The organism is Lysinibacillus sp. COL-1 (assembly GCF_059814265.1).
On the sequence record NZ_JCAWSJ010000004.1, the window covers coordinates 805273 to 920615 of the forward strand.

At 38.3% G+C, this 115343-nt stretch carries 113 protein-coding genes (2 of these 113 only partly in view); 111 read left to right on the plus strand and 2 right to left on the minus strand.

Annotated features, from left to right (window positions below; genetic code table 11):
* From AC6BKE_RS12110 to AC6BKE_RS12620, 103 genes are all read left to right on the plus strand, one after another.
* On the plus strand, window positions 1–422 hold the final stretch of the coding sequence (locus tag AC6BKE_RS12110; protein ID WP_036124822.1) for an amino acid permease. 1000 nt of this gene lie to the left of the window's left edge; 422 of the gene's 1422 nt are visible here — the last part of the coding sequence; its start codon lies off the left edge, out of view; the stop codon is at window positions 420–422.
* A 38-nt stretch (window positions 423–460) separates the two neighbouring features.
* Entirely contained in the window at window positions 461–2065 is a 1605-nt protein-coding gene (locus AC6BKE_RS12115; RefSeq protein WP_036124820.1) for a M20/M25/M40 family metallo-hydrolase, read from the plus strand.
* A gap of 673 nt (window positions 2066–2738) precedes the next feature.
* Window positions 2739–3944, plus strand: a complete 1206-nt coding sequence (locus AC6BKE_RS12120) for a GGDEF domain-containing protein (RefSeq protein ID WP_499856871.1) — start codon at window positions 2739–2741, stop codon at window positions 3942–3944.
* Window positions 3945–4052: 108 nt separating this feature from the next.
* Window positions 4053–4412 (plus strand): Asp23/Gls24 family envelope stress response protein, encoded by a 360-nt coding sequence (locus tag AC6BKE_RS12125; protein ID WP_004269431.1) that lies wholly within the window; start codon window positions 4053–4055, stop codon window positions 4410–4412.
* Between the two features lie 18 nt (window positions 4413–4430).
* Window positions 4431–6080, plus strand: a complete 1650-nt coding sequence (locus AC6BKE_RS12130; protein ID WP_036124816.1) for a DAK2 domain-containing protein — start codon at window positions 4431–4433, stop codon at window positions 6078–6080.
* Between the two features lie 351 nt (window positions 6081–6431).
* A complete protein-coding gene (sdaAB, locus tag AC6BKE_RS12135; RefSeq protein ID WP_036124814.1) occupies window positions 6432–7094 on the plus strand; it encodes an L-serine ammonia-lyase, iron-sulfur-dependent subunit beta in 663 nt (220 codons plus the stop codon).
* 15 nt (window positions 7095–7109) lie between these two features.
* Window positions 7110–8018, plus strand: a complete 909-nt coding sequence (gene sdaAA / locus AC6BKE_RS12140) for an L-serine ammonia-lyase, iron-sulfur-dependent, subunit alpha (protein WP_058843493.1) — start codon at window positions 7110–7112, stop codon at window positions 8016–8018.
* A 957-nt stretch (window positions 8019–8975) separates the two neighbouring features.
* Entirely contained in the window at window positions 8976–9713 is a 738-nt protein-coding gene (locus AC6BKE_RS12145; RefSeq protein WP_499856872.1) for a hypothetical protein, read from the plus strand.
* Window positions 9714–10011: 298 nt separating this feature from the next.
* Window positions 10012–10146, plus strand: coding sequence for a hypothetical protein (locus AC6BKE_RS12150; RefSeq protein WP_499856873.1), 135 nt, complete (start codon window positions 10012–10014; stop codon window positions 10144–10146).
* Between the two features lie 926 nt (window positions 10147–11072).
* Window positions 11073–12224 (plus strand): M20 metallopeptidase family protein, encoded by a 1152-nt coding sequence (locus AC6BKE_RS12155; RefSeq protein ID WP_499856874.1) that lies wholly within the window; start codon window positions 11073–11075, stop codon window positions 12222–12224.
* 143 nt (window positions 12225–12367) lie between these two features.
* Window positions 12368–14413: an ATP-dependent DNA helicase RecG gene (recG, locus tag AC6BKE_RS12160; protein WP_036124807.1), complete on the plus strand. Its 2046-nt coding sequence runs from the start codon at window positions 12368–12370 to the stop codon at window positions 14411–14413.
* 131 nt (window positions 14414–14544) lie between these two features.
* A complete protein-coding gene (gene fapR / locus AC6BKE_RS12165) occupies window positions 14545–15117 on the plus strand; it encodes a transcription factor FapR (protein WP_036124838.1) in 573 nt (190 codons plus the stop codon).
* 2 nt (window positions 15118–15119) lie between these two features.
* Window positions 15120–16112, plus strand: a complete 993-nt coding sequence (plsX, locus tag AC6BKE_RS12170; protein ID WP_058843495.1) for a phosphate acyltransferase PlsX — start codon at window positions 15120–15122, stop codon at window positions 16110–16112.
* 18 nt (window positions 16113–16130) lie between these two features.
* Window positions 16131–17084 (plus strand): ACP S-malonyltransferase, encoded by a 954-nt coding sequence (fabD, locus tag AC6BKE_RS12175; protein WP_058843496.1) that lies wholly within the window; start codon window positions 16131–16133, stop codon window positions 17082–17084.
* Entirely contained in the window at window positions 17077–17823 is a 747-nt protein-coding gene (gene fabG / locus AC6BKE_RS12180) for a 3-oxoacyl-[acyl-carrier-protein] reductase (protein ID WP_058843497.1), read from the plus strand. Before fabD ends, fabG begins: the two co-directional genes overlap by 8 nt.
* Before the next feature lie 58 nt (window positions 17824–17881).
* Window positions 17882–18118, plus strand: a complete 237-nt coding sequence (gene acpP / locus AC6BKE_RS12185; protein ID WP_036124798.1) for an acyl carrier protein — start codon at window positions 17882–17884, stop codon at window positions 18116–18118.
* 441 nt (window positions 18119–18559) lie between these two features.
* Window positions 18560–19324 (plus strand): ribonuclease III, encoded by a 765-nt coding sequence (gene rnc / locus AC6BKE_RS12190; RefSeq protein WP_036124796.1) that lies wholly within the window; start codon window positions 18560–18562, stop codon window positions 19322–19324.
* A 3-nt stretch (window positions 19325–19327) separates the two neighbouring features.
* Window positions 19328–22909 (plus strand): chromosome segregation protein SMC, encoded by a 3582-nt coding sequence (gene smc / locus AC6BKE_RS12195; protein ID WP_499856875.1) that lies wholly within the window; start codon window positions 19328–19330, stop codon window positions 22907–22909.
* Window positions 22906–24198: a signal recognition particle-docking protein FtsY gene (gene ftsY / locus AC6BKE_RS12200; RefSeq protein ID WP_036124791.1), complete on the plus strand. Its 1293-nt coding sequence runs from the start codon at window positions 22906–22908 to the stop codon at window positions 24196–24198. Before smc ends, ftsY begins: the two co-directional genes overlap by 4 nt.
* A 201-nt stretch (window positions 24199–24399) precedes the next feature.
* Window positions 24400–24735, plus strand: coding sequence for a putative DNA-binding protein (locus tag AC6BKE_RS12205; protein WP_036124788.1), 336 nt, complete (start codon window positions 24400–24402; stop codon window positions 24733–24735).
* Between the two features lie 12 nt (window positions 24736–24747).
* The gene (gene ffh / locus AC6BKE_RS12210) at window positions 24748–26106 is read left to right on the plus strand and encodes a signal recognition particle protein (RefSeq protein ID WP_036124787.1); all 1359 of its coding nucleotides are present in this window, start codon (window positions 24748–24750) and stop codon (window positions 26104–26106) included.
* A gap of 94 nt (window positions 26107–26200) precedes the next feature.
* The gene (gene rpsP, locus AC6BKE_RS12215; protein ID WP_004269411.1) at window positions 26201–26473 is read left to right on the plus strand and encodes a 30S ribosomal protein S16; all 273 of its coding nucleotides are present in this window, start codon (window positions 26201–26203) and stop codon (window positions 26471–26473) included.
* Between the two features lie 15 nt (window positions 26474–26488).
* Entirely contained in the window at window positions 26489–26722 is a 234-nt protein-coding gene (locus AC6BKE_RS12220) for a KH domain-containing protein (RefSeq protein ID WP_004269410.1), read from the plus strand.
* A 386-nt stretch (window positions 26723–27108) separates the two neighbouring features.
* Window positions 27109–27624, plus strand: a complete 516-nt coding sequence (gene rimM, locus AC6BKE_RS12225) for a ribosome maturation factor RimM (RefSeq protein WP_036124784.1) — start codon at window positions 27109–27111, stop codon at window positions 27622–27624.
* The gene (gene trmD / locus AC6BKE_RS12230) at window positions 27624–28361 is read left to right on the plus strand and encodes a tRNA (guanosine(37)-N1)-methyltransferase TrmD (protein WP_036124836.1); all 738 of its coding nucleotides are present in this window, start codon (window positions 27624–27626) and stop codon (window positions 28359–28361) included. The genes rimM and trmD overlap by 1 nt, the downstream gene beginning before the upstream one ends.
* 116 nt (window positions 28362–28477) lie before the next feature.
* Window positions 28478–28822 (plus strand): 50S ribosomal protein L19, encoded by a 345-nt coding sequence (rplS, locus tag AC6BKE_RS12235; RefSeq protein ID WP_036124783.1) that lies wholly within the window; start codon window positions 28478–28480, stop codon window positions 28820–28822.
* 105 nt (window positions 28823–28927) lie between these two features.
* Window positions 28928–29491 (plus strand): signal peptidase I, encoded by a 564-nt coding sequence (gene lepB / locus AC6BKE_RS12240; protein WP_036124779.1) that lies wholly within the window; start codon window positions 28928–28930, stop codon window positions 29489–29491.
* 57 nt (window positions 29492–29548) lie between these two features.
* Complete coding sequence (gene ylqF, locus AC6BKE_RS12245; RefSeq protein WP_036124777.1) at window positions 29549–30424, plus strand: ribosome biogenesis GTPase YlqF; 876 nt, start codon at window positions 29549–29551, stop codon at window positions 30422–30424.
* A 165-nt stretch (window positions 30425–30589) separates the two neighbouring features.
* Entirely contained in the window at window positions 30590–31351 is a 762-nt protein-coding gene (gene rnhB, locus AC6BKE_RS12250; protein ID WP_499856876.1) for a ribonuclease HII, read from the plus strand.
* Between the two features lie 54 nt (window positions 31352–31405).
* On the plus strand, window positions 31406–33295 hold the full coding sequence (locus AC6BKE_RS12255) for a TP0910 N-terminal domain-containing protein (RefSeq protein ID WP_499856877.1): 1890 nt from the start codon (window positions 31406–31408) through the stop codon (window positions 33293–33295).
* Complete coding sequence (locus AC6BKE_RS12260) at window positions 33292–33594, plus strand: EscU/YscU/HrcU family type III secretion system export apparatus switch protein (RefSeq protein ID WP_036124770.1); 303 nt, start codon at window positions 33292–33294, stop codon at window positions 33592–33594. Before AC6BKE_RS12255 ends, AC6BKE_RS12260 begins: the two co-directional genes overlap by 4 nt.
* Before the next feature lie 161 nt (window positions 33595–33755).
* On the plus strand, window positions 33756–34916 hold the full coding sequence (sucC, locus tag AC6BKE_RS12265) for an ADP-forming succinate--CoA ligase subunit beta (RefSeq protein WP_036124767.1): 1161 nt from the start codon (window positions 33756–33758) through the stop codon (window positions 34914–34916).
* A gap of 19 nt (window positions 34917–34935) precedes the next feature.
* Window positions 34936–35838, plus strand: a complete 903-nt coding sequence (gene sucD, locus AC6BKE_RS12270) for a succinate--CoA ligase subunit alpha (RefSeq protein ID WP_036124765.1) — start codon at window positions 34936–34938, stop codon at window positions 35836–35838.
* A 193-nt stretch (window positions 35839–36031) separates the two neighbouring features.
* The gene (gene dprA / locus AC6BKE_RS12275) at window positions 36032–36928 is read left to right on the plus strand and encodes a DNA-processing protein DprA (RefSeq protein WP_089931996.1); all 897 of its coding nucleotides are present in this window, start codon (window positions 36032–36034) and stop codon (window positions 36926–36928) included.
* 92 nt (window positions 36929–37020) lie between these two features.
* Window positions 37021–39099: a type I DNA topoisomerase gene (topA, locus tag AC6BKE_RS12280; protein ID WP_036124760.1), complete on the plus strand. Its 2079-nt coding sequence runs from the start codon at window positions 37021–37023 to the stop codon at window positions 39097–39099.
* Window positions 39100–39118: 19 nt separating this feature from the next.
* On the plus strand, window positions 39119–40432 hold the full coding sequence (gene trmFO / locus AC6BKE_RS12285; protein WP_499856878.1) for an FADH(2)-oxidizing methylenetetrahydrofolate--tRNA-(uracil(54)-C(5))-methyltransferase TrmFO: 1314 nt from the start codon (window positions 39119–39121) through the stop codon (window positions 40430–40432).
* Window positions 40433–40719: 287 nt separating this feature from the next.
* Window positions 40720–41619 carry a tyrosine recombinase XerC gene (gene xerC, locus AC6BKE_RS12290; protein WP_141903457.1) on the plus strand — a complete coding sequence of 300 codons (900 nt, stop codon included), beginning with the start codon at window positions 40720–40722 and terminating at the stop codon, window positions 41617–41619.
* A gap of 21 nt (window positions 41620–41640) precedes the next feature.
* A complete protein-coding gene (gene hslV / locus AC6BKE_RS12295) occupies window positions 41641–42186 on the plus strand; it encodes an ATP-dependent protease subunit HslV (RefSeq protein WP_036124754.1) in 546 nt (181 codons plus the stop codon).
* Window positions 42186–43586: an ATP-dependent protease ATPase subunit HslU gene (gene hslU / locus AC6BKE_RS12300; protein ID WP_036124752.1), complete on the plus strand. Its 1401-nt coding sequence runs from the start codon at window positions 42186–42188 to the stop codon at window positions 43584–43586. Before hslV ends, hslU begins: the two co-directional genes overlap by 1 nt.
* A gap of 87 nt (window positions 43587–43673) precedes the next feature.
* On the plus strand, window positions 43674–44453 hold the full coding sequence (gene codY / locus AC6BKE_RS12305) for a GTP-sensing pleiotropic transcriptional regulator CodY (protein ID WP_004229266.1): 780 nt from the start codon (window positions 43674–43676) through the stop codon (window positions 44451–44453).
* Window positions 44454–45045: 592 nt separating this feature from the next.
* A complete protein-coding gene (gene flgB, locus AC6BKE_RS12310) occupies window positions 45046–45438 on the plus strand; it encodes a flagellar basal body rod protein FlgB (protein WP_036124750.1) in 393 nt (130 codons plus the stop codon).
* Window positions 45439–45441: 3 nt separating this feature from the next.
* A complete protein-coding gene (flgC, locus tag AC6BKE_RS12315) occupies window positions 45442–45903 on the plus strand; it encodes a flagellar basal body rod protein FlgC (protein WP_036124747.1) in 462 nt (153 codons plus the stop codon).
* 23 nt (window positions 45904–45926) lie between these two features.
* Complete coding sequence (gene fliE / locus AC6BKE_RS12320) at window positions 45927–46232, plus strand: flagellar hook-basal body complex protein FliE (RefSeq protein ID WP_036124744.1); 306 nt, start codon at window positions 45927–45929, stop codon at window positions 46230–46232.
* A gap of 120 nt (window positions 46233–46352) precedes the next feature.
* On the plus strand, window positions 46353–47945 hold the full coding sequence (gene fliF, locus AC6BKE_RS12325) for a flagellar basal-body MS-ring/collar protein FliF (protein ID WP_036124742.1): 1593 nt from the start codon (window positions 46353–46355) through the stop codon (window positions 47943–47945).
* A 15-nt stretch (window positions 47946–47960) separates the two neighbouring features.
* The gene (gene fliG / locus AC6BKE_RS12330; protein WP_036124740.1) at window positions 47961–48974 is read left to right on the plus strand and encodes a flagellar motor switch protein FliG; all 1014 of its coding nucleotides are present in this window, start codon (window positions 47961–47963) and stop codon (window positions 48972–48974) included.
* Entirely contained in the window at window positions 48967–49755 is a 789-nt protein-coding gene (gene fliH / locus AC6BKE_RS12335) for a flagellar assembly protein FliH (protein WP_036124738.1), read from the plus strand. The genes fliG and fliH overlap by 8 nt, the downstream gene beginning before the upstream one ends.
* Window positions 49756–49760: 5 nt before the next feature.
* The gene (gene fliI / locus AC6BKE_RS12340; RefSeq protein ID WP_036124834.1) at window positions 49761–51086 is read left to right on the plus strand and encodes a flagellar protein export ATPase FliI; all 1326 of its coding nucleotides are present in this window, start codon (window positions 49761–49763) and stop codon (window positions 51084–51086) included.
* Window positions 51087–51536, plus strand: coding sequence for a flagellar export protein FliJ (fliJ, locus tag AC6BKE_RS12345; protein ID WP_036124736.1), 450 nt, complete (start codon window positions 51087–51089; stop codon window positions 51534–51536).
* A gap of 4 nt (window positions 51537–51540) precedes the next feature.
* Window positions 51541–52149 (plus strand): MotE family protein, encoded by a 609-nt coding sequence (locus AC6BKE_RS12350; RefSeq protein ID WP_036124734.1) that lies wholly within the window; start codon window positions 51541–51543, stop codon window positions 52147–52149.
* Between the two features lie 26 nt (window positions 52150–52175).
* Complete coding sequence (locus tag AC6BKE_RS12355; RefSeq protein WP_058843504.1) at window positions 52176–53441, plus strand: flagellar hook-length control protein FliK; 1266 nt, start codon at window positions 52176–52178, stop codon at window positions 53439–53441.
* A gap of 2 nt (window positions 53442–53443) precedes the next feature.
* Window positions 53444–54133 (plus strand): flagellar hook assembly protein FlgD, encoded by a 690-nt coding sequence (gene flgD, locus AC6BKE_RS12360; protein WP_036124730.1) that lies wholly within the window; start codon window positions 53444–53446, stop codon window positions 54131–54133.
* Window positions 54134–54148: 15 nt separating this feature from the next.
* Window positions 54149–54517: a TIGR02530 family flagellar biosynthesis protein gene (locus AC6BKE_RS12365; RefSeq protein WP_058843517.1), complete on the plus strand. Its 369-nt coding sequence runs from the start codon at window positions 54149–54151 to the stop codon at window positions 54515–54517.
* 86 nt (window positions 54518–54603) lie between these two features.
* A complete protein-coding gene (gene flgG / locus AC6BKE_RS12370) occupies window positions 54604–55572 on the plus strand; it encodes a flagellar basal body rod protein FlgG (protein ID WP_036124729.1) in 969 nt (322 codons plus the stop codon).
* 101 nt (window positions 55573–55673) lie between these two features.
* Window positions 55674–55895, plus strand: coding sequence for a flagellar FlbD family protein (locus tag AC6BKE_RS12375; protein WP_036124831.1), 222 nt, complete (start codon window positions 55674–55676; stop codon window positions 55893–55895).
* Complete coding sequence (gene fliL, locus AC6BKE_RS12380; protein WP_036124726.1) at window positions 55885–56313, plus strand: flagellar basal body-associated protein FliL; 429 nt, start codon at window positions 55885–55887, stop codon at window positions 56311–56313. Before AC6BKE_RS12375 ends, fliL begins: the two co-directional genes overlap by 11 nt.
* A 31-nt stretch (window positions 56314–56344) precedes the next feature.
* Window positions 56345–57340 (plus strand): flagellar motor switch protein FliM, encoded by a 996-nt coding sequence (gene fliM, locus AC6BKE_RS12385; RefSeq protein WP_036124724.1) that lies wholly within the window; start codon window positions 56345–56347, stop codon window positions 57338–57340.
* Entirely contained in the window at window positions 57333–58556 is a 1224-nt protein-coding gene (gene fliY, locus AC6BKE_RS12390) for a flagellar motor switch phosphatase FliY (RefSeq protein WP_058843505.1), read from the plus strand. Before fliM ends, fliY begins: the two co-directional genes overlap by 8 nt.
* 21 nt (window positions 58557–58577) lie before the next feature.
* Entirely contained in the window at window positions 58578–58940 is a 363-nt protein-coding gene (locus AC6BKE_RS12395; RefSeq protein ID WP_004269288.1) for a response regulator, read from the plus strand.
* Between the two features lie 10 nt (window positions 58941–58950).
* A complete protein-coding gene (locus tag AC6BKE_RS12400; RefSeq protein WP_230593865.1) occupies window positions 58951–59625 on the plus strand; it encodes a flagellar biosynthetic protein FliO in 675 nt (224 codons plus the stop codon).
* Entirely contained in the window at window positions 59622–60287 is a 666-nt protein-coding gene (gene fliP, locus AC6BKE_RS12405; protein WP_036124231.1) for a flagellar type III secretion system pore protein FliP, read from the plus strand. Before AC6BKE_RS12400 ends, fliP begins: the two co-directional genes overlap by 4 nt.
* Window positions 60288–60300: 13 nt before the next feature.
* Window positions 60301–60570, plus strand: a complete 270-nt coding sequence (gene fliQ, locus AC6BKE_RS12410) for a flagellar biosynthesis protein FliQ (RefSeq protein WP_036124229.1) — start codon at window positions 60301–60303, stop codon at window positions 60568–60570.
* Window positions 60571–60574: 4 nt separating this feature from the next.
* Complete coding sequence (gene fliR / locus AC6BKE_RS12415) at window positions 60575–61348, plus strand: flagellar biosynthetic protein FliR (RefSeq protein ID WP_141903467.1); 774 nt, start codon at window positions 60575–60577, stop codon at window positions 61346–61348.
* Between the two features lies 1 nt (window position 61349).
* On the plus strand, window positions 61350–62438 hold the full coding sequence (gene flhB / locus AC6BKE_RS12420; RefSeq protein ID WP_036124225.1) for a flagellar biosynthesis protein FlhB: 1089 nt from the start codon (window positions 61350–61352) through the stop codon (window positions 62436–62438).
* 24 nt (window positions 62439–62462) lie between these two features.
* A complete protein-coding gene (flhA, locus tag AC6BKE_RS12425; RefSeq protein WP_036124222.1) occupies window positions 62463–64496 on the plus strand; it encodes a flagellar biosynthesis protein FlhA in 2034 nt (677 codons plus the stop codon).
* Entirely contained in the window at window positions 64493–65683 is a 1191-nt protein-coding gene (flhF, locus tag AC6BKE_RS12430) for a flagellar biosynthesis GTPase FlhF (protein WP_058843506.1), read from the plus strand. Before flhA ends, flhF begins: the two co-directional genes overlap by 4 nt.
* Entirely contained in the window at window positions 65680–66555 is an 876-nt protein-coding gene (locus tag AC6BKE_RS12435; RefSeq protein ID WP_058843507.1) for a MinD/ParA family protein, read from the plus strand. Before flhF ends, AC6BKE_RS12435 begins: the two co-directional genes overlap by 4 nt.
* On the plus strand, window positions 66556–67710 hold the full coding sequence (locus AC6BKE_RS12440) for a protein-glutamate methylesterase/protein-glutamine glutaminase (protein ID WP_082673691.1): 1155 nt from the start codon (window positions 66556–66558) through the stop codon (window positions 67708–67710).
* Window positions 67711–67725: 15 nt separating this feature from the next.
* Window positions 67726–69789, plus strand: a complete 2064-nt coding sequence (locus AC6BKE_RS12445) for a chemotaxis protein CheA (protein WP_036124212.1) — start codon at window positions 67726–67728, stop codon at window positions 69787–69789.
* Window positions 69790–69816: 27 nt separating this feature from the next.
* A complete protein-coding gene (locus tag AC6BKE_RS12450; protein ID WP_036124209.1) occupies window positions 69817–70263 on the plus strand; it encodes a chemotaxis protein CheW in 447 nt (148 codons plus the stop codon).
* Between the two features lie 9 nt (window positions 70264–70272).
* Window positions 70273–70905, plus strand: coding sequence for a chemotaxis protein CheC (locus tag AC6BKE_RS12455; RefSeq protein ID WP_036124206.1), 633 nt, complete (start codon window positions 70273–70275; stop codon window positions 70903–70905).
* A complete protein-coding gene (locus AC6BKE_RS12460) occupies window positions 70905–71411 on the plus strand; it encodes a chemotaxis protein CheD (protein WP_369802726.1) in 507 nt (168 codons plus the stop codon). The genes AC6BKE_RS12455 and AC6BKE_RS12460 overlap by 1 nt, the downstream gene beginning before the upstream one ends.
* Complete coding sequence (locus AC6BKE_RS12465; protein WP_036124203.1) at window positions 71411–71782, plus strand: hypothetical protein; 372 nt, start codon at window positions 71411–71413, stop codon at window positions 71780–71782. The genes AC6BKE_RS12460 and AC6BKE_RS12465 overlap by 1 nt, the downstream gene beginning before the upstream one ends.
* Before the next feature lie 685 nt (window positions 71783–72467).
* Window positions 72468–73238 carry a FliA/WhiG family RNA polymerase sigma factor gene (locus AC6BKE_RS12470; protein WP_036124200.1) on the plus strand — a complete coding sequence of 257 codons (771 nt, stop codon included), beginning with the start codon at window positions 72468–72470 and terminating at the stop codon, window positions 73236–73238.
* A 23-nt stretch (window positions 73239–73261) separates the two neighbouring features.
* The gene (locus AC6BKE_RS12475) at window positions 73262–73570 is read left to right on the plus strand and encodes a hypothetical protein (protein WP_036124197.1); all 309 of its coding nucleotides are present in this window, start codon (window positions 73262–73264) and stop codon (window positions 73568–73570) included.
* A gap of 9 nt (window positions 73571–73579) precedes the next feature.
* Window positions 73580–74164 (plus strand): hypothetical protein, encoded by a 585-nt coding sequence (locus AC6BKE_RS12480; RefSeq protein WP_342504059.1) that lies wholly within the window; start codon window positions 73580–73582, stop codon window positions 74162–74164.
* A 156-nt stretch (window positions 74165–74320) separates the two neighbouring features.
* Entirely contained in the window at window positions 74321–75040 is a 720-nt protein-coding gene (gene rpsB / locus AC6BKE_RS12485; protein ID WP_004269262.1) for a 30S ribosomal protein S2, read from the plus strand.
* 99 nt (window positions 75041–75139) lie between these two features.
* Window positions 75140–76027: a translation elongation factor Ts gene (gene tsf / locus AC6BKE_RS12490; RefSeq protein WP_036124190.1), complete on the plus strand. Its 888-nt coding sequence runs from the start codon at window positions 75140–75142 to the stop codon at window positions 76025–76027.
* Window positions 76028–76240: 213 nt separating this feature from the next.
* The gene (gene pyrH / locus AC6BKE_RS12495; protein ID WP_036124188.1) at window positions 76241–76966 is read left to right on the plus strand and encodes a UMP kinase; all 726 of its coding nucleotides are present in this window, start codon (window positions 76241–76243) and stop codon (window positions 76964–76966) included.
* On the plus strand, window positions 76966–77523 hold the full coding sequence (gene frr, locus AC6BKE_RS12500; RefSeq protein ID WP_036124184.1) for a ribosome recycling factor: 558 nt from the start codon (window positions 76966–76968) through the stop codon (window positions 77521–77523). The genes pyrH and frr overlap by 1 nt, the downstream gene beginning before the upstream one ends.
* 311 nt (window positions 77524–77834) lie before the next feature.
* Window positions 77835–78629 carry an undecaprenyl pyrophosphate synthase gene (gene uppS / locus AC6BKE_RS12505; RefSeq protein WP_036124181.1) on the plus strand — a complete coding sequence of 265 codons (795 nt, stop codon included), beginning with the start codon at window positions 77835–77837 and terminating at the stop codon, window positions 78627–78629.
* Window positions 78626–79426 carry a phosphatidate cytidylyltransferase gene (locus AC6BKE_RS12510; RefSeq protein ID WP_036124178.1) on the plus strand — a complete coding sequence of 267 codons (801 nt, stop codon included), beginning with the start codon at window positions 78626–78628 and terminating at the stop codon, window positions 79424–79426. Before uppS ends, AC6BKE_RS12510 begins: the two co-directional genes overlap by 4 nt.
* A 63-nt stretch (window positions 79427–79489) precedes the next feature.
* Window positions 79490–80635, plus strand: a complete 1146-nt coding sequence (gene dxr / locus AC6BKE_RS12515) for a 1-deoxy-D-xylulose-5-phosphate reductoisomerase (protein ID WP_058843508.1) — start codon at window positions 79490–79492, stop codon at window positions 80633–80635.
* Window positions 80636–80681: 46 nt separating this feature from the next.
* On the plus strand, window positions 80682–81944 hold the full coding sequence (gene rseP / locus AC6BKE_RS12520) for an RIP metalloprotease RseP (RefSeq protein ID WP_141903475.1): 1263 nt from the start codon (window positions 80682–80684) through the stop codon (window positions 81942–81944).
* Between the two features lie 131 nt (window positions 81945–82075).
* Window positions 82076–83782, plus strand: coding sequence for a proline--tRNA ligase (locus tag AC6BKE_RS12525; RefSeq protein ID WP_499856879.1), 1707 nt, complete (start codon window positions 82076–82078; stop codon window positions 83780–83782).
* 269 nt (window positions 83783–84051) lie between these two features.
* Window positions 84052–88383, plus strand: coding sequence for a PolC-type DNA polymerase III (locus AC6BKE_RS12530; protein WP_089932000.1), 4332 nt, complete (start codon window positions 84052–84054; stop codon window positions 88381–88383).
* 334 nt (window positions 88384–88717) lie between these two features.
* Entirely contained in the window at window positions 88718–89194 is a 477-nt protein-coding gene (gene rimP / locus AC6BKE_RS12535) for a ribosome maturation factor RimP (protein ID WP_036121405.1), read from the plus strand.
* 24 nt (window positions 89195–89218) lie between these two features.
* A complete protein-coding gene (nusA, locus tag AC6BKE_RS12540) occupies window positions 89219–90358 on the plus strand; it encodes a transcription termination factor NusA (protein WP_058843511.1) in 1140 nt (379 codons plus the stop codon).
* Window positions 90359–90494: 136 nt separating this feature from the next.
* The gene (rnpM, locus tag AC6BKE_RS12545) at window positions 90495–90773 is read left to right on the plus strand and encodes an RNase P modulator RnpM (protein WP_036121399.1); all 279 of its coding nucleotides are present in this window, start codon (window positions 90495–90497) and stop codon (window positions 90771–90773) included.
* Window positions 90770–91078 (plus strand): YlxQ family RNA-binding protein, encoded by a 309-nt coding sequence (locus AC6BKE_RS12550; RefSeq protein ID WP_036121397.1) that lies wholly within the window; start codon window positions 90770–90772, stop codon window positions 91076–91078. The genes rnpM and AC6BKE_RS12550 overlap by 4 nt, the downstream gene beginning before the upstream one ends.
* Window positions 91079–91092: 14 nt before the next feature.
* Window positions 91093–93384, plus strand: coding sequence for a translation initiation factor IF-2 (infB, locus tag AC6BKE_RS12555; RefSeq protein WP_036121394.1), 2292 nt, complete (start codon window positions 91093–91095; stop codon window positions 93382–93384).
* A complete protein-coding gene (locus tag AC6BKE_RS12560; protein WP_036121391.1) occupies window positions 93384–93662 on the plus strand; it encodes a DUF503 domain-containing protein in 279 nt (92 codons plus the stop codon). The genes infB and AC6BKE_RS12560 overlap by 1 nt, the downstream gene beginning before the upstream one ends.
* Window positions 93663–93740: 78 nt before the next feature.
* Window positions 93741–94082 (plus strand): 30S ribosome-binding factor RbfA, encoded by a 342-nt coding sequence (gene rbfA, locus AC6BKE_RS12565; protein WP_036121387.1) that lies wholly within the window; start codon window positions 93741–93743, stop codon window positions 94080–94082.
* Between the two features lie 111 nt (window positions 94083–94193).
* Window positions 94194–95105, plus strand: coding sequence for a tRNA pseudouridine(55) synthase TruB (gene truB, locus AC6BKE_RS12570; protein WP_036121383.1), 912 nt, complete (start codon window positions 94194–94196; stop codon window positions 95103–95105).
* Window positions 95106–95117: 12 nt separating this feature from the next.
* Window positions 95118–96065 carry a riboflavin biosynthesis protein RibF gene (ribF, locus tag AC6BKE_RS12575; RefSeq protein WP_036121380.1) on the plus strand — a complete coding sequence of 316 codons (948 nt, stop codon included), beginning with the start codon at window positions 95118–95120 and terminating at the stop codon, window positions 96063–96065.
* Window positions 96066–96238: 173 nt separating this feature from the next.
* Complete coding sequence (gene rpsO, locus AC6BKE_RS12580; RefSeq protein ID WP_036121378.1) at window positions 96239–96508, plus strand: 30S ribosomal protein S15; 270 nt, start codon at window positions 96239–96241, stop codon at window positions 96506–96508.
* Window positions 96509–96966: 458 nt separating this feature from the next.
* Window positions 96967–97482 (plus strand): DoxX family protein, encoded by a 516-nt coding sequence (locus AC6BKE_RS12585; RefSeq protein ID WP_036121376.1) that lies wholly within the window; start codon window positions 96967–96969, stop codon window positions 97480–97482.
* Window positions 97483–97866: 384 nt separating this feature from the next.
* Window positions 97867–99981: a polyribonucleotide nucleotidyltransferase gene (pnp, locus tag AC6BKE_RS12590; RefSeq protein ID WP_036121371.1), complete on the plus strand. Its 2115-nt coding sequence runs from the start codon at window positions 97867–97869 to the stop codon at window positions 99979–99981.
* A gap of 91 nt (window positions 99982–100072) precedes the next feature.
* Window positions 100073–101296 (plus strand): M16 family metallopeptidase, encoded by a 1224-nt coding sequence (locus AC6BKE_RS12595; RefSeq protein ID WP_141903482.1) that lies wholly within the window; start codon window positions 100073–100075, stop codon window positions 101294–101296.
* 517 nt (window positions 101297–101813) lie between these two features.
* The gene (locus AC6BKE_RS12600; protein ID WP_197412998.1) at window positions 101814–101999 is read left to right on the plus strand and encodes a hypothetical protein; all 186 of its coding nucleotides are present in this window, start codon (window positions 101814–101816) and stop codon (window positions 101997–101999) included.
* A gap of 73 nt (window positions 102000–102072) precedes the next feature.
* Window positions 102073–103068 (plus strand): ABC transporter substrate-binding protein, encoded by a 996-nt coding sequence (locus AC6BKE_RS12605; protein ID WP_499856880.1) that lies wholly within the window; start codon window positions 102073–102075, stop codon window positions 103066–103068.
* 17 nt (window positions 103069–103085) lie between these two features.
* Window positions 103086–104078, plus strand: coding sequence for a FecCD family ABC transporter permease (locus AC6BKE_RS12610; RefSeq protein ID WP_036121351.1), 993 nt, complete (start codon window positions 103086–103088; stop codon window positions 104076–104078).
* Complete coding sequence (locus AC6BKE_RS12615) at window positions 104078–104860, plus strand: ABC transporter ATP-binding protein (RefSeq protein WP_036121348.1); 783 nt, start codon at window positions 104078–104080, stop codon at window positions 104858–104860. Before AC6BKE_RS12610 ends, AC6BKE_RS12615 begins: the two co-directional genes overlap by 1 nt.
* An 11-nt stretch (window positions 104861–104871) precedes the next feature.
* Window positions 104872–105366 (plus strand): pyridoxamine 5'-phosphate oxidase family protein, encoded by a 495-nt coding sequence (locus AC6BKE_RS12620; RefSeq protein ID WP_036121345.1) that lies wholly within the window; start codon window positions 104872–104874, stop codon window positions 105364–105366.
* Between the two features lie 215 nt (window positions 105367–105581).
* Here AC6BKE_RS12620 and AC6BKE_RS12625 read toward each other — a convergent pair whose 3' ends face one another.
* On the minus strand, window positions 105582–106094 hold the full coding sequence (locus AC6BKE_RS12625) for an ATP-binding cassette domain-containing protein (RefSeq protein ID WP_230593795.1): 513 nt from the start codon (window positions 106092–106094) through the stop codon (window positions 105582–105584).
* Window positions 106095–106235: 141 nt separating this feature from the next.
* Window positions 106236–106574, minus strand: coding sequence for a GntR family transcriptional regulator (locus AC6BKE_RS12630; RefSeq protein WP_499856881.1), 339 nt, complete (start codon window positions 106572–106574; stop codon window positions 106236–106238).
* Between the two features lie 166 nt (window positions 106575–106740).
* On the opposite strand from AC6BKE_RS12630, the gene AC6BKE_RS12635 reads away from it, so the two are divergent.
* The 8 genes from AC6BKE_RS12635 to AC6BKE_RS12670 all read left to right on the plus strand — a co-directional run.
* Window positions 106741–107004 (plus strand): YlmC/YmxH family sporulation protein, encoded by a 264-nt coding sequence (locus tag AC6BKE_RS12635; protein WP_036121342.1) that lies wholly within the window; start codon window positions 106741–106743, stop codon window positions 107002–107004.
* A gap of 9 nt (window positions 107005–107013) precedes the next feature.
* Complete coding sequence (locus AC6BKE_RS12640; protein WP_036121339.1) at window positions 107014–107793, plus strand: NAD(P)-dependent oxidoreductase; 780 nt, start codon at window positions 107014–107016, stop codon at window positions 107791–107793.
* The gene (locus tag AC6BKE_RS12645; RefSeq protein WP_089932009.1) at window positions 107787–108377 is read left to right on the plus strand and encodes a dipicolinate synthase subunit B; all 591 of its coding nucleotides are present in this window, start codon (window positions 107787–107789) and stop codon (window positions 108375–108377) included. The genes AC6BKE_RS12640 and AC6BKE_RS12645 overlap by 7 nt, the downstream gene beginning before the upstream one ends.
* Window positions 108378–108459: 82 nt before the next feature.
* On the plus strand, window positions 108460–109497 hold the full coding sequence (locus AC6BKE_RS12650; protein WP_330493458.1) for an aspartate-semialdehyde dehydrogenase: 1038 nt from the start codon (window positions 108460–108462) through the stop codon (window positions 109495–109497).
* Between the two features lie 13 nt (window positions 109498–109510).
* The gene (gene dapA, locus AC6BKE_RS12655; RefSeq protein ID WP_058843932.1) at window positions 109511–110410 is read left to right on the plus strand and encodes a 4-hydroxy-tetrahydrodipicolinate synthase; all 900 of its coding nucleotides are present in this window, start codon (window positions 109511–109513) and stop codon (window positions 110408–110410) included.
* Window positions 110411–110676: 266 nt separating this feature from the next.
* Window positions 110677–112344, plus strand: coding sequence for a ribonuclease J (locus AC6BKE_RS12660; RefSeq protein WP_058843931.1), 1668 nt, complete (start codon window positions 110677–110679; stop codon window positions 112342–112344).
* 153 nt (window positions 112345–112497) lie between these two features.
* On the plus strand, window positions 112498–114786 hold the full coding sequence (locus tag AC6BKE_RS12665; RefSeq protein WP_036121326.1) for an FtsK/SpoIIIE family DNA translocase: 2289 nt from the start codon (window positions 112498–112500) through the stop codon (window positions 114784–114786).
* A gap of 200 nt (window positions 114787–114986) precedes the next feature.
* Window positions 114987–115343, plus strand: the start of a protein-coding gene (locus AC6BKE_RS12670) for a GntR family transcriptional regulator (protein WP_036121324.1). It continues 372 nt past the right edge of the window; the window shows 357 of its 729 coding nt (coding positions 1–357); its start codon is at window positions 114987–114989; its stop codon lies beyond the right edge, outside the window.

Sequence of the window (115343 nt, forward strand, 5' to 3'; positions counted from 1 at the left end):
AAAATAAAGTGCCGTTAAATGCGCTCATTTTTACAATGGCTTTCTCACTATTATCCTTATTAACAAGTGTAATGGAAGCAGATGCAGTATTTGTGTTACTCATGTCGGTGGCCGGAATCTCTGTCACAATCTCATGGATGGGGATTTGTGCTTCTCAACTAATGTTCCGCTATCGTTATGTAAAGTCGGGAGGAAATTTGGCTGATTTAAAATTTAAAACACCTCTATTTCCTTTAATACCTGTATTTTGTATTATCTTTTGTGTATTTATTTTAGTATTTTTAGCGTTTGATCCAACGCAAAGAATCGGTTTACTGTACGGGATTGGCTTCTTTATTGCCTGTATGATTTTTTATCAATTGAAATTAAAAAATGCAACAACGACAGATAGTAAAAGTGAAGAGTCACTAGAAATTCGTTAACCAAAAATTTAACGAATTGAGGCTAAAGGAGAGTTTGTATGAATAATTATATGTGGAATACACCTGAAAAACTGCGAGCATTGCTATGTGAAATTGTCAGTTGGGAAAGCAGGACATTGACAAAGGGTGAAAATGACTTTGCCTATAAATTAAAAGATAAATTGTTAACGCTTCCATATTTTGAAAAACATCCAGAGCTTATTGAATTACATGATGCAGGGCTTGGAAGAAATGCTGTTACGGCATTTTATAAGCACCCAACAGCAACAGAAACAGTGGTGTTAATCAGTCACTTCGATACAGTGCATACGGAGGAATATGGAGAACTAGAGCCATTAGCTTTTTATCCAGAGGAATTAACAAAAAAACTGATGGAGTCTAAATACAAAGAAGATTTACCAGAAGCGGCTAGAATTGATTTGGAGTCAGGTAATTATTTATTTGGTCGTGGCACAATGGATATGAAAATGGGACTTGCTTTACATATGCAGCTCATTGAAAAGGCAAGCTTTGAACAATGGCCAATTAATTTGATTTTAACTACTGTACCTGATGAGGAAGTAAACTCTGCTGGAATGCGAGCTGCTGTTGTGGAGCTTGTGAGACTTCGTGAACAACATGGGCTAACCTATAAATTATTTTTAAATAGTGAACCTTCCTTTTCGCAAGGGCCATCTGATACAAATGAATATATCTATTCAGGTACTATAGGGAAAATAATGCCAGCTGCTTTATTTTATGGCAAAGAGACGCATGTTGGCGAACCTTTAAAGGGCATGACCGCTAACTTTATTGCTTCTTATATGACACAGTACATGGAGTGGAATCCTCTTTTCCGTGAAACAGATTTGGGAGAAAGTACGCCACTGCCAGTTTCTTTACAATTAAAAGATTTAAAAATGGAGTATTCTACACAAACACCATATCGTGCGGCTGCACTTTACAATGTATTTTTATTAAAACGTACAGCTGCAGAAGTAATGGCTATCTTTGAACAAGTGGCATTACAAGCCATGGCTGCTTGTAATGAGCAATACCAAAAAGTTTGCACTCGAGAAAAAGTACAAGGGGTAGGGAATGTACAGGTCTTGCGATATGAGGCATTGTTGGAGCATGCTATCCATAAATTGGGTGAGGAGGAAGTGCGAACGATCAAACAGCAAGTTCTTCAGCATCACGCATGGGACGATCGTGAAAAATCTATACGTATTGTTGATCAGCTCATGATTCGTTGTCAGGAATTAGCACCAGCAACAGTTTTGCTATATGCACCACCTTATTATCCAGCAATTAATTCATCCAATCATCCACTTGTTATTCAATCGATTGAATTGATGAAGAAAACGGCTCAAACATTTGCTATTGAGGTGGAGCAGATTCATTATTTTAACGGGATTTGTGATTTAAGTTATGTTAACTACACAGATGATTCAAACGAGTGGTTAGCATTCGAACGTAACACACCTGTATGGGGAGATACGTATAGTATTCCGTTTAAAGAGATGTCTGCATTACAGGGGCCTGTATTAAATGTCGGTCCCTTTGGCAAAGATGCACACCAAAAAACAGAAAGACTGCATGTGGATAGTGCCTTTAAAGAAATGCCTGTTATGATCGACAAGCTTATTAAAAGTCTTTTTTAGTCAAATAAATTTTAAAATATTGAACTGAATATAATATAAACAAAGTTGATGCTATAAAAGTATCAACTTTTCATCTTGTTGAAAAAAGTGATGTCAATAGCAGAAAAAGAACCTTTCGCAAGGCGAGGGGTTGATTTCCGTTCCGCCAGCGTCCTTTCCAGGGGGCGTCCGATGAGCCGCTTCACTCACTGCGTTTCGCTCCAGGGTCTCACCTGTGGACGCTAATTTCCCTAGGAGTGACGTTGGCTCCACTCCAATCAAAAGTATCTTTTATACTAGCCGAAGCGATCAAAATAGCTCATTATTTGTATAATTAAATGAAAGAGGCTCTTCAATGTGGAGAAGTGATGAGTGACAACACCTCTACATAAAATGAGTAGTGAACATCTACATTTTATTTGAAAACCTTTGCTAAAAAGGAACATTGGCGTGGAAGGCTATTTCCATTGGGATAGCGAGACAGGCAAGCGATAGCCTGCAACGGAAATCCATTTTCACCTTTCACAAAAATTCTATGGATGGTTTTGTTTTTCAACACTATGCAAAGTTGATGCTATAAAAGTATCAACTTTTTTATTTATCAAAAAAATTTCGACCTACTTGTATTTTTCATTCTTTAGACGATACATATAGAACATTATATAACTGAAAGCGCACAATAGGAGCGAGTATTATGAAAAATCAAGAAAAAATAGCTTTTTCTATTCGCAAAGAAATGGTTCAGTCGAATTTAAAAGGGATGAGAACAGTTGCTTGGTCACTCATGTATGTATCGGCTATTATTTCCCTTATTCATTATGGAGAGGTTTTCTTTGTCAAAGCAGAAAGAGCCATGGTCCCCGTCTATATTGCCATTCATATCGCCATGTTTTATATAGATATAGCCGTATTGTTATTTGTTAGGGAAAAACGAATTCACATTACCTCTGTTAATATACAAAAGTATGAACACCTAGTTGTCATTTATATTTACACGATTATGCTATTGATTACGGCAATTTCGGTAATGGATGTTTATTTCTTTCATCATGCAGCATTATATGAGGTGATTTTAATCATCATTTGTACGGTATTTGCATTACCTTTACGAAAAATTAGTTGGATTATTTTACTTTCTGCACCAGCAATTATTGCGAGTACATATTTGAGTGTTGGCATGTCTAGTGAGAATATTAAAGTCATATTACCGATGTCTCTTTTAATTCCGATTGGTATCATAATTCAATATCAGACCTACAAGGTTCGGAAACAAATAACTACACAGCATATTTTATTGGATGAAGAAATGACCAAAACGAAACAATTATCAGAGCTGTTAGCTGTTAAAAATAAAGAGTTAGCAGAGCAAGCACTAAAAGATCCTTTAACGAATCTGCCAAATCGTCGAGCATTTAATCAGCAATTGACTAAAATAGGACATCAGCTTCATCAACCACAAACATTAACGGTAATGATGATTGATATTGATTATTTTAAAAAGTTTAATGATTACTATGGACATATACAGGGTGACGCGGTCATTGTTAAAGTAGCCTCCTTATTGGCGGAAATTGCAGAGAAGTATCAGGCGTTTGTTGCTCGTTGGGGTGGAGAAGAATTTATTATGATTAGTCAGCATACTGAGAAGTTTGCTGAGCCTATATGTGAAGAAATTTTAAAGGAAGTGCGTGACTTAAAGATTCCACATAGGCAATCAGATATTGTTCGATACGTAACGGTTAGTATTGGAATGTGTCATGCTAACCTGACAATGCATGAGCATTTACAAACATGCTGTGATATTGCTGACCAAGCGTTATATTTAGCTAAGCAGAACGGACGAAATAACTATTTTCGTAAAATGGCAATTTTTTACGGAAAGGAAAATGCGTCTATTTGAAGTCAGAAAACGTTGCTATAAAGCCTTTCTATACTGCCTTAGGTTGCTTAAATTATAACGAAAGTGTTACAATATACTTTAGTCAAAAAGAGCCAAGGAGGCATTCCTATGTCAATTGAATTAAACAATGAATTCGGCCAAATTGATATTTCAACAGATGTACTTGCACAAATTGCTGGTGGTGCTGCTGTAGAATGCTACGGTATTGTTGGCATGGCATCTAAACATCAAATTCGTGATGGTCTAACTGATATTTTACGTAAAGAAAACTTCGCAAAAGGTGTTGTTATTCGACAACAGGACGACGATTTACATATAGATATGTACATTATTGTTAGTTACGGGACAAAAATTTCGGAAGTTGCTTACCAAGTGCAATCGAAAGTGAAATATACAGTAGATAAAACATTAGGTATGAGCGTAAAATCTGTCAATATCTTTGTACAGGGCGTTCGTGTAGCGAATTAAGAGGAGGAACTAAATCGAATGCAGTCTTTAGACGGTATAAAGTTTGCTGAAATGGTACAAATGGGTGCGCATCATCTATACCAAAATGCAAATTATGTAGATTCATTAAATGTATTCCCAGTACCGGACGGTGATACAGGGACTAATATGAACTTATCGATGACATCTGGCGCAAAGGAAACAGAACTTGCCGCTTCAGAACATATTGGTAAAACAGCACAGGCATTATCAAAAGGTCTTTTAATGGGTGCGCGCGGAAATTCAGGCGTTATTCTATCGCAATTATTCCGAGGCTTTGGGAAGTTTATTGAAAAAGAAGCAACCATTGATGCAAAAGGCTTTGCAGCGGCTTTCCAAGCGGGTGTTGATACAGCTTATAAAGCTGTTATGAAACCTGTGGAAGGAACTATTTTAACAGTAGCACGTGAGGCGGCAAAAAAAGGTGTAGAAGTGGCAGAAACTGAAACCGATATCATTGCCGTGATGGAAGCTTTTATAGCAGAAGCAAAGGCTTCATTAGATCGCACACCTGAATTGCTACCTGTTTTAAAAGAGGTCGGTGTTGTGGATAGTGGTGGTCAGGGCTTACTATTTGTGTATGAAGGGTTTCTAGCCTCTTTAAAAGGTGAGCCTCTTCCAGAGAAAAATGATGCGACCTTAGATGATTTAATCAATGCAGAGCATCATAGAGTACAGGATTTCATGAATACTGAAGATATTGAATTTGGCTATTGTACTGAAATAATGGTGCGTTTAGAAGAAGGGAAAGAACCTTTCGATGAGGAGCATTTCCGTAATGAATTAAATCCTTTGGGGGATTCTTTGCTTGTGATCTCCGATGAAGAAATTGCGAAGGTTCATATCCATTCTGAGCAACCAGGTTCTGTTTTATCAATCGGACAAAAATACGGTAGTCTTATTAAAATAAAAGTTGATAATATGCGTGAGCAGCATTCAGCGATTGTTGGTGAGGAGCATAAAGCACCAACGACTGCCAAAAAAGTAGAAAAACATCCGTATGCTATCGTAACGATTGCGATGGGTGAGGGTGTGGCAGAATTATTGCGCTCTATCGGTGCTTCATATGTCATTGAAGGTGGTCAAACAATGAACCCTTCAACTGAAGATATCGTTAAAGCCGTACAAGAAATCGGTGCAGAAAAAGTATTAATCTTACCGAATAATAAAAATATCGTTATGGCAGCAGAGCAAGCGGTTGAACTATTAGAGATTGACGCAGCGGTTGTTCCTACGAAGACGATTCCACAAGGGATGGCAGCGATTTTAGCGTTTAACCCTGAAGCAGCTGTTGATCTAAATAAAAAGACAATGTCCGATGCATTTGCTAATGTGAAGACAGGTCAAGTAACCTATGCAGTGCGTGATACATCTATTGATGGTGTGGAAATCCGTAAAGATGATTTTATGGCATTAGCAGAAGGTAAAATTGTCCTTTCTACACCAGCATTAAAGGATGCAGCAGAAAAGGTAATCACAGATTTAGTCGATGAAGATGCTGAGATAGTTACAGTGATCTATGGCGAAGATACAACTGAACAGGCTGCTTCAGCATTAGCAGCTTTCATTGAAGAGAACTATCCAGATGTAGAAGTTGAATTATTTGATGGTAAACAAGGGTTATATCCATATATTATTTCAGTAGAATAATTACATGCTACTTTGCTATTCCGTAAAGAAAGCAGTGCACAAAACGTGTACTGCTTTTGTTTATGCTACAAAGAAGAGGATGTATAATATTTAGTAAAAACGTGCTAAATATGAACAGCTAGATGTACGTGTCCAGAGGATAAAAAATTTGGAATTATTGGAATATCAACTGTTTTATTGATGTGTATATATGGTGTGGACAAAAAATAAGCCTATATAGTTACTATAAATTATAGTAGTGGTAATTTTCTGAAAGTTGATAAATTAAATGCTTTACTTTTATAGTAGCTATCAAGCATGATATAAGTAAAAATAAATATTATTATATGAATAGAATAGAGGGGTGTTTGTATGAAGTTTACTTCAGTATTTGATATTATTGGACCAGTCATGATTGGGCCTTCCTCCTCTCATACGGCAGGTGCAGCTCGCATTGGGCGTGTTGCAAGGGATTTATTTGGTAGACAACCTAAATGGGCAAAAATTCATTTATATGGATCATTTGCTGAAACGTATAGAGGACATGGTACAGATGTTGCGATAGTGGGGGGCCTATTAGATTACGATACATTTGATGACCGTATTAAAATAGCATTTGAAGAGGCCGAAAAAGTGGGATTAGAATATGAATTTATTCCCGAAACGGCTAATACGGAGCATCCCAATACAGCTCGGCTTGTCATTGGAGACGATGAAGGGGAAATGTCTGTAGTTGGTATTTCGATTGGTGGCGGAAAAATTGAAATCAGTGAAGTCAATGGTTTTAAGCTACGTTTAACAGGTGGTATGCCAGCAATTCTTGTTGTGCATGATGATCGTGCTGGCTGTATTGCCAATGTAGCCAATTGTTTAGCAATGCATGAAGTCAATATTGGGCATATGGAAGTTTCACGTATAGAACGTGGTTTAACAGCTCTAATGGTGATTGAAATTGATCAAAACATTGAAGATAAGGTGCTACAGCAAATATCTTTAATTCCACATATTACAAAGGTTTCTAAAATTAATAACTAAGGGGGGTGTCCCAAAATGGACGTTTTATTTCATAATGTTCGTGAGCTTGTAGAACGAGCAGAGCAAGAAGAAAAATTAATATCAGAAATCATGATCGAACAGGAAATATTGATTACTGGCAGAACGCGAGAAGAAATCATCCAACAAATGGATCGAAATCTAACCGTGATGGAAGAAGCCATTGAACGAGGATTACAAGGTGTGCAATCAGTAACAGGTTTAACTGGTGGGGACGCCGTATTGCTTCAAAATTATATTGCGCAAGGAAAATCACTATCAGGTGATTTATTATTAGATGCTGTAAGCAAAGCCGTTGCAACAAATGAAGTAAATGCAGCGATGGGAACAATATGTGCAACGCCGACAGCGGGTTCTGCAGGTGTTGTACCAGGAACGCTTTTTGCAGTGAAAAATAAATTAAATCCAACTCGTGAGCAAATGATCCGTTATTTATTTACGTCAGGAGCTTTTGGGTTTGTGGTTGCGAATAACGCTTCCATTTCAGGTGCTGCTGGTGGTTGTCAGGCAGAAGTTGGTTCTGCTGCAGGAATGGCTGCTGCTGCCATTGTTGAAATGGCTGGAGGTACGCCACAGCAATGTTCGGAAGCATTTGCCATTACCTTAAAAAATATGCTTGGTCTTGTCTGTGATCCAGTAGCAGGTCTTGTTGAAGTACCATGTGTCAAACGTAATGCCATGGGTGCATCTAACTCGCTAGTAGCGGCAGATATGGCACTTGCAGGTGTAACAAGTCGTATTCCCTGTGATGAAGTAATTGGCGCTATGTATCGCATTGGGCAATCTATGAGTCCAAACCTTAAAGAGACTGCACGAGGTGGTCTTGCGGCAACACCAACTGGTAAGGCTATTAGTAAGGCCATTCTTGAAAATGGTGGCTTACAAAGTATTAAAGCACTTCAATAAAATTTGAGAAACATGCTATCTACTCCGTAATATGAAAGACAAGTAATGGTAATATATGATAATTTTTCCTGCACTTGTTTATATTTTACACAAGATAAAAAATGTACATTACTAAAATGAACTTTTAGTGGTGTGCATTTTTTATTTTAGTTATATTAATTCAACAAATGAGGATTGCATGTACCTTTCCTACTATGCGAAAAAATGTGTTCAAAGTAGATGTCGATTATAGGTATAAAAGGTATACGAATCATTCTTGTTATGACGGATTAATTGTTTAGGGAGAATCAGTAAAAGTGCGGCTATGCCTATTTTCATTATTGAACTAAAGGTGCAATATGCAGAAATGTATCTTTGTAAATAAATAGTGGTAAATAGAGAACTAGGATTTAAGTGTGAAATAATTTAGATTGAGGTGAAATAATGTATGGAGATAGTTTACCAAGGGTTTTGAATAATAAACTACTTTTTTTAATAGCAACATTGGAAACTGCAATATTTAATGTTACTTGAATGAAAATGATAAGTTTGTACATTATTCCTATGGTTATCATAGTAAGTATTGTGGTAATTTGGTATATATAGTAGTACTATGTAATTTATTTTATTTTAAAAATCTTAAATATGTATTGAAAATAATACCTAAAATGGATTATGATGGTAATAGGATTAAGTGTTGATTAAATTTTTCAGGAATATTTCTATACATGAAATTATCAATATTTTTGTGGATTGTTGTCTTCAAATTTATTTTATTATAATATTTTCTATTCAATTATTTCTCATTAGCATTGGACATATTTACTATAAGTTAATAAGTTATTGAAAAGTGCGGACATATAAACTGATAAATGATAGCTTTAGTTAAAAAATAATGAAATACAGATAATTATGCGTATCACTTTTCAATTCTTAAATAAAAAACATTTTATTTATTATTAAAAAGGAGGAAGTAGTATGAAGCGATTTGGTTTATTAAAGTTATTAGTCATTGCGATTCTAGTTTTTTGTGTAACAATGCCTAGTTTTCAGGGGAATGCTTACGCAGCAAGTGCAAATAGCCCAGAAAAGACTGTTACTGTAAATGGTTATTCTTATACATATTATTCTGGAGTTCATAATAATTCAAACGGTACTTGGGGTCGAGGGGTAGTTAAATTAAATCAAAGTTATCTGCCAGTAGGCTATGTTGGAATTAACGCAAAATTATATGATAGTTCAGGAAGACTTTGGTCAGCTAGCGGGTGGTCATATAATAATAATTCTGGTAACTTTGAAAGTATTGTCGCAGATACAATAACAATTGTTTCAAAAGGAACTTACTATGCCAAATCTGAAATGCAATTTTATAATGGAAATGGATACACTACCTATACTAGTAATGCAACACCGAATCTTCAACGTTCTACAGTTAATAGTATTCCAAACAATGCATATGAAGTTAATGAAAATAATTTAACTTATGGTTCAGATTATTATGCACAGTCAATAGAAGATAGTCCAGATTTAATACAAGCAATTGGAAAAAATGGAGTTGAAGGATATGTTTACTCTAAGGATATTAATTTAGAGTTAAACACACTGAGTGAGGTTTTAGCTTACATTAATTCGGAGCAATCGAATTTTACTTTACCCGTTTATGCTAAAGATGGGATTACTATTATAGATACTTTTGAATTAATTGCTGAATTATAATTATTTCATAAAAATAACGTAATATGAATTTCATTTCGTTATAGGTTTAACAATAGTAACTCATAGTCCCTAACATCCGAAATAGGTGTTAGGGCTATTTGTTTTCAAAAGAATAGGAAGTTGATAAAGGTAATTGCAGTTAAACGATTAATTACTGGAGAAGAAATTAGGAAAGGTATTTGAAGCGAATTCATGATGGTGAATTTCCTCCATTGAGAGGGATTATGCGATGTCCACAATGCGGGGCAAGAATGTTCTTGGTTGCACAACAAACCGTACAAAGTAGGATGAAAAAAGAATGCTAAAATACTATGTATGTGAAGCTTGGAAAAACAACGTGACAAATATTTGTCGTTCGAATGCTATACGAACAGACTATGCTGATCCATATGTTCTCAATAAAATTGTGGAGTTACTCCATACTGAGCATTAGAATTAGTGAATGGCATTAACGATAAACAATCATCCATGTAGGTGCATATTAAATCGTTGTGAAAAATTTAGTATTATTGAAACGGAAGCTGGAGAAGATATGGGAAGCCTATTTAGATGAGTTGATTACAATTGTTCAATATATTGAGAAATCGCGATATTGAACAGCATATTTTCAAGAGGATAAATTGACTAAGAATAAGAGTAAACGAAAAATTGCTTCATTGAATCCAGAGATTTTTTTGCTTGAACGTGGAGAAGTGCAATTAATTAAACGCACTAGATTTAGAGGATCTTAGAGATATATTTTCAGAATTCGGTTTGAATCTATCTAAACGAGTGATTAAATGGAAGATGAAAGATAATGTTGTAGATTACATTGTAGAGGTTTTGCAAAATCGTTCGACCAAATTAAATGCATTTCGTAGTTAAGCTAACTTGGTGTATAAGGGTTGACCGAACAACTATTTTTCCTTAATAATAATTTAGAAATTATAGGGGATATTCAACTCTAGGAATAGCCCTTTTAAATTTTGTCATTTAGATCAATCAAGTTGAACCTTAGAATAATAAAGCCGGTGTTTACAGAGATAGTAGTAAATTTGATATTTAGCTAGATATTAAGATTTCAAAAGAATAATTTAATTCAGAAAGTATTTAGGTTTAGCACAATCAAAAAATACCTCAACCATAAAAGTTGCATACTTCAAAACTGCATCCTATATAGCATGATTCATTATAAGTTGCACGAATCAGTAAAATTTGATTTACCTTACCAACTAATATACTTTTGAATTTCATCTGTTATAGAATCAATAAGTTTTGCAAATTCTTTTACTTTTGTTAAGTACCCATTTTGTATGTGGATTTACAAGACACGCTATCCTCTGCTGGAACGCCCAAGATAAATTAAAAGGAGTTTTTTTAGTGGGAATTACTAATTTGCAATTTTTAACGAAACAAGCAATAGAAGACCGCCGCTATCTTCATCAACACCCAGAGCTTTCAGGTCAGGAATTTGAAACAAGTCAATTCATCCGCAAAAGATTAGAGCATCTTAAAATAGAAGTAATAGACTACGGTTCTCCTAGTGTAGTGGCTATGATTCAAGGGACAAAAGGTAAAAAGACAATAGCTTTACGAGCTGATATAGATGCATTACCAATTGTTGAAGAAGGTGATAAACCCTATATCTCTCAAAAGCCAGGTGTGGCACATATGTGTGGTCATGATGGGCATACAGCGATTTTATTGGCAGTAGCACAATGGATAGCGATGAATAAGGAAAAAATCGAGCCAAATATTATGCTTATTTTCCAATCAGCTGAGGAAATCACACCAAGTGGAGCAGACTTTTTAATTCAAAATGGTGTTTTAGAAGGTGTCGATGCTATTTTCGGTATTCATTTATGGCAAGGTTTAGAAAAAGGGAAAATTGGATTAACGCATGGACCAATGATGGCTTCAGTTGATGATTTTGAAATTGAAATTCAAGGTCATGGTGGACATGGTTCAATGCCACATGAAACGATTGATCCCATTTATATTGCGAGCCATTTAATGCAAGCCTTTCAGAGTATCATTAGCCGAACAATCAATCCTATTGAGGCTGGCGTTATTACAGTAGGAAATATTCAAGCAGGAACAACGTATAACATTATTCCAGAGACAGCAAAATTAATAGGAACGATTAGGGCATTAACTCCTGAAACAGTAGCTACCATTCAAACGAAGATGGTAAGTTTAACAGAAGGGGTTTGCCATGCTTTTGGGGCGAAAGGGACAATCGATTTTATTATAGGGACGCCTCCCCTTATCAATGATCCTCAGCAATCACGCTTCGTAGAATCTATCGTTTGTGAAAATTTTGGGCAGGATGTATTCGAGCTTGTTGATCCAGTAATGGGGGGCGAGGATTTTTCATATTATCTAAAGCATAAGCCAGGTGCATTTATTTTTGTTGGGATGGGTGGCGAAAAAAGCCAATATCCACATCATCATCCAAAATTTGATTTAGATGAAGATGTCTTTCCTGATGCCATTAAGCTTTTTATTGACATGATTTTGCAATATAAATGACAGACGTTTATAACCCTATCATGCATTGATGGGGTTTTTGCTTATGTGTAGAGGCTGCGAATTAATATATGATACATTAGATAGAGGAAGCTAGGATGGTTACATAAAGAGTACCACTTGAATGAAGGGAGTTGTGGGATAGGATGACTGAATTATTTAGCCATGTCAATGAAGTGAAAGGCATCGGGAAAGAAACAGCAGCACATCTTGAATCACTAGGCATCAATACAGTAGCTGATTTATTATGGACGTTCCCACATCGACATGAAGATTTTCGTTTAAAAGATTTAGCGCAAACACCACATAACGAACGCGTTACAGTTGAGTGCAAGGTAGAACGTGAGCCTACGATATTATTTTTAGGTCGTAATAAATCAAGACTTCAGGTAACAGTTTTGGCAGGACGTCACTTAGTAAAAGTTGTATTTTTCAATCAAGGTTATTTAAAGCAAAAGCTTGTACCGGGTTCCATTATTACCGTGACGGGGAAATGGGATCGTGGTAGACAAGTAATCAATGGTACAACTGTCACATTTGGGCCAAAAACAGATCAAGTAGACTTTGAGCCAGTGTATAGTCTGAAAGGTTTGATTCCACAAAAAAGATTTCGTAAATATATGCGACAAGTGTTAGATGATTTTGGTGCAGAGCTACCAGAGGCGATTCCATATTATTTACAGGAGTCCTATAAGCTTGTTCCGATACGAGAGGGCTTGGAGGGTATCCATTTTCCGCTGGATGCTGGGCATGCTAAACAAGCAAGAAGACGCTTTGCTTATGAGGAGCTATTAAACTTCCAATTGCGTATACAGGCATTACGTAAAACGCGGAAAGAGAGTGAGCGTGGCACAATCATTCAGTTTGATGTGCATAAACTACGAGCATTTATTGCTTCATTGCCCTATGAATTAACAAATGCTCAAAAACGAGTGGTTAATGAAATTTGTAAAGATTTGAAGGAACCACATCGAATGAATCGTTTGCTGCAAGGCGACGTAGGTTCTGGGAAAACAGTAGTAGCGGCAATCGGTTTATATGCAGCTGTGACAGCGGGCTTTCAAGGAGCCTTAATGGCACCAACTGAAATTTTAGCGGAACAGCACTTGGAGAACTTAAAAGAATGGTTTCAACCCTTTGATGTTCGTGTTGCTTTGTTATCTGGGTCAACTAAAACAAAGGAGCGACGTGGGATTTTAGCAGATTTGGCAAATGGTGATCTTGACATTGTCATTGGCACACATGCGTTAATTCAGCCAGATGTTATATTTCAAAAGCTAGGTTTTGTCATCACAGATGAGCAGCATCGCTTTGGTGTGGAACAACGTCGAATTTTGCGTGATAAAGGGGAGAATCCAGATGTCCTCTTTATGACAGCTACTCCTATACCGCGTACACTTGCTATTACTGCATTTGGGGAAATGGATGTATCGATAATTGATGAAATGCCAGCGGGCCGTAAACAGATTGAAACGCATTGGATGAAAAAAGAGCAACTCGGCTCTGTGATGTCCAAGCTAGAATTGGAGCTAGCGGCTGGAAGACAAGCTTATGCTATTTGTCCACTTATTGAGGAATCTGATAAGCTTGATGTTCAAAATGCTGTAGAAATTTATGAGCAACTAGCCACTTATTTTAAAGATCGTTATCAGGTCGGTTTAATGCATGGACGTTTATCAGCCGATGAAAAAGATGCGGTGATGCGCGATTTTAGTGAAGGAACAATTCAGCTTTTAGTTTCTACAACAGTTGTGGAGGTAGGTGTTAATGTACCGAATGCTACCTTTATGATTGTCTATGATGCTGAGCGTTTTGGCCTAGCGCAATTGCACCAGCTCAGAGGGCGTGTCGGGCGTGGTGAGCACCAGTCATACTGTATTTTACTTGCTGATCCTAAGTCTGATGAAGGGAAAGAGCGTATGCAGTCGATGACGGAAACGAATGATGGTTTCCGTTTAGCTGAAAAAGATTTAGAATTAAGGGGACCAGGGGACTTTTTTGGTAGAAAGCAAAGTGGTTTGCCAGATTTTAAAGTAGCTGATTTAGTACATGATTATCGTATACTCGAGACCGCAAGAAAAGATGCAACAGAGATGCTTGAAACAAAAGCGTTTTGGCAGGATGATGACTATCAATACTTGCGTAAAATGCTAGAAGAGTCGGGTGTATTACAGGGAGAGCGCTTCGATTAGTATTGAGGGCTTATGAGCATAGGAGAATGTGAGTACTTGATTTCAAAACAAGTCTTGCATTCTTTTTTTATACTCTATATACTGATATTAGTACCAAGTGCTAATAACAACTCAAAAGGTGGCGAATGATGTTGAGACGAACGAAAAAAGAGCGACAGCGACTACTATCTGAAACGATAGCTGAAAATCCATTCGTCACAGATGAACAGCTAGCAACACAGTTTCAGGTAAGTGTCCAAACAATTCGTTTAGATCGTATGGAGTTATCTATACCAGAATTACGAGAGCGAATTAAAGATGTTGCTTCTAAAAACTATGAAAATGAAGTAAAATCTCTACCGATTGATGAAGTCATCGGAGAAATTGTAGATATTGAATTAGATAATCGAGCACTATCGATTTTTGATGTACAAGAAGAGCATGTTTTTCAGCGCAATGGCATCGCACGTGGACATCATTTGTTTGCACAAGCAAACTCATTAGCGGTCGCAGTAATTGATGACGAACTAGCATTAACCGTACATTCCAATATTACATTTGTGAAACCTGTGCGTGCTGGAAATCGTGTTATTACAAAAGCGATTGTTATCGGACGAGATGATCTTAATCATCGTACAAAAGTCGAGGTAACATCTACCGTAAATGGTGAAACCGTTTTTGTTGGTGAATTTGATATGTACCGCACGAAAGGTAAAGGTGAGTAACAATGAAATTAGCGCTTGATGGAATGGGTGGAGACAATGCACCAAAATCAGTTGTTGAAGGTGCACTCTTAGCATTAGAGCAAATCCCAAATTTAGAAATCCAATTATATGGTCAGCAAGATAAGCTTGAGCCATTTTTAAAACAACATGATCGATTAACAATCATACATTGTGAGGAAATAGTAGAAGGAACGGATGACCCTGCACGTGCTGTTCGTCGAAAAAAGGATTCTTCAATGGCTCGCATGATGGAATCGGTGGAAGAAGGTAGAGCAGATGCTTGCCTATCTGCTGGGAATACCGGAGCGTTAATGGCAGGGGGCTTATTTAAAGTTGGCCGAATTGAGGGGATAGCCCGTCCAGCTTTGGCTACAACATTACCGACATTGGATGGTAAAGGCTTCTTAATGCTTGATTTAGGAGCAAATGCAGATGCACGACCAGAGCACTTAGTGCAATATGCGATTATGGGTGATATTTATGCTAAAAAGGTTGGAGGCTTACAAAAACCACGAATTGGCCTATTAAATATCGGTACTGAGGAAAAAAAGGGTAATGAATTAACGAAAGCTGCCTTCGAATTATTGAAGGAAGCTGATTTGAATTTTATTGGTAATGTAGAAGCGCGTGATTTGCTTGAAGGAGTAGCGGATGTTGTTGTAACAGATGGCTTTACAGGCAATATGGTGTTGAAGTCTATTGAAGGGACGGCTGGCGCTTTATTTTCAATGTTAAAAGAGGCATTTATGTCATCAACGAAAACGAAAATTTCAGCAGCACTCATGAAAAATAATTTACGTGACTTAAAAAATAAAATGGACTACACAGAGTATGGTGGTGCAGGGTTGTTTGGCTTACAAGCACCTGTAATTAAAGCGCATGGCTCATCGAATGCAAAAGCAATTTTTAGTGCGATTCGACAAGCTAATACGATGGTAGAGCATGCTGTTATTTCGACGATTACTGATACAGTACGTCACTTAGAAATTGATTAAACAAAGGGGATTATTCAAATGACGAAAATAGCATTTATTTTTCCAGGACAAGGTTCGCAAGTAGTAGGGATGGGTCAAGAGTTTGTTGAAAATGCAGCAGACAGTAAAGCATTTTATGATCGTGCAGATCAAGCTCTTCAATTTGAATTATCTAAGTTAATGTTAGAAGGTCCAGCTGAGGAGTTAACACTGACATACCACGCTCAGCCAGCACTTCTTACTACGGGTGTAATGGTAGCTGAAAAGCTGCGTGCAGCAGGAATTCAGCCACACTATGCTGCGGGTCATTCGCTTGGAGAATATGGTGCATTGGTTTTAGCAGGCGTAATGTCATTTGATGATGCCGTGTCTATCGTGCATAAACGTGGTCTTTATATGAATGAAGCTGTACCAGCAGGACAAGGAGCGATGGCAGCGATTCTAGGGATGGAATTAGAGGCATTGAACGCAGTTACAGAGCTGGTTTCAGCAGCGGGTGATTCTGTGCAGGTAGCCAATGTGAATTGTCCAGGACAAATTGTTATCTCAGGCACTAAAGAAGGTGTAGATAAAGCGATTATTGCTGCAAAAGAAGCAGGGGCAAAGCGCGCAATACCTTTAGTTGTGAGCGGTCCATTTCATTCTGAATTGATGCGACCATCCTCAGAGAAACTGCAAGCAGCATTAGCAGAGATTACTTTATCTGCACCTGAAATCCCTGTTATCGGCAATGTAATGGCGAAGGAATTAAAGGATGTACCAGCGATTCAGCAGGAGCTAGTTGAACAGGTATATAGTGCAGTGCAATGGGAAGCATCTATGCGTGAAATGATTGCACAAGGTGTCGATGTCTTTATCGAATGTGGACCTGGCAAAGTATTAAGCGGTCTCTTGAAAAAAATTGATCGTTCAGTTGCTGCTTATTGTGTCTATGATGAAGCATCATTAGAAGCGGTTTTAGAAGCGTCGAAGGAGTGGTCAATCAATGCGTAAATTAGAAGGTAAAGTAGCTGTTGTAACAGGAGCTTCAAGAGGGATTGGACGTGCTATTGCTGTAAAGCTTGCTGAGGAAGGTGCTAAGGTTGTAGTAAACTATAGTGGCTCACAGGCAAAAGCGGAAGAAGTCGTTGAGATGATTCAAGCAAACGGTGGGGAAGCCATTGCGGTGCAAGCTAGCGTTTCACAGACGGAAGAAGTAACCGCATTAATGGATGCCGCTGTGAAAACATTTGGTTCTCTTGATATTTTAGTGAATAATGCAGGTATTACTAGAGATAACCTGTTAATGCGTATGAAGGAAGACGAATGGGACGATGTATTAAATACGAATCTTAAAGGGGTTTTCCTTTGTACAAAGGCGGTAACACGTCAAATGATGAAGCAACGTGCAGGTCGTATTATTAATATTTCTTCCATCGTTGGTGTAGCGGGTAATGCTGGTCAAGCAAACTATGTTGCGGCTAAAGCAGGTGTTATTGGACTCACAAAAACGACGGCAAAAGAATTAGCTTCACGCAATATTTTAGTTAATGCGATTGCGCCAGGCTTTATTGAAACAGAAATGACAGAGCAACTACCAGAAGATATTAAAAAAGGTATGCTTACGCAGATTCCTCTTGCGAAACTTGGACAGCCAGAGGATATTGCCAAGGCAGTAGCTTTCCTTGCTTCCGATGATGCTAACTATATGACAGGGCAAACGCTTCATATAGATGGTGGTATGGTAATGTAATTTCGATTAGGCATATACGCTGATTTTTTGTATAATCATTTGAGGGGAGGTGAATCATTTGTCTACAGTATTAGAACGTGTAACAAAAGTAATCGTGGACCGTTTAGGTGTTGAAGAAAGCGAGGTAACACTTGAAGCTTCTTTCCGTGATGATTTAGGTGCTGACTCATTAGACGTAGTTGAACTTGTAATGGAACTTGAAGACGAGTTTGATATGGAAATTTCTGATGAAGATGCTGAAAAAATCTCAACAGTAGGTTCTGCAATTTCATACATCGAAAGTAAATTAAACTAATTTCGTTAAAACTTTATTTAGCGAAAATGGATCACCTTTATAGATGTGATGGTCATCATAATACACAATGGTATTTATGATAGCATGAATAAAGTAGAAATAGTTTGTCTGCTTTGACTTGATAGAAGAAGCAGCTTCAATGAACAAAGATGTATTCAAAGGGGACGAAATAGATCGATTTTCGATCTATTGACGTCCCTTTTTCATGTTAAAAATCGGGGGCATAATGTCTAAAATTTTTTTGAACTGACGACTGGAGTTAACCAAAAATCGTCCCACAAGCATTCAACTTTCATTTTAGAGGAGATCATTTTCTATGAATAAGATAAATTTTCGAAAAAATTTCCAAAACATTGTGTTTAAGCCGAAATACTTTTGCATAAACGCCTTGAAAAAGGTACACTAAAACGGTAGAAACTATTAGGAAGGCAGATTTGTTCAATGGCTATGAAAAGAAAAGGAACTATGCAGAAATCTGGCGTACTTCCTGAAAAAGTACGCAACCAATTCGAGCTGTTACAGCATGAATTAAATATCACTTTTATTAATAAAAATTTATTGTATCAAGCATTCACGCATTCATCTTATGTGAATGAGCATCGCCGTAAGCTATTTACGGATAATGAGCGTCTTGAATTTTTAGGAGACGCAGTACTTGAACTATCTGTTTCTAAATATCTTTTTGAGAAATACCCAAATATGAGCGAGGGTGAGTTAACAAAGTTAAGAGCTTCTATCGTTTGTGAGCCATCACTAGTTATTTTTGCGAATGAATTAGGCTTTGGACGCTTCGTGTTACTTGGAAAAGGTGAGGAATTAACAGGTGGTCGGGAACGCCCAGCGCTACTTGCAGATGTGTTTGAATCATTTGTAGGTGCACTCTATCTAGATCAAGAATTACAAACGGTCGTGTCGTTTTTAGAGCGTATCGTGTTCCCAAAAGTAGAAGTAGGTGCTTTTTCGCATGTGATGGATTTTAAAAGTCAATTGCAAGAAATGGTACAACAAACCAATAATGGACTTCTTCATTACGAAATAATCGATGAAAAAGGCCCAGCACATAACCGTACCTTTGTATCAAGCGTATTATTGAACGGGCAAGAGCTTGGTATTGGTCGTGGAAAATCAAAAAAAGAAGCCGAGCAGCAAGCTGCACAATGTGCAATGCGAATGATGCGTGAAGAAGCTGCAAAAGAGGAGGCTTAATAGATGTTCCTAAAACGACTAGAAGTGATTGGCTTTAAATCCTTTGCGGAGCGCATTGGAATTGATTTTGTACCCGGTGTTACAGCGGTTGTTGGACCAAATGGCAGTGGAAAAAGTAATGTCACAGATGCGATTCGTTGGGTACTTGGGGAGCAATCGGCAAAGTCGTTACGTGGAGCAAAGATGGAAGATGTTATTTTTGCTGGCAGTGACTCTCGTAAGCCACTCAACTTTGCAGAGGTAACACTTATATTAGACAATACTGACGAGCAACTTGCTTTTTCTTATACAGAAGTCAGCGTAACAAGACGCGTATACCGTTCAGGTGATAGTGAATATTTATTAAATAACCAACAGTGTCGCCTGAAGGATATTACGGACTTGTTTATGGATTCAGGGCTTGGGAAAGAGGCATTTTCAATTATTTCTCAAGGCCGTGTTGATGAAATCTTAAATAGCCGCCCTGACGACCGTCGTTCGATTTTTGAAGAGGCAGCTGGCGTTTTAAAGTATAAAATAAGAAAGAAAAAAGCAGAGCATAAGCTTGTAGAGACAGATGAGAATTTGTATCGTGTATTAGATATACTCCATGAATTAGACAACCGATTAGAGCCGCTTGAAATGCAGGCTTCTAGTGCGAGAGACTATGTCCAAATGTCTACCGAGCTAAAAGATTTTGATATTGCCATTCTTGTGCATGATTTTAAAAATTGTGCACAATCTTTGCATGCACTAAAAGCTGAATTTACCGAGCTGTCTGCAACTGAGCAACAACAAGCTCAAAATATTGCAACAATCGATATACAAACAACCAATATTCGCAAGTTATTAAAAGAACTTGATGATTATTTGGATGTTTCACAGGCTGATCTTGTCAATGCCACAATGGAGGTAGAGCGTTGGGATGGTCGTAAAGCACTAATGGCTGAAAAACGACAAAATGCTTCCAATCAACTACTGCAGCTGAATGCGACATTACAAGAAGCAAAAGAAGAAGTAGACGTACTGCTTGTACAAGAACAGGAGAAAAAAGAAGCATTTTCAGAGAAACAGCAAGCACTCTCCATACTCAAGCAGAGCATTAAACAGTTAGAACAGTCATTAAATCGTTCTGTTACGGAAATTGAACAAGAAATTGAAGAACAAAAAAATCGATATATTGATTCATTGAATGAAGAAGCAACTATTAAGAATGAATTGAAAAATATCGATCAGCAATTAGCGCAACAAAAGGCTATGGCAGCAAGAATGTCCAATCAAACTGATGAAATTGGACACGAGCTTACGCAAATTGTTGCTGAGAAAGAAAAGCTAGTCGCTGAACACACTTCCACAACAAATGATTTGCAAGCTAAGCTTGAACAATATGAGTCGCTGCAAGTTCAGTTAAAAAATACAAATTCTTCCTTTGCTGAGAAACAGGATATGCTGTATAAAGCTTATCAGCATCAGCAGCAATTAAAGGCGAGAAAAGATACATTAGCCGAGTTGGAAGCCGATTTTTCAGGATTTTTCCAAGGAGTTAAAGAAGTTTTGCTTGCTCGTGATAAAGGTGAATTACAAGGAATTGAGGGGGCTGTCGCTGAATTACTACAAGTTGAGGGGAAATACTCTCAAGCGATAGAAACAGCTTTAGGTGCAGCCTCTCAGCATATTGTCACAACGAATGAACGACATGCACAGCAAGCCATTCATTGGTTAAAGCAAAAACGAGCTGGACGAGCTACTTTTTTACCAAAAACCGTGATGAAGTCACGTAAAGTTAATCCAGCTACGATCCAATTAGCGATAGAGCATCCAGCTTTTATTCAAATAGCAGATGCGCTTGTGACATTTAATGAAGATAATCGTACAATTGTTGAAAATCTTTTAGGGCATGTCATTGTGGCAGCAAATCTGGAAGGGGCCAGTCAAATCGCTCGATTATGTGGTTTCCGATACCGAGTGGTCACACTTGATGGAGATATTGTCAATGCAGGGGGTTCTTTAACGGGTGGTGCTATGAAACAGCAATCCTCACTCTTTACAAGAAAAGCCGAATTAGATGATTTAATCCTCAAGCTAGAGTCATTACAGGATTCCATTTATAGTGCTGAACAGGCTGTAGCAACCGAAAAAGACAAGCTTGCAACACTTCGAGATCAAGTAGAACAGTTAAAGCTTGAAGGAGAGCAATTACGAAAAGATGAGATGCAACAGGCTGGTCGTATCCGCGAGTTAGAGGTTGTTGAAAAAAGCTTATCAGCCCGAGTATCTTTTACTTCAACTGAAACTCAAGATGTAAAAACACGTGAGGAAGCATTGTTATCACAAAAGCAAGAGGCAATGGAGCGATTAAACGCACTAGCCGATGAGCTTGTCGAAATCAATGATACTGTCGAGCAATTAAGTAAGGTAAAGCTACAAGGTGAGACAGAGAAGGACGTATTACGAGAGCAACTAGCGGAAAAACGTTCACAATTAGCAGTAATGCAAGAACAAATGTCGCAAGTTCAAATTTCCACTGCTGAGCTAGCACTACAATTGAACAAAGCTCAACAAAAAGTTGAAAATATTTCTCAGGAAATATTATGGCTTCAATCCGATGAATCGACAAATCATTTAAGTGATGAAGAGGTTGAGGAGCAGGTAATCACATGGAAAGCGAGAAGAGATGCCTTACAAGAGACTATTTCTCGAAAGAAAGAGGAGAAGGTAGGGCAACAACAAGAACTCACAACATTAGAAGAACAACTGAAAGAAATGCAACGTATACATAAAGGATACCTTGAAGCAATACGTGCAAATGAGTTGAAACAAAGCCGTTTAGAATTTGAAATGGATAATTTCAAAGAACAACTCGAAGAAAACTATCAGTTAACATTTGAAGAGGCAGAGGAAGAAGCTCTTTCGATAGAAGACGAAGAGTTCGTACGACGCCGTGTGAAACTGTTGAAAAAATCCATTGAAGAGCTTGGTCCTGTTAATTTAGGGGCGATTGAGGAATATGAACGAGTACTTGAACGTCATACATTCTTAACTGAACAACGAGAGGATTTACTTGCTGCACAGGAAACATTGCATGAAGCCATTAAAGAAATGGATGAAGAAATGACATTGCGCTTTAGTGAAACGTTCTATGCAATACGAGAACAATTTAAACTTGTTTTCCGTGAATTGTTTGGCGGTGGGCAAGCGGATTTAGTGTTAATTGATCCGCAAAATTTACTAGAAACAGGCATTGAAATAGTGGCACAACCTCCAGGGAAAAAACTACAAAATTTAAGTTTGCTTTCTGGTGGTGAGCGAGCACTGACAGCAATTGCCTTATTATTCTCTATCCTAAATATACGACCTGTACCATTCTGTATTCTCGACGAAGTAGAGGCGGCTTTGGATGAGGCTAATGTTGTGCGCTATAGCCAGTATCTAAAAAGATTTAGCCGTGACACACAATTCATTGTTATTACACATCGTAAAGGGACGATGGAGGGAGCTGATGTCTTGTATGGTATAACAATGCAAGAATCGGGTGTATCAAAACTCGTATCAGTAAAATTAGAAGATGAACCCGTACTTGCGGAGCAAAGGAGCGAACAAGCATGAGTTTTTTTAAGCGTTTAAAAGATAAATTAATGGGAAATCCAGCCGAGGAAGAAAAACTAGAGGCGCTTGACAATGAGCAGGATGCTGATCTTCAAGAGCTAGATCTAGATGAAGCAAACGAAACGGCTGCTATTGAGACTGTTGATGTAGAAGTGGTTGAGCAAATAGAAGAATCTCCAGAGATGGAAATTGTGAAAGAAGCAGCAGTAGAACCTTCAACTGAAATAGAAAAAGAACAACCAGAAATACAGCCAGAAGTACAAGATCTGGAAGTACAAGAGCTAGCAGTTATTGAGGATACACCAGTAGAGGAGAAAAAGCCTTCTGCTTGGTCGATTACACAAAAATTCAAGGCTGGTCTTGAAAAAACACGTAATTCCTTTACTTCTAAAGTGAACGACCTTGTTGCGCGTTATCGTAAAGTGGATGAGGATTTCTTTGAAGAATTAGAGGATTTATTATTACAAGCTGATGTCGGCTTTGAAACAGTTATGGAGCTAATGGATAAACTGCGTTTCGAAGTACAACGTAAAAATATAAAAGATACGAACGGTATCCAAGCCGTGATTTCTGAGAAGCTTGTAGAAATTTATGAGCAAGGTGAAGAAGATTTAATTGATCTAAATATGCAGCCAGATGGTGAGCTGACAGTTATTCTATTTGTCGGAGTAAATGGCGTTGGAAAAACGACAACGATCGGCAAACTAGCGCATCGCTTAAAAACACAAGGGAAAACCGTTGTTTTAGCTGCTGGTGATACGTTCCGTGCTGGTGCGATAGATCAATTACAAGTATGGGGAGATCGTGTCGGTTGTGAAGTTATCAAACAATCTGAGGGCTCTGATCCAGCGGCAGTCATGTATGATGCGATTCGTGCAGCCAAAAATAGAAAAGCCGATGTATTAATTTGCGATACAGCTGGTCGCTTGCAAAACAAAGTGAACTTAATGAATGAACTTGAAAAGGTACATCGTGTCATTTCACGTGAAATTCCAAATGCGCCACATGAAGTATTATTAGCATTAGATGCCACAACAGGCCAAAATGCACTTGTGCAAGCACAAACATTTAAAGAAGCAACGAATGTAACAGGTATTGTCTTAACGAAGCTAGACGGTACAGCTAAGGGCGGGATTGTGCTTGCTATTCGCAATAAGCTGCACATTCCTGTGAAATTTGTTGGTCTTGGTGAGAAAATGGATGATCTACAGCCATTTGATGCTGAACGATATGTTTATGGTTTATTTGCCGATGGTTTGGATAAAGAATTAGAAAATAATGAAGATTAACAGCGAACATCGCTGAGTAATTTTATAAAACGCTCGACTGTGTATAGGTGAATTGACTTGTTTAAAAGAGTAATACTTGCTAAAGGCGTAAAATATGCCTGCAAGCAGACATTTAAGCTTTTAGACAAGGAGATTACCTTGACACAGACGGGCGCTTTTCGTTATGATACAAATGACTAATAGCGGGAGGAGAAACATTCGATGCTACTTGAAAAAACAACACGCATGAACTTTCTCTTCGACTTTTATCAAGCATTATTAACAGATAAGCAAAGAAGTTATATGGAACTATACTATTTGGATGATAACTCTCTAGGAGAAATCGCTGAATCGTATGGAGTTTCACGCCAAGCTGTTTACGATAATATTCGTCGAACAGAAGCGATGCTTGAGGAATATGAAGAAAAATTATGTTTACTTGAAAAATTTCAACAACGTACCCAAATGCTGTCACAGCTTACAATGGGGATTACAGAGAAAAGTATGACAGATGAACAGCAGTTAGCACTTATTGAACAGCTGAAAGAATGGGATTAGGAGGCGAAAGCAATGGCTTTTGAAGGATTAGCGGAACGACTCCAAGGAACGATCCAAAAGATTAAAGGCAAAGGGAAAGTATCAGAGCAAGACGTTAAAGAAATGATGCGAGAAGTCCGATTTGCTTTAATCGAAGCGGATGTTAACTTAAAAGTAGTCAAAGAGTTTGTGAAAAAGGTAAGTGAGCGTGCTGTCGGTGTTGAAGTTATGCAAAGCTTAACACCAGGGCAGCAAGTTATTAAAATCGTACAAGATGAATTAACGGAATTAATGGGTGGCGAACAAAGCCCTATTAAGTTTAATACAAAGCCGCCAACAGTCATTATGATGGTCGGTTTACAAGGTGCGGGTAAAACGACGACTACAGGAAAACTGGCAAATGTCTTACGGAAAAAATTTAATCGTAAGCCGTTACTAGTTGCCGCAGACGTTTATCGCCCAGCAGCCGTTCAACAGCTACAAACATTAGGTAAACAGTTATCATTACCTGTTTTTGCTTTAGGAACCGAGGTATCTCCAGTAGAAATTGCTCGTCAAGCAATCGAATTGGCAAAGGAAGAGCATCATGATGTGGTGATTATCGATACGGCTGGTCGTCTTCATATCGATGAAGATTTAATGCAGGAATTAAAAGATATTCGTGCATTAAAAGAGCCAGATGAGGTATTCCTTGTTGTCGATGCTATGACAGGTCAGGATGCTGTCAATGTGGCAGAAAGCTTTAATGAGGCCATTGGTATTACAGGCGTTGTTTTAACAAAACTTGATGGTGATACTCGTGGTGGTGCTGCATTATCCATCCGTTCTGTAACGCAGAAACCGATTAAGTTTGTCGGTATGGGTGAGAAAATGGATGCGCTAGAGCCTTTCCATCCAGAGCGTATGGCGTCTCGTATATTAGGTATGGGAGATGTTCTGTCGCTGATCGAAAAGGCGCAAGCAAATGTAGATGAAGCAAAAGCCAAAGAATTAGAAGAAAAATTCAAGTCCCAAACCTTTACATTTGATGATTTCGTTGAACAATTACAACAAGTCAAAAAAATGGGGCCACTTGATGAAATTTTAAAAATGCTCCCAGGTGCAAACAAAATCAAAGGCTTGGATAATGTAAAAGTAGATGATAAACAAATGGGGCGTGTAGAGGCCATTATTTACTCGATGACCCCTGCTGAAAAGACCAACCCAGAAATCATAAATGGTAGCCGTAAAAAGCGTATTGCTAAAGGCTCTGGGACATCTATTCAAGAGGTGAATCGTCTCATTAAGCAATTCGATGAAATGAAAAAAATGATGAAGCAAATGACTGGAATGGCAAGTGGTAAAGGCAAGAAAAAAATGAAATTACCAGGCTTTGATTCATTGTTTAAATAATAATTTTTAGGTGTTAAGAAAAAACACTTTACAAACAACCTAAACATTGATAATATACTATCTTGTGTGAAACTTATTCGGAGGTGCTATTAAAATGGCAGTTAAAATTCGCTTAAAACGTATGGGAGCTAAAAAATCTCCTTTCTATCGTATCGTAGTTGCAGACGCTCGTTCACCACGTGACGGTCGTCAAATCGAAACAGTTGGTACTTACAACCCACTAACTCAACCAGCTACTGTAAACATTGATGAAGAGAAAGCTCTTAAATGGTTAGCTGACGGTGCAAAACCATCAGATACAGTGCGTAACCTGTTCTCAGAACAAGGTATCATGGAAAAATTCCATAACCAAAAATTCAGTAAATAATCGGGGGCGACGTCTTTGAAGCAGCTGATTGAAGCAATCGTTTTACCGTTAGTCGATTATCCAGAAGAAGTTCGTATTGAGACGGATGAAAATGCAAATCGAATTGTTTATAAACTTTTTGTTCATCCAGAGGATCGAGGGAAAGTCATAGGCAAGCAAGGGCGAGTAGCGAAAGCGATTCGTACAATTGTTTATTCAGCGGCAGGTAGTCACCATCAAAAGAAGACCTACGTCGATATATTGGATTAATAGAAAAGATTTTCACGCTCTTGCAACAAGTACAAATGAGTCCTGATAGGTGTGTTTACATGTCGCTTAGGAGTTCAAAGTGGCTTTTAGCATGAAACGTAAAATCTGGACAAAGAAGGAGGGAGCTTGTAGGTTCCTTCCTTTTTTTATCTTGTTTTAACAGCAGCATGTATCTAGTACTTCTGTTTAAGCAGAACAGAAAACTGTTATAACGATTACAGCTAAAGGGTATTGCTTATATTAATAATGACAAGACAAATCAGTCTTAGCTAAAACGACATTCTTCCAAGCATATCTGTAAGCGGTGATAAATGAGCGAACGGTAGCTATTTATTTGGTGAGCAGGATGCTTTATGGAGAGAAGTTTTTTACGAGGTGAAAGTTGAATGGAATGGTTTAATGTAGGTCGTATTGTCAATACACACGGTATTCGTGGTGAGATACGTGTATTATCGACAACAGACTTTGAAGAAGAGCGTTTTGCAGTAGGAAATAAACTTGCTGCCTTTAAAAAAGACGATAAGAAGCCAACCTGGGTAACGATTGGTTCGGTGCGTCGTCATAAAAACTTTATTCTTTTAACTTTTGAAGGCATGAACAATATCAACTTGGTTGAGCCGTTTAAAGAAGGCATGCTGAAAGTAACAAAAGATCAAATGACAGATGATCTACTTGCAGAAAATGAATTCTTTTTCCATGAAATAATAGGCTGCACAGTTATTTCTGAAGAGGGCGAAACAATTGGTGTTGTGGCAGATATCCTGCAAACAGGAGCAAACGATGTATGGGTAGTTAAAGGCTCGAAGAAAGAGCATTATATCCCTTATATCGAAGATATCGTAAAAGATATTGATGTTGTAGATAAAAAAATTATCATCCATGTAATGGAAGGCTTATTATGATGAACATTCATGTATTAAGCCTGTTCCCTGATATGTTCTCAGGCGTTTTTGGTGCATCTATTTTAAAGAAAGCGCAAGAAAAAGGTGCTGTAAAGCTAGAGGTCACGGATATTCGTACATTTTCAGGGAACAAACACAAGCAAGTCGATGACTATCCATATGGTGGTGGTGCGGGTATGGTTTTAAAGCCTGAACCTATGTTTAGTGCAGTGGAGGCCATCACTGCTGGCAAACAACCACGTATCATTTTAATGTGTCCTCAAGGTGAACGATTCACCCAGAAAAAAGCAGAAGAGCTAGCACAAGAAACGGAGTTAGTGTTCTTATGTGGTCATTATGAAGGCTATGATGAGCGTATACGTCAGCACCTCGTGACAGACGAGATTTCCATTGGCGATTTCGTGTTAACCGGTGGGGAATTAGGCGCTATGACTGTTATTGATAGCGTAGTTCGATTGTTGCCTGGTGTCTTAGGGCAAGAGAATTCGCATATCCAGGATTCTTTTTCAACGGGTCTACTTGAGCATCCACATTATACACGACCTGCGGAGTTTCGTGGGATGAAGGTACCTGATGTTTTAGTATCGGGGAATCACGCTAGAATCGAGCAATGGCGAGAGGAACAATCGCTGAAAAGAACTTTTGAGCGCCGTCCTGACTTATTGGAGCATTATCCATTAACAGACAAGCAAAAATTGTATCTAGAAAAACTAAAAAACAATCATCAAGATGCTTGATTGCCTGCTCTATTTATGATAACATCTAATCTGTACTTCTATGTGAAGTGCTGAATTACGGTGTTCCGCTGTGGCATAGATTGCGTGCAAGAGCATCTGTCTAAGGAGAGAAAACAATGTCAAACATTATTACAGAAATTACAAAAGCTCAGCTTCGCACTGATCTACCAACTTTCCGTCCTGGTGATACTGTTAAGGTACACGTGAAAGTAGTAGAGGGTACTCGTGAACGTATCCAACTTTTCGAAGGTGTAGTAATTAAACGTCGTGGTGGCGGTATTAGCGAAACTTTCACAGTTCGTAAAATTTCTTACGGTGTAGGTGTTGAGCGTACATTCCCTGTACACACACCAAAAATCGCTAACTTAGAAGTTGTACGTCGTGGTAAAGTACGTCGTGCTAAACTTTACTACCTACGTAACCTACGTGGTAAAGCTGCTCGTATTAAAGAAATTCGATAATTATGACTTAAAAGTGAGGGGCTTGTGTTCAAGCCCCTTTTCTTTTTGCTTGTCATCTTTATTCACTATCATCTAAAATAGTGTTAGACAAGGGGGCAATTCTCAATGGAAAAACAAGTGAAAGAAAAGAATGAATTATGGGAATGGACAAAAGCACTATTAATTGCATTTGCGATTGCTGCAGTGATTCGATATTTTTTATTTACACCCATTGCAGTTGATGGAGAGTCCATGATGCCAACCCTTGAAGATGGCGACCGGATGATTGTGAATAAGATTGGTTATAAAATAGGTGAACCAAAGCGTTTTGATATCGTTGTATTTCATGCACCTGAACAAAAAAATTACATAAAGCGTGTAATAGGACTGCCAGGAGATACGCTGGAATATAAGGACGATCAATTATATATTAATGGTGAACCAATAGATGAGCCCTATTTAGATGCATATAAAGCGCAAATTGCTGGGGGGACCCTAACAGAAGACTTTACCTTAAAAGATATTGATGTTTCCGTGGATACTATTCCAGAAGGATATGTTTTTGTCATGGGGGATAACCGTCGAAATAGTAAAGATAGTCGTCATATTGGCCTTGTTGAACAAAAGGAAATTATTGGTAATACAAGTTTGATTTTCTGGCCATTTAGTGACATAAAAATTGTAAAGTAATGCAAGAAAGGGAGAGCTTAATCACTCCCTTTTTCTTTTAGTTTAGGAGGTATAGCTATGACAATACAATGGTTTCCAGGGCATATGGCGAAAGCCCGACGTGAAGTAACGGAAAAATTAAAGCTTGTCGATATTATATTTGAATTAATAGATGCACGTTTACCGCTATCCTCACGTAATCCGATGATCGACGAAGTGATTAACCAAAAACCACGTCTTTTAATTTTAAATAAAGCGGATATGGCAGATGAGCAAGAAACACGTAAATGGGTAGAATATTTTGCACAACGTGGTCATAAAGCCGTAGCCATAAACTCACTTGAGGGTAAGGGCTTACAGCAAGTAACAAAAGCGGCGCAAGAAATTTTAAAAGAGAAATTTGATCGCATGAAGGCGCGAGGTATGAAACCTAGAGCTATTCGTGCCATGATTGTTGGAATACCTAACGTAGGGAAATCCACACTGATTAATCGCTTGGCGAAAAAAAATATCGCTAAAACTGGAAATACACCAGGTGTAACAAAAGCACAGCAATGGATTAAAGTTGGTAAAGAGCTAGAGCTACTGGATACACCAGGTATTTTATGGCCAAAATTTGAAGATCAAGAAGTAGGCTTTAAATTAGCTTTAACTGGTGCGATTAAGGATACCATCACAAATATGGAAGATTTAGCTGTCTATGGCTTGCGTTTCTTATCCGATCATTATCCAAAGCGTATGGAGGAACGTTATGGTTTCGAATTTATCCATGAGGAGCTAGTGGATACTTTTGATCATATTGGCAAGCTACGCCGTGTATTTGGACCTGGCGGAGAAATTGATTATGATCAAGTAGCACAGCTGATTGTTCGAGATATACGCGGCTTACAATTAGGCAAACTGACCTTTGATTTTGTTGATGAACAGCTAAAAAAAGAGGCTGAACAATTATAAGTATTGAAACTGTCACATGTTCTTTTGTGACAGTTTTTCTTTTAGGAATGAATTTTCTTACCGATAATGACTATAGAGAGGAAAATAGTTTTCAAGTGAATGAGACTACATAAAGAACTGAACATGATATAGTTTTATTGAGTAGAAGCAAGAAGGAGCACTTAAATGAAAACCATTAAAGAAATTAACACTGCATTGAAAGGTGCAGAAGAATGGCAAGATTGGATGATAGAAATAGCAACGGATGAAAGAACAGGTGTACAGAAGGCGTGGCATACTTGGCAAAAACGACAAGATAAAAAACGTCAATTACTGCAAGAACATCAAGCGAAAGTAGCATTTGATTTAAGCTATGGGAGTATCGATACATTGGTTGCGGGTGTAGATGAAGCAGGACGTGGACCATTAGCGGGACCTGTTGTGACAGCAGCTGTTATTTTACCTACAAATTGTGAGGCCCTTGTTGGTCTGAATGATTCAAAGCAATTATCAAAGGAGAAACGAAACGCCTTTGCAACGTTAATTAAAGAGCATGCCATTAGTTATTTTGTTCATGTCCAATCCGCTCAGCAAATCGATGCACTGAATATATACGAGGCAACCAAACAATCTATGAAAGTAAGTGTAGAATCATTGGCGACAAAGCCTGATGTAGTTTTAGTAGATGCTATGACATTACCCATTTCGATTCCTCAGGATTCAATTATCAAAGGGGATGCCAAGAGCTTAGCAATCGCAGCTGCCTCCATTCTAGCTAAAACAGCCCGAGACGATTATATGGAGCAACTAGACAAAGAATTTCCTATGTATGGCTTTGGGCAACATGCAGGCTATGGGACAAAGCAACATTTAAATGCATTGGAAGAATATGGACCAACAATTCACCATCGTAAATCATTTGAACCGATAAAATCAATGATTCAATAAAGCTACAGAATGGGACAATGACACGAGAGAGTAATTGATGAAAGGAGTATGTATATGTCAGCCACATCATTTAATCCGATTCAACTACAACAAAATGCCATGATTTCAGCAAATCAGCCACTTGCTTTAAAGCAGGGACAAGTATTTCACGGTACCATTAAGCAATTATATCCAGATCAAATGGCAGAAATACAAGTAGGTAATCAAAAATTTATAGCGAAACTTGAAGTACCGTTAAAGACGGGTGATGCCCATTTCTTTCAGGTAACAGGAACAAATCCACAAACCGAATTAAAAGTGGTTACAGGACCAATGGCACAAGCATCTTCTCCAAATCAACAAATCAATCAGCTACTAGAATCCATGAATTTGCCTAAAACAGCAGAGATGCAGCAATTGCTAGGACATTTTATGAAGGAACAGTTACCTATTTCAAAAGAGCAATTAATGCAGGCAGAAATGTGGCTAAAGGCATTACCAGAAGGCATTTCAAAAGCGGATGCACTACAGGTCATTCAAAAAATGATAGAGCTTAAAATGCCAATGACGAATGATGTTTTTCAAGCCTTACTAAGTGGACAAAAAACATCTGGTATGGCGATGACTATGGATAATTTTGCACAGCTTTTAGCAAGGGATACTACTTTATCTGAAGTGCTTAAGCAAAATTTGATGCAGCAGGTACAAGCGATTGCTAAACCTTTTGAAATAGAAACAGGCAGTCTGATTTTAGCTAGAGCGATACAGAGCTTAACAAATGATGCTGCTGCGATGAGTGAAAAAATGCAAGCCTTAACAATTTTAAAGGAAGCAGGCATACTGCCACAACAAGCGACATGGCAAAACTGGGCGAATATCAATGATCCTAAAGCGGCACAACCAATGCAGCAGGCTGGCCAAGTTGTACAAACGATCCTTGCATCAAAGCCTGAAAATGTAAGTCAGCTAATTGAACAGTTGAAATCATGGACAGCCAACCAAAATTTCTTAACAAATGAACAAAAACTACAGCTCAATCAGTTAATGGATCGTTTTAATCAATTACCAGTATCGAAGCAAACATTAGAAATTTTTGCTAAACAAATGCAGGAGCAGTTAATAAAAGCGTTTGCTCAAAATACTGCTGATCGTTTATTTACACAGGATGCTAATGCATTGTCTAGCAAGGAACATTTGCTATCTCTTATAAGGCAAGAAGCGACGACTCCATTACAAAATGAAGCACTGATGCGTAACCTTGTTAAAACTAGTGTTGAATCACCGCAACCGATGATTCAACAAATAGTGACACAAGCTGATGCACTTGTACAAAATTCGGTGGATAGTAAGGCGATGCAGCATGCCCTTAAAACGGTGTTAAAAAATTTAGGGATTAGCTATGAGGCGACATTGGGGAACAAATCAGCAGATATACAAATGATTACCCATCAATTAAAGCCACAGCTCCACACATTATTGCAGGAAAGTAATATTACACCACAATTGAGAGAAGCGGCAGAAATGTTGATGACGCGTATGAATGGTATGCAGCTATCTTCAGGAGAAAATGGCCATCAACATCAGCTCATTATGCAAGTCCCGCTTGAATTTTTCGGCAAAAAGATGGATGCAACATTACAGTGGAATGGTCGCATGAAGGAAGATGGCAAAATTGATGCCAATTATGCACGCGTATTATTTTATTTACAGATGGCATCCATGCAAGAAACGGTAATTGATATGCAGGTTCAAAATAGAGTAGTTACAGTAACGATATTTAATGAAAATTCGGATATTCAGCCACTTGCGGAGCCATTAAAGGCTGCCTTGAAAATGGGATTGGCAGAAAAGGATTATCAACTATCAGGTGTTTTTATTAAACAATTTGACAAGGGGCAAACAGAAAAAGGAAGTACTGTAGTAGAACAGCGAGAGGAGCAGAGTGGGGTGGATATCCGCGTATGAGCGAAGAAAAATTTACTCGAAAAGAAGCAATTGCACTTACCTATAAACTTGGACAAATGGATAGTCCGACTGTTGTAGCAAAGGGAAAAGGGAAAATTGCCGAGAATATTTTGGCACGTGCAAATGAGCATAATGTGCCGATTTATGAGGATCCTAACCTTGTGCAGTTGCTTGGTCAATTAGATTTAAACGAGTCTATTCCAGAAGAATTATATCAGGCGGTTTCGGAGGTTTTTGCTTTTATTTATCGTTTAGATCAACAACATGCGCAAAAATACAGAAAAAATGAAGTATTCTGACTGTTTTGCAAGCTGTTTTAGTACACAAAATAGAAAAAAGCGTCATAATAAGAGAGAAAATTCGAACTAAAGACAAAGTGTAGACTTTATCAGAATGTTTCGTTAGAATAGTCTATGTTAGTAAAACAATTCTATGCAAATGTTTGATGGGAGGATGTATTATGAATATCCATGAATATCAAGGGAAAGAGATTCTGAGAAAATATGGTGTAGCAGTACCAAACGGAAAAGTTGCTTTTTCCCCTGATGAAGCAGTAAAAGTAGCGAAAGAACTTGGCTCAAACGTAACAGTTGTCAAGGCGCAAATTCATGCAGGTGGTCGCGGTAAAGCAGGCGGTGTAAAAATCGCTAAAAATCTTGACGAGGTGCGCACATACGCAAAAGAGTTATTAGGGAAAATTTTAGTGACTCATCAAACAGGTCCAGAAGGAAAAGAAGTAAAACGTTTGTATATTGAAGAGGGTTCTGATATCCAAAAAGAATACTATTTAAGTCTAGTATTAGACCGTGCCACATCTCGTGTTACGATGATGGGATCTGAAGAAGGCGGTATGGATATTGAAGAAGTTGCGGAAACAAATCCGGAAAAAATCTTCAAAGAAGTAGTAGATCCTGTAGTTGGATTAACAAGCTTCCAAGCACGTCGTATGGCGTTTAATATGAATATTCCAGCAAACCTTGTGGGGAAAGCTGTTAAATTAATGTTAGGCTTATATCAAGCATTTATCGACAAAGATGCATCAATTGTAGAAATTAATCCACTTGTAGTAACTGGACAAGGTGATGTAGTGGCATTAGATGCTAAATTCAATTTTGATGCCAATGCATTATATAGACATAAGGATATTGTCGAATTACGCGATTTCGACGAGGAAGATCCAAAAGAAATCGAAGCATCCAAATATGATTTAAGCTATATTTCATTAGAGGGTAACATTGGCTGTATGGTTAATGGTGCTGGTCTTGCTATGGCAACTATGGATACAATTAGCTATTATGGCGGTAGCCCTGCTAACTTCCTAGATGTAGGGGGCGGTGCAACAGCTGAAAAAGTAACAGAGGCTTTCAAAATTATCCTTTCTGATTCAAACGTAAAAGGCATTTTCGTAAACATTTTTGGCGGAATTATGAAGTGTAACATTATCGCTGAGGGTGTTGTAACGGCTGCTAAAGAAATCGGTTTAGCTGTGCCATTAGTTGTACGTTTAGAAGGTACAAATGTAGAACTTGGAAAAGAAATTTTAAATGCGTCTGGTTTAAACATCGTTGCAGCGGATTCAATGGCTGACGGTGCACAAAAAATTGTGGGACTAGTAGGCTAAGGAAGGCAGGGAGAGAACAATGGCTGTATTTATTAACAAAGATACGAAGGTAATTGTACAAGGGATCACGGGCGAAACAGCTCTTTTCCATACGAAGCAAATGCTTGAGTATGGCACAAAAATCGTAGCAGGTGTAACACCAGGTAAAGGTGGACTTGAGATCGAAGGAGTTCCTGTTTTCAATACAGTAGCAGAAGCTGTAGCTGTAACAGGTGCTACAACTTCAGTTATCTATGTACCTGCACCATTTGCGGCAGATGCAATTTTAGAAGCTGTTGATGCTGAATTAGAATTAACGATCTGTATCACAGAGCACATTCCTGTCCTTGATATGGTGAAAGTTAAACGTTATATGGAAGGTAAAAAGACTCGCTTAGTAGGTCCAAACTGTCCAGGTGTTATTACAGCTGATGAATGTAAAATTGGTATCATGCCAGGTTACATTCATACAAAAGGCCATGTAGGAGTAGTTTCTCGTTCTGGTACATTAACATATGAAGCAGTACACCAATTAACGCAAGCTGGTATTGGTCAAACAACAGCTGTAGGTATCGGTGGAGACCCTGTCAACGGTACAAACTTCATTGATGTTCTTGAAGCGTTTAATAATGATCCAGAAACTTACGCAGTAGTTATGATTGGTGAAATCGGCGGTACGGCTGAAGAAGAAGCAGCTGAATGGATTAAAGCAAATATGACAAAACCTGTTGTAGGCTTTATTGGTGGACAAACTGCCCCTCCAGGAAAACGTATGGGTCACGCTGGTGCGATCATTTCTGGTGGTAAAGGAACAGCAGCTGAGAAAATTAAAGCAATGAACGCTGCTGGTATCGAAGTTGCAGAAACACCTTCTGTCATTGGTGAAACATTGATTAAAGTAATTAAAGAAAAAGGGCTATACGAAAAGTGTAAAACCCATTAAAATGGAAGATGTAGCTATTGCGGCTACATCTTTTTCATTATTTACACGCTGCTATCATATTTCATGAAACAAATTCCTACTTACTTATGAAAAAAACGACAATTTTATGGCAGATGTATAAATAATGATGAAAAGTTGTGTTGCATTATCATGCGGTCATTTAATTTCTTCTATTATAAAGGAGGTTTATTGAATGATCCTAGCAGTAGATACACAGAGATTACTAGCTTTGCATTATATATACCCGTTACCTCTTCAGAAATTTCAACAATTATTGTCCCCGGTAAATATGTTAAGCTCTTTTGAAGACATTCATCATGATGAAATAGCGAAAATTCTACAAATATCGGCACAAAAAGCATATCAACTCTCTCAAAGTTTTCGACAAATTATGATAAAACCTTTTGGTGCTGCGTATGCACAGGCCAATATTGTCCCCATACCGTTTTATCATCCATATTTCCCGGCGCAATTATTTGAAATATCCAATCCACCTACTGTATTGTATGTGAAAGGTCAGTATTCTCTGTTAACAAATAACAAACAGATAGCTATTATAGGCTCTAGGAAGGCTACAGCGTATTCTAAGAGGGCGATGGACCTCATAGTACCGCCTCTTGTTCAAAGTGGTTATACGGTCGTTAGTGGGCTTGCTAGAGGTGCTGATACAATAGCACATAGGGCAACAATTGATATGGGTGGTCACACAATTGCTGTACTTGGACATGGTTTTAATTATCTCTACCCAGCAGAAAATCAGATTCTTGCTAAACAAATGGCAGAGCACCAGCTATTAATAACGGAATATCCCCCTCATATAAAGCCTGAAAAATGGCATTTCCCGATGCGTAACCGAATCATTAGTGGTTTATCCCAAGCTTTAGTTGTGACAGAGGCTGCCCTAAAAAGTGGTACGCTTATTACGACAGAGCTCGCATTAGAGCAGGGGAAAGATGTATTTGTGGTGCCTGGACCTATTGATGCGACACAATCTAAGGGGACCAATCAATTACTTTTAGAAGGTGCAATTCCAGTCATGAATGGTCATCAAATCGTTGAAACACTGGATCTCTTTTCTAACAAAAATTGAAAAAAAGTTGCATTATCTTAAAATCTGTTATACATTTTGCAACAGGTAACTTAAAAAAATTAGTAATAGACCTCGCTAAGGGGGAGACATAGATGGCGGATTATTTAGTGATTGTAGAATCACCAGCAAAAGCAAAAACGATTGAACGATATTTAGGAAAGAAATATAAAGTAAAAGCGTCGGTTGGACACGTACGAGATCTTCCACGTAGCCAAATGGGTGTTAGTGCTGAAAATAACTTTGAACCTAAGTATATTACGATACGCGGTAAAGGACCTGTTTTACAGGAATTAAAATCTGCGGCTAAAAAAGTGAAGAAAGTGTATCTAGCGGCCGATCCAGACCGCGAGGGAGAAGCGATTGCTTGGCATCTTGCGACTGCGCTAAATATTGATATTCACTCGGATTGTCGTGTGGTATTTAACGAAATTACCAAAGATGCGATAATAGATTCCTTTAAAAACCCACGTCCAATCAATATGGATTTAGTAGATGCACAACAAACAAGACGTATTCTGGATCGACTTGTCGGCTATAACATTAGTCCGATACTGTGGAAAAAAGTGAAAAAAGGTTTATCTGCAGGTCGTGTACAATCTGTAGCGCTACGTATGATCATTGATCGTGAAAATGAAATTAAAAACTTTAAACCAGAAGAGTATTGGACAATTGAAGGAACGTTTGAAAAAGGTAAAAAAACATTTGATGCGCTTTACTATGGAAATGGTAAAGAAAAAATTAAATTAACAAATGAGGCACAAGTAAAGGCAATATTAAAAGATGTAAAAGGAACAAACTTTGATGTTGTCAATGTTACGAAAAAAGAACGCAAGCGTAATGCTGCACCAGCCTTTACAACATCTTCCTTACAGCAGGAGGCAGCAAGAAAATTAAATTTCCGAGCTAAGAAAACGATGATGCTAGCTCAGCAATTATATGAAGGTATTGATATTGGGAAAAAAGAGGGAACAGTCGGGTTAATCACCTATATGCGTACCGATTCCACACGTATTTCAGATACGGCAAAAGCAGAAGCGGTTACTTATATTGAAGGAAAATATGGCAAAGAATTTATTGCAACAGATATAAAACAAACGAAGAAGGCTTCGAATGCACAGGATGCTCATGAGGCGATCCGTCCAACGAGTACAATGAGAACACCAGAAGAATTAAAAGCAGTTCTTAGTCGTGATCAGTTACGTTTATATCGTTTAATTTGGGAGCGCTTTATCGCGAGCCAAATGGCACCAGCAGTTCTTGATACAGTAGCTGTAGATCTTCAAAATGGTGATGTACTATTTCGTGCGAACGGCTCACAAGTTAAATTCGCAGGCTTTATGAAACTATATATCGAAGGTACCGACGATCAAACAGAGGAGACGACAAAGCTTTTACCTGAGATGGCAATTGGTGATCAAGTAAAATCGCTCGAAATTGAGCCTAAACAACATTTTACACAGCCACCACCACGTTATTCAGAGGCGCGACTTGTTAAAACTATGGAAGAACTAGGCATTGGGCGCCCATCCACATACGCACCGACCCTCGATACAATTCAGCGCCGTGGCTATGTTGTATTAGATGCTAAACGCTTTATGCCAACAGAGCTAGGTGAAATTGTACATCAACTCGTACTAGAATTTTTCCCAGATATCATAAACATCGAATTTACAGCACAAATGGAACAAGATTTAGATGATATTGAAGAAGGCAACCGTCAATGGAAAAGTGTTGTGGAAGAGTTTTATACAGATTTTGAAGTGCATGTAAAACATGCAGATGAAGCTATGGAAAAAGTTGTGATTAAAGATGAGCCTGCTGGAGAGGATTGCGAACTTTGTGGATCTCCTATGGTCTTTAAACTGGGTCGCTATGGTAAATTTATGGCTTGCTCAAACTTCCCAGATTGTAGAAATACAAAAGCTATTATGAAACCAATTGGTGTAAAATGTCCTTCCTGTGAAACAGGCGAAATTGTGGAGCGAAAAAGTAAAACAAAACGTCTATTCTATGGTTGCAATCAGTATCCAGAATGTGAATTTGTATCATGGGACAAGCCAATTAGTAGACCATGTCCAAAATGTAATGCATTATTAGTAGAGAAAAAGATAAAAAAAGGTGTGCAAATTCAATGTACGAAATGTGACTATGAAGAAGCACCAACTCAATGATAGGAAGATGGTAAGAAACATGACTGAACAAGTAGTAAATGTAATAGGAGCAGGTCTTGCTGGTAGTGAAGCTGCATGGCAAATTGCAAAGCGTGGGGTAAAAGTAAGACTTTATGAAATGCGTCCAGTAAAGCAAACTCCGGCACATCATACTGATAAATTTGCAGAGCTTGTTTGTTCTAACTCATTGCGTGCAAATGGTTTAACAAATGCTGTAGGCGTTATTAAAGAAGAGATGCGTACGCTAGATTCGGTTATCTTAAAGGCAGCAGATCAGTGTTCAGTACCAGCTGGAGGTGCATTGGCGGTAGACCGTCATGAATTTGCGGGCTATGTGACAGAGACTGTGAAAAACCATCCACTTGTGGAGGTCATTCATGAAGAAGTCACAGAGATTCCTGAAGGTATAACAGTTATTGCTACAGGTCCACTAACATCAAAAGCTTTAGCTGAAAAAATTCAAGGTTTAACTGGCTTGGATTATTTATACTTCTACGATGCAGCAGCACCTATTATCGAAAAAGATAGCATAGATATGGATAAAGTTTATTTGAAATCTCGTTACGATAAAGGAGAAGCGGCTTATTTAAACTGTCCTATGACAAAGGAAGAATTTGATCGTTTCCGTCAAGCCTTGATCGAAGCAGAAGTTGTGCCATTGAAGGAATTTGAAAGAGAAATTTACTTTGAGGGTTGTATGCCGATTGAAGTTATGGCAGCTCGCGGAGAGAAAACCATGTTATTTGGACCGATGAAACCAGTTGGTCTTGAAGATCCAAAAACAGGAAAACGTCCGTATGCGGTTGTGCAACTTCGTCAAGATGATGCTGCTGGTACCCTTTACAACATTGTAGGCTTCCAAACTCATTTAAAATGGGGTCCACAAAAGGAAGTGCTACAGCTAATTCCAGGGTTAGAGAATGTAGAAATTGTACGTTATGGCGTCATGCACCGAAATACATTCATTAATTCACCAAAAGTTTTAGAAAAAACATATCAGCTTCGTGAGCATAAGAATATTTTCTTTGCAGGTCAAATGACGGGTGTAGAAGGATATGTTGAATCAGCAGGAAGTGGATTAATTGCAGGAATTAATGCAGCTCGTTTAGCACTTGGACAAGAGCCTATTATTTTCCCATTCGAAACGGCATTAGGAAGTATGGCGCGTTATATAACAGAAGCACAGTCGAAAAACTTCCAGCCGATGAACGTTAACTTCGGTATATTCCCTGAATTACCACCTGGTCGTCGTTCAAAACCAGAACGTGCGGAAATGCATGCAACACGCGCAATAAGCTCAATTCGCAATTTTGTGAATTCACAAACAATTTAATTGCAAAAAGCCTCTAAAAGTTGATATACTCTTAGAGGCTTTTTCTTTTTGTAGACAAAATGCTTAATTAGACGTATTTTATTATTTTGTATGAAGATTTTCTCAATTTATAACTAATTACACTTGCTATATTATGAAGATAGGTTTAGTGTCAGTATGTATGTTTATTAATGAAATGAAAAACGATACAAACTTGTAAGAGATGACAAAGAAATATTTATCCGTTATATTACAAGTGTCAGTCATTTGAGAAAATTATTAATAAATCATTGGTGGTGAATCTTTCCATGTTAGTTTCGTCCCAAGATGCACTCGAACAGTTCATGCTTTACATCCAAGTTGAAAAGAACTTCTCTGTTCATACAGTGCGAGAATATGAATCAGACCTGCTAGATTTTTTAACCTTTTTACAAAGAGAGGGCATCGATGATTTAGCGAGTGTTGAATATATACATGCACGTCTTTATGTAACAAAGTTGTACGATGAGAAAAGAGCAAGGGCCTCTATTTCTAGGAAAATTTCCTCGATACGCTCCTTTTTTCGCTTTCTAAATAGACAGTACGGATTAGATGACGGAGCATTTCGTTCTCTTTATCATCCAAAAAAAGAATCACGTTTACCCAATTTTTTCTACGAAGAAGAATTGAAGCAGCTATTTGATGCGAATACTGGTGATGATTTGAAATCATTGAGAAATATAGCTATATTAGAGCTGTTGTATGCGACAGGTATTCGTGTAAGTGAACTGACTTCAATCCAAGTAGAGGATGTAGATTTTCATTATTCGATTATACGGGTAATGGGAAAAGGTCGAAAAGAACGAATTATTCCATTTGGTCAATTTGCGAGTTTAGCAATGCAGGACTACATAGAGCAAGCTCGTCCACGATTGATGAAAAAAACTAGTCACCAGCAGTTGTTTGTCAATATGCGTGGTGGGGAACTTACTCCTCGAGGGGTACGTCATATTTTAAACGAAATGATTGACAAGGCCTCACTCCATACGAAAATTTACCCACACATGCTTCGCCATACTTTTGCCACACATTTATTGAATAATGGCGCAGATTTGCGGACAGTGCAGGAGTTATTAGGTCACTCACATTTATCTTCTACACAAGTTTACACACATGTAACAAAAGAGCATCTTCGTCAAACATATATGAATGCCCATCCAAGGGCATAATAGAGCTAAGGAGGAAGGCAGATGGGACAAATTCATGCGACAACGATATTTGCAGTTCATCATAACGGAGGCTGTGCCATGGCTGGTGATGGTCAAGTAACATTGGGAAATGCAGTTGTGATGAAGGGAACAGCAAAAAAGGTCAGACGTCTGTTTAATGGGCAGGTCCTTGCAGGTTTTGCAGGTTCCGTCGCTGATGCATTTACACTTTTTGAGATGTTTGAAGGCAAACTAAATGAGTATAATGGTAATTTACAGCGTGCAGCAGTGGAAGTAGCAAAGCAGTGGCGCGGTGATAAAATGCTTCGCCAGTTAGAAGCGATGTTATTAGTAATGGATAAAACGACATTGCTACTCGTTTCAGGTACAGGGGAAGTCATTGAACCGGATGATGGCATTTTGGCTATTGGTTCTGGTGGAAATTATGCATTATCTGCAGGTAGAGCATTGAAAAAATATGCAGGTGAAACAATGACTGCTCGTGAAATTGCTGAGGCGGCATTAGAAACAGCTGCTGAAATCTGTGTATTTACGAATCATAATATTATCGTGGAGGCGCTGAACTAATGACGCAAAAAAATTTAACGCCAAGACAAATTACTGAGCATTTAGATCGTTATATTGTTGGGCAGAATGAAGCTAAGCGCGCTGTAGCCATTGCGTTACGTAATCGCTATCGTCGTTCGTTGTTACATGAGGATATGAAGGATGAAGTTATTCCTAAAAATATATTAATGATTGGACCAACAGGTGTCGGAAAAACGGAAATTGCCAGAAGAATTGCTAAGCTTACAAATGCTCCTTTTGTGAAAGTTGAAGCGACAAAGTTTACTGAGGTAGGTTATGTAGGGCGTGATGTTGAGTCAATGGTACGTGACTTAGTAGAAGCCTCACATCGTCTAGTAAAGGAAGAAATGATGGAGTCTGTTAAGGAACAAGCAGAAGAATTAGCAAATGAAGCGATTGTGAAACTTTTGGTGCCTTCTTTACGTAAGAAACAGGCGATGCAAAATCCGTTTGAAATGCTATTTGGTGGTAAAGAGCAACCAACGACTGATGATTCTTCAACAGATGAGGTTGAAGTACGCTCTAAGCGTGCACAAATTGCGATTGATTTACGTAACGGTAAATTAGAAAATGAGTGGGTTACTGTGGAGGTAACAGAACAAAATCCATCTATTTTTGATGCGTTACAAGGAACGGGAATGGATATGTCTGCGAATAGTGGCATGCAGGATATGTTATCCAGTTTGATGCCGAAGAAACAGAAAAAACGTCGTGTACAAGTGAAGGACGCCCGTCGTATTTTAACAGTTGAAGAAGCGAATAAGCTGATAGATGCAGATGAAGTGGCACAAGAGGCTATTACTAGAGCTGAGCAAACAGGTATCATTTTTATTGATGAAATCGATAAAATTGCTAGTAAAGAAGGCAATTCTTCAGCAAATGTCTCACGTGAAGGTGTCCAACGAGATATTTTACCAATCGTTGAAGGTTCAACTGTTACAACGAAATACGGTGCGGTGAAAACGGATTATATGCTGTTTGTAGCTGCTGGTGCATTCCATATGTCGAAGCCGTCAGATTTAATTCCTGAATTGCAAGGACGCTTTCCAATTCGTGTAGAGCTTGAAAAATTAACAAAACAGGATTTTGTACGTATTTTACAAGAACCAGACCAATCACTTATTTTGCAATATAAGGCATTGTTAGAAACGGAAGGCGTGGAAATTCATTTCACAACAGATGCTATTGAACGAATTGCTGAAATTGCTACGGAGGTTAATCAGGAAACTGACAATATCGGAGCTCGTCGATTACACACGATATTAGAACGGTTACTTGAAGAACTATCGTTTGAAGCTTCTGAAATTGCACCAGCAAGTATCCCGATCAATGCTGCGTATGTAGATCAAAAACTTGCGGGTATAGTAAAAAACAAAGATTTGTCACAGTTTATATTGTAAGAAAAAGCTAATTAGTATCATTCAATAATAAAAACCTTTAGAATATTTAATAAATACTCTTCGGATTATTTATAGGAGGAACATATAATGAATTTATTAGAAAAAACACGTAAAATTAACTCGATGCTTCAAGCATCTGCTGGTAAACCAGTAAACTTTAAGGAAATGGCCGATACATTGGGCGATATTATTGATAGTAATGTCTATATTTTAAGTCGCAAAGGGAAATTATTAGGTATTTCAATTCACCAACAAATTGAAAATGAGCGTATGAAAAAAATGTTCGAAGAGAGACAGTTCCCAGAAGAATACACACATAGCTTGTTTACGATCTCTGAAACATCATCAAATTTAGATATTAACAACGAACATACTGCTTTCCCAGTTGAAAACAAAGATTTATTCCAAAACGCTTTAACAACAATTGTACCGATTGTTGGTGGTGGAGAACGTTTAGGTACATTAATCCTTGCTCGTTTATCTTCACAATTTGAAGATGATGATCTAATTTTAGCAGAGTATGGTGCGACAGTAGTTGGTATGGAAATTTTACGTGAAAAATCAGAAGAAATTGAAGAAGAAGCTCGTAGCAAAGCTGTCGTACAAATGGCTATTAATTCACTTTCATACAGTGAGTTAGAAGCAATTGAGCATATCTTCGAAGAACTTGATGGCAATGAAGGCTTACTAGTTGCTTCTAAGATTGCTGACCGTGTGGGTATTACGCGCTCAGTGATTGTCAACGCATTACGTAAACTTGAATCTGCTGGTGTCATTGAGTCTCGCTCTTTAGGTATGAAAGGTACTTATATTAAAGTGCTAAACGATAAATTCTTAAATGCTTTAGCAGAAATTAAAATGAAATAAATACTCCTTTAAGAAGATTCTGAAAGCGTCTAGGGTAAAACTAGGCGCTTTTTTGTGTGTATTAGCCCGTGAGGGAGGGGATTTTTGTGCTTATTTTTTTGCCATAAGTACAAAAATGCTGATTATTGTAGGTTCTTATTTCTTTCTTCCTAATGCTGTTCAAAAAATCGTCACTACCTTTAGCATATAAAAATGTAATGTGTGTTACTTTAGAAGAATGGTGAAAAACTTGTTCAAATATGTGTCACATTCATAGGCAAAATATGCTTGTGTTGATTGAACTAGTAAAATGGGACCTTTATTTAGTCAATATTTATAAGGCGATAAAGCTCAGAAAAAGGCATATTTAATACAAAAACCGTAAACACTGTCGAAATGGTGTAAAATAACTAGATGTCTAATAACCTTTGATAAACCTTAGAGACATAAGGGATGCAGAAGTTTTGTCATGGTTATACATTAGAAAAAATAGGGCGGATAGACTATTAAAAAGTGACAAAAGACAATAGACACTAGGTATCATCTTAATTACAATTGTATTATTGGATAAATTAACAAGTACATAAATTGAAATAAAATGAGGTGAACAGTTTTGAATTTATTTGGTGGAACTATTAGTAGCCTGGAAAACGGACTTTCCTATGCAACTTTGAATCATAAAACAATCGCAAACAATATTGCGAATGTCGATACGCCTAATTATAAGGCGAAAAATGTTAGTTTTAAGGATATGTTGGTAGAACAGCAAAGTATGTCTATTTCCGCATATCGTACTGACAGCAGACATTATGATTTCACAATTCGACAATCTACGCCTGGCGTTAATAATGTTGAGAACTTGCGATATAGAAATAATGGCAATGCTGTAGATATGGATGCTGAGCAGGCAAAATTAGCAGAGAATCAAATTTATTACAATGCTTTAATTGACCGTGTTAATGGAAAATTAAACACATTGAATACCGTTATAAAGGGAGGTAAGTAATAGATGTCTATATTTCATGGGATGAATACCACTGCCTCTGCTTTAACAGCGCAACGATTACGAATGGATGTTATTTCTTCCAATATGGCAAATGTGGATACGACTCGTGCTCGTCAAGTGAATGGGGAATGGGAACCGTATCGACGTAAGTCTGTGACGTTCGCAGCACAAGAAGGACAATTCTCGAAATTTCTGAATGTAGCCCTTGGTAAAAATGCGAAAAGTGGTGTTGGCAATGGTGTGAAAGTTTCTCGAATTTCAGAAGATCAAGAAACACCTTTCAAACTTGTTTATGACCCAACTCATCCAGATGCAAATGCAGATGGTTATGTGAATATGCCAAATGTGGATCCATTGAAAGAGATGGTAGATTTAATGTCAGCAACACGTTCCTATGAGGCGAATATAACTGTATTTAACGCAAATAAATCCATGCTAACAAAGGCTTTAGAGATTGGTAAATAAATAAGTAGAAAGGAAGATACATAATGACTATTTCGTCCGTTTCGCTAATGACACCTACTCAGGTTGTAAATGAAACAAATAAACTCAATACAACACCTTATGAAGCGCAACAAAGCTTCGCGAACTCGTTAAAAGAAGCAATAGCCAAAGTAAATGATCAGCAAATAACTTCTGATAAATTTACTCAAAAGCTAATTAAAGGTGAAGATGTGGAGTTGCATGAAGTGATGATTGCTTCACAAAAGGCGAGCATTACATTAAACGCAACAATTGAAGTTCGCAATAAGGTGATTGAAGCTTACCAAGAAATAATGCGAATGAGTGTTTAATTTTATTGTCTAGATAAGGAAACTCTTTTCAAACTAGATTAATAACCACTACTATAGTGGACTCATTATGTTCGCAAATTATTGATGGCTAGGTTATTCACTATAACCGGAGGATTCATAATGAATGAACGATTGACGAAAATAAAAAACGACACCAGTCAATTTTGGACAAGTCGAAGTAAAAAGCAAAAAATAGTTATGATTGGCTCCGTGGTAGGCGTCATCGCACTTGCAGCCATCGTGACGTTTTTTGCTTCGAAAACTACATATGTTCCACTTTATAAAGATTTATCAACTAGAGAAATTGGACAAGTAAAGGAAGCACTAGATTCCCAAGGTGTGAACTATGAAATTGCTCCAGGTGGAACATCTATTTTAGTGCCAGAAGAGCAAGTTGACTCCTTGTTAGTACAATTAGCTTCAGAGGGCTATCCGCAAACAGGCACAATTGATTACTCATTTGCTAATAGTTCAGGATTTGGTATGACAGATAATGAATTTAACCTCTTAAAAAAAGCAGCAACTGAAACTGAAATTGCTAAGCTTTTTAAAAATTTAGAGGGTGTAAAAGATGCCAAAGTAATGATTACTGTTCCTGAAGAAGGGGTATTCGTAACGGATGTACAAGGCGAGGCAACGGCATCTATTGTTTTAAATACAGACCCTGGCTATAAATTTACAGAACAGCAAATTACTACTATGTACAATTTGGTGTCAAAAAGTATTCCCAATTTAAAAACTGAAAACATCGTAATCTCTAATCAATTCTCAGAGTACTTTGATTTGAATGCTGCTACTACTGATGGTACTTCCACAGCGACAGCCGAAGGTCAATTACAAATGAAGAAATTAGTAGAACGTGATCTACAGCGTCAAGTGCAAAATATGCTAGGAACGTTGATGGGACAAGATAAAGTGATGGTTTCTGTTACAACGGATATTGACTTCAAGAAAGAAAATCGTGAAGAAAACCTTGTGACACCTGTTGATGAAGAAAATATGGAAGGTATCGCAATTAGTGCTCAACGAATTACAGAGCAGTATTCTGGTACAGGCGCAGCAGCTGCAGGAACACCTGAAGCTGAAACAACTACAGATAACTTCACAACGTATAACGAAGGTGCAACAGGGAATGGTGACTATGAACGTACAGAGGAAACGATCAATAATGACGTGAATCGTATACGTAAAGATATCCAAGAAGCTCCTTATAAAGTTCAAGATATTGGAATTCAAGTCATTGTTGAACCACCAACAGCGACAGATGCAGCGTCATTACCAGATGGTGTTCGTGAAGATATCGAGAAAATTTTAAGTACAATAGTTCGTACAACAATTTCCAAAGATGTGGCAGCAGAACTTACACAAGAGCAAATTGACGAGAAAGTAGCTGTTTCAGTACAACCTTTATATGGTAAGGCGACAGAGGTCGCTGATGAAAAACCAGTTATCCCATGGTGGGTTTGGGTCATTGGCGGTATCTTATTAGCTGTTATTTTATTACTAGCATTCTTTATTATCCGTTCTCGTAAGCGTGCGCAGGAAGAAGAAGAGCTAAGTATCCTAGAAGAACAAGAAGAATTAATGATTGATGATATTAATGAAGAAATTGAAACGGAAGCTACAATGCGTCGTAAGCAGCTTGAAAAAATGGCTAAAGAAAAGCCAGACGATTTTGCAAAGTTACTGCGTAGTTGGATTGCGGAAGACTAACTAGGAGGTTCGGCTGTGTCCAAGAAAGATAAGGAATTAACCGGAAAACAAAAGGCCGCACTCTTGTTAATTTCATTAGGGCCTGAGGTTTCAGCTTCTGTCTATAAACACTTAACAGAGGAAGAAATTGAACGTTTAACATTAGAAATTTCAAGTGTTAAAAAAGTAGAATCAAATGTCAAAGAAGAGATTATTGAAGAATTTCACAATATCGCACTAGCGCAAGACTATATCACACAAGGTGGTATTGGCTACGCGAAAACAGTATTAGAAAAAGCGCTTGGTGTTGAACAAGCGCAAACGATTATTAATCGTCTAACATCTTCTCTACAAGTGCGTCCGTTTGATTTTGCTAGAAGAGCTGATCCAGCACAAATTTTTAACTTTATTCAAAATGAACATCCACAAACAATTGCCCTGATTCTCTCTTATTTAGAGGCGGGGCAAGCGGGTGTTATTTTATCTTCACTACCACAGGAAGTACAGGCGGATATTGCTAAACGTATAGCAGTAATGGAATCGACTTCTCCAGAAGTAATTAGTGAAATTGAATCTGTATTAGAGCGTAAATTATCGTCAACAGTTACACAGGATTACACTGAAACAGGTGGTATCGATGCTGTCGTAGAAGTGTTAAATGGCGTAGATCGACAAACAGAAAAAACAATTCTCGATGCACTCGAAATACAGGATCCAGAACTTGCAGAGGAAATCAAAAAACGTATGTTTGTGTTCGAAGATATCGTTACACTCGACAATCGTTCCATTCAACGTGTTATTCGTGACTGTGAAAACGAAGACTTACTGCTTTCAATGAAGGTATCAAGTGAAGAAGTAAAAGATATTATTTTCCGCAATATGTCACAGCGTATGGCTGATACATTTAAAGAAGAAATGGAAATTATGGGACCTGTACGATTACGTGACGTAGAGGAGGCGCAATCTCGAATTGTTGCTGTTATTCGTCGTCTAGAGGATGCTGGAGAGATTATTATTGCTCGCGGTGGAGGAGATGACGTCATTGTCTAGAATCATCCGTTCTATTTACACCCAGTCTGATAGCGATAGTATTAAAGAAATCCAAATCCGAGATATGTTTGAACCGATTGAAGTAGACCAACATGAAGTCTCATCACAGCATCAATTAACATTGGATGAAATAATGGCAGAGCGAGATCGTTTACTTGCAGAAGCTAGAGCTACTTTGCAAGCAGAACGTGAGATGTTTGAACAAGAAAAGCAATTACACTTCCAAGAAATTGAACACTTAAAGTTAAGCTGGGAAGAAGAGAGACCGAATCGAGTGCAAGAGGCGTATGATGAGGGGTTTGGGCAAGGCTATGAAGATGGTATGAACAAAGCCTCTGAAGCAATGGCCCAGTCACTTCAAACTGCGAATGAAGTTATGATTCAAGCGAAACAAAATGCACAAAAATATATTGAAGATCAAGAAGCGGTCATTTTAGAGTTAGGCTTAACTGCAGCAGAACGAATTATTGGCACCTCACTAGAGCAAGATAACGAACTGTTTGTGTCAATTGTGCGTCGAGGGTTGAAAGAAGCAAGGGAAATGAAAGAAATTAAAATTTATGTTTCCCCAACATACTACGCTTTAATTACCACTAATCGAGATGAATTAGCAGAAATGTTCCCGATGGATGTACCATTTATGATTTTTGTGAATGAAGATTTAGACAATGAAACAGATTGCTATATTGAAACAAATCATGGTCGCATTATGGTTAGTATTGATGAGCAATTGAATGAGCTTAGATTAAAGCTACATGAAATATTAGAGAGTAAGGAATGATCTTGATGAAAACGGCTCAATTAATCGAACATATTCCTCATATACCTACTTTTAAAAAGTTTGGTAGAGTAACTAGAGTTGTCGGCTTGATGATTGAGTCGCAAGGTCCAGATAGTTCCATAGGTGATGTCTGTAAAATTCATGTGGAAACTGTAAACAATGGTCACCAAATCATTTTAGCAGAGGTTGTTGGTTTTAAAGATGAGATAGTTGTCTTAATGCCATTCACCTCTTTACGTGAAATATCTATTGGCTGTCTTGTTGAAGGGACTGGTGCCCCTCTAGAAGTAAAAGTGGGCCCTGAGTTAATAGGAAAAGTATTGGATTCTATGGGGAATCCAATCGATGGCACCTTATTACCGAAAGGGTTAATGACCGTCCCTACTGAGCAAGATCCACCGAACCCACTGACTCGTCCACCAATTGACGAAAGACTCGAAGTAGGGGTGAAGGCGATTGATGGCATGCTAACAGTTGGTAATGGTCAACGTGTTGGTATTTTCGCTGGTTCTGGGGTCGGAAAAAGTACGTTACTAGGTATGATTGCTAGAAACACGCAAGCAGATTTAAATGTCATTGCGCTCATAGGAGAACGTGGTCGTGAGGTTCGTGAATTTATCGAACGTGATTTAGGCGCAGAAGGTTTAAGTCGCTCCATTGTTGTTGCAGCCACATCAGATCAACCAGCATTAATGCGGATTAAAGGCGCTTTTACAGCGACAGCGATTGCCGAATATTTTAGAAATCGAGGCTTAAATGTCATGCTGATGATGGACTCCGTTACACGTGTAGCCATGGCACAACGTGAAATTGGACTTGCCACGGGAGAACCACCGGCACAAAAAGGGTATACGCCTTCTGTATTTGCGATATTACCTAAATTATTAGAACGTACTGGTACTAATGAAAAGGGCTCAATCACAGCATTCTATACCGTTTTAGTTGATGGTGATGATATGAATGAACCAATAGCTGATACTGTGCGAGGGATATTAGATGGCCATATTGTATTGGATCGAAATCTAGCCAATAAAGGTCAATATCCAGCCATCAATGTTTTAAAAAGCGTAAGCCGTTTGATGAATCATGTTGCAGAGCCAGCGCATAAAAAAGCTGCTGAACGATTAAGGGAACTCTACTATACATATGACAAATCTGAGGATTTGATCAATATTGGAGCTTACAAAAGAGGAACTTCTAAAGAGATTGATGAGGCCATTCATTATGAACCGCTCATTACGCATTATCTTAAACAAGGCTATTTAGACAAAGTAACATTAGAAGAAAGTGTCAATGAGTTAATAACATTATCGAACGGTGGTGCGAAATAGATGGTCAGTTATGTGTATCGTTTTGAAAAAGTGTTAACAATTCGTGAGCAAGAAAAAAACGAAACCGAAATGGCTTATAAAGAATCTGTCCGTTCTTTTGAAGAAATAGCAACAAGATTATATGAATTACTTAAAAAGAAAGAAGACTTAATCGCATTTCAGCAGGAGCGTTTAACGATTGGCTCATCTATTGACGAAATTCATCATTATAGTCGTTTTATAGATAGTCTTGAGAAAACAATTGCAGATGTACAACAGAAAGTGATACAAGCTCGTGCGAAGATGAATTGGCACGAGGAAAAATTATTAGAAAAAAACTTGGAAGTACGTAAATTTGAAAAAATGAGAGAAAAAGATTTGAAGCTATTCCAGCAAGAGCAAGATCGTATAGAAAGCCTTTTTCTAGATGAAATTTCATTACAAACGTATAACAAGAGAGAAATCAGGTGATTTCATGGCAAAAAAAGACAATCGATTGACAGCGGAGTTAGTAGAAGTGCAGTCAAAGAAAAAAACAGGGGGCTTTCTAAAGTTTTTTACTTGGATTGTACTACCGATTATGTTTGTAGTAGCGGTTTTACTTGTTGTGGCAACGTTAATGAATACGAATGTCTTTGATTTAGGGAAAAAGGCAATAGGAAGTTTACCCTTTGTCCCATCAGAAGAGCAACAAGCTAAAGATGCTGCCATTAATAACGACTCTAAATTAGTTAATTTACAGGCAGAGATACAAGAAAAAGAAGCTGAAATTACACAGCTACAAAAAAAGCTTGATACAACAACAACTGAAAAAGAGAAGTTAGTGATAGAAAAAGAACAGTTGCAATTTGAAATTGAAAAATTGAATCGACAACAAGATGATGTAAAGCGTGACTTTAATGATATCTTATCAACGTTCGATAAGATGTCTCCGAAAGCTGCAGCACCAGTATTAATCAATATGAGTGATGCGGAGGCGCTACGAATTTTAACGAATTTAAAGCCTGATAAGTTAGCAGCCATATTAGAGAAAATGGATGCCAAAGATGCAGCAAAATATACGGAGTTAATGGCTAAACAATAAGATAAATGAAAGGAGGTGAAAGAACAATGGATGTAGCAATGATGCAAATGATCACTAAGTCTGTACCTAATAAAGCAGCAAAATCTTCAACCGTTAATAGTCCTGAAGGTAAGGTCAATGGAACTCCGAATAAAGAAAATGTATCGAATTTCGGGTCTGTTTTTAGTAAAATGATGTCGTCTTCAACGCAAACAAACCAATCTTCGCAGTCAACTGCAACAAAGGAGCTAGCCGATTTACAAGCGGTTTTAAATGCTGATTCAATGGAGGAATTACTAGATTTACTAGGAATCCCTCATGATGATGGGTTATTAATGCTTCAGCTTGGCGAAGACAATAAAGCAGTGGCAATGGATGAAATGCTTAATTTAGAAAATATACTAAATGCATTAGGTATTGATGAAGAGCAACTTCAAAAAATAGTCCAACAGCTGCTAGGAGAAGAGAAGGAAGCTAGTGATGTTTGGGAGCTACTATCACTAGTAGATGCCCAAGCGCCGATACTGCAGGCGCAAATAGGACCTGCTTTACAAGGTGAAGGACAAGTAACACCAAAAGACGCTACACAACTGCTTCAAGTATTGAAGCTAGCACAATTAGTCGGACAGAAAACGGACTTAACAACTTCACAAGAAAACTTATTAACAACGGTTAAGAGTCTATTAACATCATTACAAACGCAAGTAGAAACTACACAACTAACAACAACCAAAACAACTGGAGCATTGCCATTACAAGGCTTTCAGCAAGTAGTTCAGCAAGTACAAGTGACGAAGCAGAGTGAGACAAGCACAAATGACATGGTTACACCGCAAACAGTTCAAACTAAACCGGATACATTCCATGTCACATTACCAACTGCCAAACCTGCGCAGTCTGAGGCTTTGTTAAAAGAAATGCAGGCTATTATGAATAGAGCACAAATTTCAAATGCACAAGGGATCACACGTTTAACGATTAAATTGTACCCAGAAAATCTTGGGACAGTTCGTATTGAACTTGTACAAAATGATGGCGTACTGACAGCTCGTTTACTAGCTTCTACAGCTCATGGACGTGAATTACTTGATAGTCAAGCACATCAGCTAAAACAAGCTTTTGTTCAACAAAACATTCAAGTAGATCGTCTTGATATAGCACAATCACTACAAGATGCAGATCGCCAGCAACGCGATCAAAGCTTCTTCAATAATTTCTTTAAGCAGCAACAGGATGAAGAGCAAGAACATAAAAATGAAGATGAAGATGAAGGACTATCCTTTGATGACTATTTAATCAATGAGGAGGTGTAATAATGGCAGATGCAACAAAAAATGTAAGCAATACATCCATAACGGATGATTTGTATTACTCGAATTATAAAAAACCAACGAAACAAACAGGTAATAGTGAGCTTGGCAAAGACGCCTTTCTACAACTTTTAATTACACAATTACAGCATCAGGACCCTACAAATCCTATGGATGACCGAGAATTCATTTCTCAAATGGCACAGTTTTCTTCTTTAGAACAAATGCAAAACATGACAAAGACAATGGAGTCATTATTGGCATCACAGCAACAAACACAGATGATGAATTATGCATCCTTTGTTGGTAAAGAAGTGAAATGGCATGAAATTACAGATAAAACAGATGAAAAAGGGGATCCTGTTGTAAATGAAGGAACAGGTGTAATTGAATCCTTGAAATTTGTAGATGGTAGTGTTGTATTCAAATTAACAGATGGAAAAGAAATAACGCCTGGTAATATTTCAGGAATACTAGGTGGCTCTGGAACAAATACAGATGGCGGTAATACTGTACCAGAATCTCCGCTTGTACAGGCAAGTAAACTGATTGGTAAAAATGTTACGTATAAAGATGGCGACCAAGAATTACAAGGTCGAATTGTCTCTGTTTCAAATAAAGATGGCGTTATCTATTACGTATTAGATAATGATAAAAAACTAACAGATAAAGATTTTACAGTAATTAGCGAATAAAGGTGGAGAAGAATGATGGATAAATTTTCAATTCATCGTGTACCCTTGCATCCATCTATTCGCACAATACAACCTAAGCCAATTCAATCGCAGCAATCCTTTAAAGCTCATTTACAGGAGGCTGCAAAGCAAGAACTAAAGGTGAGCAAACATGCGCATGAACGGATCATTGAACGTAAAATTGACATCTCTGAACAAGAATGGCAGGTAGTATCGGATAAGGTATTTGAAGCACACTCAAAAGGTGTCAAACAACCATTAGTCTTGATGGATCAAGCAGCTTTAATTGTCAGTGCTAAAAATGCTACTGTCATTACAGCAATGGATCGCACGGAGGCAAAACAACAGTTATTTACAAATATTGATGGCACGATTGTGCTGTAAAGGCTGGACCTTCTTATGTAAGGAAGCCTTGGTGATGCTGATTGATAGAGGCACACCTATAAAAAACGAAGGGAGAACGAAAACTTATGTTACGTTCTATGTATTCAGGTATTTCAGGTCTTAAAAACTTCCAAACGAAGCTAGATGTTATTGGTAATAACATCGCAAATGTTAATACTGTTGGCTTTAAAAAGGGGCGTGTTCTTTTTAAAGATTTAATGTCTCAAACACAAGCTGGTGCATCTGCAGCAACAGCTACACGAGGTGGTGTTAACCCACAACAAGTTGGTTTGGGTTCTCAATTAGCTGCTATTGATACAATACATGGTGGCGGCTCATTACAAGGTACTGGGCGTGGACTTGACTTAGGGATTGAAGGAGATGGCTTCTTCATGGTAGCTGACGCAAATGGAGCTCCAGACCCAGATAGTGGTTTTATTGGCGAAGAAGGTTTCAATAATACCCTATTTACTCGTAATGGTGTTTTCTATATGGATAGCAATGGCTATATAGTAAATGCTGATGGTAAATATCTAGTAGGAGTATCTGCTGGAGAAGAAATTGTTATGGAAACTGATGACGATGGTATCAATCCAGATGAAGCACCAGTCGCTTCTGGAGATGAAGGTGCTAACTTATTTGATGATGATGGTGTACTAGACCCAGACGATGGTGAGGTAGGGCCAATCCGTATCCCAACGACTGCTAAAGAAATTAGCATCGGAGCTAATGGTACGATTGAATATGTGGACCTAAACGGTGATCGCAAATGGGCAGGACAGCTAATTATGGCTAAATTCCCAAATGCGGGTGGTCTTTCTAAGGTTGGAGGAAACTATTACCAACAAACAGCAAACTCTGGTGCTGCCTATGCACAAGTAGCCACTGTTGCAGGGATGGGTAAAGTAGTACCTGGCACAGTAGAAATGTCCAATGTAGACTTATCGGAAGAATTTACAGAGATGATTGTGGCTCAACGAGGTTTCCAAGCGAATACTCGTATTATTACAACATCAGATGAAGTGTTACAAGAGCTAGTAAACTTAAAACGATAATGATTATATAGTTCTTTAATTCATAACAGGTGTTTGATAAAACATATTTTCATATGAGGGAGGGTCGGGCCGGCTCTCACGCTAGACCCGGCCCTATTTCAATGATCGAACTAACACGTCTTAATGGCAAAGCATTTACATTAAATGCTTTATACATAGAAACAGTCGAATCGTTTCCAGATACGACTATTACTTTAACAACTGGAACAAAAGTAATTGTTTTAGAGAGTGAAGATGAGGTGCGACAAAAGGTAACTGCCTTTTATAATAATATACAAATTTTATCCAACCCGCATCTACGAGGTGAAAAAGATGAAGAATAATAAAATGTTAACAATGATTATTATTTTGCTAGTAGCAGTCATACTGATTGGCGTTATTTTATTTGTATTGCTTACACAATTTAATAAGCCAACAGGAGCTGTTGAGCCATCCATTGATGAGATTGTAGAATCCTCTGTGGAGGTACCTGAAATCACGACGAATCTTGCAGATAACAGAGTTGTACGCTTGTCATTAAAAATTCAAACGACAAGTAAAGATGCTGCTACAGAATTAACAAAGCGTGTTTTCCAAGTGCAAAATATTGCCATTCAAGAGCTTTCTGAAATGGAGCAAAAGGATTTAGAGGGTAAGCAAGGGAAACAAATTTTCCAAAAATCATTAAAAACAAGGTTAAATGAATTGATGCAAGAGGGAGAAGTTCAGGAAGTATATTTTACCTCCTTCATCACTCAATAAAACAGAAACTGCTTGAAATGGAGGTGGGCAAATGGCAGGAGATGTGTTATCTCAATCCGAGATAGATGCGCTGCTTTCCGCTATATCAACTGGGGAAATGTCAGCTGACGATATAAAAAAGGAGGACGAGGGACGCAAGGTTAAAGTTTATGACTTTAAACGAGCACTTCGATTCTCAAAAGATCAAATCCGAAGTTTGACCCGAATACACGAAAACTTTGCACGACTATTGACAACCTTCTTTTCTGCACAGCTTAGAAGCTATGTACAGATTACGGTTGCATCGGTAGACCAAATACCATTTGAAGAGTTTGTACGTTCGATTCCGAATATGACACTCATTAATGTGTTTGAAGTGCCACCATTAGATGGTAATATATTGATGGAAATAAATCCGAACATTGCCTATTCCATGTTAGATCGTCTAATGGGCGGTAGTGGGGCAAGTCATAGTAATGTAGATAACTTAACAGAAATTGAAACAAAGATTATGACAAACCTTTTTGAACGCTCATTCGACAATTTACGCGAGGCATGGGAAAATGTTGCAGAAATTGATCCAATATTAGTGGAGCTTGAAGTAAATCCACAATTTTTACAAATGATCTCACCAAATGAAACAGTGGTCGTAATTTCGTTAAATACGATTATTGGTGAGACAAGCGGTATGATTAACATCTGTATCCCGCATGTTGTGTTGGAGCCTATTGTTCCAAATCTATCTGTTCGCTACTGGATGCAGACAAATACAAAAGAGATGTCTCCAGAGCAAACAAAAATGCTGGAAACACGTGTGAAACAAGCACAATTACCACTTTCAGTTGAACTGGGTCTGTCGGACATTACCATTGAGGATTTCCTTACAATGCAAATTGGTGATGTTATACAATTAGATCAAAAAATCGAAGATCCATTAATACTGAAAGTTGGAACATTGCCAAAATTCACGGTTCAACCAGGTAAGCAAGGCAAAAAATTAGCAATCCAGATTATCGACCCTTTGAAAGGAGGAGACGAAGATGAGTGATGAAATGCTCTCCCAAGAAGAAATTGAAGCGTTATTAAGGGGCGAGACGTTGGAAGATAAAAACAGCGACACTGCAGCTTCTTCAAATGATGAGACTAATGATTTAAGAGTTGAGGATTACCTTGATTCGTTTGCACAAGATGCATTAGGTGAGGTAGGTAACATTTCTTTCGGAAGTTCTGCTACAGCACTTTCTGCGTTATTAGGTCAAAAAGTAGATATTACTACTCCAAGTATTTCCATGATAAACCGTAATAAATTAGAAGAGGAGTTTCCTCATCCTTATGTGGCTGTACAAGTGGAATATACGATTGGTTTAACAGGTATGAATTTACTTGTTATTAAACAATCGGATGCAGCCATTATTGCCGATTTAATGTTAGGTGGCGATGGTTTAAATCCGAAGCCAGACTTAGGTGAAATTCAACTAAGTGCTGTTCAAGAGGCTATGAACCAAATGATGGGTTCAGCGGCAACATCGATGTCGACTGTATTTAATAAAAAAGTGGATATTTCTCCACCGACTATTGATTTAATGAATATTTCACAGGATGAAGGCCGTGACAATATTCCAGAAGACGATTTATTAGTTAAAGTATCCTTTAGACTACGCATTGGTAATTTAATTGATTCAAATTTAATGCAATTATTACCGCTTAAATTTAGTCAAAACATTGTAAAATCTCTTTTAGGTGAAACAGAGTCTATTGAAGAACCAGTAGCTGCAACGATTGCCCCTGAGGCACCATCAATTGCAGCGCCACCAGTTCAACAACAAGCACCTGTAACACCACCACCTGCACAACCAGTATATCAACAGCAGACAGCACCAACGCAGCAACCTATTTATCAAGAGCAACCACAGTTTACGCAACCAGCAAGACCTGCACAACCTGTGAATGTGCAACAAGCACAGTTTGCTAGCTTTGATCCAAATGTAATCTCTCAATCTGAAGCTAGAAATTTAAATATGCTACTTGATATTCCATTGCAAGTTACTGTAGAGTTAGGACGTACGAAACGTTCTGTTAAAGAGATTTTAGAACTATCGAGTGGTTCAATTATTGAGCTAGACAAATTAGCGGGGGAGCCTGTTGATATTTTAGTCAATAGTCGTTTAATCGCTAAAGGTGAAGTCGTTGTTATTGATGAAAACTTTGGTGTCCGTATTACAGATGTTTTAAGTCAAGCAGAGCGTTTAAATAATTTAAGATAGTTTCAATTGGAGGAGTTAACCATGTCTAAAAGAATTTTAATTGTAGACGACGCTGCATTTATGCGCATGATGATCAAGGATATTTTATCAAAAAATGGATTTGAAGTTGTTGGAGAGGCAGCAGATGGCTTACAGGCTGTTGAAAAGTACAATGAATTAAAACCCGATTTAGTAACAATGGATATCACAATGCCTGAGATGGACGGTATTGCGGCTCTTAAAGCGATTAAGGGAACAGATCCAAGTGCAACTGTAATTATGTGTTCAGCCATGGGACAACAAGCAATGGTAATCGATGCAATTCAAGCTGGCGCGAAAGACTTTATCGTGAAGCCTTTCCAAGCAGATCGTGTAATTGAAGCGATTCAAAAAGCACTGGGATGATTGTATGAGAATGTTAAAATCATTTCGTTTCACGATGATTTTCGCATTTCTTGTATCCTTCCTGTTTTTGTACCCGACACCAACTTCTGTTTATGCGGATGCTGATACGAATAGTGTCACTGATTGCATTGAAAACCCAGAAGCTTGTAATGGAGATACTACCGATCCAGCTGCTAAACAAGAAATAAATGTATCAGCAGCTGGAGATATATCTGCATGGGAATACATAAAAATGGTTTTGGCGCTTATTTTTGTTGTAGCTTTATTTTATGGATTGATGAAGTTTTTAAATAAACGAAATTTAAACTTCCAACGTAATCAAATGGTACAAAATTTAGGCGGTTTATCGTTAGGTGCTCAAAAGTCAGTTCAGCTTTTACAAGTAGGTAAATCATTGTATTTAGTAGGGGTTGGAGAAGATGTGCAACTGTTACGTGAAATTACTGATCCTGAAGAAGTTGAAGCATTGCTAGCACTCTATAACGAAAGGCAAGAACTTGCAACAACATCACCGTATATTGCAGAAGTACTTTCTAAGTTTAAGAAAAAAGAGCAAGTGAGTATGCACAATGAACAAAAGCAAGATTCATTTGGCAAACTATTTGAAAAAAAGATATCTGAAATAAAACAGGAGCGTAGTGATGAGATAGAGAGATGGAAGCAAAAGGAGAAGGATGATAAATGAATGATTTAATCAATGTTTTTTCCAATAGCGATCCAACCAACGTCTCTACATCTGTTAAGCTCCTACTGTTACTAACGGTTTTATCTCTTGCACCGAGTATCTTAATATTAATGACATCTTTCGCTAGAATTGTCATTGTCTTATCCTTTGTGCGGACGGCATTAGCGACACAGCAAATGCCACCAAATCAAGTGATTGTTGGTCTAGCACTATTTTTAACGTTCTTTATTATGGCACCAACTTTTCAAGAGGTGAATAAAGAGGCATTACAGCCGTTATTTGCTGAAGAGATTGGTTTAGAAGAAGCATATGATCGTGCTAGTGCACCATTTAAAGAGTTTATGAGTAAGCATACAAGGCAAAAAGACCTTGAATTATTTTTATCTTATAATCAAGCAGAAAAACCAGCATCAGTGGAGGAAATCCCACTAACAATGCTCGTCCCAGCATTTGCTTTAAGTGAAATAAAAACAGCATTTCAAATTGGTTTTATGATTTTTATACCATTCCTTGTCATCGATATGATTGTTGCGAGTACTTTAATGTCGATGGGGATGATGATGTTACCACCAGTAATGATTTCCTTGCCATTTAAAATCTTATTATTTGTTCTGGTAGATGGCTGGTATCTAGTCATGAAATCGTTACTACAAAGTTTTTAGGGGATGATACAGTATGACAGGTGAATTGGTTATTTCCATAGCAGAACGTGCCATTATGATTATCCTTCTAACAAGCGGTCCGCTATTATTAGTTGCTTTAATCACTGGTTTAGCGGTAAGTATCTTTCAAGCAACAACTTCGATACAAGAGCAAACATTAGCATTTGTACCCAAAATTGTCGCTGTCCTAGTGGCCATCGTATTCTTTGGCCCATGGATGTTATCTCAAGTTACTAGCTATGCGAGAGACATATTCGAGAATTTAACACGTTATATAGGGTGAGTCCATGAATGAATTAATTCCACATTTAACGGTTTTCTTATTAGTACTTGTGCGTGTTTCAGCATTTTTTGTTACGGTCCCTTTTTTTTCATATAGGACCATTCCGCCACAAGTCAAAATTACTCTCGCACTGGTATTAGCTTGGATGATGTACTATACAATTGATGTTGAGCCATTGGTCTTCAATGATGAATACATATTATTAGTGATGAAAGAAGCACTTGTTGGACTATTGCTTGGTCTTATGGGCTACATCATCATGTCTGCAATACAAATTGCAGGAAGCTTTATTGATTTTCAAATGGGATTTGCCATTGCCAATATTATTGATCCACAAACAGGTGCGCAAAGCCCATTAATTGGTCAGTTCTTTAATATGCTAGCACTTCTTTTTTTATTAGCGATTGATGGCCATCATATGATTCTGAATGGAATTTACTATAGCTATCAATTTTTACCGATGGATCAATTTCCAAGCTTTGCTAGTGAAAGCTTACCGAAATTTATTATGACGACTTTCACAGCCGTTTTCGCGATAGCATTTCAGATGGCTGCTCCTGTTGTGGCGACCTTATTTTTAGTCGATTTAGCTTTAGGAATAACAGCAAAAACAGTACCGCAATTAAATATTTTTGTGGTCGGTTTTCCGATTAAAATCGGAGTTAGTTTTTTAGTAATGTTTACAATGATGGCTGTGATGATTCAAGTTATTCAAAAGCTCATTACGATTATGATCTACGGTATACGGGATTTAATGGCCATTTTAGGTGGTGGATGATATGAAGCTACTACTAAGTTTAGATATCCAGTTTTTTGCAGGTGAAAAAACAGAAAAGGCAACCCCTAAAAAACGTCAGGATGCTCGAAAAAAAGGGCAAGTTGTAAAGAGTCAAGATATTTCTAGTGCCATTGTCATGCTTATGGTATTTATCTTTTTATTTTTCTTTGCTGGCTCCTTGCGTGATGAATTATTAGCTTTTTTTAGACAAACATTTATTCATAACATACGCATCGAAAAATTAACGATTGATAGTGTGATGCGCTTATTTACAGAAACATTGATACAGATGGCTTTTATTATTGTGCCCATCATGGCGATTGCTTTTGTTGGAGCTCTTGCGGGTAATTTCCTGCAGTTTGGCTTTTTATTTACATTAGAACCAATGAAATTTGATTTAAAAAAGATGGATCCTATTAAAGGGTTAAAAAAAATATTTTCTGTTAAGGCCATTGTTGAACTGCTGAAGTCGGTCTTAAAGATTGGCTTTATAGGAAGTGTCACAACAATTATTATTTGGACAAACCTACCAGAAGTTTTGGCTTTATCTTTTAAAAGTCCATGGATGACGCTCATTACAGTAGGGAAGCTTGTCGGCATAATGGGTATAGCCGCATCTTTAGTTTTACTTTGTGTATCCGTTCTGGACTGGATGTATCAAAAACATGAGTATGAAAAAAATCTTAAAATGTCTAAGCAAGATATTAAAGATGAATATAAAAATAGTGAGGGTGACCCGCTGATTAAATCCAAAATCAAACAACGTCAACGCGAAATGGCGATGCGTCGTATGATGTCAGAGGTGCCGAATGCAGATGTTGTTATCACCAACCCTACTCACTATGCGATTGCCCTCAAATACGATGAGGACAATATGGATGCCCCACGTATCGTTGCGAAGGGGACAGACTTTGTCGCCCAAAAAATTAAGCTGATTGCCAAAGAGCATGATGTCATAATGGTTGAAAATAGACCTTTAGCACGTGCGATGTATGATCAGGTAGAAATTGGTGATCAAGTACCAGAGGAATTTTTTAAGGCAGTAGCAGAAATACTCGCTTATGTTTACCGTATTAAGCGAAAAATTTAAAGCTTTTAAGTAGGAGGGACACAAATGAAAGTTCGCGATATTGGGGTTTTAGGTGCGGTTATTTTAATCGTTGCGATGCTCATCATCCCTCTTCCTCCGTGGATGTTAAGTTTCTTAATTGTCATTAATATTACATTAGGATTAATTGTACTGCTAACAGCAATGAGTATGAAGGAAGCATTGGACTTTTCTATCTTCCCATCGGTCATTTTACTGTTAACCTTGTTCCGATTAGGACTAAGTGTTTCCACAACCCGTGCTATTTTAGCAAATGGTGATGCAGGGTCAGTCGTTGAAACCTTTGGTGATTTCGTAGTTGGCGGGAATGTTCTTGTTGGTTTAGTTGTCTTCTTAATTCTAGTGTTAATTCAGTTTATTGTAATTACAAAGGGCGCGGAGCGTGTAGCTGAAGTAGCAGCACGTTTCACACTCGATGCAATGCCTGGTAAACAAATGAGTATTGATGCTGACTTAAATGCAGGGGTCATTTCCGAAAAAGAAGCACGTGAACGACGTGAAAAGGTATCGGGAGAAGCAGACTTCTATGGAGCGATGGATGGTGCCACAAAATTCGTAAAAGGGGATGCCATTGCCTCAATGGTAATGGTTATTATCAACCTATTATTTGGGATCATTATCGGGGTAGTGCAAATGGGTCTTCCATTTGCAGAAGCAGCAACTCATTTTTCTAAACTAACAGTTGGAGATGGTATTGTATCCCAAATCCCGGCTTTACTTATTTCAACAGCTACAGGGATTGTTGTAACCCGTGCCTCTTCAAAAGGAAGTCTTGGCCAGGATATAACAGGACAATTATTTGCTCAGGCAAAGCTTCTTTATGTAGCTGGTGGAACGATTATCTTACTTGGATTATTTACACCAATTCCAGATTGGATAACGATTCCAATTGGTGCGTCACTCATTACAGGAGCATATATGATGGGGCGTAAGAAGCCAGAGGATGAAGAGGAATTACTTGAAATTGAGGAAGAAGTGGCAACAGATGGCATGAAGAGCCCTGAAAATGTTGTGAATTTATTAAATGTGGACCCGATCGAATTTGAATTTGGTTATGGATTAATACCTTTAGTAGATGCTACACAAGGTGGGGATTTATTAGATCGTGTTATTATGATTCGACGACAGCTAGCATTAGAATTAGGTATCGTCATCCCAGTTGTTCGTATTCGAGATAATATTCAGCTGCAACCAAATGAATATCGTATTAAAATAAAAGGGAATGAAATGGCACGAGGCGAGCTCTTATTAGATCATTATTTAGCGATGAGCCCTGGTGATGATGACTCTATTGAAGGAATTGATACTGTGGAGCCATCATTTGGACTACCAGCGAAATGGATTACGGAGCAAGTGAAAGAAGATGCCGAAATGTATGGTTACACAGTTGTTGATCCACCAAGTGTGGTGTCAACACACTTAACAGAAATCATTCGAGCAAATGCACATGAGTTACTAGGACGCCAAGAGACGAAGCAGTTAATCGATCACTTACGCGAAACACATCCTATTTTAGTCGAAGAATTAACACCGACTCCTTTGTCTACTGGAGAAATCCAAAAGGTACTTGGCAAGCTTCTTCGAGAAAATGTGTCTGTACGTAACTTACCTATAATTTTTGAGACATTAGCAGACTATGCAAAATTAACGAGTGATACAGATATTTTAACGGAGTATGTCCGTCAAGCATTAGCACGTCAAATTACTGCACAATATGTTGGAGATAGTTCAGCATTAAAGGTGATTACGGTGTCAGGTAAAGTAGAAAAAATGATTGCTGATAGTATTCAACAAACGGATCACGGAAATTATTTAGCAATGGATCCTCAAGATTCTCAAACCGTTTTAGAGACTATTGCAGCAGAAGTAGAGCGTGTTTCCTTTATGGAGCAATCCGCTATCATTTTATGCTCTCCAGCAGTTCGTATGTATTTACGACAATTGACGGAGCGTTATTTCCCTCAAATTCCAGTTCTCTCTTATAATGAGCTGGATGCTTCAGTTGAAATTCAAAGTGTTGGGGTGGTGAATGTTCAATGAAAATGAAAAAATATTATGCATCATCCATACCAGAGGCGATGAAGCAAGTGCGGGCAGAATTAGGTGAGGACGCAGTCATTTTAAATTCAAAAGTAGTCATCACAAAGAAATTTTTCGGTATGATTAAAAAGAAAAGTTTTGAAGTGGTCGCGGGAGTTGATGTTATGGAGCCAAGTTATGTGGCTCCAGCACCAGCTGTACTACCTGTAGAAACAAAAGAAAATGCAAGGTTACAAGAGATTACAAATGCTATTCAAGCAAAAGTCCATCAAGAGCCAACACCACATGTTGCAGCAGTGCATGAGGATACTAGCATCTCTGAAGAATTGAGGAAGGAAATTGCAGATTTAAAATCTTTAATGCAATCGATGCATAAAAAGACCACCCAAGCTCAATATCCCGATGAACTCTTCCCCTTCATTGAATACTTAAGACAGCAAGAGCTAAGTGAAGAGCTCATCACAACGATAGGTGATGAGCTTTTTATGCATTTCAAAGAAGCGTCAGAAATAAATTTTTCACAATGTAAATTAATAACGAAAAATTTACTACGTAAGCAGCTAGAGGCCCTTCCTGTTGGAGGATTGTCCTATGAAAGAAAGTATATAAATGTTTTAGGCCCAACAGGAGTTGGAAAGACTACAACGATTGCTAAAATGGCAGCGCGAGCTGTGTTAGAAAAAAAGAAAAAAGTCGGCTTTATTACGACCGATACGTATCGAATTGCTGCCATAGAACAGCTAAAAACATATGCAGGTCTTTTACAGGCTCCAGTTGAAATTGCTTATAATGCGACCGATTTCGAGCAAGCAATCCAAAGTTTATCCCATTTAGATTTGGTGTTTATTGATACAGCAGGTCGCAATTATAAAGAGGTCAAGTATGTGGATGATCTCCAACGTCTCATTAAGTTCGATGATCAAGCAGAGTCTTACTTAGTCCTTGCTATGACAACGAAAGAAAAGGATATGGAGAACATTGTAGACCAATTTAAGCAATTACCAATTGAAAAATTCATTTTCACAAAAATTGATGAAACAAATTCTATTGGCACAATGATCAATTTAATGATTAAATATAATAAAGGACTTGCTTACTATACGAATGGTCAAGAAGTACCAGAAGATATTGAGGAAGCTGATTTAGAAGCAGTACTTAATTTGTTTTTTCAAGGTGAAGAAAAATGAGAGACCAAGCTGAAACATTACGCTTGAAAATGATGAGGCAGCAGGGCGAACTAGGTAGAGCCATCGCAGTTGTCAGTGGCAAAGGTGGAGTAGGTAAAAGTAACTTCACCATGAATTTTGCTATAACCTTGGCCCAAAAGGGAAAAAGAGTTGCCATTGTAGATATGGATATTGGGATGGGGAATATTCATATTTTAATTGGGAAAAATGCTTCTTATAGTTTGAAAGACTATTTAGAAGGAAATAAATTACTAGATGAGGTAATATTTGAAGGACCTTATGATCTAAAGTATATTTCAGGTGGGTCTGGTATGACGAGCGTTCTAGATTGGTCACAAAGTATGTTTGAGCGATTGATTCATGCCTTTGAACAGCTTCAAAAAAACTATGATTATATTTTATTTGATATGGGGGCTGGTGCGACAAATTGGTCATTAGACTTACTGACATCCATTGATGAAATTATTGTCATTTCAACAGCGGAGCCTACTTCTATAACAGATGCGTACTCCATGATGAAATATATTCATGTACGTGATCCAGAGAAGGAGTTTTACATTCTTTGTAACCGTGCTTTTAGCAAAGAAGAAGGAATTGAAACGAATGAACGTTTAAAAATAACGATGAAACGTTTTTTAGACAAAGAAATAACCATTCTAGGTTCATTACCTGAAGATCCAGTTGTGCGTAAGGCTGTGCGTGAGCAAGTACCATTCTCGCTTGCTTATCCAGACGCACTAATATCAAAGACATTACAACTTATAGTCGTTCGTTTTATGGAACATCGTGCAGAGGAAATACACGCACATGAACAAACAGCTAAAAAATTTTTATCGAAACTCAGAAGTATTTTCTCGAAAGGGCGTGATTAATTGGACTTTTTACATAAAAGCAAGCTATTAGTTGTGGATGATTCTGCTTTTATGAGAAAGCTAATTAGTGACTTTTTTGTTGGCAACTCTAAGGTGGAAGTAGTTGGAACGGCACGAAATGGAAAAGATGCGATCAAAAAAATACAGTCGTTGAAGCCAACAGTTGTGACAATGGATATTGAGATGCCTGAAATGAATGGGCTAGATGCTTTAAAAGAAATTATGATTCAATGTCCAGTTCCTGTAATAATGCTCTCGAGTACCACTCAACGTGGGACAGAAAATGCAATAGCAGCAATTGAGAGTGGTGCAGTAGATTTTGTCGCAAAGCCAAGCGGAACCATTTCTCTTGATTTACATAAAATCCAAAATGAGCTTGTTCACAAAGTAGAGCAGGCGGCAATGGTGCCGATTTCCAAACTGAAAAAACCTTCTGGTAGTAAAAAACAACAAGAACCAGTGACAAGAGCGAGTACCGTAGTAAAGGAGCCACAACAGCATGGACGAACACCAACTCTTATGAATGTTGCTGCTAGCAATGTAGCTACATCAAAGCCACTGGTAGAATGGAGTAAAGTTGGAAAGAAAATGGTGTTAATTGGTACATCAACCGGAGGACCTCGTGCACTTCAGGAGGTCATTACTAAAATTCCTAAGTCCATACAAGCACCTATATTAATTGTTCAGCATATGCCAGCTGGATTTACTAAATCACTTGCTACTCGTCTGGATCAGCTAAGTGAAATTGCTGTAAAAGAAGCGGAACAGGGCGATATATTGCAAAATGGAGTAGCTTATATTGCACCGGGTGGTTATCATTTAAAGCTGAGAAAAGTAGGAACGACTTTTGGCATTGTTCTTGATAATCAGGAAGCACCGAGATCAGGCCATCGCCCTTCTGTAGATGTAATGTTTGAAGATGTTAGTCAATATAAGGATTTTGATAAAGTGGCAGTCATTATGACTGGTATGGGCCATGATGGTTCTAATGGACTGAAAGCATTGAAAAAAAGTGGTAATGTCATAGCTATTGCAGAATCAGCCGAAACTTGCATTGTATATGGTATGCCAAAAGCAGCAGTAGAAACGCAACTTGTTGATGAAGTTGCAGATGTAGATGATATTGCACAAACAATAATGAAATATTTGCCTTAAAAGGGGTGTCCTCTTATGGAAGTCAATCAATATTTAGAGATGTTTATCGAAGAAAGTAAAGAGCATTTACAAGCATGTAGTGAACATTTATTAGAATTAGAGAAGAATCCAGATGATTTGGCCATTGTTGGGGAAATATTCCGCTCTGCCCACACGTTAAAAGGTATGTCTGCCACAATGGGCTTTGAAGATTTAGCGGATTTGACACATAAAATGGAGAATGTTTTAGATGCTATTCGTAATGAGAAAATCCATGTCACACCTGAAATACTAGATGTTGTCTTTGAATCTGTTGATCATCTAGAAGAAATGGTGATGGATATTGCGAACGGTGGAGATGGTAAACGTGATGTTTCATCAACTGTTGCTCAACTGAAGCGCATTGAATTAGGTGAGGAAGCAGTACCAGAAGTGGTAGCAACAGTGGCACCGGCAGTCGTTGCAAGTGTTTTAGAATATGATAGCTTTGAACAAACAGTTATTACACAATCATCTGAACAAGGCTTCAATGCATTTGAAATTGCAGTTACATTACGTGAGGATTGCCTATTAAAGGCTGCGCGTGTATTTATGGTGTTTGAAATTTTAGAAAAAGATGGAGATGTCATTAAGTCCAGTCCATCTGTTGAAAAGCTTGAAGATGAACAGTTTGATCAACAATTCTATGTTGCTTTTGTGACAAAAGAAACAGCCGAAGATATGCAGAAAAAAATAATGAAGGTTTCAGAGGTTGATGAAGTCGTTGTGACAACAATTGACCTGAAGAAATTTAGTGAAAAACAATATGAAGCCCATCAGGAAGTAGCAGCAACAGCAGTGGTAGAAGCAGAACCAACACCAGCAGCTACGCCTGCGAAAGCTGAACCTGTTGCGGCACCAGCCAAAGCAGCAGCACCAGCTAAAGCTGATAAAGCTCATGCACCTGTAGGGAATAAAACGATTCGTGTAAATATTGAACGTCTTGATATTTTAATGAACTTGTTTGAAGAGCTTGTCATTGATCGTGGTCGACTACAATCGATCGCTACAGAAGTGAATCATGGTGAGTTAAATGAAACAGTAGAGCGCATGAGTCGTGTGATGGGTGATCTACAAACAATTATTTTAACGATGCGTATGGTACCAGTGGAAACAGTATTCAACCGATTCCCAAAAATGATTCGTCAGCTATCGCGTGACTTAAATAAAAAGATCAACCTAGAAATCATCGGTGCAGAAACCGAGTTAGATCGTACGGTTATAGATGAAATTGGGGATCCACTAGTTCACTTAATCCGTAATTCTGTGGATCATGGGATTGAGAATCCGACGGCTCGTCGTGCAAAAGGTAAGCCAGAAGAAGGAACAGTTGTCCTACGTGCGTATCATAGTGGAAACTATGTCTTTATTGAAATTGAAGATGACGGCGCGGGCATTAATCGTGAAAAAGTACTAGCGAAAGCTATTTCAAAAGGCATTGTGACACAAGAACAATCATATTCAATGTCTGATAAACAGATTAATGAGCTTATTTTAGCTTCAGGCTTCTCAACTGCCGATGTCATTTCTGATGTTTCTGGTCGTGGGGTAGGTTTAGATGTTGTGAAAACAACGATTGAATCACTTGGTGGTAATATTTCAATTGAATCTACACAGGATGTTGGATCTATCTTCTCGATTCAATTACCACTGACATTATCGATTATTTCAGTCATGCTGGTGGAGATTGAAAAAGAAATTTATGCAATTCCACTATCTTCTATTATTGAAACATCTATTATCCGTTCATCAGAGATTATGAATGCGCATAATCAAAAAGTAATCGACTTCCGTGGCAAGGTTGTTCCATTGGTATTCTTAGAGGAAATCTTTGAGGTTCCTCGTAAAGAGTCACAAGATGAAGAATTCCATTCAGTCGTAATTGTTCGCAAAGGTGAAAAACTTGCTGGTCTAGTAGTGGATTCTTTCATTGGACAACAAGAGATTGTCTTGAAGTCATTAGGAAATTACTTAACAAATATCTTTGCCATTTCAGGTGCAACGATTTTAGGTAATGGTAAAGTAGCCTTAATTGTAGATTGCAACGCACTAATTAAATAAGGTGAATGAATAAGAGAGGTGTAAAGTATGACAAACGCAGTGGAACAAGAAAGTATTAAAGTAATTGTCTTTCAGCTAGCAGATAAAGAATATGCAATTCCCGTGTCCCATGTACAAGGAATTGAAAAATTAATGCATATTACGCGTGTACCGAAAACCGTGAAATATGTGAAAGGTGTAATCAATCTACGAGGTGTTGTTACACCAATAGTCGATTTACGTGAACGCTTTGAACTACCTGTTTCTGAACATGAAGAAACAACACGCATTATCATTATTTCATTAGAAGATATGGAAGTAGGTTTTGTTGTAGATTCAGCAAACGATGTTATTGATATTCCAGCAAGTGCAATTGAACCGCAACCAGAGGTCGTTGGCTCACTTGAAGAAGAATTTATTTCAGGTGTTGCCAAAGTAGAGAAACGATTATTAATCTTGTTACATTTAGAAAAAGTATTAAATCCACTAAAGTAGGGATCGATAATGACATTTAATCAAAAGATTACATCGCTACATTTAGATGTATTAAAGGAAATTGGAAATATTGGTGCTGCGCATGCCGCGACAGCACTTTCCAATTTACTTGGGAAAAAAATTGATATGCGCGTTCCAAAGGTAGAAATGGTGTCCTTTAACGAAATGATGGAACTGGCTGGCGGATCTGAAAACGTTGTAGTTGGTATTTACCTTCGTATTGAAGGAGATGCTGAAGGAAGTATGTTCTTTATTTTACCTATCGAGCAAGCAAATCGCTTTATCCGTCGTCTTATTTTTGATGATACATTTGACTTTAAAAAACAACCAGTTTCAGAGCTAGGCTTATCAGCTATGCAAGAAATGGGCAATATTTTATCGGGCTCCTATTTATCTGCCTTATCGGACTTTACCAATTTGAAAATTTACCCAACAGTACCTGGTCTAAGTGTAGATATGTTTGGCGCTATTATCAGTATTGGTTTAATCGAATTATCACATGTAAGTGATAATGTTATTGTGATAAATACATCCATTTTTGAAGAAGGTGTAGAAGACCACGAAACGGTGAGAGGTCATTTCTTCCTGCTTCCCGATCCCGACTCATTCGATGCAATTTTTAAAGCATTAGGAGTTTCATGATGATGTTAAGCAGCAGTAGTGGACAAGTAATTAAAGTGGGAATTGCACAAATGGATGTAGTAAAGTTACCTAACACCATTCGAACTTCTGGTCTTGGTTCTTGTGTGGGCGTTATTTTATATGATGAGTCAAAAAAAATTGCTGGTTTAATCCATGTGATGTTACCAGATTCAAGCTTAGGTAGAGCTGAGTCAATCAATGTGGCAAAATTTGCAGATTCAGGTATTGCAGCAATGATAGATTTATTAAAATTAGAAGGCGTTCAAAAATTTAAACTAAAGGCAAAAATTGCAGGGGGGGCGCAGATGTTCCAATTTACATCTGACAAAGATACGATGCGTATCGGTCCCCGCAATGTAGAAGCAGTTAAACATGAGTTAAAGAGACATGGAGTACCTTTAGTGGCCGAGGATACTGGTGGAAATAGTGGTAGAACGATTGAATTTAATCCTGCAACGTCGATATTACATATTCGAACAGTTAACCAAGGAGTGAGCGAAATCTAATGTTTGGTTCTATTTTTTACAATCTATGGGGAGCATTAATTGCTTTTTCAATTTATTTTTTCAGTACATTTCAAAAACCATCTACTCCCCTTCGCATCATCATCAGCGCTTTTGTTGTAGCAATTATCGTCTTTATCGCTATGTATATAGTACGTTTTTTAATTGCTTACATCATGTTTACGCCAGAGGCTAATGAAGAAGTGGATGAAGATGGTCTAACAGATCATGAACTTGATGCTACTGATGGCGCAAAGCAAGAAGCTCCAGCAGTTAATTCAACGGTTGAATTTCAAGATGAAAATTCGGAGGAAATTGCTCAAGTAGTACGAACGATGATGAATCGAGAAGAAGAGCAACAAGTGAATGCGTAAAAATGAGTCGCGAATAGCGGCTCTTTTTTTATTGGGCATTTGAAGGCTTTATTATACGAGAAAATCAAAAGTTCAGGCTAGGAAGACGAAAGCTTATTAGCGCACTTTATTACAGGAGGAAAACTACCGCTTAATGAAGCAGGTAAGCAAAAATGGTCAAAAGGAGGGGGAGGGCGAACATGGTATTAGTAATGGGCTGAAGCAATCGCTCGTAGATCTCAATATTCAATGGAAAAATTATAGCACGTTTTTGAAACGACAATTGGTACATTGTGGATGCAATGTAGGTATTATAACCTTTTTGTTCAATGTCATAGTTATGATGCACCTTCGCATCGAATTAAATAGCGTCCTAAATTATAAGTTTAATTCTGTAGACAAATTTTAGAACTGTATCCAACTGTTCATCATAACAAGGGTACAGTTTTTCTATGAGATTAAAAAATTAAGGAATATATTAGAGAGTAAGAGAAACAAATGAAATTATAGTCGATTCTTGTTATAATATAGGAAAGATGGCAACTGCTTATCGAGTTTTTAACTATTCGAAGCTCACGTCTAGATTAGCTTTAATGTGGATTTTTTACAAAGATTAACCGAAAAATCCTGTTGAATGATTAATTTTATGAGCGCAAATAGTCAGTGGCAAACGGGCGCGTAAAGCGTTTTTAGAGAGGTGGATTTCATGACACAACCAATTCTGAACGATGAGCAAAAACTATGGAATCGCTGGATTCATGAGCGTGATCCAGATGCTGGTGATTTACTTATAAAAAAATATATTTCTTTAGTATCTTACCATGTCCAACGTATTGGTGCGGGTTTGCCAAAGAGCGTATCACGAGACGATTTAACGAGTTTAGGCATGGTAGGGCTTTTTGATGCATTAAATAAATTTGATATTAACAGAGATTTAAAATTCGATACATATGCTTCGTTTAGAGTAAGAGGCGCTATCATTGATGGTTTACGTAAGGAAGACTGGTTACCGCGTTCAGCGCGTGAAAAAGCCAAAAAATTAGATGCTCAAATTGAACAATTAGAGCAAAAATATATGCGTCATGTAACACCTGAGGAACTTGCGGAGCATATGGAAGTATCTGTTGAAGATGTGTACCAGACAGTGCAAGAGCATTTTTTTTCAAATGTTCTTTCCATTAATGAGCAACAGGATCAAGAGGAAGCGGACGGTAAGTCATTTGTCATCCGAGATGATACGACAAAAACACCTGAGCAAACTGTTATTAAATCGGAGTTATTAGGTGACTTAGCTGAGAATATTCAAAAGCTCAATGAAAAAGAACAGCTTGTACTTAGTTTATTTTACACAGAGGAATTAACTTTGACTGAAATTGGTGAAATGCTTGAACTGTCAACATCACGTATTTCACAGATTCATTCAAAAGCGCTATTAAAGCTACGAAAGCTATTATCAAGTGAAATGATTAATGCGTAAATATCCTTGAGGGAGAGATTCCAATGAGTTTAAAAGGTGTCGAATTACAAATTGCTATTCCAAAAACATTTGAAGCGGGGAAAATGGCAGATCAGGCACAGCAACAAGCATTAGCCCAACAGGCACACGCAAATGAAGCATTAAAAAAAGAAGTAGAGCGCAAGCAAAAAATTGTCAATACAACAGAAGGTATGGATGAAATTAGTGAGGATGAGGATGCAGGTGGCGAATATTTAACAGGTATTCATAAAAAGAAGAAAAAGAAGCAGGGTCAACAAGAAAAACAGGCACAACATCCGTTTAAAGGGAATTTCGTGGATTTTAGTGGATAGGAGTTTACAATGACAACCATACTAATAGCGTTACTATTCTTTTTACAGCTACTTTCATTTTACTTCCTTATTATTTTAAATACAAAGCTAGCAAAATTTAAGGATTTAGAAAAGAAGCAAGAACGTTTAATGAGGGAAATGGACGATACGATTACGGCTTATTTAGCAGAAATGAAAGATGAAAATGACCGACTTATTAAAGAGTTACAAAATGTCAAACAGCCCGAAATAGCGGCGAGTAGCTTGCAGCAAATAGAACAAAGTGTGACACCAATGGAACAGTCGTCTTCGGATTTAACCCAAGGGACTAAAAGTGATAGTTCGCTAAGTTTAGATAAAGATTCTCGTATCTACGTACCTAAAAAAATTGTAGCAAATGCTTATTCACGTCAGCAACATACTGGTGCAAAAAAGGCACAAGCAGTGCCATCTCCAAAAGAGGAGATGGCAAGTCTACCTGAAAAAGAAAAAATGCTGACGGTGGAACAGCAAGCGCTAGAATTAGCAAAGCAGGGAAAATCGGTAGAGGAGATAGCGAAACAACTGCAAAAGGGGAAAACAGAAATCGAGCTTTTACTGAAATTTCATCACTAAATTGTTGCGAATCAATCAAAGCTATGATATAGTTGCAAATGGTGTTATTACTACACACGCATTTTGATGTAGTAAGTGGTGCTCTAAGCTTAGGGTAGCTTGTTGCAGATGATAAATGCGGAGGATAAAAACCAAACATACTAGGAGGAAATTCACATGTCAGTAATTTCTATGAAACAATTACTTGAAGCTGGTGTACATTTCGGTCACCAAACTCGTCGTTGGAACCCAAAAATGAAGAAATATATCTTCGTTGAACGTAACGGGATCTACATCATCGACTTACAAAAAACGGTTAAAAAATTAGAGGAAGCTTATGACTTCATGCGTCAAGTTGGTCAAGACGGTGGTAAAGTTCTTTTCGTTGGTACGAAAAAACAAGCACAAGAAGCGATCAAAGATGAAGCTGAACGTTCAGGCAACTACTACATCAACCAACGCTGGTTAGGTGGTACTCTTACAAACTTCGGTACAATTCAAAAACGTGTTGCACGTATGAAACAAATCGAAAAAATGGAAGAAGAAGGAACTTTCGAAGTTCTTCCTAAAAAAGAAGTAATCCAACTTAAAAAAGAACACGAACGTCTAATCAAATTCCTAGGCGGTATCCGTGATATGCACGATCTTCCAGACGTAATGTTCGTGGTTGACCCACGTAAAGAGCGCATTGCTGTTGCAGAAGCTCGTAAATTAAACATCCCTCTAGTAGGTATTGTTGATACTAACTGTGATCCAGATGAAATCGACTACGTAATCCCTGCTAACGATGATGCTATTCGTGCTGTTAAACTTTTAACTGCTAAAATGGCTGACGCTTTAATCGAGTCAAAACAAGGTGAAGAAGAAGCTCCAGCTGTAGAAGCTGCTGCTGAGTAATTCACGTTTACAAAAAGGTGATAAGTGGCTCAAAACCCTTATCACCTTTTTTAGAACCTATCATTAAATAGTTCAACCAATTTGAGGAGGAAACACTAAATGGCAAACATTACTGCACAATTAGTAAAAGAATTACGCGAAAAAACTGGCGCTGGTATGATGGATTGTAAAAAAGCGTTAGTAGAAACTGATGGTAACCTAGAAGCTGCAATCGACTTCCTACGTGAAAAAGGTCTTTCGTCAGCTGCTAAAAAAGCTGACCGTATCGCTGCAGAAGGTACAACTTACATTTTAGAACAAGGTAACGAAGCGATTATCGTGGAAGTAAACGCTGAAACTGACTTCGTTGCGAAAAACGACAAATTCCAAGTATTAGTTTCTTCTTTAGCAGAGCAATTACTTGCTGCTAAACCAGCTTCAGTTGAAGCCGCTTTAGAGCTTACAAATGCTGAAGGTGTAAAAATTGAAGATCAAATTTCAACAGCTGTTGCAACAATTGGTGAAAAAATTACACTTCGTCGTTTCGAAATTAAATCAAAATCTGATGCAGATGCATTCGGTGCTTACTTACACATGGGCGGCCGTATTGGTGTATTAGTGACTTTAGAAGGTTCTACTGATGCAGCAGCAGCTAAAGATGTTGCGATGCACATTGCAGCAATCAACCCAACATATGTTTCTCGCGATGAAGTTTCTGCTGAAGAAGTTGAACGTGAGCGTAAAGTATTAACAGAGCAAGCTCTTAACGAAGGTAAACCAGAAAACATCGTTGCGAAAATGGTTGAAGGCCGTCTTGGTAAATATTTCGAAGACGTTTGCTTGCTTGATCAAACATTTGTTAAAAACTCAGATCAAAAAGTACGTGATTTCGTAGCTTCAACTGGTGGTTCAGTAAACGGCTTTGTACGTTACGCTGTTGGTGAAGGTATCGAAAAACGTGAAGATAACTTTGCAGAAGAAGTAATGAGCCAAGTTAAAGGTAACTAATTTCGCTTGCATTTGATTCTAATCAAATAATATCTAGATTATCTAGACTAAAATGGGGAACACAACATAGCGTGTTCCCTATTTTTCCGAAATGAACGAAAAACGGATATAATTTTCTATTCTGCCTTATTCACAACTAGCAATTATTGTTAGATATACTATAATGGAAAAGGGAATAGAAAGGTTTTAAATAAAGTCTTACGGAGGTTTACAATGAGTGTACCGCAATATAAACGAGTAGTTATTAAACTAAGTGGTGAAGCGTTAGCTGGAGAAGCGGGCTTCGGTTTATCACCAAAAATAATCAAGTCTGTTGCAGAAGAAGTAAAAGAAGTAGTAGATCTTGATGTAGAAGTTGCTGTTGTTGTAGGTGGCGGTAATATATGGCGTGGTAAAATAGGTAGTGAAATGGGAATGGATCGTGCTGCAGCCGATTATATGGGCATGTTAGCAACCGTTATGAACTCACTAGCTTTACAAGATGCTCTTGAAAAATTAGGTATTGAAACACGCGTTCAATCTTCTATTGTGATGACTCAAGTAGCGGAGCCATACATTCGTCGTAAAGCAGTTAGACATCTAGAGAAAAAACGTGTCGTTATCTTTGCAGCAGGGACAGGTAATCCGTTCTTCTCTACTGATACTACTGCCGCATTACGCGCAGCAGAAATTGACGCAGATGCGATTTTAATGGCTAAAAATAATGTCGATGGCGTTTATTCGGCAGATCCAAAAGTGGATGAAACAGCCATTAAATATGATACACTCACATACTTAGAAGTTATCCAACAAGGCTTACAAGTAATGGATTCAACGGCTTCCACTTTATGTATGGATAACGATATCCCGCTAATTGTTTTCTCAATTACGGAGCCAGGTAACATTAAACGTGCTGTACAAGGCGAAAAAATCGGAACAGTTGTTAGGAGGAACGTATAATGGCTAAACAAGTCTTAGAACAAGCAAAAGAAAAAATGAACAAAACAATCACAGCTTTCTCACGTGAACTATCATCTATTCGTGCAGGTCGTGCGAACGCATCTTTATTGGATCGTATCATGGTAGACTACTATGGGGCACCAACACCAATTAACCAACTTGCAGGTGTTTCTGTACCAGAAGCTCGCTTACTAGTCATTACACCTTACGATAAAACAATTTTAGGTGATATTGAAAAAGCAATTATGAAATCAGATATCGGGATTACACCAACAAATGATGGTTCGATCATTCGTTTAATGATTCCAGCGCTAACAGAAGATCGTCGTAAGGATCTAGTAAAGCAAGTGAAAAAAGAAGCGGAAGACGCAAAAATTGCTGTACGTAACGTTCGTCGCGATGCAAACGATGATTTGAAAAAACTTGAAAAAGCTGGCGAAATCACAGAAGACGATCTACGTGGCTATGGTGACGATATTCAAAAATTAACAGATGAATTCATTGTGAAAGTAGATCAAGTAGCGAAAGATAAAGAAAAAGAAATTTTAGAGGTGTAAACAAGACGTTTTACATGTCTATGATGGAACTTTTTGATGAGATGAAGGCGTCCTATACATAACAGGACGTCTTTTCGCTTTATTGTTCATAATCAATTGCTTTGTCATATAAAGAGCATACATGAAATGCGAAAAGATCATTAATAACAACATCATCGATTTTCTAACAAACTTATTCTTTATTATGTGTATAGTTCTAAAATAAGCTAGTACATACATAGTCAATTTAGAGGGAAAAAAAAGACAAAAAGCGCTTTTGTTTGTTATGATAGGTTAGTATACGTCCGATTAGTTGTAGTGGGGGAGTTAGCATGTTTAAAAAGCTATTAGGAAAACAAATAAATATGGATACACTATCATTGGAGGAGCGTGTGGCCCTAACTAAAAGCGAGCCGATTCCTGCCCATGTAGCGATTATTATGGACGGAAATGGACGTTGGGCGAAAAAACGTGCTATGCCACGAGTTGCTGGTCATCATGAAGGAATGAAGACCGTACGTAAAGTAACTAGGTTTGCGTCGGATTTAGGAATTAAAGTTTTAACCGTATATGCATTTTCCACAGAAAATTGGAAGCGACCAAAACCAGAGGTTGATTTTCTTATGCGTCTACCTGTTGAATTTTTAGGTTCTTTCTTACCAGAAATGATGCAGCGTAATGTACGTGTCGAAATGATTGGCGATCCATCCTTATTACCTGCTCATACGCAAAAGGCGTTGTATGAGGCAATGGAAGAAACAAAGCATAATACAGGGCTTGTCTTAAATTTTGCGCTGAACTATGGGAGTCGTTCTGAAATGGTCAATGCCATGAAAACGATGCTGCAAAAAGTGCAGGACGGTCAATTAACGATGCAAGACATAACAGAAGAATGCTTAACGTCTCATTTAATGACGGCCCATTTGCCTGAACCAGATCTTCTAATTCGTACAAGTGGTGAAGTACGATTAAGTAACTTTATGTTATGGCAGCTCGCCTATACAGAATTTTGGTTTACAGATACATTGTGGCCAGATTTTAGTGAGGAAAGCTTACTGGAAGCGGTGGAAAATTATCAGAAGCGTAATCGCCGTTACGGTGGGTTGAAGGGAGAAGAAACAACTTGAAACAACGAATTATCACGGCAATAATTGCAGCAGCACTTTTTATTCCGTTCGTTATTTATGGCAAAGTACCATTTACCATACTTGTGCTTGCAATGGCTATTGTCGGTTTTTATGAAATCTTAAAAATGAAAGGGATTTCCATTTTTTCTGTGCCTGGTTTTCTAGGATTAATAACATTAGTATTACTTGTTATACCGAAAGATTGGAGTGAAAAAGTTGTAGAGACAATAGGCTATTCATCCAATTTAATGGTTGTTTATGGTCTAATGATGTTACTGCTGATTTACGTGGTCCTTGTAAAAAATAAAATAACCTTTGACGAAGTGGGCTTTATTTTATTGGGTGCATTTTATGTGGGGTTAGGATTCCATTATTTAATTGAAACAAGAAATGTTGGATTAGAGTATGTTGTCTATTGTTTATTAGTTGTTTGGACAACAGATTCAGGTGCCTATTTTGTAGGAAGAAAATTAGGAAAGAATAAGTTATGGCCTGAAATCTCACCGAAGAAAACGATTGAAGGTTTTCTAGGCGGAATTGTCATTGCGGTTATTTTTGCAGTTGGTATGCAACTCATTTACCCATTTGCAAATGGTTATATATCACTTGTTTTTGTCACGATTTTTGCCTCTATTATTGGACAAATGGGAGATTTGGTAGAATCAGCTATCAAACGTCATTTTGATGTAAAAGATTCGGGCAATATTTTACCAGGGCATGGCGGAATTTTAGATCGCTTCGATAGTCTATTATTTGTCGTGCCTCTCCTTCATTTTTTACATTTGTTTGGTAATTAATCTGTATATTAAAAGACATCTTGCTAAATCATTTGCTTAGATAGAAAAAGGGGACAATTTGTTGTGAAAAAAATTAGTTTATTAGGTGCAACGGGTTCAATCGGTTGGCAAACCTACGATATTTTAAAAGAACAACGTGATGCGTTTCAATTAGTGGCTTTTTCTTCAGGGAAAAACATTGAGAAAACACGAGAAATGATTGAAACATTAAAACCCGAGCTAGTTTCTGTGCAGCTAGAAGAGGATGCACGAGACCTTGCGAAAGATTATCCTGAAATCCAATTTACATTTGGGGCGAAAGGTCTTGTAGAAGTTGCTACACATCCAGACTCAACTGTACTCGTCAATGCTGTGCTAGGCAGTGTTGGTCTGGAATCAACATTAGCAGCTATTCGCATGGGCAAAACGATTGCCATTGCTAACAAGGAAACACTTGTTACAGCTGGTCATTTAGTCATGGCAGAAGCCAAAAAACATAAGGCCACGATTTTACCTGTTGATAGCGAGCACTCAGCCATCTTCCAATCAATGAATGGCGAAAATCCCAAAAATATTGAGCGTTTAATTATTACAGCTTCAGGTGGTAGCTTCCGTGATAAAACACGTGACCAATTACAACATGTGACGGTCGCAGATGCATTGAATCACCCGAACTGGTCTATGGGCGCAAAAATTACGATAGACTCCGCAACAATGATGAATAAAGGATTAGAAGTCATTGAAGCACATGTTTTATTTGATATGCCATATGATAAAATAGATGTACTTTTGCATAGAGAAAGTATTATTCACTCTCTTGTTGAGTATCATGATACTAGTGTGATTGCTCAGCTAGGCACGCCAGATATGCGCGTACCGATTCAATATGCTTTAAGCTATCCTGATCGTATACCATTACATAATGGTCAGCGACTAAATTTAGCGCAAATTGGACAACTACATTTTCAAGATATGGACTTTGAGCGTTATCCGGCTTTGCGTTTAGCATATGAGGCTGGTCGTACAGGTGGTACCATTTTGACAGCGATGAATGCAGCAAATGAAGCGGCAGTTGCAGCCTTTTTACAAGGGAAAATTACATTCCTTGAAATTGATGAGACGATTGAACGAGTAATGCATGCACATCAAAACATTGCAGTACCAGATTTACAAACGATTTTACATGTGGACAGTGAGACAAGAAAAATAGTGTTAGACATGGTAAAATAACGAAAGTACTGTATCGTTAACTAATCGCTATTAAAGGTGGGATATTATGCAAACAGCCATTGCATTTATTTTAATATTTGGGATGCTCGTCTTCTTCCATGAACTTGGACATTTCTTATTTGCTAAACGTGCAGGTATTTTAGTGCGTGAATTTGCTATTGGAATGGGTCCCAAAATTTATGGGAAAACGCATGGAGAAACAATGTATACTATTCGATTATTGCCTATCGGTGGGTATGTTCGTATGGCCGGCGAGGATATGGATGGCACTGAACTACAGCCAGGCTATCGAATAGGGCTAATTGTCGATGAAGATAATGTTGTGAAAAAAATTATTTTCAATCAAAGTAATAAGCAGCTACCAGATTTATTATTTTTAGAAGTTGAGCGTGCTGATTTAGAGAAGAATTTATTTGTAGAAGGCTATGATGAAGAAGAACGTCTAGTTCGTTATGACGTAGCAAGAGATTGTGTTCTTGTGGAAAATGGTCGTGAATTGGTCATTGCACCACATGATCGTCAATTTAATGCAAAAACAGTTGGTCAACGTGCGATGACAATCTTTGCAGGTCCTTTGTTTAACTTTATTCTTGCGTTTGTGATTTACTTGGTAATTGGGTTAATCCACGGTGTCCCAACATACGAGCCGATTATCACTGAAGTAGTAGAAAATGATCCAGCTGCACAGGCAGGAATGCTTGCGGGAGATAGAGTAACAGCCATTGACGGACAAGCCGTTGAAAAATGGCAGGATTTAGCCGCTATTGTTCAAGATCATCCAAACGAAGAAATTACAGTGACTGTGGAACGTGATGGACAATCTATGAACTTAAATATGACTGTGAAAGAAATCCAGCAGGATGGCGAAAAATATGGTCAAATTGGTGTGCGCTATGACAGTCCGAGAGAATTTAATCCATTAAAAGCTGTAGTTTATGGAGCACAAGAAACCTATAATATGACCATGAAAATATTTGAGCTTCTTGGTATGTTGATTACTGGTAAGTTCACAATAGATGCGCTTTCTGGACCTGTTGGCATTTATAAAGCAACAGAGCAAGTAGCCCAGTATGGTATTATGAACTTAATGAATTGGGCCGCAATGTTAAGTATTAACTTAGGAATTATGAACCTACTTCCATTACCAGCACTTGATGGTGGTCGTTTATTATTCTTTGGTTTTGAAGCTTTACGTGGTAAACCAATTGATCGTCAAAAAGAGGGAATTGTCCATTTCGTAGGAATTGTCCTACTGATGATTTTAATGGTTGTCGTGACATGGAACGATATTCAACGATTCTTCTTTTAAACCAATGACAGTTAAATGAAATTTCATTTTCTAGCTTTGAGCGCAATTACTATGAAACATTGCGCTCAAAGCTAAATTTGTTTATGCTATTGAGAGTATAAACTTATCTATTAAAAAAGGTGGAACACTGAATGAAGCAAAGTAAAACATTTATCCCAACATTACGTGAAGTACCTGCGGATGCTGAGGTAAAATCACATAAGCAATTACTACGAGCAGGGTTTATTCGTCAAAATACAAGTGGGGTATACTCGTATTTACCGCTTGCAAAACGTGTCTTAACAAAAATTGAAACAATTATCCGTGAAGAAATGGAAGCCATCAACTCTATTGAGCTTCTAATGCCTTCTTTACAATCTGCTGAGCTTTGGCAGGAATCAGGTCGCTGGGAAAAATACGGACCAGAATTAATGCGCCTAAAAGACCGTCACAACCGTGATTTTGCATTAGGACCAACTCATGAAGAAGTGATTACAACTTTAGTACGTGATGAAATTAAATCCTATAAAAAATTGCCGTTAACATTGTATCAAATTCAAACTAAATTCCGTGATGAAAAGCGCCCTCGCTTCGGCTTACTACGAGGAAGAGAATTTATAATGAAGGATGCTTATTCTTTCCATGCATCACGTGAAAGTTTAGATGAAACATATGAAGATATGTATCGTGCGTATTCAAATATTTTTTCCCGCCTTGGCTTAAACTACCGCGCTGTCATTGCAGATGCAGGTTCGATTGGCGGTAAAGGTACACATGAATTTATGGTGCTGTCTGAAATTGGGGAAGATACGATTGCCTACTCAGATACTTCTGACTATGCAGCAAATATCGAAATGGCTGAAGTCATTGCGGATTATCAACCATCAGATGACGCTTTAAAAGAAGTTGAAAAAGTGGCAACACCAGAGCAAAAAACAATTGAAGAAGTATCAGCATTCTTAAATGTAGAGTCAGCCAATGTGATCAAATCTTTAGTGTTTGATGTAGACGGAGAGCTTGTAGTTGTCCTTGCACGTGGGGATCATGAAATTAATGATATCAAGCTGAAAAATGCACTTGATGCAGGTTCTGTGGAGCTGGCTAGTGAAGCAGCAATCCGTGAATTATTAGGCTGTGGCGTTGGTTCAATTGGGCCAGTGAAATTACCAGTAGACGTAAAGGTAGTAGCGGACCAAGCTATCAAATCTATCCGTAATGGTATTGCAGGTGCAAATGTAGATGGATTCCATTTAGTGAATGTCAACCCAGAGCGTGATTTTGCTGTGAATGACTACTTAGATATTCGTTTTATTAAAGAGGGAGATCCTTCCCCAGACGGACAAGGGTTTATTAAATTCGCAGAAGGTATCGAAGTTGGTCATATTTTTAAATTAGGTACTACATACTCTGCTAAAATGAATGGTACTTTCTTAGATGAGCAAGGGAAGGCTCAACCGTTTATTATGGGCTGTTACGGTATTGGGGTATCTCGTATTCTAGCTGCCGTGGCTGAGCACTTCCAAGATGATAATGGATTTACTTGGCCAATACAATTAGCACCATATGATATTCATGTTGTGCCAGTTAACACGAAAGATGAGGCGCAAGTGGCATTAGCAGATGAACTTTACGGTTTATTAAAATCATATCGTTATGATGTACTTTTAGATGATCGTGCCGAGCGTGCAGGTGTAAAATTTGCAGACGCTGATTTAATTGGTTTACCTGTGCGTGTAACGGTTGGTAAAAAAGCATCTGAAGGTATGGTAGAAGTGAAATTCCGTCAAACTGGTGAAACATTTGAATGGAAAAAAGAAGAGGTCATTGATCGCCTTAACGAATTTTTCCGTAAAAACTAATGGCTTGTTAAGAGATCGGTTATAATTGGAAGTTAATGCTTTTGATAGAGGCTTTCGTAAAATTTTGATAAGATAGAGATAAATAATTCGCGACACTTCTGCGGGACAGTGAGCCAAGCAAGAAACAACAGATGGTAAAACTCTGTTAGGCTTGAAGAGCGCCCGCAGTGAGGGAGCGAATTTTTTTCTTGAATTCTCTCGTGTCTTTGAGACGAATTAGAGGAGGAGGCTTAACAACCTACCTCTTTCTGAAAGTAGGTGTCGTTAGATTGGAACAGCAACAAGAGGCAAGAATGAGACTTCGAATGCTCTTGCAACAATTAGAATTAACAGATGATGTGTACATGTCATTTTTTGAGGAAGGTGAATTATCACGCCTAACAGTCCATAAAAAGGTTAGACTTTGGCATTTCACCATTAAATTACAAGATATACTGCCGTTTCCGTTATATCAGCTTTTCCGTACACATTTAACGGAGAAATTTTCAGCAATTGCACAAATTAATACTACCTTTGAAACGGTAGAGAAAAATGTGACAGAGGAACTGGTGCAAGCTTACTGGTTAAGTGTTGTGGAACAAATTGATGAGATGGCACCGACGCTTAAAAGCTGTCTCATCTCTCAAGTGCCAATGTGGAATGGTCAAAAAATTACTTTGTCCTGCATGCAGGAAATGGAATTTATGATGCTGAAAACAAAGTATGCTGACAAGCTTTCCGAAAGCTATGGTCAATTCGGCTTCCCCCATATGGTAATCGACTTTGTACTACAAGAAGAGACGGAAGAAATGATCGCGGCACAAGAGGCGTTTATGGAGCAGAAACGTATGGAAGAAGTGGCCCTAGCGCAGCAAGCGATGCAAGATTTCCAAAAACGTGAGCAAGAGAAAAAGGATAACCCGGCATTGGCGAATCTTGGTGACCGTCCATTCCAGCTTGGAATGCATATTAAAGATGATGAAATAGTGGAAATTAAACGGATTGTCGAGGAAGAACGCCGTGTCATTATTGAAGGGTTTGTTTTTGATACGGAGATTAAAGAGCTAAAAAGTGGACGCTCCTTATTACAAATTAAAATTACCGACTATACAGATTCCATCATCGTTAAAATGTTCTCTCGTGATAATGATGATGCAGAATTAATGCAGCATCTGAAAAAGGGCATGTGGGTTAAAGTGCGAGGCTCTGTTCAAACGGATACATTCATCCGTGATTTAATTGTCATGGCGAATGATATTAATGAAATCAAAAAAGAAACACGACAAGATTTAGCACCAGAGGGCGAAAAACGTGTTGAGTTACATTTGCACACACCGATGAGCCAAATGGACGCAGTTACACCTGTTGACCGGCTTGTTGCACAGGCCGCAAAATGGGGGCATCCAGCAATAGCTATTACGGATCATGCTGTTGTGCAATCCTTCCCTGAAGCATATGCAGCAGGAAAAAAACATGGGATCAAGGTCATTTATGGTCTAGAAGCAAATTTAGTAGATGATGGTGTACCGATTGCCTATGCTCCTGAACATCGTTTATTAGCAGACACAACGTATGTTGTCTTTGACGTAGAAACAACAGGGCTATCTACGGCTTACGATACGATTATTGAATTGGCCGCAGTAAAAATTAAAGACGGGCATGTCATAGATAAATACGAAAGCTTTGCCAATCCACATCATCCACTTTCGGCTACTACCATTGAACTAACAGGAATTACAGATGATATGGTTCGAAATGCACCTGAAGTGGAGCAAGTGATTAAAGAATTTCATGCCTTTATTGGTGACGCAATAGTTGTTGCTCATAACGCATCATTTGATATAGGTTTCTTATATACAGGCTATAAGAAATTTGGCCTTGAAGGAACAACCCATCCGGTCATTGATACATTAGAGCTTGCAAGATTGCTTTATCCTACTATGAAAAATCATCGTTTAAACACACTGTGTAAAAAATTCAATATTGAATTAACACAACATCACCGAGCGATTTACGATACAGAGGCGACAGGCTATCTACTATTACATTTATTAAAAGATGCAGATGAGCTAGCGATTAATTACCATGACGACTTCAATAAGCATATTGGTGGTGGCGATGCCTATAAAAAAGGTCGACCAATGCATTGTACGATTTTAGCCGTTGATAATGTGGGCTTAAAAAACTTATTTAAAATCGTCTCACATTCTCATACGAAAACATTCTATCGTGTTCCTCGAGTGACACGGGCTGTACTCGAGCAGTATCGCGAAGGTTTATTAGTAGGTTCAGGCTGCAGTAATGGTGAACTCTTCGAAACGATGATGAATAAGTCACCTGAGGAAGCAGAGCAAGTTGCTCGATTCTATGATTATATCGAGGTACAACCGAAAGCTGTGTATGCGCCACTAATTGAACGCAATGTTGTACGTGATGAATGGACGTTAGAGGATATTATTCGTAAGCTTGTTAAGCTTGGGAAGAAGATAGATAAACCTGTTGTTGCCACTGGAAATGTCCACTATTTAGATCCAACAGATGCCATGTTTAGGCAAATACTTATTGGTTCACAGGGTGGAGCTAATATTTTAAATCGATCCAAGCTACCTGAGGTTCATTTTAGAACAACGGATGAAATGCTCAAGGAATTTGATTTTTTAGGACCAGATCTTGCAAAAGAAGTGGTTGTAACGAATGCGCAAAAAATTGCAGAGAGTATTGGTGATGTAAAACCGATTAAGGATGACCTCTATACACCAAAAATTGAAGGCTCCGATGATGAGGTAACCAATTTAACGTACGAAATGGCCCATCGTATTTATGGTGAGGAGTTACCAGAAATCGTGAAAGCTCGAATTGAAAAAGAATTAAAATCGATTTTGGGACACGGCTTTGGTGTTATTTATTTAATTTCAGCCAAACTGGTGAAAAAGTCATTAGCTGATGGCTATTTAGTTGGTTCACGTGGTTCGGTTGGTTCTTCATTAGTCGCAACCTTCATGGAAATTACAGAGGTTAACCCATTACCTCCTCATTATATTTGTCCTAATTGTAAGCATTCTGAGTTTTTTGATGATGGTTCGGTCAGCTCAGGCTTTGACTTGCCAAATAAAGACTGTACGGAATGCGGCACACCTTATAAAAAAGATGGACAAGATATACCATTTGAAACCTTCCTTGGTTTTAAAGGTGACAAGGTACCCGATATCGATTTGAATTTTTCTGGTGAATACCAACCACAAGCTCATAACTATACGAAGGTGCTATTTGGAGAGGATTATGTTTATCGTGCTGGAACTATTGGTACAGTGGCAGAGAAAACAGCATATGGCTATGTAAAGGGCTATGCAAATGATCATAATTTACATTTCCGAGGTGCGGAAGTCGACCGTTTAGTGCAAGGCTGTACAGGAGTAAAACGTACATCTGGGCAACACCCTGGGGGAATTATCGTTGTACCTGATTACATGGATATTTATGACTTTTCTCCAGTGCAGTTCCCTGCAGATGCACAGGATGCAGAATGGCGGACAACCCATTTTGACTTCCACTCTATTCATGACAATATTTTAAAGCTTGATATACTTGGACACGATGATCCGACGGTTATCAGGATGTTGCAGGATTTATCTGGAATAGATCCAAAAACAATCCCAACCGATGATCCTGTCGTAATGAAAATTTTTAGTTCTCCAGAAACGTTAGGAGTCACAGAAAAGCAGATTGGCTGTAAGACAGGAACATTGGGTATCCCGGAATTTGGTACACGTTTCGTACGTCAAATGCTTGAAGATACAAAGCCTTCCACATTCTCAGAGCTTGTCCAAATTTCTGGACTTTCCCACGGAACCGACGTATGGCTAGGCAACGCACAGGAATTAATTCAAAACGGTACATGTGTGCTGAAAGAAGTAATTGGTTGTCGTGATGATATTATGGTGTATTTAATTTATCAAGGTCTAGAACCATCACTGGCCTTTAAAATCATGGAGTCTGTACGTAAAGGGAAAGGCTTATCTGAGGAGTTTGAAGCTGAGATGCTCGCCAATAAAGTCCCAGGCTGGTATATCGAATCTTGTAAAAAGATAAAATATATGTTCCCGAAAGCCCATGCGGCAGCATATGTGCTAATGGCTGTACGTATTGCTTGGTTCAAGGTACATTTCCCAATCCTCTATTACGCAGCGTATTTCACAGTTCGTGCAGATGACTTTGATTTAATTGCGATGGTTCAAGGGTCGCAAATGATTCGAGCACGTATTGATGAAATCAATATGAAAGGTTTAGATGCATCCACTAAAGAGAAGAACTTATTAACGGTGATGGAGCTTGCATTGGAAATGTGTGAACGAGGCATGAGTTTCCAGAAAGTTGACTTATACCGTTCTCAAGCAAGTGAATTTGTTATTGATGGCAATTCATTAATTCCTCCGTTCGATGCGATTCCAGGACTTGGAACCAACGTTGCCAAAACGATTGTAGCCGCTCGGGAAGAGGGAGAGTTTTTATCCAAGGAAGATTTACAGCAACGTGGGCGTGTATCGAAAACACTTATCGAATACATGGACCAACTTGGTTGCTTAGAAGGCATGCCTGATGCCAATCAGTTATCACTTTTTTAGTAAGTGATTTGTGTCGTGGCGAAAGGTCACTGTAGAATTTCAAAATCCTGACACAATATGGTTAACTGTCATGAAGGAAATTTGCATTGTGCCGAGAACTGTGCTATCCTTATGGTAATAATTTGTTGATATTTTTCCAGCAAAAGAGTGGGGCATACCCGCTCTTTTCTGTTGTTATACCGTAGCAAAACAAATTTTGACTAACAGCAGGTAAGACCGTAAAATTTCACCAAAGCAACTGGTGGAATTTCTGTTTTATTATGATTCATTACTGCATTAACTTACAGTGATGAACAATTCATACGCTAGAATTTGATAAATACAGGAGGCAACAATGAGCAAAGTACCATCTTTAATTGAAGAGCTCGCTAAACCAATTGTGGATGAGTTAAATCTTGAGCTAGTGGATATTGAGTACGTCAAAGAAGGACGTAACTGGTTTTTACGTGTTTATGTCGATACGCCTGAGGGTGACATTGACATTGACCAATGTGCTCAAGTTAGTGAACGACTAAGCCTGTTATTGGATGAAAAAGATCCAATTACACAAAACTATTATTTAGAAGTTTCTTCACCTGGAGCAGAGCGCCCCTTAAAAAAAGATACGGATTTTGAAAAAGCAATTGGCAAATTTATTTATGTAAAAACTTATGAACCCATTAAGGACATGAAGGAATTCCAAGGCTACTTAACGTCATACGATGAACATACATTAGTGGTGGAAGTACGTATTAAAACACGTAAAATGACAGTAACAATTGAACAAGAAAAAATCGCATTGGCACGACTTGCCATTGATTTTTCAGCATAATGCATATTTAGGAGTGAAAACAAAATGAGTAGTGATTTGTTAGATGCGTTGAATGCGCTAGAAGAACAAAAAGGAATTTCAAGAGATGTGTTAATTGAAGCCATTGAAGCGGCATTAGTTACAGCTTACAAACGCAACTTTAATCAAGCACAAAATGTTCGAGTGGACTTAAATTTAGATAAGGGCTCTATTCGTGTATTTTCACGTAAAGATGTTGTGGAAGAGGTAGAAGATGATCGTTTGCAAATTTCTTTAGAAGATGCAAAAGTCATTAATCCAGCTTATCAGCTAGAAGATATCGTGGAACAGGAAGTAACACCACGCAACTTCGGACGTATTGCCGCACAAACAGCAAAACAAGTTGTCACACAACGTGTACGTGAAGCGGAGCGAGGATTAATCTATGAGCAATATGTAGACCGTGAAGATGATATCGTAACAGGTGTCGTGGAACGTTTGGATGCTCGAAATATCTATGTAGGTTTAGGGAAAGTAGAAGCTGCATTGCCAATTAATGAACAAATTCAAGGCGAATCTTATCATCCACATGATCGTATCAAAGTATATATTACAAAGGTTGAGCGTACGACACGTGGACCACAAGTGATTGTGTCTCGTACACATCCTGGTTTATTACGTCGATTATTTGAGATGGAAGTACCTGAAATTTATGAAGGTATTGTAGAAATTAAATCAATTGCTCGTGAAGCTGGAGATCGCTCTAAAATTTCTGTCCATGCACATAATGAAGAAGTAGATCCAGTAGGTTCATGTGTTGGAGCTAAAGGTGCTCGTGTACAAACGATTGTCAATGAACTAAATGGTGAAAAAATTGATATTGTAGAATGGTCTGAAGATCCAATTGTATTCGTAGCCAATGCATTAAGCCCATCGAAAGTATTAGATGTTCAAGTGAACGAGGAAGAAAAATCAACTACGGTTGTCGTACCAGACTATCAATTATCATTAGCAATTGGTAAACGTGGGCAAAATGCACGTCTAGCTGCAAAGCTTACTGGTTGGAAAATTGATATTAAGAGTGAAACAGATGCTCGTGAATTAGGTATTTATCCTTCTGCTACAAGCACTTTCATCCCTGCTGAAGATGAAGAAAGTGATTTTGATGACGTGGCAGTTGACTTATATCAAGACGACGAAGAATAAGTAAGAAAGCCCGTGTGACGAGTTAGCTGACAGTATTCAGTGGGCCCCCTACGCCGACTGAATACTGTCAGAGCGTCAAGTAGAGCATGACTTGTCCACCTCTTACGACAAGCTTCAGAGAGGAATGGTGATTCTTATGGCTGTAAACAAAAAGGTACCTCTTCGTAAATGTGTAGCAACTGGAGAAATGCTACCAAAGAAAGAGATGGTACGTGTTGTTCGTTCAAAAGAGGGCGAAGTAAGTGTAGATATCTCCGGAAAAAAGCCTGGGCGTGGTGCATATGTATCTAAATCAGAGAATGCAATCGACATCGCGCGCAAAAAAAATGTATTAGGGCACCAGCTTGATGTTAAAATTCCTGAAGAAATTTATGAGGAACTTATTTTGCTGATTCGTAGGGAGTCAATTTTATGATAAATCAAGCAATATTTAATTTGCTTGGGATCGCAGCAAGAGCACGTAAAGTGATTTCAGGAGAAGAGTTAGTAGTAAAGGAAGTTCGGAATGGCAATGCTAAGCTAGTATTGCTTGCAAACGATGCCTCTAAAAACTCTAGTAAGAAAATTCAAGATAAGTGCACGTACTACAACGTTGAGTATCATGTAATTGGAGATCGCTATGATCTAGGACATGCTACAGGTAAGGAGGCCCGAGTGGCTTTAGCTATTACCGATAAAGGTTTTGCACGTAAATTGTCTAGTCTACTCAACGAAAACTAATCGGGGGTGAGCAGATGACCAAAATCAGAGTTCATGAATATGCGAAGCAAGTGAATAAAACGAGTAAAGAGGTTATTGAAGCACTAAGTAAATTAAATGTGAGTGTAACAAACCATATGTCGATGTTGGAAAAAGATATTGTGGCAAAGTTAAACCAATCATTTAAAGCAACACCTGAGAAAAATGTAGCAGCAAAAAAAACCATTCAAAATATGGGGCAAAGACCTCAATCGAATGGACAGCAAAAACCACAGCATTCGGTGAAAATGCAAGAAGGACAAAGGCAGCAATCTGCTACTTCTAAGCCTAAAGCAAACAATCAGCAACACACACAGCAAAACTCAAATTCGTCTAACGAAAAATCTAAGAATACAAAAGGTAATCAAAATAGAAATATGACACAAAATAATAATAATAACAATAATAATAATAATCGTAGAGGTGGCGGTGGTTACAACCAACGTCCAAAACCAGGCATTCATGGAGGCAAACGTCGCCATCCAAAAACGCATCAACCGTCTATACCAGTAAAACAAAAGGAACTGCCAGAAAAAATTACTTTTGTTGAATCATTATCAGTAGCGGAATTAGCAAAAAAATTACACCGTGAGCCATCTGAAATCATTAAGAAATTATTTATGCTTGGTGTAATGGCAACAATTAACCAAGAATTAGATAAGGATGCAATTGAATTAATCTGCGCAGACTACGGTGTAGAAGTGGAAGAAGAAATTCGTGTAGATATTACGGATTTAGAAACACACTTCGAGCAAACGGAAGAAGTGAACGAAGCAGTATTATCAGAACGTCCACCAGTTGTAACAATCATGGGTCACGTTGACCACGGTAAAACAACATTATTGGATTCTATTCGTAATACGAAAGTGACAGCAGGAGAAGCCGGTGGTATCACACAACATATTGGGGCATACCAAGTAACGGAAGGTGACAAGAAAATTACTTTCCTTGATACACCAGGACACGCTGCTTTCACAACAATGCGAGCACGTGGAGCAAAAGTAACTGACTTAACCATTTTAGTAGTTGCTGCTGATGATGGTGTCATGCCGCAAACAGTAGAAGCGATTAATCACGCTAAAGCAGCCGAAGTACCAATTATTGTAGCTGTGAATAAAATGGATAAACCATCAGCAAATCCTGATCGTGTCATGCAAGAATTAACAGAGCATGGCTTAGTTCCTGAAGCATGGGGCGGCGAAACAATTTTCGTACCGATTTCTGCATTAAAAGGTGAAGGCATTGATACATTGTTAGAAATGATTTTACTTGTAGCCGAGGTTGGTGAGCTTAAAGCGAACCCGGATCGTTTAGCGCTTGGTACAGTTATTGAAGCACAGCTTGATAAAGGACGTGGCTCTGTTGCTACGCTATTAGTACAAGATGGAACATTAAAAGTAGGAGATCCAATTGTTGTAGGTCATACGTATGGTCGTGTACGTGCGATGGTGAATGACAAAGGTCGTCGTGTAAAAGAAGCTGGCCCATCGACACCAGTAGAAATTACAGGTTTAAACGATGTACCTCAAGCTGGTGACCGCTTCGTAGTCTTTGAAGACGAGAAAACAGCACGCCAAGTTGGTGAAACTCGTGCTATGTCAGCAATTCAAGCACAGCGTTCAGAAAAACAACGTGTTACGTTGGATAACTTATTTGAACAAATGAGCCAAGGCGAAATGAAAGAGCTTAACTTAATTGTGAAAGCTGACGTTCAAGGTACTGTTGAAGCAATGGCTGCCTCATTAATGAAAATTGATGTAGAAGGCGTAAATGTGAAAATTATTCACACAGGTGCGGGTGCTATTACAGAATCTGATATTTCTCTTGCAGCAGCTTCCAATGCGATTGTTATTGGATTTAACGTACGTCCAGATGTTAACGCAAAACGTGCTGCAGAAGAAGAGGGTGTAGATATTCGCTTACACCGCATCATCTATAAAGTAATTGAAGAGATTGAACAAGCGATGAAAGGTATGCTTGATCCTGAGTTTGAAGAAAAAATTATTGGTCAAGCAGAAGTTCGTCAAACAATTAAAGTATCAAAAGTTGGTACAATTGCTGGTTCATATATAACAGAAGGAAAAGTAACGCGTGATTCAGGTGTACGTGTAATCCGCGATAACGTGGTTATATTTGAAGGTGAGCTAGATACGCTTAAACGCTTCAAAGATGAAGTGAAAGAAGTAGCAAGAGGATACGAATGTGGTATTACGATTACAAACTTCAACGATATTAGAGAAGGCGATATTATTGAAGCCTATATTATGGAAGAAGTTAAACGCGTCTAATGATCGTTTATGCAGAGGTTGAATTCATCATTCAAACTGCCCATTCGTTAAAGGAAAAACGCGCTGTCTTACAGCGTATGATTACCCGCACAAAGCAGAAATTTAATGTTTCTATTGCGGAAATTGACCATCAAAATGTATGGCAGCGTACGAAATTAGGACTTGTTGCTGTTTCTTCATCAAAAGATGCAGCTGAACGGGAAATAAATCATGCGCTCCATTATTTGCAGTCAAATCCATCATGGGAACAGCTTGATGTGTGGCGAGATTATTTATAAGCAATAGTAGATAGCTGTAAGCTTGATACAGCAATGAAATGCACAGCTATCTGTACATCGAAATAGAGGTGACAAATTATGTCTCTACGTTCAAACCGTGTTGCTGAGCAAATGAAAAAAGAGCTTGGCGATATTATTGGCCGTAAAATAAAAGATCCGCGTGTTGGTTTTGTGACTGTTACAGGTGTTGATGTAACGGGTGATTTACAGCAAGCGACAATTTATATTACATCTTTAGGCAATGAGCGTGAACGTGAAGAAACGCTTAAAGCTTTAGTAAAAGCTTCTGGCTTCATTCGATCAGAAATCGGATCACGCATTCGTTTACGACGTACACCAGAACTACTCTTTGAATTTGATTCATCGATTGAATATGGTAACCGTATTGATTCATTGTTAAGAGGTTTACACAAAGAATAAGCTAAAAAAGTCTGCCACATGCATGTTAATGCAGGCAGACTTTTATCTTTATGGAAAAGGATTATGTCAATACGTAATCGATGATAGAGAAGGTAACTGGGAGGCACTAATATGAACGGTATTTTACCACTTTGGAAAGAAAGAGGCATGACGAGCCATGATTGTGTCTTTAAATTACGGAAAATTTTGCGCACAAAAAAAGTTGGGCATACAGGGACACTAGACCCGGGAGTAGAGGGTGTGCTACCTATTTGTATTGGCCAAGCAACGCGTATTGCTGAATATTTAACCGATGCAGGAAAGGTCTATGAAGCTATCATTTCAATCGGCCGTACTACAACAACAGAGGATGCAGAAGGCGAAACGGTTGCGCAAGATCAGACCACAAAAAGCTTTTCTCGTGAGCAGCTGTTAGAGGTGTTAGCTACATTAACAGGTGTTATTGAACAAACGCCACCAATGTTTTCAGCCGTAAAAGTAAATGGAAAACGTCTCTACGAGTATGCCAGAAAAGGTGAAACGGTTGAAAGACCAACACGTCAAGTAACGATTTATGCTTTAGAGCTGCTTGATGAGATTGAACAATATGAGGGGCAAGAGATTACATTTCCGGTCCGTATTGCTTGCAGTAAAGGGACCTATATTCGTACACTAGCTGTGCAAATTGGTGAAGCTCTTGGCTATCCTGCACATATGAAGGAGCTCGTACGCACAGCCTCAGGCACTTTTACTCGTGATAACTGCTTTACATTAGCGCAAGTTGCTGAGCTAATGGATGCAGAGCAAGCAGCTACCTGTATTTTACCTGTCGAGTATGCATTAGCAGACTATCCATATATTGAGATTACTGCCGCCAATGAAAAGGAAATTTTCAATGGACAAGTGCTTCCAGCAGATGCATTATTAAAGAGTCATGATAAAATTGTGTTTGGAATCAATGGAAAGGCAGTGGCGGTTTATCAGGCTCACCCTACGAAGGATGGTTTGATGAAGCCACACAAGATGTTTCCGACGATAGAGTAGGAGGATTTTTCAATGGAGGTCATTCATTTAAAATACCCACATCAATTACAGCAACGAGAAAGCATGCAGCCATATTCGCTTGCTCTTGGCTTTTTCGATGGTGTACATAGAGGGCATCAGGCAGTTATCAAGACAGCGAAGGAAGAGGGAAATAAGCGGCAAATTCCGACTGCAGTGATGACATTTGATCCACATCCTTCATTAGTTCTTGGTGGACGTAATGAAAAAGTTTTTTATATTACACTCTTACAACAGAAATTACAGCTCTTTGAAGAACAGGGTGTGGATACGGTGTTTGTTGTTCATTTCACCTCTGATTTTGCTAAGCTTTCACCAGCAGCATTTATTGATACTTTTATTCGTGGATTAAATATTCAACATGTTACAGCTGGCTTTGATTATTCGTTTGGGGCATTCGGAAAAGGAACTATGGACGATATGCGTGCATTAAGTAATGGTGAGTATGGTGTAACCATTGTGGAGAAGAAAACAGACGATGTTGAGAAAATCAGCTCTACCCGTATCCGCAAGCTACTACAAGAGGGCGATATGGAAGAAGCTACAACACTATTAGGCAGACCATTTGAAATCAATGGGATTGTTGTACACGGTGATAAACGCGGACGTACTATTGGCTTCCCTACTGCAAATGTCCAAGCTTTAGAAGGCACTTTCATTCCAGCAAGTGGTGTTTATGCTGTTCGTTTACTCGTGCAAAATAACTGGTATGATGGTGTTTGTAATGTGGGCTACAAACCAACTTTCAAAGATCCAAATGATAAGCAATTATCGATTGAGGTCCATATTTTAAACTTTGATAAAAATATTTATGGTGAAGAAGTACATGTAGCTTGGTACAAACGGATTCGAAGCGAACGAAAATTCGATGGGATTGAGGCGTTGAAAGCGCAAATCGAAAAGGATAAACAAGAAGCTATCCGATACTTTAACGATTTGTAAGCGTCACAGCATGATGAGATGACAACATTCAAGCCGACGTTTTACTTGCTTGATCAAATGATTTATGGTAACATTCATAAGTGCATAAATGCTTAACCTTAGCTCGGTATATCGATGACTCCAACGTTTACTGTGCTAATGGGGATTCATTATATTTTAGGAGGTCCATTCAAATGGCTATTACAAAAGAACGTAAAAACGAAATTATCGCTGAGTACCGTACTCACGAAAGTGACACTGGTTCACCAGAAGTACAAGTTGCAGTATTAACAGAGGAAATCAACGCTCTAAATGCTCACTTACGTACACACAAAAAAGATTTCCACTCTGAGCGTGGTCTTCTTAAAATGGTAGGTCGTCGTCGTCACTTATTAAAATATCTTCGTGAAACAGACGTACAACGTTACCGTGAACTAATCAACCGTTTAGGCTTACGTCGCTAATTCAAAGCGCAAGTATAGCTGTATTAGACTGTAGACAAATTTTAGTTTGTCTACAGTCTTTTTTTATGGTTGAAACTTGCGACATATATGCAGCGTATTGTTCATAATGCAGGTTTATTCTCGTCTATTATTTTATGTTGTTCAACAATAAGCCATAACTTTATTACACAACGATGAACGAATCACCAAAACAATTTAGTATGGTTGAAAAGGATGGTATATTCTAATCACATTTCGCAACCAAATTCAAAAACTATGCGATAGTCTATCCTTGTTGCTGCTCAATGCATTGAACGAATTGAATAGGGGTTGTTTTTTCGTTTACGAATGAATAGTCATTTATAAAATGTTCACAATCTACGAAGGACAACAGGGTGCAAGTGTGGAGAATAGCTGATCTCTATAGATTTATTGAAGACCGTTGTGAAAAGTAAAAAATAGAGAGTAGGGATTGGTTAATGTTTAATACATTTTTAAGAGAGAATAACATTGTTGCTGCTATTCTAACAGCCGTGCGTATTTACTTGGGCTGGCATTGGCTGACAGCAGGTTGGAGTAAATTGACGAATGGATTTGATGCCTCAGGGTTTTTAACATTTGCATCAGAGAATCCTGTCATGAGTGGAGAAAAAGTGGTATATCCTACATATGTAAAATTTATAGAGTCATTTGCCTTACCAAATGCTGAAATATTTAATGTGGTCATTCCTTGGGGAGAATTCCTTGTCGGTCTTGGCTTAATACTAGGGTGCTTAACTACATATGCAGCATTTTTTGGAATGGTTATGAATTTTGCCTTCTTGCTAGCTGGTACGATTTCTAGTAATCCATTTGATATTCTACTGGCGATCTTTATCGTTGTGGCAGGCTATAATGCTGGGAAATTTGGACTTGATCGCTTCGTAATGCCTATCATAAGCAAAAAAATGAAGCTAGAAAAAAATACAATGCACTCCATGACGAAAACTACATAACTTACGATTTCATAAAATCAAATACCCTGTAGCAAATCGTTACAGGGTATGATTGATAGTACCTCTATTTTTGTTTTAGCTTTACTTGCTATGTGACTTTCTTTATACTGATAAGATGTTGTATGATGAGCGCAATGTTATCATAAATTGATATTTAAGCTTGTACCTTTTGGTAGGAATCCATTGAAAATCCGTATACCAATGTAAAAAATGCTTTTTCAATAAAATATAGAAATAAATCTTAAATAAATTGGCAATAACTGAATTTAAATGTATGATTATTTCATGAAATATTATTTAGCATAGAACAAGCATTTTTGGTACACTTACTATTAGTACATACAGACGAAGTAAGTGTTTTTATAATAGAGAGGGGTTCATTGAATGAACGAAAAGAAAGTCTATTCCTATGAATGGGCTGGCCGTCCACTTGTAATTGAAGTTGGACAGTTAGCAAAACAAGCAAACGGAGCCGCATTAGTACGCTATGGCGATACTTCTGTACTTGCCACAGCAACAATGTCAAAATCACCAAAACCACTTGATTTCTTCCCATTAACAGTTAACTATGAAGAACGTCTATATGCTGCAGGTAAAATTCCTGGCGGCTTTATTAAGCGTGAAGGGCGTCCATCTGAAAAGGCGATTTTAGCAAGCCGTTTAATCGACCGTCCAATTCGTCCGATGTTCCCAGATGGTTTCCGTAACGAGGTACAAGTCATTTCGATGGTTATGTCCAATGATCCTGACTGTACATCTGAAATGGCAGCGATGGTAGGTTCATCATTAGCGTTAGCTATTTCTGATATTCCATTTGATGGACCAATAGCTGGTGTACAAGTAGGTTATATTGACGGAGAATTCATCGTTAACCCGACAGTGGAGCAATCGAAACACTCAACAATTCATTTATCTGTAGCAGGCAACAAAGATGCCATCAACATGGTTGAAGCGGGCGCACTTGAAGTGCCAGAAGAAATCATGTTAGAAGCTATTATGTTCGGTCATGAAGAAATCAAAAAAATCATTGCTTTCCAAGAACAAATTGTGGCAGAGGTAGGTAAAGAAAAGTTACCAGTGACATTATTTGAGATTGACGAAGCGATTCAAGCCGATATAAAAGCAGCTTGTGAGACTGATATGCATGATGCGATTCAAACTGCGGAGAAGCATGCGCGTGATGAGGCCATTCAAGCTGTAAAAGATCGTGTTATCGCTTCCTATGAAGAGCAAGAAGCCGACGATGAAACAATGAAACAAGTGTATAACATTCTTGATAAAATGGTAAAAGAAGAAGTGCGTCGTCAAATCACGGAAGATAAGATTCGCCCAGATGGTCGTAAGCTCGACGAAATTCGACCACTTTCTTCTGAAACAGGCTTATTACAACGTACACACGGTTCTGGTCTATTTACACGTGGACAAACACAAGCCCTATCTATTTGTACACTAGGGGCGCTAGGTGATGTACAAATTATTGATGGCTTAGGTGTAGAAGAATCAAAACGCTTTATGCACCATTACAACTTCCCTCAATTCTCTGTAGGGGAAACAGGTCCAATCCGTGGTCCAGGCCGTCGTGAAATTGGTCATGGTGCGTTAGGTGAGCGTGCGCTTGAAGCTGTTATTCCAGATGAATCGGCTTTCCCATATACAATTCGTTGTGTATCTGAAGTACTTGAATCAAACGGATCCACTTCACAAGCTTCTATCTGTGCATCTACATTAGCCATGATGGATGCAGGTGTACCATTAAAAGCACCAGTTGCAGGTATTGCAATGGGTCTTATCAAAAAAGGCGAGCACTATTCCATTTTAACGGATATTCAAGGGATGGAAGACCATCTAGGTGATATGGACTTTAAAGTTGCTGGTACAGCTAAAGGTGTAACAGCACTACAAATGGATATTAAAATCGACGGTTTATCTCGCAATATTTTAGAAGAAGCACTGACACAAGCGAAAGTTGGTCGTATGCATATTCTAGAGTCAATGCTTGCAACACTTGCTGAACCTCGTGAAAAATTGTCTGAATTTGCACCGAAAATTGTCATCGTGAAAATTAATCCAGATAAAATTCGTGATGTGATTGGACCTGGTGGTAAACAAATTAACAAAATTATTGAAGAGACAGGCGTTAAGATTGATACAGAACAAGATGGTACAATCTACATTTCTTCTGCAAATGAGGAAATGAATGCACGTGCAAAACAAATTATTGAAGATATCGTACGGGAAGCAAAAGTAGGGGAATATTACTTATCGACTGTGAAACGTATTGAAAAATTCGGTGCATTTTGTGAGATCTTCCCAGGAAAAGATGGTTTGCTACACATTTCCGAAATTCAAGAGGAACGTACAAAGCAAGTGGAAGATGTCTTAAAACTTGGCGATCAATTACTTGTGAAGGTTATTGAAATTGACAAGCAAGGTCGTGTGAATTTATCTCGTAAAGTAGTAATACAAGAGGAAAAAGAACGCGCTGAACAAGAAAAATAATAATGATTCCAAAGGCTGCGTATGATTGCGCAGCCTTTTTAAATAGTAGCAAAAAGACTAGTAGAGAATTTTTATAATTGGGGGAGATTTTTTGGTTCAAGTACATACATGTCAAAATGGTGTTCGGCTAGTATCAGAGCATATAGATCATGTGAGGTCTGTTGCATTAGGTATTTTTGTGAATGCAGGTTCTCGCTATGAGCTACCAGAAGAAAATGGCATCACACATTTTATTGAACATATGTTATTTAAAGGAACAACAACTCGCTCAGCCCGTCAAATTGCTGAAGAATTTGATCGAATTGGCGGAGAGTTAAATGCGTTCACATCGAAAGAAAATACATGTTATTATGCAAAAGTTTTAGATCATCATGCAGAGCTTGCTGTCACAATACTAGCAGATATGTTTTTTCATTCTACGTTTGCGGAAGAAGAATTAGAAAAAGAGCGACAAGTGGTATTAGAAGAAATATTAATGAGTGAAGATGCGCCTGATGATGATGTTCATGAAAAACTGTGGAGTGTCATGTATCCGAATGATGCACTTGGTCGTCCGATATTAGGAACTGCTGAGACATTAAAGACTTTTACGGCTGACGCCATACGACATTATATGGACAAACATTATGGTCCAGAATCTGTTGTTATATCCATTGCGGGTAATATTTCAGCTCAGCTTATGCAAACGATTGAAGATTTATTTGGACACTACCAACCTTCTCCACAAGCGATTGCGCCTGTACTGACAAATCCTGCATTTTATCCAGGAGAAATGACGAAAATTCGTGATACCGAGCAAGCACATCTTGCGATTTCATATCCAGCAATTGGTGTGAAAGATCCAGATATGTATAGTTTTATTGCACTGAATAGCATTATTGGGGGCAATATGAGTTCTCGATTATTTCAAGAAGTACGAGAGGAACGTGGGTTAGCTTATTCTATTTTTTCCTACCAATCCTGTTATGCCGATGTTGGCGCGTTTACGATTTATGGTAGTACTAGTCGCCAGCAATTAGCTCAGCTTCAGCATACCATTGATGCTACTTTACTGGACATTGTCGCTGGTGGCATCACAGCAGAAGAGCTTGATAATGCAAAAGAGCAGCTGAAAGGTAGCTTTGTCCTTGGTTTAGAAGGCACGGGGGCCCGTATGAATCGCAATGGGACAAGTGAGCTGGTGCATCGTAAGCATCGTACTGTAGACGAGGTACTTGCATCTATAGATGCTGTATCCATGGAGTCAGTAGATCGACTAATTGCCAAAATTTTAAAAGCCGAACCAGCTATCTCGATTATTGGCCCAAGCGAATAAAAGAGCTTAAAATGATACTAATTATCCAAGTTATAACAATTTATTCATTATAGTAAAAAGGAGAACTTTGAATATTTCCAAGGTTCTCCTTTTAGTGTTGAAAAACAAAACAGTCAATTGAAAGGTAGAAATGGATTTCCGTTGCAGGCTACTTGCTTTCCTGTGGGCGAGCGCCCCGAGCCGCCTCCTCCGCTATCACTCCGTTTAGAGGCTCGCCTGTCTCGTTATCCCACGGGAGTCAAGTAGCCTCCACTCCAACCTACAAAAGTATTACCTTTTTAGCAAAGGTTTTCAAATAAGGCGAAGGTCTTCACTACTCTTTATGGAGAAGTGTTGTCACACATCACCTCTCCATATTGAAAATAAGAGCTTATTCCCTCTAAAAATAATGGGCTATTTAATCGCTATATTACTATGAAAAAAAGTAAAGACACTTTGCAGAATGGTTGATTGGAGTGGAGCCAGCGTCACTCCTAGGGGATTTAGCGTCACAGATGAGACCCTGGAGCACACGTAAGTGAGTGAAGCGGCTCATCGGACGCCCCCTGGAAAGGACGCTGGCGGAACGGAAATCACCCCTTCCCCTTGCAAAGTTGCTTTTTCTGCCTTTGACATGATCTTTTTTCAACAACATGAGGAGAACTTTGAATATTTTCAAAGTTCTCCTTTTTTAATGTTTATTTTCTTCTCAATTAAGCATTGAAATTCTCAATTAACTTTGATAGTATGAATGATATTGAAAATCATTCGCATTTAAATTGGAGGATATTTATCTTATGAAAAAATGGCTTGCTGTCAGTACCCTGACATTATCACTAGCGCTAGCTGGTTGTGCAGATCAGGAAGAAAAGAGTACTGACAAAGAAATAAAAGAAGAAGCAACAACACAACAAGAAACAGCAGATACAGCTGATGTGCAAGAGGATGCATTTCAAGATGGTGTCGATGAGGAAGCATTCCAAAAGGCATTAGCAAGCTTCCCAACAACAGCACCAGAAAAAATTGTCACGACATCGGTGCCTTTAACAGAAATGTTACATCTTTTGGACATCACACCAGTAGGAGTGCCAACATCGACAAACCCTATCCCAGCAGACTTTGATTCTATTACAAAAATCGGCTCGCCAATGTCGCCCGATTTAGAGGTTATTTCAAGCTTACAAACAGACTTAATCCTTGGGGCATCATCATTACAAAGCTCACTTGATCAAGCACTACAGGGAATGAATTTACCGACAGCTTATTTACCAACGGATTCATATGAAGACTTAAAATTAAGCTTTAAAGTGCTCGGTACGTACTTTGGTAAAGAAGAAAAAATGAATGAGGTTTTACAAAATCTCGTAGCAAAAGAAAAAGAATTGGAAGAGAAAGCACAAGGAAAAGAATTACCATCTGTGATGCTTGTCATCGGTACATCTGATTCCTTTATGGTAATGAACGACCAATCCTACTTAGGAAGCTTAGTAGAACGATTAGGTGCAGACAATATTGCGAAATCGGTACTAAAAGCAGAATCAACGTATTCGCCAATGAATTTAGAAGATATTGTTGTAGCTGATCCGGACATCGTTTTTGTTTTAGCATCAGGTGATCATGGAGCAAATGAAGATAAATTTAAACAAGAGATTAAAAAGAATAGTGCATGGCAACAATTATCAGCCTATAAAAATGACAAAATCTATATGCTTGATTATAGTACATTCGGTGTCACATCCATTACAAATGCTGAGAAAGCACTAACAACAATTGCAAATTATTTTTATAAATAAGTTCGTGAGGTAGAGGTATGATTCATACAGCAAGAAGTCGCATGATTATTATCACGACCTTTGTGGTAACGATTTTAGCAGCCATTGTAGCGATCGGGTTAGGCAGTGTTCATATTTCCGTACCTGATATTTTATCTACCCTGATCAATGGACGTGATCAAGAGGGTGTTTATACAACCATCATCTGGGATATTCGCCTACCGCGCGTGCTGCTCGCATTAATTATTGGTGCTAGTATCGCCATTTCGGGTGCCTTATTGCAGGCAGTTATGGGCAATCCATTAGCCGATCCTGGGTTAACAGGGGTAACGAGTGGGGCAGCGGCCTTTGTGTTACTTATTCTTTTAGCTAATCCAGAGCTAACGCATTTGATTCCGCTTGCAGCTTTTGTTGGTGGCTTAATTGCAGCAGCCATAGTATATGCTCTTGCATGGAGACGTACAGGCATTACACCCATCACCATTATTTTATCAGGGGTAGCCGTAAATGCATTGTGTGGTGGAGTCATTGGATTCTTATCCATTCTTTACAGTGATCGTTTACCATCAGCTGTGCAATGGATGAATGGTAGTCTTGCAGCAAAAGGAAATGCATCACTGCATATGATTTATGTGTATGCCATTATCGGCTGGATTCTATCCATTTTTGCCATTCGAAAAGCTAATATTATTCGTTTAGGCGATCAGGTCGCAACCAATTTAGGAGAAAGTGTGACCCGTATTCGTATTATGTTATCTATTTTAGCTGTTTTTCTAGCAGCAATTTCGGTTGCAGCAGTTGGCATGATTGGCTTTGTTGGATTAATCGTCCCGCATATGGCTAGGCTACTAGTTGGCTCCGATTATAAGTACATGTTGCCTATGAGTATGGCTATGGGAGCTATTGTCTTATTGATTGCCGATACGGGTGGACGGACATTATTTGCACCACTTGATATTCCAGCAGGTATTTTAATGGCTGTTCTCGGTGGACCTTACTTCTTATATTTAATGAGAAAGAGGGCGTTCTAATGTTAACAATTGATCAGCTATCCATCAGCTATGAACAAAAGGAAGTTGTCCATAATTTTTCATTTGAAGTGAAACAGGGCGAAATTTTATCCATTATTGGACCGAATGGCTCCGGTAAGTCAACGATTTTAAAGGCGATCGCACGGATGCAGCCGTATCATGCAGGAACCATCCTATTTGATGGTGTAAATATGCGTCAATTATCCTCAAAGGAAATCGCACGCAAAATGTGTATGCTGAGTCAACAAAACCAAGCACCGAGCGATATTTCCGTCAAAAATTTAGTCGCCTATGGTCGTTATCCACATAAAAAATGGTTTGAGCGTCTCAATGCAGAGGACGAGGCCATAATTGATTGGGCATTGGAAAAAACCTACCTCTCACATTATAAAGAAAAGCCTATTGCCGCTTTATCTGGTGGGGAGGCGCAACGTGCGTGGATTGCAATGGCATTGGCACAACGGCCCCAAGTGCTATTATTGGATGAGCCCACGACCTTCTTAGATATTGCCCATCAGCATGAAGTGCTAGAATTAGTGCGAGAGCTTAATCGTGATATGGGCATGACTGTTGTGATGGTGCTCCATGATTTAAACCAAGCCTCTAGCTATAGCAATCAAATCGTTGTTGTAAAGGACGGCTTACGAGCACAAATGGGTACACCGGATGAGGTTATGACGGAGCAAATGATCCAACAAATTTATCGTATGGAAGCAGAAATTCAATATGTCACATGGGATAATGCCCCACGGATTCAATTAAAAAATACGGTCAAAGTATAGGAGGAAACAACATGCCAAAAGCAATTGATATTGAACAAGTAAAACAAAACTATGAAGCATTTATTCAAGGTAAAAAAAATTGTGTATTAAGCTTTGTAGATGGGGAAGGCAAGCCTTTTAGTAGTACAACGCCTTTTATACGTTTGAATGGGAAATTTTATGTGTATATTAGTCGTATTGCCGAACATTACCAGTTAATGGAGCAGTCAGAAGTAGTCGATTTAATTTGTGTAGCAGATGAAGCTGTGACAGCCAATCCATTTGCCACAGAGCGAGCACGCTGGCAATGTCAGCCTAAAAATTTAGGAAATGAAGGTCATGAGGAGATTTTTGCTGCCTTCGATCAACTATTTAATGCAAAAATGATGGAAATGTTACGTTCACTCGATTTCTCATTATTTGAATTAACACCTCTAGACGGACGCTATGTAGTTGGATTTGGCAAAGCCTTTACGATTGATATTGCCAATGACACATTAATCCATGTTGTAATTGATAAAAAATAGGTTGCCAATAGGCAGCCTATTTTTTGATGGTGATTAGCAAATTTCTCGCGTCGTATATAAATGAAGCCATTTAAGGTTTTTCAAGCCTGAAAGCCTCATTTCCTTCATGTTTAAGTGCTAAAGCCTCGATTCCAAACGCTCCCGGACGTCTTCTCACAATCGCATGCTCTGGCAAATCTCTTACTTCCTCACTATTCCCTTTGAAAATCCCATAATCATAAGAGGGCATCCTTACTTTCGCTCAATAAAATTTCACCTTTATGAATCAACTTAATATAGTCAGCATTTTTTTCTAAATCGCTTGTAATATAGGAAGAAAATAAAATGCTATGTGTTTCATCCTGCATCAATGCTAAAAATAAATCCAAAATTTCAGCCCGAATGATAGGATCGAATCCACTTGTTGGTTCATCTAAAATCAATAATTTTGGATGATGTGACAATGCTAATGCAATTGACAGCTTCATCCTCATACCTCTTGATAGTTCCTTGATCTTCTTCCTCTTTGGGACATTAAATTGAGCTAATCGTTCAAAATAATAGCCTGAATCCCACGTTTGGAATACTTTTCTCATGATTTTGTCGAGCTGCGTCGCATTTAGCGTTTCTGGTACGTGTAAATCGTCAAATACGACTCCGCTGTCGTTTTTTATCGATAGTTCATGTTCGACATGATCTTTATTAAAAAGCAATATTTCGCCATATTCTTTTTTTAGTAAGTTCAGCATGCATTTAATGGTTGTGGATTTTCCAGCTCCATTTTCTCAGATAAAGCCTACACGGTTCCTTGAGGGACTGAAAAGCTTACATCTTTTAAAGAAAAGCCTTCAAAGACCTTATGTAAATCATGAATCTCAATGGCATTCCTCTTAATTGTCCACCTCTACTGTTAAAGATAGGAGTTCCTGCAATTTTTCATTAGAAAGACCGGCTGCTTTCGCTATTTTTACGGCCTTTTGCAAATGCTCCTCAAGCTGTCGCAGAAGTTCCTTGCGTAGAAAATCTTGATTGCGCTCTGTAACAAAGCTCTCTTTGCCTGCAACTGTTTTGATGAAGCCGTCTCGCTCTATATCGGTGTATGCACGTTTGGTCGTCATGACACTGACCTTTAAATCCTTTGCTAGAGCACGGATAGATGATAGTGCATCACCTGCATGTAATTTATTCGCTAGAATGGCCTCTTTGAGCTGTATCGTGAGGTTTATCACTGGCATTACTTAAATGGATATGCACAAATCCTCACCCGTTATAACGGTGTATATACACTATGTACAGATGTCGATGGAAATGCAACACATTCCTACTTTTGGTAGGGGGCACGATTTGCAAAAACTCGCATATATTGAGGTAATGGCACAAGGAGGGAGATGAGGCATGCTACTATCTGAGATGGTGGATAAGGAGTTAATTCAAATTGAGGGTGGCGTACATTTTGGCATCTTGGCACATACAGAATGCCTATTAGATGTGCAAACAGGGAAAATACATGGCTTTGAAATTGTGAAAGATAAACTACCATTCCAAAAAAAGAAAATGAAAGTTAGTGAAATGATACCTTGGCACGAAATTATCTTAATTGGTGAAGATCGGATTTTATTTAATAAGACATCTTCAGTACAGTCAGAATATTTACAGTGAGGTGAGCTTTTGGAAAACGAAAAATGGCTTGTTATCGGTGAGGACTCACGATTAAAGGAATTAGCGACAATGCTAAGAAGTCCATCGAGAACAGTGTTTTATAAAAGAACGACCGTTTGGAACGAGGAGTTAAATAAACTGGTTTTAGAATACCAACCAAATAAAATTATCCTACCAATTCTTCCATTAAAAATAGAAGTTGAGCAGCTCTATGGAATATCACAAGTTAAATTTTATACAGGCCGATTAACGATGCATTGGAAGCAATTACTAGAGAAAAATGAATCCATTTGTTATTTGCAGCAAGAATCGTTTATATGGCAAAATGCTCGGTTAACAGCGGAGGGATTTATCGCCACGTTTTACGGACTCGAGCAAAAATGTATTTACGGACAAAATTTTACAATCGCAGGCTTTGGACGCATCGCCAAAATGCTCGCCTCTTTACTAGTTAAGATGGGGGCGAACGTCCACATTGTTGCACGTTCTGTTGTACAAGTGAGCGAGGCAAAAGCATATGGCTATAAAGCTACGAATTTAGATGATCGTCGATGGTCTATTACGGATGATATTTTCATCAATACAATTCCAGCAAAATGGATTACAGAATCATTTATAGAGCATGTTCCAGCAGTTTTATATGATTTGGCCTCAGAGCCAGGCTGTTTAGATATAGATGCGGAGCAATTACAAACGTATGTACTATTGCCATCATTGCCTGGGAAATACTTTGCACATGACGCTGCTACAATCTTGTGCAAGGCAATAGAGGAGGAAGAAGATTGTTAACGGGGAAACGAATTGGGCTAGGTATTACAGCCTCACATTGTACGTATGAAGATGTCATACCTAAAATTCAAAATTTTATTGATGTCGGAGCAACGGTTGTGCCAATTATTACTCACTCCGTTTTACATGCAGCTACTCGCTTTGGTACTGGAGAGGAGTGGATTGCCAAAATAGAAGCATTAACAGGAGAAAAGGTTATTTCTTCTATAAAAGAGGCGGAACCATTTGGTCCATCCAATCCATTAGATGCAATGGTGATTGCGCCAATGACGGGCAATAGCATAAGTAAGTTTGCGAATGCAGCAACAGATAGTCCCGTATTAATGGCAGCGAAGGCAACATTGCGTAATGGATCACCTGTTGTATTAGGTATTTCAACAAATGATGCACTTGGTTTAAATGGTATAAACATTATGAAGCTGTTGAATGCCAAAAATATTTATTTTATTCCTTTTGGTCAGGATGCCCCCCTCTCCAAACCGAATTCTTTAATTGCTGATTTTGATCAAATGGTGGATACTGTTCATGCAGCAATTACGCAGAAAAAGCAATTACAACCGCTGTTGATACAATATTTCAAATAAATCATAGATTACACACAATTTTCAGTATTTTTGTGATACAATAGCACACATTATGGAACATGTATTCAAGGAGAGATGACAGATGACAAAGCAGTTAACAGTTGCGGTTGTTGGGGCAACAGGAGCAGTAGGTTCGAAAATGATGGAGCAATTAATTAAACGTAAATTTCCGATTGGGCATATTAAATTTCTAGCCTCTGCTCGTTCAGCGGGAAAATCAATCGAATTTAATGGTCAAACATATACAATTGAAGAAGCGACACCTGAAGCTTTCGAAGGCGTCAATGTCGCTTTATTCTCAGCTGGTGGGTCAGTATCAGCTGAACTTGCACCAGAGGCAGCTAAGCGTGGTGCAGTAGTTATTGATAATACGAGCCATTTCCGTATGGATCCAGAGGTACCGCTTGTCGTACCTGAAGTGAATCGAGGCGACTTAGCGAAGCATAAAGGGATTATTGCGAATCCGAACTGCTCTACAATTCAAATGGTGGCTGCACTTGAGCCAATTCGTAATGCATTTGGTTTAACGAAAGTAATCGTTTCAACATATCAAGCCGTTTCAGGAGCGGGTATTTCTGCTATTCAAGAATTAAAGGCACAGAGCGCAAATTGGGAAGCAGGTAAAGATGTAGAAGCAACTATTTTGCCGTCTGGTAGTGATAAACGTCATTACCCAATAGCACGCAATGTCATTCCACAAATCGATAAATTCACAGATAATGGATTTACATACGAAGAAATGAAAATGATTAATGAGACGAAAAAAATCATGCATGCACCAGAGCTCAAAGTAGCTGCTACTTGCGTTCGTGTTCCAGTCGTTTCAGGTCACTCTGAATCTGTTTATATTGAGGTAGAGAAAGAAGCGTCAATCCAAGAGATTTTTGACGTATTACGCAATGCACCAGGTGTGGTATTACAAGATGATATTGCAACACAAACTTACCCAATGCCTATTTATGCAGAAGGGGAAGACGCTACTTTTGTAGGACGTATCCGTCAAGATTTAGACAACAATAAAGGATTCCATCTATGGATCGTTTCTGACAATTTATTAAAAGGCGCCGCATTAAACTCTATCCAAATTGCAGAAGCAATGCTTGAGGATAACTTACTATAAGAGGGGTGTAAGGATGAATTTAGGTCGAATTGGAACGGCTATGATTACGCCGTTCAAAGATGATGGCACGATTAATTATCCAGAACTAGAACGTATTATTAATCATTTGATAGACAACGGTACAGACTGTATCGTTGCCTGTGGTACGACTTCTGAAAACCCAACAATGTCTACTGAGGAAAAAATCGAAGTTGTGCGCTTTACAGTAGAGAAAGTAGCAGGACGCGTACCGGTTATTGCAGGTACAGGGGACAATGAAACAGCCTACTCGATAGCGATGACTCATAAAGCAGAAGAAAATGGAGCAGACGGTATTATGCTTGTAGCTCCATACTATAATAAGCCGAATCAACGTGGGATTTTCGCTCACTTTGAAACCATCGCTAAACAAACAAGTCTACCTGTTATGCTCTATAATGTCCCTGGGCGTACAGGTGTCAATGTTGCCTATGAAACTTCTGTTGCTTTAAGCAAGATTCCAAACATTGCTTGGATTAAAGAAGCGAGCGGTAACTTAGATCAGATGGGAGATGTTATAGAGAACATTGATCCAGATGATGACTTCTTAGTGTATAGTGGGGATGATGGTTTAACATTACCGTTAATGGCCATAGGCGGAGCAGGCGTTATTTCTGTAGCAGCCCATGTTGTAGGCAATGATATGCAATTAATGATTAAAGCGTTTGAAGAAGGAAATCATAAGCTAGCAGCCAAAATTCACCGAGCATTATTACCTTTAGTACGTGCGCTGTTCGCTCAACCGAACCCATCGCCTATTAAATATGCGATGACAAAGTTAGGCTTTGATACACTCAATGTACGTCTGCCAATGATGGAAATGACAGATGAAGAAAAAGAGAACTTTGACCGAATTTGGGATACGTACCAAGAAAAAGCGAAAAATTTTCGATAATGAGCAACGAGGCTGATAACTCTATCGGCCTCGTTTTTGTATGCTATAAACATCCATTCATCACTTCTCATCCTTAAAAATACTTGATTAACTCTATTCGTACAAGGTATCCAATATTTGTTTTTCCATCTACTAGCAATAAGCAAATCATAAGAAAATCTATTTCCTACGTGAAACATGTATTTTTAATTTGTGCAAAAGCTTTGCAAACCGTATAATAAATGTTAAGTGGTTGCTGTTCGGGATATTTTTTAGGAGGAAATAAATTGACAAAAAAGAAAAATGAATTGATTCGTATCATCCCTCTTGGGGGTGTAGGCGAAATTGGGAAAGCAATGTACGTAGTAGAAATTGATGAAGAGCTATTTGTAGTGGATAGCGGCTTAATGTTCCCAGAAGATGAGATGCTAGGTATAGATATCGTGATTCCTGACATTACGTACTTAGAAGAAAATAAAGAACGTGTGAAAGGTATTTTCTTAACACATGGTCATGAAGATGCGATCGGCTCTATTGCCTATGTTTTACAAAAAATAAAGGCACCTGTGTACGGATCGAAATTAACCATTGCATTAGCAAAGGAACATTTAAAAGAATTACCTGCACCACATCAGGTGAAATTTTTCGAAGTAACAAACCGTAGTCGTATGAATTTTAACTCAACGTATGTAACATTCTTCCACACAACACATAGTATTCCCGATTCGTTAGGGGTAGTGTTCCATACATCTGAAGGCGCGATTGTTCATACAGGAGAGTTTAAATTCGATCAGTCAGCGACAGGTAAATTTAAACCTGATTTAGCAAAAATGGCACAGTTAGGGGAAGACGGCGTCTTTATTCTATTATCTGAGTCTTGCGAAGCTGAACGACCAGGCTATACGACATCGGAAATTGTGATTGAAGAGCAATTATCAAAAACATTCCACTCAGCACCAGGTCGTATTTTAGTAGCTGTCTATGCATCGAATTTTATTCGTATTCAGCAAGTTTTTGCCCAAGCCCAAAAATCATTCCGTAAAGTTGTGATTGTTGGTAAGCCATTGGAAAAAGCTGTTGATTTAGGTGTACAGCTTGGTTATTTAACAGTTGAAGAAGAGACAATTATTCCAATTTCAGAAATGCAAAAATATCAAGATGATGAAATTATCATTATTACAACTGGCAATAGAGGAGAGCCTCTAGATGCATTAGAAAAAATTGTCCGTAAGCACCATCGTGACATTAAAATTAAACAAGGTGATACGGTGTTAATTACATTTACACCTTCTCCTGGCATGGAAGTACAAATGGCTAATACGATGAACTCTATGTCAAAAGCCGGCGCTGAAATTTTGACTTCTAGTAAAAATGTCCACGTATCAGGACATGGTAGTCAGGAAGATTTGAAGCTGATGCTGAATTTAATGCAGCCAAAGTATTTTATTCCTGTTCAAGGTGAATATCGTATGCTCATTGCTCACTCGAAGTTAGCGCAACAGCTCGGTATGCAAAAATCACAAATCTTTATCGCCGATAAAGGGGATATCGTAGAATACAAAAATAATAAAATGCGCATGAGTGGTCGTGTACAAGCTGGTAACGTATTAATTGACGGTATCGGTGTAGGCGATGTAGGAAATATTGTACTTCGTGATCGTAAATTATTATCGCAGGATGGTATTTTCATTGTAGTCGTGACATTAAATCGAGCACAAAAGAAAATTGCGTCTGGCCCAGAAATTTTATCACGAGGCTTTGTCTATGTACGAGAATCAGAGGAATTAATGATTGAGGCATCTGACATTGCAAAAAATGTGATTGAAAAATATGTTGGGAAAGATACATTTGAATGGACGAATATTAAACAAGAAATTCGAGATACACTCAATACGTATTTATTCCAAAAAACAAAACGTCGTCCAATGATTATTCCAATTATTATGGAATATTAATTGAACGAGCTCATCGTAAAGGTTTTGAGGAAAAAGTAGATGAAAAGGATTTTCTCCCAATTGCGGTGGAAAATCCTTTTTTTGAAATATTCGAGTTCTACATGTTATGATTCGCTACATATATAAAATGGATCGCAGAAGAAGGTGAAATAGATGGCAGTTAGTAAAAGAAAAAAAGTGACTAAAAGTAAAGCGACAACTGAAAAAAAAGATATGCATCCGCTTATGTATGAAATTTTAGGACTGCTTTTAATTGCATTAGCAGTCATTATGATTTTTGAATTTGGCATGATTGGTCGGATTCTAGAAAACATCGCAATGTTCCTTTTAGGTAATTTACATTTTGCTGTTCCATTTATGCTTATATTTGTTGCATTGTTAATGATGATTGGTCGTAAAAAAGTCAGTATGAAGGATCGATTAATACTTGGCATGGTACTCATTATTATGAGCTTAACGATTTTTAGTCATGGCATATTATTTGAACAGTTATCAAAATCAGGTGGTCTATTATCTGATTCTGTGCTACGTGAATCGTGGCGAATATTAATCAATACCGATGGCATTATTCATCGCAGCAATGCTCTGGGCGGTGGGATGATTGGCGCCCTTTTATTTAGTGGGCTTCATGTATTATTTGAAGCCTCGGGTGCAAAAGTTGTTGCTTGGGTAATCTTCTTTATTGGGCTCATACTTGTCACTGGCAAAGCATTAGTCCCATATTTAGCAGAAAAAACACCAGATCTATTTGGCAAATGGAAAAAAAAGCATCATGATAAAAAGAAAAACACACCGAAAAAACCAAACAATCGCCGCTCAAGGGTAGAAAGTGGAGATGAGGTTGCGGCTGTAAATCAAATTACGGATGTGCCTGAACAAGAGGAGGAAATACCTCATGAGCCGATTATCTCTGCTTTTACGCAAAATGTCTCGCAGGAAAGAGCTGTGTATGATACGCCTGTGATGGAAAATGAAGTAGAAGAAGCAGCGGATGAGGTTCATATTCAAGGTACAGATGCAGTGGAAAATGCAGACTATCAGCTACCGTCTTATAACCTATTACAACTACCACCTCAGCATGATCAAAGTGGTGAATATTCAGTTATCCAAGCGAATGCCAAAAAGCTTGAGCAAACATTACAAAGCTTTGGTGTAAAAGCAAAGGTAACACAAGTGCATTTAGGACCAGCTGTCACAAAATATGAAATCTTGCCAGATATAGGTGTGAAAGTAAGTAAAATTGTCAATCTGCAAGATGACCTTGCGTTAGCACTAGCGGCTAAAGATATTCGGATGGAAGCCCCAATCCCTGGAAAATCGGCGATAGGTATTGAAGTACCTAATAGCGAAGTAGCCATTGTAACGCTTCGAGAGGTATTAGAATCGAAGGATGGTGCGAAACCAGAAGCATTATTACAAGTAGCCTTCGGGCGTGATATTACAGGACAAGCTGTACTAGCCGAACTCAATAAAATGCCACATTTACTTGTAGCTGGTTCAACAGGCAGTGGGAAAAGTGTTTGTATAAATGGCATCGTTGTATCCATACTAATGCGTACAAAACCGCATGAAGTAAAACTTATGATGATCGACCCAAAAATGGTGGAGCTCAACGTTTATAATGGCATTCCTCATCTATTGGCTCCTGTCGTAACAGATGCACGTAAAGCTTCGCAAGCACTGAAAAAAGTGGTATCTGAAATGGAACGTCGCTATGACTTGTTCTCTCATACAGGTACACGAAATATTGAGGGCTACAATGCACATGTTCAAAAAGTGAATGAACAAACAGAGGAAAAAAATCCAAAGCTACCTTATATTGTAGTCATCGTGGATGAGTTAGCAGATTTGATGATGGTCGCATCAAGTGATGTTGAGGATTCTATTACACGATTAGCTCAAATGGCACGTGCAGCAGGAATTCATTTGATTATTGCAACACAAAGACCAAGTGTAGATGTTTTGACAGGTGTTATTAAAGCGAATATTCCATCGAGAATTGCTTTTGCCGTTTCGTCAGCCATTGATTCAAGAACGATTTTAGATATGGGTGGAGCTGAGCGCCTACTTGGGCGTGGTGATATGTTATTTTTACCTGCGGGCGCTTCCAAACCGAAAAGGGTGCAAGGTGCCTTTTTATCGGATCAAGAAGTGGAGGCAGTCGTTCATTTTGTTATAGAACAGCAAAAAGCGCAGTATCAGGAGGAGATGATTCCTACCGAAGAAGAAACCATTTTAGAGGAAACGGATGAATTATATGATGAAGCTGTCCAATTAGTTGTCAATATGCAAACAGCATCCGTTTCCATGCTGCAACGTCGCTTCCGTATCGGCTATTCTAGGGCCGCACGTATTGTCGATCAAATGGAGCAACGTGGGGTTGTAGGGCCACCAGAGGGCAGTAAGCCTCGTCAAGTACTTGTTCACCAATATGATAACTAAGCAAAAAAGCTAGATGTCAAAATGGTGAGAACTACTGTATATTTGTCCAAATATTTGCAAAGAAAATGAAGAAAGAATGAATTCTATAACAGATTTTATTCAAAACTGTTTATTTCATTCTGCAAAAATGTTATATTTATGAACGATTAGTAGGAATGTTGTACATCAGATGTCTGATCTCTGATTTGGTGGTGATATATGTGACTATTAAAGCAGATCATCGTCATCTCTATCTTCAAGTTATCGATCGTTTAAAATCTGACATTGAGGCTGGCATTTTTAAAGAAAATGAAAAGCTGCCTTCAGAGTTTGAATTATCGAAATCACTAGGAGTCAGTCGAGCTACTCTTAGAGAAGCTCTTAGACTGTTGGAAGAGGAAAATGTGATTGTGCGCCGACATGGGGTTGGGACTTTTGTCAATCCTAAGCCGTTGTTTACATCAGGCATCGAGCATCTATCGAGCATTTCTTCTATGATCGAAACAGCAGGTATGGAGCCGGGTTCCCGTTTTTTAAAGGCAACTGAGCACACACCTTCTGAAGAAGATTTAAAACGC

Bases quoted from the DNA above. Each gene is read 5' to 3' on its own strand.
- AC6BKE_RS12350 (WP_036124734.1), top strand. From the start codon at position 51,541: ATGGCAAAAAAAGACAATCGATTGACAGCGGAGTTAGTAGAAGTGCAG.
- AC6BKE_RS12625 (WP_230593795.1), bottom strand. From the start codon at position 106,094: ATGCTGAACTTACTAAAAAAAGAATATGGCGAAATATTGCTTTTTAAT.
- truB (WP_036121383.1), top strand. From the start codon at position 94,194: ATGAACGGTATTTTACCACTTTGGAAAGAAAGAGGCATGACGAGCCAT.
- AC6BKE_RS12125 (WP_004269431.1), top strand. From the start codon at position 4,053: ATGTCAATTGAATTAAACAATGAATTCGGCCAAATTGATATTTCAACA.
- flhA (WP_036124222.1), top strand. From the start codon at position 62,463: ATGAAAGTTCGCGATATTGGGGTTTTAGGTGCGGTTATTTTAATCGTT.
- AC6BKE_RS12560 (WP_036121391.1), top strand. From the start codon at position 93,384: ATGATCGTTTATGCAGAGGTTGAATTCATCATTCAAACTGCCCATTCG.
- recG (WP_036124807.1), top strand. From the start codon at position 12,368: ATGACTGAATTATTTAGCCATGTCAATGAAGTGAAAGGCATCGGGAAA.
- rbfA (WP_036121387.1), top strand. From the start codon at position 93,741: ATGTCTCTACGTTCAAACCGTGTTGCTGAGCAAATGAAAAAAGAGCTT.
- codY (WP_004229266.1), top strand. From the start codon at position 43,674: ATGAATTTATTAGAAAAAACACGTAAAATTAACTCGATGCTTCAAGCA.
- sdaAA (WP_058843493.1), top strand. From the start codon at position 7,110: ATGGACGTTTTATTTCATAATGTTCGTGAGCTTGTAGAACGAGCAGAG.
- hslV (WP_036124754.1), top strand. From the start codon at position 41,641: ATGGGACAAATTCATGCGACAACGATATTTGCAGTTCATCATAACGGA.
- rseP (WP_141903475.1), top strand. From the start codon at position 80,682: ATGCAAACAGCCATTGCATTTATTTTAATATTTGGGATGCTCGTCTTC.
- AC6BKE_RS12400 (WP_230593865.1), top strand. From the start codon at position 58,951: ATGTTAAAATCATTTCGTTTCACGATGATTTTCGCATTTCTTGTATCC.
- rimP (WP_036121405.1), top strand. From the start codon at position 88,718: ATGAGCAAAGTACCATCTTTAATTGAAGAGCTCGCTAAACCAATTGTG.
- AC6BKE_RS12355 (WP_058843504.1), top strand. From the start codon at position 52,176: ATGGATGTAGCAATGATGCAAATGATCACTAAGTCTGTACCTAATAAA.
- fliJ (WP_036124736.1), top strand. From the start codon at position 51,087: ATGGTCAGTTATGTGTATCGTTTTGAAAAAGTGTTAACAATTCGTGAG.
- AC6BKE_RS12605 (WP_499856880.1), top strand. From the start codon at position 102,073: ATGAAAAAATGGCTTGCTGTCAGTACCCTGACATTATCACTAGCGCTA.
- AC6BKE_RS12665 (WP_036121326.1), top strand. From the start codon at position 112,498: ATGGCAGTTAGTAAAAGAAAAAAAGTGACTAAAAGTAAAGCGACAACT.
- ftsY (WP_036124791.1), top strand. From the start codon at position 22,906: ATGAGTTTTTTTAAGCGTTTAAAAGATAAATTAATGGGAAATCCAGCC.
- AC6BKE_RS12395 (WP_004269288.1), top strand. From the start codon at position 58,578: ATGTCTAAAAGAATTTTAATTGTAGACGACGCTGCATTTATGCGCATG.
- AC6BKE_RS12260 (WP_036124770.1), top strand. From the start codon at position 33,292: ATGAGCGAAGAAAAATTTACTCGAAAAGAAGCAATTGCACTTACCTAT.
- tsf (WP_036124190.1), top strand. From the start codon at position 75,140: ATGGCAAACATTACTGCACAATTAGTAAAAGAATTACGCGAAAAAACT.
- AC6BKE_RS12585 (WP_036121376.1), top strand. From the start codon at position 96,967: ATGTTTAATACATTTTTAAGAGAGAATAACATTGTTGCTGCTATTCTA.
- smc (WP_499856875.1), top strand. From the start codon at position 19,328: ATGTTCCTAAAACGACTAGAAGTGATTGGCTTTAAATCCTTTGCGGAG.
- sdaAB (WP_036124814.1), top strand. From the start codon at position 6,432: ATGAAGTTTACTTCAGTATTTGATATTATTGGACCAGTCATGATTGGG.
- AC6BKE_RS12615 (WP_036121348.1), top strand. From the start codon at position 104,078: ATGTTAACAATTGATCAGCTATCCATCAGCTATGAACAAAAGGAAGTT.
- trmFO (WP_499856878.1), top strand. From the start codon at position 39,119: ATGACTGAACAAGTAGTAAATGTAATAGGAGCAGGTCTTGCTGGTAGT.
- xerC (WP_141903457.1), top strand. From the start codon at position 40,720: ATGTTAGTTTCGTCCCAAGATGCACTCGAACAGTTCATGCTTTACATC.
- AC6BKE_RS12150 (WP_499856873.1), top strand. From the start codon at position 10,012: ATGCTAAAATACTATGTATGTGAAGCTTGGAAAAACAACGTGACAAAT.
- flgG (WP_036124729.1), top strand. From the start codon at position 54,604: ATGTTACGTTCTATGTATTCAGGTATTTCAGGTCTTAAAAACTTCCAA.
- dprA (WP_089931996.1), top strand. From the start codon at position 36,032: ATGATCCTAGCAGTAGATACACAGAGATTACTAGCTTTGCATTATATA.
- rpsP (WP_004269411.1), top strand. From the start codon at position 26,201: ATGGCAGTTAAAATTCGCTTAAAACGTATGGGAGCTAAAAAATCTCCT.
- rplS (WP_036124783.1), top strand. From the start codon at position 28,478: ATGTCAAACATTATTACAGAAATTACAAAAGCTCAGCTTCGCACTGAT.
- flhB (WP_036124225.1), top strand. From the start codon at position 61,350: ATGAAGCTACTACTAAGTTTAGATATCCAGTTTTTTGCAGGTGAAAAA.
- AC6BKE_RS12255 (WP_499856877.1), top strand. From the start codon at position 31,406: ATGTCAGCCACATCATTTAATCCGATTCAACTACAACAAAATGCCATG.
- rpsO (WP_036121378.1), top strand. From the start codon at position 96,239: ATGGCTATTACAAAAGAACGTAAAAACGAAATTATCGCTGAGTACCGT.
- sucD (WP_036124765.1), top strand. From the start codon at position 34,936: ATGGCTGTATTTATTAACAAAGATACGAAGGTAATTGTACAAGGGATC.
- rpsB (WP_004269262.1), top strand. From the start codon at position 74,321: ATGTCAGTAATTTCTATGAAACAATTACTTGAAGCTGGTGTACATTTC.
- AC6BKE_RS12460 (WP_369802726.1), top strand. From the start codon at position 70,905: ATGATGTTAAGCAGCAGTAGTGGACAAGTAATTAAAGTGGGAATTGCA.
- AC6BKE_RS12525 (WP_499856879.1), top strand. From the start codon at position 82,076: ATGAAGCAAAGTAAAACATTTATCCCAACATTACGTGAAGTACCTGCG.
- AC6BKE_RS12450 (WP_036124209.1), top strand. From the start codon at position 69,817: ATGACAAACGCAGTGGAACAAGAAAGTATTAAAGTAATTGTCTTTCAG.
- AC6BKE_RS12480 (WP_342504059.1), top strand. From the start codon at position 73,580: ATGACAACCATACTAATAGCGTTACTATTCTTTTTACAGCTACTTTCA.
- AC6BKE_RS12445 (WP_036124212.1), top strand. From the start codon at position 67,726: ATGGAAGTCAATCAATATTTAGAGATGTTTATCGAAGAAAGTAAAGAG.
- flgC (WP_036124747.1), top strand. From the start codon at position 45,442: ATGTCTATATTTCATGGGATGAATACCACTGCCTCTGCTTTAACAGCG.
- rnpM (WP_036121399.1), top strand. From the start codon at position 90,495: ATGGCTGTAAACAAAAAGGTACCTCTTCGTAAATGTGTAGCAACTGGA.
- ffh (WP_036124787.1), top strand. From the start codon at position 24,748: ATGGCTTTTGAAGGATTAGCGGAACGACTCCAAGGAACGATCCAAAAG.
- flhF (WP_058843506.1), top strand. From the start codon at position 64,493: ATGAAAATGAAAAAATATTATGCATCATCCATACCAGAGGCGATGAAG.
- fliR (WP_141903467.1), top strand. From the start codon at position 60,575: ATGAATGAATTAATTCCACATTTAACGGTTTTCTTATTAGTACTTGTG.
- fliF (WP_036124742.1), top strand. From the start codon at position 46,353: ATGAATGAACGATTGACGAAAATAAAAAACGACACCAGTCAATTTTGG.
- AC6BKE_RS12455 (WP_036124206.1), top strand. From the start codon at position 70,273: ATGACATTTAATCAAAAGATTACATCGCTACATTTAGATGTATTAAAG.
- nusA (WP_058843511.1), top strand. From the start codon at position 89,219: ATGAGTAGTGATTTGTTAGATGCGTTGAATGCGCTAGAAGAACAAAAA.
- AC6BKE_RS12120 (WP_499856871.1), top strand. From the start codon at position 2,739: ATGAAAAATCAAGAAAAAATAGCTTTTTCTATTCGCAAAGAAATGGTT.
- fliP (WP_036124231.1), top strand. From the start codon at position 59,622: ATGAATGATTTAATCAATGTTTTTTCCAATAGCGATCCAACCAACGTC.
- plsX (WP_058843495.1), top strand. From the start codon at position 15,120: ATGAAATTAGCGCTTGATGGAATGGGTGGAGACAATGCACCAAAATCA.
- rnhB (WP_499856876.1), top strand. From the start codon at position 30,590: ATGAAAACCATTAAAGAAATTAACACTGCATTGAAAGGTGCAGAAGAA.
- ylqF (WP_036124777.1), top strand. From the start codon at position 29,549: ATGACAATACAATGGTTTCCAGGGCATATGGCGAAAGCCCGACGTGAA.
- AC6BKE_RS12465 (WP_036124203.1), top strand. From the start codon at position 71,411: ATGTTTGGTTCTATTTTTTACAATCTATGGGGAGCATTAATTGCTTTT.
- infB (WP_036121394.1), top strand. From the start codon at position 91,093: ATGACCAAAATCAGAGTTCATGAATATGCGAAGCAAGTGAATAAAACG.
- AC6BKE_RS12650 (WP_330493458.1), top strand. From the start codon at position 108,460: ATGACAAAGCAGTTAACAGTTGCGGTTGTTGGGGCAACAGGAGCAGTA.
- AC6BKE_RS12145 (WP_499856872.1), top strand. From the start codon at position 8,976: ATGAAGCGATTTGGTTTATTAAAGTTATTAGTCATTGCGATTCTAGTT.
- AC6BKE_RS12550 (WP_036121397.1), top strand. From the start codon at position 90,770: ATGATAAATCAAGCAATATTTAATTTGCTTGGGATCGCAGCAAGAGCA.
- fliQ (WP_036124229.1), top strand. From the start codon at position 60,301: ATGACAGGTGAATTGGTTATTTCCATAGCAGAACGTGCCATTATGATT.
- AC6BKE_RS12610 (WP_036121351.1), top strand. From the start codon at position 103,086: ATGATTCATACAGCAAGAAGTCGCATGATTATTATCACGACCTTTGTG.
- pnp (WP_036121371.1), top strand. From the start codon at position 97,867: ATGAACGAAAAGAAAGTCTATTCCTATGAATGGGCTGGCCGTCCACTT.
- dapA (WP_058843932.1), top strand. From the start codon at position 109,511: ATGAATTTAGGTCGAATTGGAACGGCTATGATTACGCCGTTCAAAGAT.
- rimM (WP_036124784.1), top strand. From the start codon at position 27,109: ATGGAATGGTTTAATGTAGGTCGTATTGTCAATACACACGGTATTCGT.
- AC6BKE_RS12365 (WP_058843517.1), top strand. From the start codon at position 54,149: ATGGATAAATTTTCAATTCATCGTGTACCCTTGCATCCATCTATTCGC.
- AC6BKE_RS12635 (WP_036121342.1), top strand. From the start codon at position 106,741: ATGCTACTATCTGAGATGGTGGATAAGGAGTTAATTCAAATTGAGGGT.
- AC6BKE_RS12115 (WP_036124820.1), top strand. From the start codon at position 461: ATGAATAATTATATGTGGAATACACCTGAAAAACTGCGAGCATTGCTA.
- AC6BKE_RS12375 (WP_036124831.1), top strand. From the start codon at position 55,674: ATGATCGAACTAACACGTCTTAATGGCAAAGCATTTACATTAAATGCT.
- frr (WP_036124184.1), top strand. From the start codon at position 76,966: ATGGCTAAACAAGTCTTAGAACAAGCAAAAGAAAAAATGAACAAAACA.
- flgD (WP_036124730.1), top strand. From the start codon at position 53,444: ATGGCAGATGCAACAAAAAATGTAAGCAATACATCCATAACGGATGAT.
- uppS (WP_036124181.1), top strand. From the start codon at position 77,835: ATGTTTAAAAAGCTATTAGGAAAACAAATAAATATGGATACACTATCA.
- fliL (WP_036124726.1), top strand. From the start codon at position 55,885: ATGAAGAATAATAAAATGTTAACAATGATTATTATTTTGCTAGTAGCA.
- pyrH (WP_036124188.1), top strand. From the start codon at position 76,241: ATGAGTGTACCGCAATATAAACGAGTAGTTATTAAACTAAGTGGTGAA.
- AC6BKE_RS12205 (WP_036124788.1), top strand. From the start codon at position 24,400: ATGCTACTTGAAAAAACAACACGCATGAACTTTCTCTTCGACTTTTAT.
- fliY (WP_058843505.1), top strand. From the start codon at position 57,333: ATGAGTGATGAAATGCTCTCCCAAGAAGAAATTGAAGCGTTATTAAGG.
- AC6BKE_RS12435 (WP_058843507.1), top strand. From the start codon at position 65,680: ATGAGAGACCAAGCTGAAACATTACGCTTGAAAATGATGAGGCAGCAG.
- ribF (WP_036121380.1), top strand. From the start codon at position 95,118: ATGGAGGTCATTCATTTAAAATACCCACATCAATTACAGCAACGAGAA.
- sucC (WP_036124767.1), top strand. From the start codon at position 33,756: ATGAATATCCATGAATATCAAGGGAAAGAGATTCTGAGAAAATATGGT.
- AC6BKE_RS12130 (WP_036124816.1), top strand. From the start codon at position 4,431: ATGCAGTCTTTAGACGGTATAAAGTTTGCTGAAATGGTACAAATGGGT.
- rnc (WP_036124796.1), top strand. From the start codon at position 18,560: ATGGCTATGAAAAGAAAAGGAACTATGCAGAAATCTGGCGTACTTCCT.
- AC6BKE_RS12620 (WP_036121345.1), top strand. From the start codon at position 104,872: ATGCCAAAAGCAATTGATATTGAACAAGTAAAACAAAACTATGAAGCA.
- trmD (WP_036124836.1), top strand. From the start codon at position 27,624: ATGAACATTCATGTATTAAGCCTGTTCCCTGATATGTTCTCAGGCGTT.
- fabG (WP_058843497.1), top strand. From the start codon at position 17,077: ATGCGTAAATTAGAAGGTAAAGTAGCTGTTGTAACAGGAGCTTCAAGA.
- fliM (WP_036124724.1), top strand. From the start codon at position 56,345: ATGGCAGGAGATGTGTTATCTCAATCCGAGATAGATGCGCTGCTTTCC.
- fliE (WP_036124744.1), top strand. From the start codon at position 45,927: ATGACTATTTCGTCCGTTTCGCTAATGACACCTACTCAGGTTGTAAAT.
- AC6BKE_RS12475 (WP_036124197.1), top strand. From the start codon at position 73,262: ATGAGTTTAAAAGGTGTCGAATTACAAATTGCTATTCCAAAAACATTT.
- topA (WP_036124760.1), top strand. From the start codon at position 37,021: ATGGCGGATTATTTAGTGATTGTAGAATCACCAGCAAAAGCAAAAACG.
- lepB (WP_036124779.1), top strand. From the start codon at position 28,928: ATGGAAAAACAAGTGAAAGAAAAGAATGAATTATGGGAATGGACAAAA.
- AC6BKE_RS12470 (WP_036124200.1), top strand. From the start codon at position 72,468: ATGACACAACCAATTCTGAACGATGAGCAAAAACTATGGAATCGCTGG.
- fliI (WP_036124834.1), top strand. From the start codon at position 49,761: ATGAAAACGGCTCAATTAATCGAACATATTCCTCATATACCTACTTTT.
- fabD (WP_058843496.1), top strand. From the start codon at position 16,131: ATGACGAAAATAGCATTTATTTTTCCAGGACAAGGTTCGCAAGTAGTA.
- hslU (WP_036124752.1), top strand. From the start codon at position 42,186: ATGACGCAAAAAAATTTAACGCCAAGACAAATTACTGAGCATTTAGAT.